This is a genomic window from Sinanaerobacter sp. ZZT-01 (genome assembly GCF_035621135.1).
Classification (GTDB): domain Bacteria; phylum Bacillota; class Clostridia; order Peptostreptococcales; family Anaerovoracaceae; genus IOR16.
Genome location: NZ_CP141728.1, coordinates 173,015 through 288,357, shown reverse-complemented (window position 1 = coordinate 288,357; position 115,343 = coordinate 173,015). Strand labels below are relative to the sequence as shown.

Genomic DNA, 115,343 nt, shown 5'->3' with positions numbered 1-115,343 from the left:
AGACTGGGGATTGGATTTCCGATATAACTGAATTCACCCTCATAATCATTTTCAATAATGATGCCATCATTTTCATCAGCCCATTTTAAGAGTTCTAATCTCTTTGAAATGGGCATAATCATACCGGAAGGAAATTGATGAGAAGGGGTTACTAGCGCCAAACGAATAAAACTGTCTTTTAATTGATTAATGTTAATTCCAGCTGAGTCCAAGGATATGGGCACCATCTCATAGCCATTTGCACAGAAAATAGTTCTAGCCCCAATGTATCCTGGATTCTCTACAGCTACAGAATGGTGTTCATATTTCAACAATTTACAGATTAAGTCTAGAGACATTTGCGTTCCGGACGTGAGGATGATTTGTTCAGGCGTACACTTCACCCCTCGTGCATTTCTAATGTATGAGGCGATTTCCTGCCTAAGTGATAGTTCCCCTTGACGATGACCATAATTCAGTCCGTCAGACTTCGAGCTGGTGAGCCACTGAGTAACAGATTTTTTCCAGATTGAATATGGAAAGTTATTTTGATCGATTTGCCCATATTTGAAGTCATATCTAACGGAAGGATAATCATTGGTTTCGTTCGATTCGACAGATGTTAATAAGGCACTATTTATTTCTTTTGGAGTAAACATATGTGCACGTATATCATCGGAAACATAGTATCCGCTCTTTTTTTTGCTGACTAAATAGCCTTCAGCCAGTAATTGCCCATATGCGGTATCAACGGTATTGCGGCTTATTCCAAGGTGAGAACATAGGTTTCTAGTGGAGGGGAGCTTAGTTCCAGCAGCAAGATACCCATTAGAAATCTCTGCTTTAATGTATTGATAGAGTTGTTGATATTTTGGTATGCTTTTTTTTAAGTCAAATTGAAATGTAAATTCATACATATTATACTTCTTTCTGGCACTATTATAATTTTAAATTCTGGCACTTTATATGAGCGCAGATTCGCGATATAGTATTAAGTATAACATTACCTAGGGTAAAATTAAATGTTTTTTAGGAGGAAGAGTATGCTCATAAAAGTGTTTACAATGAACTCATTTGCAAAGACACAAGGCGGTGGAAACCCTGCTGCAATTGTCTTAGATGCAAACGATCTAACGGATAATGAAATGCAGAAATTAGCTGAGAAAATAGGCTTTTCAGAAACAGCCTTCATTACAAAATCGAAATGCGCAGATTTTAAAGTCCGATTTTTTACACCCGTTGAGGAGGTGGATCTTTGCGGTCACGCAACTGTTGGAGCATTTTACCTAATGGCTGAACGTGGAATACTTATGCCAGGCAATTATAGTCAAGAAACAAGAGCTGGAGTCTTAAATGTGGAAGTTATGGATGATCATCTAATCATGATGGATCAAGCGCTACCTTGTTTTTATGAAGTCGTTGATAAAGCTGAGATTGCAGACTCACTAAACTTAAGGATTGAGGACCTTGCAGAGGATATTTTTCCTCAAATTGTTTCAACGGGTATGCGTGATATTATGGTGCCAATACGGAGCTTGGAAATTCTAAATAGAACTGTGCCAGATATGGTGAAAGTGGCTAAGATGAGTAGAAAATACAATACAATAGGTTATCATCTTTTCACTCTTGAAACACTTGGTGGAACAGCGCATTGTAGGAATTTGGCTCCGCTCTATGGTATTCCGGAAGAGTCTGCCTGTGGGACTGCAAATGGCGCTTTAAGTTCATATCTGACTCATCACGGTAGACTTAGTATAGACCAGGCAAAAAACATAGTGATGGAGCAGGGGTATACTATGGAAATGCCTTCTGAGATTCTGGCATCAGTAGAAATGGATGATGGAGAAATCATTAGAGTTCGTGTAGGTGGAAAGGCAATTGATATTAAGGAACTAGAGGTTGAATTATAATTTGCCATATGAGACTGTGGAAAGGTGGTATGTATATGAGATCTTTGAGAATATTGAATGACGAAGTAGTAAAGAGTGTGTTAGAACCCGTTTTCAAGAAAAATAACCTTCCACCGAGGAACCAGTGGGTCTTCATGACATTATTTTTAAATACTATCATTTGCCAAGCAATATATGCAGGGAATATCATCTCCCCATAGATTCCCAAAATAGTTAGAAAGGCTACTGCATCGCCATCACCTTCATTTTTCAGATCTTCATTTGCCGCTTCAATAAGAAATGGAGCAAGTACTATAGGTTGAATCAAGGAACTCAACCTATAGTTGGGAAGTGATTATAGTATATAATTTCATTTGTGAAACTATTTTAAACGTGTGGAAATAAACTCTTTTGTAATTTCGGCAATTTTATCAGCATTTGTCCAATGTAAATAATGCCCACCACGAAGCGTTTCAATCTTTTGTATCGTAGAATTTGATATTACTTCTTCATGAAGGGATAGCCACTCATTATCTGTGTCCACAGTATCTTTTGCTAAAAATGAAAGCACAGGTAAATCATTTGGATATTTCATGTCATATAATTCTTTTGTGTTTGTATTCACCATATTCATTTCATTTATTACAGAGGTATTTACACTATTCCAAGCTGTTGCAATTTTTTTAAATTTAACTTGTTCAGCAGAGTAAAAATTATTTTCATTCATACCATCATCAACATTTGGTAATAGAAATGTAATATCCCTTATGATTCCCAGAGTGTTAAGTAGCGCTAAACTTGGCGACATATTTTCATATTTATTGGTTTTTGTTTGGTTAGGTCTAGATTCGTCAATTCCAATAATTGCTTCCACTTCATTTGGATAATTTATTGCATAGTACAACGAATATACGCCTGATATCGAGTGAGGCATCAATATATATGGTCCACTAATTTCTAGTTCTTTCAGTGCTTCTCTTATTTCATTTACAATATTTTCATTGGAACGCTCCTTCTTTGTCGTGTCACTAAAGCCGTACCCAAAATATTCAAGAATTACAACTTTATAATCTTCACTTAATCTTTCCGCTAAAGGCATAAAATCAGTAATTGGTGATGCAGTTCCTAAACCGCTTAGTAACACGATTGTTTTTTCTCCTGAGCCAGTTACATAAGCCTGCATATCTTGACCCTCTATATTTATCGTCTGACCGATTTCATATTTGTTCTTTTCAATTGGCTTCAGAATGTTATGTGTTACTGCTGAAATTATCACTAATCCGACTATTATCCCCAAAATCCATAGTAATACTTTGCCGGTTATCTTAAGTGCCTTTTTCATCTATTTTTCCTCCATGATTTTCATTTGCTTTTAATTACAGCTCCGATTCAGCTGTGGATTGAAACTGAAAATTATTACATAAAAGTATTGACAAGGCAGTCAAAAACCAAACATACCTACAAAATAAATTTCGACAATACCTGGTGGGTATAAGGTTGTTTCAAATGTTGCAGATAGATTTAAAATCTACTATGTAAAAAAAGAGCTACATGAACTTGGCGTTATATCACTTAAAAGATTTCACAAGTTTTTGTGAGATGTGGGGAATAACACAGAGTATGAGTCGTGCCGGAACTCCCTATGATAATGCTCCGATGGAACGTTATTATGTCTTATAAGCCGTTCATCGACTTCAGGACAAATTATTGTGATTTCCGTTTCAGAAGCTTTGGGATCTTTATGTATCGTTAATTTCAAATATTTCACCTTCTTTCTTATCCTGTATAAAGTATAGCTTTACAATTTTAATAAAGCAACGATACCTACTCAAGATGCCCTTTAAGGTTGTCAAAATGCAATTATATAAGAAAAGGTAGTTTTTCATCTGCTTAAGAAGTATCAAGGCGCAGTAACGTGCACCTCACCGCCAAGGGGCTACCAGCTTCCAACGGCATCATTATCACCACCACAAGGCATGTAGAGTCCATAGCCCTGCTGCATCGGAGAAACAGCTAAAAAAACTAAATATAATGTGCTATGATATAAGGATATGAAAGCCATAGGTGCCACCAAGGAACCACCAGCTCTTCACGACACCATTATTGCCTGCTCAAGGCATACGGAATGTGTGGTTCTTATGACGAAATGTGGTTCGGATGGAAAAAGTAGCATTCAAACACAATATGTTGTAGTTTTGGGCTGATTTTGAGGCTTAGAAATGGGAATAAAAGTGTTTTTTTATTCCTACATCTAACAGCACAAAAAGTCACGAAAGAAAGTTGCACTTCTCATATAATTAACTCATACGGAAAGGGCGTGAAATGATTGGATTGGATTACAGGAATACAACGAGCGATTGACTATATTGAAGATAACATTACAGAAAATCTTGATTATGATGAAATTGCTAAAAGAGCATATTCATCAAGTTATCATTTTCAACGTGTATTTGGAATTTTATGTGGACAGACGCTTGGAGAATACATCCGTGAAAGACGGCTTACACTTGCAGCAAGTGAACTTGTTTCCTCTAACGGTAAAGTTATTGATGTTGCAATAAAGTATGGCTATGACAGTTCTGAAAGTTTTGGAAGAGCATTCAGCAAATTTCATGGCGTTACACCATCAAAAGCAAAATCCTGTGGTAAGAATCTAAAATCATTTTCAAAACTTACCGTAAAATTAGTTTTGGAAGGTGGAACTGTGATGAATTACAGAATTGAAGAAAAGAAAGCATTTAAGGTCATTGAAAAAGTGAAACTGTTCAGTACAAAAAATGAGGAAAATATGAAGGGAATTCCATTATTTTGGGACGCCTCACGTAATGATGGTACAATTCAAAAGCTGTGTGAATTTTGTGTAGGTACAGAGCTTGATAATCTGATTTTAGGCATTTGCTATGGAGATAATTGTGACAATACTAAAGAATTTTCATATTCAATTGCAACGGGATACAATGGGAATCCAGTACCTGATGGATTTAGAGTAAATCAAATTAAATCGAGCACTTGGGCAATCTTCAAATGTAAAGGTGCAATGCCAATAGCAATACAAAATATGTGGCATAGAATTTATACCGAATTTTTCCCAACATCGGACTATATACCTAAAAATGAAGTAGACTTTGAGGTGTATCCTGATGGTGATATGAATTCGCAAGATTATGAAAGCGAAATATGGATTGCTGTTGAAAAAAAATAGTAACTTTATATAATGGTCATATTCTCGTGGTAAAAATTGATATAAATTAAAGGCTAAGCCTTAGGTCAAATTAAGACCTATAGACTTGGTCTTTTTTTATTTTTATTACCTACTAAATTATTGAATTGCAGTTTGCAAAATTAAAAAATAAATATAAAAACAACAAGAATATATTGAGATTAGGGATATAAGAAAAATCACGGTTAATAAAAAGAAGCTTATGAATTTAGAGCTAGTATGATGCGCTCCAACGGGAAATTGTGGAGACAGAGAATGCGTTGGCTGAACTGGAACGGCAGGGAATTTTGAAGCTGTCAAAACGACAGCGTGGGATTGTGGAAAGTGGGAAGGCGGTTTGGAAAAAAGGAATTTATTAACTAGCGAATTTTTGAAAGATGTTTCTACGGTATTCTCGGATAATTCATTTGGATATTTGAATGCGCTTGATAATTTCTATTATCCGTGTTACGGTATGATACATAAATAGTTATTGATACGAGTGAAATATTAATAAAATATTTATTAATATGGAGGTGCTTTATGGACTTGCTGCAAATTAAATATTTTCAAACTGTGGCTAGCATGCAACATATGACAAGAGCAGCCGATGTGTTGCAAATTGCTCAACCCGCCTTAAGTGCCATGATTGCTAAGTTGGAGGCGGACTTGGGAGTTCCCTTGTTTAATCGGACAGGACGTAATATAGTTTTAAATGAATATGGAAAAACGTTTTTAAAACGGGCTAATAGAATATTGAAAGAAGTTGATGAAGGACGACAGGAGATATCCGATCTGTCCGGAAGTGAAATGGGCGCTGTGTCTTTTGCAACTACATCTTTAAATAAAGAATTCGGTAATCTTATAGGCAACTTTGCACGTCTTCATCCAAAAGTAAATTTCCATATTACACAGTTAGGTGATGATAGAGAAAAACTTAATCTATTGGATAAAGATGAAATTGATTTTGCTTTTATGAATACGATTGATGAGCATTCTAATATCTCAACTATGAAATTGGCAGAGGAGGACATTTATTTAGCAGTACCACCATCGCACCCCCTTGCTAAATACCGAACAGTTTCTTTTCAGAATTTGAAAGACGAAGCTTTTATTGGATTAAAAGCTAATTATAGCCAACAGGAATTCTGTGATGAACTTTGCAAGAAGAATGGATTTGTGCCAAATATCATCTGTGAGTGCAGTGAGTTCACGGCGGTTATTAATTTGGTCGAAGCAGGGCTGGGTGTATCTTTTTTACCGTGTTCTGAGGATGAGAAAAAGGAGTTGTCTGTTGTTTTGCTTAAGATCGATGGGATTGACTTTAAGAATATTCTACGACTTGCATGGAAAGAGCAACGATATTTTTCAAAAGCGGCAAGAAATTTCCGTGAATATATAACGCTATATTTTAATGCCACAGTTTAATTAGAGCAGAAGGACATACCAATCAAATAAATTGGTATGCCTTTTTTTATACAAATCAATATATTAACAATTATAAATACATATATAATATTATATTTTTATTTACTGATATTTGGGTTTATACTGTAGATAGTAAAGATAGTAAAGTATTTATTAAACTTTACGTGCATAAAGATGGAATTTGCAGTTGCCAAAGGCAAATTTTTTTTGAATGTAGGTTAGCGAATGCTAACTGTTTGAAATATAAATCTTTTCGGCAGATTAATTTCTTCTGAACAATTGCATGAAAGGAGATGAAAAATACGAGCAACAAAAGTCCATGAGTGATGGCGTTCAGCGCGCCATGAGAGGATTTGCCGCTGGCGTCATGGTGGCAGCCTCAGTATGGAGTTTATTAACGATTACTTTATAATACAAGGAGAACAATATGAAAGCCAGAAAAGACAAACGGCTGACAAAGTACGATGAAGAGTCTTACTTAGCTTTTACAAAACACTTTTCAAATTATTTCCAATCATACTTCTCTTATTGCTGGGGATGGATGCCATCATTTTGCGATACAGAGACACCAGTTTCATCACATTTACCTGACGAAGCGAAAGAGAGGAGAGATCAAACAAAATGAAATATTGCATAAATATACTGGAAATTAAAGATCTTTGTGTTCAAGCAGGTGGAAAAAATCTGCTGAACCATTTAAATCTTACAATTCCGAATGGAGAGGTACATGCGCTTTTGGGACAGAATGGCAGTGGAAAAACTTCTCTCATGATGACGATCATGGGGTTTTCGGGATACACAGTGACACAGGGACAGATATTGTATAAAGGACAGGACATTACGAAGCTTGACGTCTGCGAACGGGCTCAGATTGGCATTGCCATCGCCCAGCAGCGACCATCTACGATCGACGGAGTAAAGCTACGAAGCGTTCTGCGGTACATACTGCGCAATGAGGAAAATCCGGAGGAAAAGTTGGTCGAACTTGCTCAAACCGCTAATATGGAAGGTTTTCTGGATCGAAATGTAAACGATGGGCTGTCTGGTGGAGAAATCAAGCGTGCGGAACTACTGCAGCTTTTAGCAATGTCACCTGCGTTTTCTATGATGGACGAACCGGATTCTGGTGTTGATATTGAATCACTAACGTTAGTGGGAGACCTGATTAACAAATTATTTTCTCCGGATGAAAAGCGGAAAGCAAAACGAAATTCCGGACTTATCATAACACACAGTGGAAGTATTCTCCAATTTTTCAATATTGATAAAGCCCATGTCATGCGAGATGGTAGTATTGGCTGCTCAGGCAATCCAGCAATTATACTGGATACCATCAGCAAATACGGCTACGAGGAATGTGTACGTTGTATAGGGGGGCAGTAAACTATATGAATATTATTAATGAAAATAACAATAAAGATAAAAACGATAACTTTGATGTCATACAAAACGAAGATTCTAAAAGCCCGATTGAGCCTGAACAGATTGGACTGGCAGATAAAAAGGCACTGGCTGAAGTAGGCGTTCTAATTGGTAGTGAAAGCCGTTCTGCCACGATGGTTGTTCGCGACCGTCAGTCTCAACCAATCTACACGCTTAATAATAGCGACGAATTTGAGATGCTGCCCATCTTTGCAGCGTTTAAGCGCTATGAATGGTTGGAGAAACAATATTCCTTTAAGGCGGTAGCTCGGGATTTTGATGAAATTACTGAAAAATGTGCCGCTGAGCAGAAACCAATTGGCTTTTTCATACATGTTAAAAAGGATGCGAAGGTGATGCTTCCCTGCCAAACAGCAATGTATATGGCAAGCAATAATCTTACTCAAATAGTTCACAATATTGTAATTTTGGAAGAAAATTCACAATTGGAGTTAATTACAGGGTGCATGACGGAGTCCAGCGTCAAGGATGGGCATCACCTTGCGGTGGAAGAGTATTATATTGGAAAAAACGCAAAGTTTACCAGTACCATGGTTCATTCATGGGGATCAGAGGTAATGGTCTTTCCGCGTACTGGAACAATTGTGGGGGAGAACGGACGTTATGAAAGCAACTACATTTCACTAAAGGCAGCCAAGCAGGTGAAAATGAACCCGCAAACTTATCTGAATGGAAAGGGCGCTTCCGCAAAATATCTGACCGTAGTGCTTGGTGCGCCTGGCTCTTTCATCGATACGGGAGGAAACGTATATATGAACGCGGAGGACACTAGTGCCGAACTTTTACATAGGGGAGTATGCACTGGAGGGATCATGCACCAATCTGGTTTGATTATTGCCAACGCACCGTGCAAGGGACATGTGGACTGTGCGAGCATGTTGCTTGACACCGCAGGTAAGGGATATGTTCAGTCGATTCCGGGGGTGGAATCCCATCATCCGGATGCCCGTTTAAGTCACGAGGCTAGTATCGGAAAAATCGCTCCGGAGCAGGTAGAGTACTTAATGTCCCGTGGAATGGAAGAGTTGGAAGCAATCTCTATGATTATCAGAGGTTTTTTAGGAACGGATATTGAGGGGCTAGGCGCGGAACTCGATGCGCAAATTGCAGAGATAGCCGAAATTGCCGGGCATGGAGAAAAATGACCCAATTTATAACATGACAGATAAAACATAGAAGGGGGGAAAAATGTATGATTAAGCTTACTGAGTCCAACGAGGATTATTTAAAAGTCATCTACGAGTTGGATTGCGGCAATGGAGTCAGGATAGTAGACATTGCTGACAAACTAAATGTGGCGAAATCAAGTACTTGTGTCGCTGTTAATCTTTTGCAGAAAAAAGAGCTAGTGGAACGAGGTGGCGGTCGTAGAGTTATCCTTACTACTAAAGGAAAATTAGAGGCTGAATCAATAGTAAATAAGTTCTCAGTCATTAAAAATTTTTTGAATAAAGTTTTTAATGTAGATGAAAAAAGTGCAGATACTGAGGCTTGCGATTTAGAGCATGTCGTGAGCGTAGAGACTACCCAGGCTATGATAGAAATCTTGAATTTCGTAGACGTCCATTGTCGATACTGCCAGAGGGAGAACTGCCCAATAAGCAGTTCGACATTTTAGAACGCAAAGTGAAATGTTTCGATGTATATGTGTAGTATGTTTCAATGCTATTTATTTACAGAAAAAGACCGCATGTTGCTTGCATGCAGCCTTTTTCTGTAAATGGGCTGTAATAAAAAACTCAAGAGGCGAAATAAACAATATGGATTTGAAAAATCTAGGTGATACGAAACGTGGACAAAAAGGGAAAATCTACACTTAAGCGGTAAAGTGACTTTTGTAGATGATAAGGAACTTAAAACACGCGCACTCAACGAAAATCCTGCTATAAAAAGCATTTACGGTTCAGCGGAAAATCCTATCTAATGGTACGGGACTAAACGGAATAATAATTCAAAAATTTTGTGATACTAAGACGGTATTCAGTCAGGAACACGGATTGGATATTGTAAAAAGCATCATAGAAGCACATAATGGAAAAGTTTTTGTTGAGAGTAAATCTAACCAAGGAAGCCAATTCCACATTTCCCTACCAATGAATAATGAATGATATTGTAAAAAATATCATTAAGTAATCTTAAAGATAATTCATTGAACTTTCTATTTCTAAAATCTGAATGGAATATGGATGCAACTAAGAAGGTTTTTCTATCAATGTAGAATTTCCTAGAATATTTTATTAAATAAGGCTTTCCAATAATTTAATTGTATGCTTGACATACAATTAAAAAGGATGTATACTTGGCATACAATAAGTTAGCAATGGCTAACCAACGAAAGGGAGTGAAATAATGCATCAATCAAAAGAAAATCAAAAGCTGTATTATAAAATGCTTCATCAAAAACGAGAAACAGAGCTACTTTTATCAGCATTAAGGGTGAAGTTGTTCTCTTATCTGGAAAACTGGGAAGCTCCAAAATCTGTTGCAACGAAATCAGGCTTAAATGAGCGGAATGTATCTTTTGTGCTAAATGCATTAGCATCCATTGGATTACTTGAAAAAAGTAACGAAGTTTATAGAAATACGCCGCAGAGTAATGATTTTTTAAATCCAAACAGTTCAGCTTATTTGGGCGAGAGTATTCTTTTTAGAGAGAAAATGATGTCTCTGCAAAATATCGAAGAGCGTTTGATAAACGGCCCTAACAAAAACGTTCTAAACAATAATCAAGGGATCGGGGTATATGATTTTTATGAGGCTGCACGGGTGAGTATTCCTGAAATGTATACAGGGCGTGTTCAGTCTCTGATTCAAGCAGTTACAAGTCTTTATGGAAATAAAACCCCTAAGAAGATACTTGACCTCGGAGGAGGCTCAGGGATTCTTGCGATGGAACTTGCAATTACCTTTCCGAATTGCAAAAGTGTTGTTTTTGAGCATCCTAACGTAGCGCGGCTGCCACGTGAATTAGTGTCAGAAAGAAACCTCTCGGAGCATGTAAGTGTGATAGAAGGAGACTTTAATGCAGATGATATCGGAAAAGGATATGATCTGATTATTGCCTCAGGCGTACTGGACTTTGCAAAAGACCATTTGGACTCCGTGATGAACAAATTATATAACGCGTTAACATCAAATGGTTACCTATATGTTGTTACCCATAATGTCAGCGAGGATTATCAGGAACCGCCGGAGAGTATTCTTGGCTGGTTATCTAGCCATTTGGATGGACTGGATGTACTGCTTACAAAAAAGGATATTGAAAATACTTTAACAAGACATGGATTTCAACATATTCATAGTGATGATGACGGTGGAGTATTTGAAGGGTTGCAAGGCGAATTTTACTTAAAAAGAACGAGAGGTCTCCAAGATGGAAAAGTTACAAAAACTTGTGATTAGTGATTTTATACAGATGACAGAGCGAATAGCCAATGGAAAGACAAATGTATTAGATTTTGGCTTAGAAGGAATGCAGTTCTATCGTGGGGAAATCCACATGATTAAAATGATAGGTGATCATCCAGGTATCTTTATTTCTGAAATGGCGCGCAACTTTAACGTAACACGTGCTGTAGTAGCAAAAACTGTCCGAAAACTTGAAGAACACGGTTTTCTCGAGAAAAAGGAGGATGACGAGGATAAAAAGCGCTTTTGCCTTTTCCTTACAGAAAAAGGGGAAATGGCTTATAAGCTTCATAACCAGTATCATCAGGAATGTGACCGCCCGTTGTTTGCTTATCTTGAAAGCTTAAATGATAACGAACTTCATATCATTCAGGAATTTTTGAAGCATGCAAATGATTTGATAGAAAATCATTTTTAAATAACGGGAGGAATAAAATGAAATCTAATAAAATATGGTTCTTAATTTTATCGATTGTTTTGACTGTGGCTTTCGCAGGCTGTGGGGCGCCAGAAGATGCATCTGTTACCGAGTCTAAAAATTCATCAGAATCAGGGACGAGAATGATAACCGATTTAGGCGGAAACACCGTGACTGTGCCGACGGCAGCAGAAATTCAGCGTATAGTTATCATATCCCCACCAACGACATCCGTACTTTTGGGAGTTATTTCTGATCCCGATAGGATTGTAGGGGCTAATTCCAGAGCCTTTACGACTTCAAATACTGAAATTGTAAGCAAGCTTTTCCCAAATTGGAATGGTGTTGAGACCTCATTTGTAAGCGAAGGTTTTGTATCTAATACTGAGGAGCTTTTAAATCTCAAACCGGATATTGTGTTTTACTATGGAGAAGCTCAGAAATCGGGCATTGAAAATTTGGGGATACCGATTGTCGATATGATGAAAAAAGGAGATAACAATCCGGAAACGGTTACGATCGCATGGGATAACCTGATGCGTAAGATATTTGAGGTAGATGATTCTGTTTCGCTTCAGAACGAATGGGAAGCTTCCAACAAAAAGGGAGCAGAGGTTCTCGATACATATACAGGAGAAAAAAAGACTGCACTATTTCTTTTCAGCAATACGGGAGGTGTGATTTCCGTATATGGAAGCGGAACTTATGCAGATACGTGGTTTGAAAAAAGTGGTCTTGTCAATGCGGCAGCAGAAATATCAGGACAGGCTGAAGTCAGCATGGAACAGCTCTATGAGTGGAACCCCGATTTTATTTATGTATTTATCGGAAGCCCGGCTTCTGCTATGTTGAATAATAAAATGAATGGACAGGACTGGGACTTGCTTTCCGCTTATAAAAACAACACAATCTTTGATATTCCACAGGGAATCTATTCATGGGGCGCACCATGCTCGGATGCTCCGCTTACACCGCTTTGGATGATCTCAAAAAGTTATCCGGAGTTGTTGAGTGAGAGTGATTTTAAAATGCTGTTTCAAGAGTATTACAGCAGGATGTACAAAATTACGCTGGAGGAGGAGCTGATTTCTGCTGTGCTTAGTCCGCGACAGTTGCAGAAATAATGATTATGATTAAAAAACGAAAAACAATAAAAACCAAAAATAATGTTAAATTAAAGTTTATTTTGCTCGCAGGGCTCCTTTTTCTTGTAATGGTAGCGTCACTTTTTGGAGGGCGTTACCATATGGAATATGGGGATGTCTTAAAGCTGATAGAAGCAAAACTATCTGGAGTTTCGTATCCGGGCTTTGAAGTTGCGGAGCATGTTCTGTTTCAAGTCCGGCTGCCGCGTATTCTGATTGCGTTACTCGTTGGAGCAGGCTTGTCCATAGCAGGAGCCTCCCTGCAGGGGCTATTTCAAAATCCTCTTGTCAGCCCTGATATTCTTGGTGTTTGTTCCGGTTCTGGATTTGGTGCAGCGCTTGGAATACTCCTTACATCCGGCATGGGTGTGATGACATCCGTATTGTCGTTAGGATTCGGACTGATCAGTATGTTCCTAACACTTTTTATGGTTCGAGCCAAGGGGCAAGCGCAAACCATGTCCTATATTTTATCAGGGATTATTGTGACCTCGGTTTTTTCTGCGCTGACATCACTGATTAAATATGTTGCTGATGTAAACGATCAACTTCCTACAATTACATTCTGGTTAATGGGTAGCTTTGCAAATAAAGAATTCAATGATTTAAAAATAATTATTTTGCCAATTGTTATGGGAATTGCTGGGCTGCTACTTTTACGGTGGCAGCTTAATATTTTGTCACTGGGAGAAGAAGAGGCATATTCCCTTGGAGTAAATCCGCAAGCGGCACGGATAGCGGTTATTCTGTTCAGTACAATTATTACAGCTGCCTGTGTAATGGTTTCCGGCATTGTCGGCTGGGTAGGTCTGGTTATTCCCCATATATCCAGAAGAATTATGGGGGTGAACCACGAGGGCTTACTTCCTGCATCTATGCTGCTTGGTGGAATTTTTATGGTGATTGTAGATAGCGTTGCCCGCAATCTGACTGCAGCTGAAATACCAATTGGAATACTAACAGCGTTAATCGGGGCACCGTTCTTTGCACTCATTTATAACCGAATGAAGGGAGAATCATAATGTTGCTTCGTGTAGAAAAAGGAAGTTTTTATTATACAGCAGATACACCTATTTTGCAGGATATTACGTTATCGCTTCAAAAAGGTGAAGTAATTGCTGTTATGGGGCCAAACGGCATAGGAAAAACTACTTTCTTAAAATGCTTGATGGGGATTTATAAGTGGAAATCAGGTCATTCACTCATTGATGGAAAGGATACTGGTAACGCAAGAAGACAGATTGGATATGTACCGCAGGCTCATCGCTTTTCATTTCCGTATTCAGTCAGGGATATGGTTGTGTTTGGCAGAGCAAAGTATCTGCCTGCATTTGCATCACCTGGGGAAAAGGATTATCAGTTAGCTGACAAAGCCTTGGAAGAGGTAGGCATTTCAGCGATTCGTGATAAATCCTGTAATCAGTTAAGCGGCGGACAGCTTCAAATGGTGTTGCTTGCCCGTGCGTTAGTCGGAGAACCTCAATTGCTGATATTGGATGAGCCAGAATCTCACCTTGATTTTGGAAATCAGATCACAATACTGAAAATAATTAAAAGACTAGCAAAAGAAAAAGGAATTGCCTGTGTAATGAATACACACTATCCAAATCATGCGCTCACGATTGCGGATAAGACTTTACTTTTAAAAGGAAACAAATTTCTTGTAGGGAAAACGGATCAAATACTTACAAAAGAAAATATACGAGAGTATTTCGGAGTCGATTCCATTATTGTTACAGCAGAAAAGGATGATAGAGCGATAAATGCCTTTGTATTAACTGATTTAATTTAAAAATGAATACAGAAATATAATCTATATCCAACTTCCTTTCGACAAAGCAATATACATCAATTATATATGCAATGACGAATAGTAGCAAATTCTTGACAAAAAGAAATGAGGGTAGTATGCTTATATTACCGATGGTAATTACCGACGGTAATATAACTCGGAGGTAAAAAATGAAAAAGAATATAACAAAAGAGCAAATTGTTGAAACAGCTCTTGAACTGATGCGAAATAAGAGCGACTTGCGAGGTCTTAATCTTCGGGAGATAGCCCGGACATTAGGATGCGCCCATACAAATTTATATAATTACTTTCCCTCATATAATGATTTGTTATGGGAAACACATGCTGCCATACAGGAGATATTTATGAAAATGCTTACAAAAAAGCTGGATATAGCAAATACTGCAGAAATGCGCCTTTCCTATTTTTTTGAAGCCTTTGTTGAAATGTATCTGGATAATAAAGGCTGGTTCCGACTGGCATGGCATGAATATATTGATGGTGACCGGCCGCAGGGAGATATTGAAGCTACAGAAGCTACAAACAAAATGCTGAATCAATATATATCCCAAATATGGAAAGAACTTTATGGACAATATCCAAATGCAGATACGAGCAAACGAGTGCTTCATAATACGCACTGCTACGTTGTGGGTGAAATATCAAATTATCTTTTAGGCAGAGGTTTAATCCAAAATGAAGCTGAGCTAAAGGTTTATATTACCCGTGAAGCCGTCCGTATGTTTCGATTATGTCTTATAAGTAATGATTAGGTGCAATCATTTAAAATAAATATGCTGTATAGAAATGAGGTGTTTACTTGGAAAACTATGAACAGGTATTAAATACTGAACTTGCTCATTACAATGAGATTCTTGAAGTTATTCACTCGCAATTGGAGGATGCTAAAAAAGATAACTCCAAAAGCATAGAAGATTTAAGAGAAACTAATCGGGATATGTGGGAGAATGCCTCCCACTCCGCAGATAATTTTGACGGAGCGGTACAGTTAAGCCAATTCTATCAACCGCTTGCCAGTAATACTTTTGCAATAGAATCCAGTACTAAAACGATCCAGTTGCTGGAACGATTATCACAGTCAGCCTATTTCGCCCGAATTGATTTTTGTATGGAGGCTGAAGAACAGTACGAAAAAGTCTATATTGGCAGAGGAACATTATTTAATGATCAGGAGAAAGGAATTATTATCTACGATTGGCGTTCTCCTATTGCCAGCCTATTTTACCGTTTTGAAACCGGAAATGCACATTATGATGCACCGGGTGGCCGCATTACGGGAGATATTGGTCTGAAACGGCAATATGAAATAAAAAAAGGAGTCTTCGAGTACTTTTTTGATGCCGATGTTCAGATTGCAGATGAATTTTTACGCAAAATGCTATCCGGAAATACCTCCAGCAAAATGAAAAGCATTGTAGAAACCATCCAGAAGGATCAAGATATCGCCATCCGAGATGGTACCCACGACCTGCTTATGGTTCAGGGAATTGCCGGAAGTGGCAAAACCTCTATTGCTTTACATCGTGTGGCTTACCTCAAATATCAGGGGCTTTCAAGTCGCCTGAAGTCATCTGACATTATTATTCTATCTCCTAATACACTGTTCGAAGAATATATTTCCAATGTATTGCCTGAGCTGGGTGAGGATGAAGTGAAATCTATTGTGTTTGATGATCTGATAACGGATAGTTTACCAGACAAGCCGGCATTTCAGTCTCGCTATCACCAAACTGAAATGCTGATTTCCTGTGCATCATCCTCGGCAAAAGCACTGCAAAAGCAAGCAATGGAATTCAAAATGTCCAAAGCATTTGGCAGAATACTAAACAGATATGCAGACAGCCTTCCAACATCTCATATCGTCTTTCCTGATATTGAGTATGATGGAAAAACCGTTTTTACAGGGCAGTATTTAAAAAATCGTGTGCTTCAAATGAACGGAAGTAGCTTGGCGATAAAACTGAGCCATCTACGCCAGCATATTTTTAACGAAATACATGAGATGCGTAAAGGTCGGATGCCTAAACTGTTGCGGCAAGCAAGGGAAGATCCTGAGCATCCTTTTGATTGGGAAGAATATGCAAGAGAACTGTCTATCAAAGAAAGCACTCTTCTTGCTCAAAAAGTTGATGAATTTATAAAATTAAATCCTGTTTCACTTTACAAAAAATTGATAAACTCAGATAATTTATTGCTTTCTCTTTCAGCAGAAACTGAGTTGCCAAACAACATTGAGAAAATACTGTCCTACTCAAAGGAACAACTCACAGATTCTACTCTTCAAAATGAGGATGCTTTGGCTGTAACTTATTTGCAGTTATTGATTGGTACAAATGATACCTACAGGAACATCCGGCAGGTTGTAGTGGATGAAGCACAAGACTACTACGATCTTCATTTTGAGATATTAAAGCAATTGTTTCCAAATGCACGATATACCATATTGGGTGATATCAATCAAACGATTGAAAAGCAGGAGACCATGAGCCTATATGAGAGAATTACTAATATTTTACAGCCTAACAGCTCTTGCTTAATGGCCATGAATAAAAGTTTTCGATGCACCAAAGAGATACTTTCATTCAGTATGCAGTTTTTGGATGATGCCACGCTCTTTGAAAGTTTTAACCGCAGCGGTGACATACCGCAGGTTATCAAAGCTGATAGCATAGATTTGCTCGATGGAAAAATAATCGAAGAAGCTGTTTATAGTAAAAACCAAGGCTACCAATCCATCGGAATTATATGTAAGGATGCACAGGAATCAGAATCCCTTTATCGTCGATTAAAAGATAGATTGAGTCTTCATTTAGTTCACTCAGGTGAAGACCTGAATACAGCAGGAGTATTTATTATCCCGATCACTATGTCAAAAGGATTAGAATTTGATTCTGTGTTAATTTACGGTGCAAATAAAGAGAGTTATCATTCCGTTGATGATAAAAAGCTGCTGTACATTGCCAGCACCCGAGCTTTGCATCGTCTCAATCTATTTTATACCGGTGAGAAAAGTGCATTCATTCAAGGAGGTATCGAGATATGACGTTGGATATTATTATTTCTTTGCTGTGTGAGGTCATAAGTGCTTCTGAAAATGAATTAAGTGGCAGAACGCCACTAACACCGGAATACGATATTGAGCCAATTGATATTGCAAAACTGATGATTAAAATTGAAAAGCGTTTTGAGGTGACAATTCATGATGAAGATGTCCATACATTTCGGACAGTAAATGATGTGGTCAAATATGTGGATGCACTGATTGCAGAATAGGAGGAAACGATGAAAAAGGTTATCGTTGTTGAGGGCATGGACAATATGCCAATGGGTAGTGCCGTATCCCGAATTTTAGAGGGTATGAGCGGCGTGGATAAAGTTATGTTAAATTTAGAAGAAGAATCCATTCTTGTGGAGTACGGCCGTGGTATATTAACTGAAGATGAATTGTGTGATGCCATTAACGAGGAGGGGTTTGAGGTCGTAGAGATATTTGACGAGGACTAATATCGCATTGCAAAACAGCATTACCGGACATCTTATCAAGGGAGAAATCTGCTATCTTGGTGCCCTATGGTAGGTGACATCATGGCTCATGCAGTGAAGAACTCACTCTAAGAAAACAGAGAAGGAACAAATAGAGTATCTTAAACAACTTAAATACTTATACCAAAAATTAAATTGACAAAAAATAATAGCTGTACTATAATATGAATGAGTTAAAATAAATTCATTCATATACTGGAGGGCTAAAAAGTGGAAGACAAAAAAGCGGTTCTTTATACTTGCGGAAAAGAATTATTCAGTTCTAAAGGGTTTAAGGATACGAATGTTTCCGATATTACAAAAATGGCTGGAATAGCAGTCGGTACATTTTACAACTATTATCAATCCAAAGAGAAACTCTTCTTGGAGATTTTTCTGAACGAGAACGTTTTACTAAAAAAAAGCATTATGAAGTCCGTTGACCTTGATGAAGACCCCAAAACATTAAGTAAAAAATTATTATCGTTAAATATTAAAGGGATAGTTTCAAATCCTATACTGAAAGAATGGTATAACAAAGATGTCTTTAAGAAGATTGAGCAGCAATACCGAGAAGATAACGGGGCAGATCGATTTGATTTCTTATATACCAATTTTGAAGAGCTAATAGAAAAATGGCAGTCACAAGGGAAAATGAGAACAGATATGGATCGTGAATTTATAATGGCTTTTTTTACAGCGATTATAAATATTGATACGCACAAAGAAGAGATAGGATTGCAATATTTCCCCGATATTTTAGATCACATAACAGAGTTCGTCATGAAAGGTTTGATGGTCTAAGTGAAATGTAACATGGCATTTTATTACTAAAATTTAATTGATAAAGTGGCAAACTGATGAATATTATCTATTAAGATGATGTTCAATAACGACAAATACTTTATACTATTATATGAATGAATATAAAAATGTTCATTCAAAACTGGTTTAGCATACTTAAAATATATTAATTGAGAAAGGCGAAGGTAAGAATATGAGAACATTAATTATTTATCAATCATATCACAAAATGAATACCAAGAAGATAGCAAAAGTTATGGCAGAAACAATGAATGCAGATATTGTAAAGGTTGAAGATGCCAAAATAGGAGAACTGGCAAAGTATGACTTGATAGGCTTTGGTTCGGGTATCTATGGTTCAGGGTTCCATAAAACGATAGATACGTTAATTGAGAAAATGCCCAACATGAACAAGAATGTATTCCTGTTTTTTACCACGGCATACTTTGGGGCGAAAAATTTATATGCAGTCAAAGATAAACTTTCAGAAAAAGGCTGCAAAATAATAGGTGAGTTCAGCTGTTCCGGTGAATATAGCCCACTGGGATTTAATTTAAACTTCAAAGGAAAAGGGGCATTTATAGCAGGCAGAGAAAAAGGGCATCCAGATGAGAAAGATATGGAAAGTGCCAGAATATTTGCGAAAGGTCTTTTGAATTTATAGTTGGAGAGTAATTTTATTCGAATTACTATAAAAACAAAGAGAGGAAATTATTCAGAAGTAGATTTAACAGAGATAAAAAATAATAATTAGGAGGTAAAAAATGATAAAGAAAATTTTTTTAGTTATCGGAATTATATTTGTGCTACTAATTTTATGTGTGGTATTGTTTTGCTTGATGATTTTATCAACAAACTTGCCGAAAGGAAACCATGAGGAAGTACTAAAAAGCGACGGACAACCAATTGGTAAAGCTTTGATTATATATCAACCCTCAATTTCGAATATTTCCAGCCGGATGGCTCATCAAATTGCTAAAGGGCTTAACGATAGCGGATATGAAGTAACCATGAATTATCCAGGAAAAAAATTGACTTATGATATTTCGAGTTATCAGGTTGTTATATTCGGTTCGCCTGCCTATTGGTCAAATTCGTCGAAAGCATTGATTGATTATATCAAGAGCATAAAGGATTATTCATTAGGAAAAGTAGTTCTGTATTCTACCGGAATAGCAATGAACAGTATGGACGAGTTTGATGCTATGGAAAAGTCACTTAAAGATGTAAAACCTTATAAAGTATTTAAGTTTGATACGAATTTGAAGAAAGAAGAAAATGAAAACACAGCATATGAGTTGGGTAAGGAGTTATCGAAGAATGACTAAGAGGATTCCTAACTTGATAACGATATCTAGGGTTATTTTAACGTGCCTACTAAATGCTTATATTCTAAACAACCTTGGCAGAGTATTGGTTCCTATCGTAATTTCTTTACTTATTTTTCTTTCGGATTTTACAGATGGTAAAGCTGCTAGAATTTCGGGGAACACATCTCGTTTCGGTGCAACTTTTGATGTTGTAGCAGATTTATTCTATATTGTAGCTTCATACGGTACTTTGATTTATCTAAAAATAGCACCATTTTGGTTTTTGACAGTTATTCTTTTTAAATTTATAGAATTTGTAATCACTTCATTTTTATTAAAAAGGCATTCGAGAGTAAACGCAATGTTTGTTTTTGATTTTATAGGCAGGTTCACCATAATACTCTTTTATGTTGCCCCATTATTAATATATGTGTCTTTTCAGCTATCTCTGACGGTAAATACATTTATAAGCCAAGCTTTAACGTATGGAGCCACTGCAACTACCATAACTTCTACTGTATATCGAATCTGGAAAGTAGTGGAACAAAAGGAGTTGGTAAAAAAAGTGAAATACAATAAATATATTTGTCAAAAACTGAACCAATAAAGCGAAAGCGGCACTATTGACAAATCCAAGTTTGCTATTATAATATTAATTATATCGAATCGATATATATATATTGACGATACAAGGAGAACATATGTTAGAATACATAATCTTAGGATTTCTGATGAAAGAAGAAATGAGCGGGTATGATTTAAAACAGTGGATGGCAAACTGCACATCTTATTTCTTTGACGCTAGTTTTGGAAGCATTTATCCAGCGCTAAAAAGGTTAGAGGAAAAAGGTTACATCAGTTGCCATGAAGTTGTTGAGAGTAGTAAATTCAAAAAACTATACGCCATTACTGATATGGGTAAGACATCTTTTTTGAGCTGGCTTGAAACCCCGATTGTTTTTTCTAAAACGAAACAAGAGCATTTAGTTCATTTCTACTTCTATCAATATTTACCTAAAGAAAAAGCAATATTAAATTTAAAAACATTTATATCAGAAGTAGAATTATGTTTTAATCAGTTAAGCAAACAAAAATCGGATCTTGAAGAAGCATATGATGTGAATCAGTTAACTTTTGTGTATTCTACAATGGTCTATGGTATTCGTTATTATCAATTTATAATTGACTGGTGCAAAAACTTATTAATACAAATCGAAGGAGAAAAAATATGAAAATGACAACACAGGAACTAAACAAAAAATAAGGCCTATTTCCAATTAGGGGCACATTTCTATATAAAAAGAAAAGGAAGTGCATTTTTTTTAAACAGAAATATCGAAACGATATATAACTATTTGATGTATATAGAAAGAAGAGTGAATTTAAATAATGAAAGATAATGTAATGAAAAAAAATATGAAAAGCAAAATGATATCAAAACGTATTATGCAGTTGATTCTTGGTTTGATCAGTATATTAGCCTTATTTTCAGCCTATTTAGGATATGCTTATGGTGCAGTAAACTGGTACTACGGCTTTGCTGATGGGCAAGAATTCTCGAACGGACTTCTTATGCTGGAAAGTAATTTTCGATTTTACAATGGTCTATGGTTAGGCATTGGTATAATTCTGTTGTGGATGATTCCGCGAATCGACCGTGATAAAACAACGCTACGGGTTATAGCTGTATGCTTTTTCTGTGGAGGCATCGGGCGTTTGATTTCCTTACTGTTTTGTGGCATACCATCGCCTATTGATCTTGTTTATGTGATTATTGAGTTGGGCTTTCCACTTCTGACCTTATGGCAAAAGCGTATCTTGAAATAGCATGTTTTTTGTTTCATCTTCTTTTTTGTGGTAGGGGTATGATAGTAGACAATTTATCGTTGCCTTGACAAAAAATAAAAAATGGATGATAATGAATATATTCATTCACTCGCAAAGTGATTTAAATGGAGGAATATTATGGAATTGTCAAAAAATAAATTCACAGAGGGCGAGAATGGTCGTTCTCGTAAAATACGAATATCGAAAGAACCGGACGAACGCCGTCAGGAAATTATTGAAACAGCATTAGAGATGTTTTCTGAAAAAGGTTATGAAAATACAACCATTCAAGATATTGCTGAAAAGATGAATGTATCTCCTGGACTATGTTACCGTTATTTTAAATCTAAAACGGAAATATTTGCGGCAACTTCAGAATATTATGCAATACAAGCGGTAGAACAAATGAAAATTCCAATATCACAGGATATCCCAGCAATTGAAAAATTGAATCTTGTCATAAACCGCATGTTTGATTTTTCGGTGAATCACCATGAGTATGAATCGAGATATAATGAGGGATCAAGCATTAGGGCAATTCTGTTGGATGATGTAGCCTATCAATGGATGACTGTAATGATACCGATTATAGAACAAGGGGTGAAAGAAAAAACTTTCAGTTGCAGCAATGCTCCTAGAACTGCTCAATTTTTGATTACCGGTCTGATACACACGTTCCACGCAGAAATGCCAACTGAAAATGCGAAGGAGTATATGCAATCCTTTTTTGATTTTACGCAAGATATGCTGGTACGCGTTTTAGGAATCAAGGCAAATTAGAATATAAAATAGGAATATACGTGAAAGAAAAAGTACATGAAAAGTCTGCTGGCTGTCATGTATTTTTTTATTGACGACCTATTGAATAAATTCATTCATTGACTTTTTGCACTTAAAGAATTATTATATATATGAATGAATAAAATTATTCATTCGTAAGGAGGTGAATGTGTTCTTTGAAATTACACCAGTCAGGAGAGGATTACATGAAAACAATTTTACTGCTTCATAAGCAATCGCATGAGGTTAGAAATGTAGACATTGCCGAAGCTATGGGATATTCAAAACCGAGTGTAAGCCATATGATAAAAAATTTAAAACAACTTCATTATGTTACTGCTATCGAAAATAATATATGCCTCACTGCGGATGGACTGCAGTATGCGAATAAAATTTATGCACGGTACTGTACAATTCGAGATTTGTTAATCTATCTGGGAGTTTCACTGAAAACAGCAGAAAAAGATGCCTGCTGTATGGAACATATCATAAGTGATGAAACGTTTGAAGCACTGAAAAATCAATTAGCGAAGAGAGGAGGGATGATAAATGGTGTCTTTGCTGATTCGACTATTGATAAAGGATTATGAGAATATTGCGTCACAATCAGTACAGAAGTCCTATGCGAAGCTTTGCAGCGCTATAGGGATTTTACTAAATACTCTTTTATTTACAGTTAAATTATTTTCAGGGCTTATAAGCGGATCAACGGCTATTATAACGGATGGTTTTAACAATTTAGCAGATGCAGTTACTTCCATAGCTTCGTTTCTTGGCTTTTGCTTGGCCGGAATTGGATCTGGCGAAAATCATTTATTCGGGCACGGCAGGTATGAATGGCTGATGGGATTTCTATCTGCACTTGCAGTACTTGTAATGGGCACTACATTAGCAAAAAACTCCATTACATCAATACGTATCCCTCAAAACATAGAATTCAGCTGGATGATAGTATTTTTACTTATTTGTTCCATTCTTGTGAAGCTGTATATGTTTTTTTACAATAAGAATATTGCATGTAAAATAAATTCCTCCGCCATGAAAGCGACTGCTTCTGACTGCATCAGTGATATGGCAGCAACAACAGCTATTATGATTTCGCTTATTGTACAGTATTTTACCGGATGGAAAATTGATGGCTGGTGCGGATTGCTGGTTTCTTTTTTTATTATGTTTTCAGGTCTGAAATCCATGATGGAAATTGTAGAAAGATTGTTAGGGCAAACACCGGATAAAGACTTAGTTGATAAAATTACAACTATTATTATGCAGTATTCCCAAGTCAAAGGTATCAACAGCCTGATCATTCATGATTATGGTCTTGGACATTATGTAGCTTCCATGCATATTGAGGGAGAGGAAGAAAACAGTGCCATTTTAAGCGACATCGCCAATGAAATTTCTTATAAACTTTATCTGCAAATGGATTGTGACACAACAATACAAATTGATTATTTAGATACCGATCCCGTTCTGTATGACTTGATATATAAAAAAGCGGAACAAGAAATTCAAAAATTCGAAGCGAATGGTAAGATAAAAAGTTTGCGAATCGTAAAATCGGGATTACATAAAAATGTTCTATTCATAATTTCAGGATCAAGAAAGCTGCAAAAGAAACAAGATCAAGTTAGAGTATCAATAAATCAATCCATACTTTCAGTCAATAGCAATTGTAGGGTAATCACGAAGATTGTTATTGCAGCTTTACATTCAAAAAAGTAATACCGCAACTTCATTCATAAATGTGCACAAATTTTAAACGAAAGGAATTTTTATCATGAATAAGGAAGAACGTATCACAATGTTAAGGGAAGCCCCAATCCCTCAGCTTCTACTAAAAATGGGATTGCCGACAATGATCGGCATGCTGGTGACAGGGATATACAACCTTGTTGATGCTTATTTTGTCGGTGGATTAGGAACAAGCCAAATGGGGGCAATATCGATAGCCTTCCCTCTTGGACAAGCAATCGTCGGTATTGCAGTCATGTTTGGCGGCGGTGCAGCGGCGTATATATCCAGATTATTGGGTGAAAGAAAAAATGAAGAAGCAAGTCATGTGGCTTCGACTGCCCTTTATTTAAGCCTTTCTGTTGGGACAGTGGTAATCATTTTTTTATTGTGCTTCTTAGACAAAGTAATATGGGGATTAGGTGCAACGGAAACAATTTTCCCCTATGTAAAACAATATGCCATGATCTATGTAGCCAGTTCAATATTCAATATTTTTAATGTTACCATGAACAATATTGCTTCAAGCGAGGGGGCGGTTAAGGTATCTATGACTGCAATGATCCTTGGGGCGGGGCTGAATGTTATTCTTGATCCTGTTTGTATTTATGGTCTGCATATGGGAATGATAGGCGCTGCGTCAGCAACGGCGGTTGCTCAAATCATAACATCTATTATGTATTTGTCTTACATAGCAAAGAAAAAAAGCATCTTTAACTTTTCACCTAAAGAAATTCGTTTTGAGAGTAAAATTTTCAGGGAAATTTTTAAAATTGGAATAGCAGTACTTGTTTTTCAACTTTCGACCAGTGTAGCAATCAGCTTAACAAATATGACAGCACAACCATATGGTGATGCAGCAATTGCTGCAATGGGGATTGTAACTCGTGTGATTACTATGGGCATTTATGCGGTATTTGGTTTCGCAAAAGGTTTTCAGCCCGTTGCCGGATATAATTATGGCGCAAGACAATATGAACGGTTGCAGAGCGCGACAAAGATCGCAGTGAAATGGACTACCTTCTTTTGTATTTTAATGACGCTGTTCATGATTTTATTACCGCAGCCGGTTATTTCTTTATTTACAACAAATGATGCATCAGTCATAAAGATAGGTTCATTGGCTCTTCGTATAAATATCATAACATTCACTTTTTACGGTATGGAAGCAATTTACTCCATGCTCTCACTTGCACTAGGTAAAGCATTAGGGGGATGGGTATTAAGTGCAGGGCGTCAGGCCGTATTCTTTATTCCTGTTATTTTGATTCTGCCTAAATTTATGGGACTAAATGGAGTGATAGCAGCGCAGCCGGTTGCCGATATTATCACGATTATCATCATGGGAATTTTAGCAGCAAAATTGAATGGAGAAATCAAGCAAAAAGCCTGTACTTTCGTGGGACGAGATGATCCTTCTTGTTGCTTGTACAAGACTTTGAGGGACTGATAAAGTTAAGGTTTATTAACTTGAATTTATTTTCTTCAACGTATACACTAAACTTTGGGCGTGCATGGGCAATTTCCATGAGTGCACCAGATGGCAGGCTGAAGAAAACAGGAAAAAGGAGTGATGATTTCATGTATCAAATTATGATTATTGAAGATGATGCAGTTATTCAAGAGGAGTTATCGGTGCTTCTGAAAAGCAATGGTTATGAAGTAATCCTGCCAAAGGATTTTTTTAATATTATCAGTGAAATACAGAACAACCCTCCACATCTGCTTTTACTGGATATTAACCTACCAGTGCAGAACGGCTTTAAAATTTGTTCGGGAATACGCACGTTTTCCAATGTGCCAATCATATTTGTTACAAGTCGGAACACGGATATGGACGAACTGAACAGCATCATGCTGGGTGGTGATGATTTTATCACAAAACCATACAATACACCTATTTTACTGGCTCGTATTGCATCACTGCTAAAACGCACCTACGCTTCTGAGCATGCAGAAGTTTTGAAATATGGGGGAGTTACTCTCCATCTGGAAAACAGCAAGATTGAGTATCAAGGAGAGTTGGCAGAGTTGACGAAAAACGAGTTGAAAATCATGGTGTATCTTTTTCGCAATGCAGGAAAGATTGTTCCCCGTGCGGATTTGGTGGAATACCTTTGGGACAGCCAGCTCTATGTGGACGATAATGCCCTTAGTGTAAACATTACGAGAATCCGGGAAAAATTAAAGAGCATCGGGGTAACGGACTTTATTCGGACAAAGCACCGACAGGGGTATTTGATATGAGGTATCAAGAGTATTTAAAAGATCAGCTCCCCGTTATCATTACTCATGCTCTATCCATGCTTTTCTGTGTGATTTTCTTATCGGCAGTCAATGTGCAGGCAAGCATCACCTTAATTCTGCTGATTATCTGGATTTTAGTTACCGCAAGCTATATTAATGTCCGTTTCTTTTCCCGAAAAAGGCATTTTGCAGAGCTGCTTTTACAACTGGAGCGGTTGGATAAAAAATATTTAATTTCAGAGGTTATGGAGTATCCAATACTGACAGAAGATAAAATTTATTATGGGCTTCTAAAAGCTGCAAATAAATCCATGATAGAGCAGGTGTCGGAATCTAAACGAGAGCGCAAGGAGTACAAGGAATATATTGAGCAATGGATACACGATGTCAAAACGCCTATTTCTGCAATGAAGCTCCTATGCGAAAACAACAAATCCGATACCACTCGAAAGCTGATGGCAGAACTTACAAAGGTCAGCCACTACACTGATCAGGCACTTTATTATGCCAGAAGCGAAAATATTGAAAAGGATTATCTAATCAGGGAAGTTTCATTGTCAGAAATGATCCATGCCGCTGTTGCAGAGAACAAGCAGCATCTGCTTCAAAACCATATTTCGGTTGAAGTAAATAATTGTGACGATACGGTCTATACCGATGAAAAATGGATTGGCTTTATCTTGAATCAGCTCATTGCGAATGCGGTAAAATACAGTAAGAAAGAACCAAAGATAACCTTTGAGGCAAATTCCAAGCAAGGACAAATTGTTTTAGGCATTGGTGACAATGGTGTTGGGATATCAGGAACTGATCTTCCCCGGATTTTCGAAAAAGGCTTTACCGGTGAAAACGGCAGAACTGGGAAAAGCTCTACAGGGATCGGATTGTTCTTGTGCAAACGCCTTTGTGAGAAGCTGGGTATTGGTATTGCCGTAACGTCCGAATCCGGGCAAGGAACACAGGTAGAGTTGTATTTCCCCAAAGGAGATTTTGTGAAAGTGCAGGAGTAAATTTCCTGCACTTCTTACATTTTTGTAAGAACTTTGTAAGAAAAGTAGATACAATCAGATTTCTTTATTCGTTAAAATGAATGTGAGGTGAAAAATATGAATCAACTATTAAGTATTGAACATATTGAAAAATACTATGGCAATAAAGGCAACCTTACTAAAGCACTCGATGACATCAGCTTTGAGGTGCAGAACGGTGAATTTATTGCCATTATGGGGGCTTCCGGTTCTGGGAAGACAACTTTGCTGAACTGTATTTCCACCATTGATACCGTCAGTGCAGGCCATATTCTATTAAGTGGCACTGATATTACAGAAATCAAGGAAAAAGAACTTGCCCGTTTCCGCAGAGAAAATCTTGGGTTTATCTTTCAGGATTTCAACTTGTTGGATACACTGACCATCAGCGAAAATATTGCAATGGCTTTGACTATCAACAAGGTTCCGGCAGGAGAAATTGAATCCCGCATAAAGCAGATTGCTGAAAAACTGGATATTGTGCAGATACTGGATAAGTTCCCTTATCAGGTTTCAGGAGGCCAGAAACAGCGCTGTGCCTGTGCAAGGGCTATGATCAACAATCCCAAGTTGATACTGGCAGACGAGCCGACCGGGGCACTGGACAGCCGTTCGGCGCAGATGCTTTTAACGACCATTCAAACCATGAATCAAGAATTGGGCGCAACCATTCTTATGGTAACCCATGATGCGTTTACAGCAAGCTATGCAAAGAGGATTCTGTTCCTAAAGGACGGTCAAATTTTCGCGGAAATTCTGCGGGGGGGACAAAGCAGAAAACAGATGTTTGGGAAAATCCTTGATGTAATGACACTGCTGGGAGGTGACTTATCCGATGTACGTTAAGTTGGCCCTGCGCAACGTTAAGCATTCTGCAAAGGACTATCTGATTTATATGCTGACCTTGATTTTATCGGTGGGACTTTTTTATGGGTTTTTATCCATCACAAGCCCTTTCTATAACAGCAGGCTGCCGATTCAGATGAATCTGGAATACTTTTCGGAAAAAATGAAAATCATCATCCCGGTTATCGCGTTGCTTCTTGTTTTTCTTATTTCTTATGTCAATTGTTATATGATGAAACGCAGAAAAAAGGAATTTGCACTGCAAACCATTATAGGGATGGAACAGCGAACAGTAGCAACTCTCTTTTTTATAGAAATGCTTCTGATGGGGCTTGTAGCGGTCTGCTTAGGTGTTGTACTCGGAATGCTTTTATCTCAAATTGTAAGTGCAATTATTATGAGTAGCTTTGGGGAAGTATTTAAGCCGTATTTTTCTGTTTACCCTGACACGATTCTCTGGACTTTATTGTTTTTTACCATGTTGTTTCTGATCATTGGCATCGGTAATGTGCGTATCATACGCAAGCAGAAAATAATCGATATGCTGAACGACAGCAAGAAAACAGAAAGTGCTTCTACGCTAAAGTACATGCTTCTTTCTCCTATGGCTGCCAGTTGTGTGGCGGATATTGGTATTCTGTTTCTTTGCAGTCATAAAATCGTGCCCTTTTGGAATCGGCTCAGTGAGCAAGCAATTTGGATGACAGGAGCTAATATTGTCAGTGCAGCTGTCTTCCTGCTTTGTGTGTTTATGTTTCTTTTTGTCACCGGAAAGATGAAAAAAGATGGCAGCTTCGGAGCAATTCTGCTGTCTGTAACTTCTCTGATTACAGGAATATTGCAATTACAGCTTCAGGGGCTAATTGATGAGTTGCTGCGGAGTGGATTCATCACCGGGGCTTATTATACCTTTGTTCCTCCTGTATTGGCGGTTGGCATGATCATTTTTAGTCTAATTTCATTTTTTAGCGGACTTTCATGGTTGCTGGTTCTGATGAAGAGGAAATCAAAGCGTTTCAATTATCAGAATTTGTTTTTACTTGGGCAGATCATTTCAAAGCTAAAAACGAATTCCAAAACAATGGCAGTTCTATCCTGCGCTTTTCTGTTCTCTTTGGTTTTGCTTGGATGGCTGCCTGCCTATACCGCACAGGTGGACGGATATTTGAAAGCACGTTCCCTCTATGACGTTCAAATATTTTCAGCTTATACACAGGTAGACAATATGAATCAATTACCTAAAACAGCGATAAACAGCTCCTATCTGAACCACTATTTGTCGGTCGGAGGCTATGAAATAGCCGGGAGTGCAACAGTAGAAACCTATTTTTTGAAAGATAGTGATTTCGATATACGGATTCAAAAGGATATGCCCGTTCTGGGTATCGCGCTCAGCAATTACAATGACCTTCTTAATTTATCCGGACACGAAAAAATCTCATTGTCTGAAAAGGGTTTTGCCATAGCATGGAGTCATAAGGCTTTACCTGAAGAAATAGAGGCATTTAATCAGCAGCATACACAAATACAGGCTGGCAAAAACATGCTAACTAAGGTTCAAGGAGCAGATTATCAAATGAATGTTGGCATGGGAATCTTTACAAGCAGGATGAAAGCCGTATATATTCTGCCGGATTCCATATGTAAAAATCTCACCCTTGCAACCATCTATTACGCTGCTAATACGACTAAACCGCTTTCCCACGATTTTGCCGTCAAAATGGACGAGCAAATCAATCCTTGGTTGAATAACAGTGGTATGATTCCCAAAAACAGCGGATATGTGAGGCTTCGAACTCTACAGCTTAACGAGGGAATATCCAACTCGCTGATGCTTAGGTTGGGAGGCGCGTATACAGGCTTGGTCTTGATTGTTATATCCCTTACAATCTTAGCTTTGCAGCAACTTACCGATACGACTGAACACAAACAGAGATTTGGAGTGATAGAAAAAATCGGAGTGGATAGAACCCAGATCAAGAAGCTGATACGGCAGCAAATGTCTGTATGGTTCGGTGTTCCTATTATTGTGGCTTTATGTGGTGCCGGAGCAATTTTCGTATACTTATTAAAAGTGAATTATGGGGATTACAGGCCATATATCACAGTAGATCACATACTGATGAATGTATTCAGCGTATATGGCGTTTTCCTTTTCATATTTGTCTGCTACTTAACTGTTACCTATACTTTATTTAAGCGGAATATATCAGAAAATGAATTGTTGCGCTAGATTACCGATAGATAATAAGAGTCAAGCTCCCTTATGGTATTTTTAATGCTGCTTTTTAATTCTTCTGGCGATATTGAAAGTATTTGTTTGCCATAAGAGACAAGGTAATTTGCAATGAAACTTTCTTCTCCTTCATTGTAATAACCGTTGATATAAAATCGACTACCAATCATTTCTAATTTCATAGATGGATAGTTTTCTTTATAAAACTTATCAACACCTTTTTGTGTGATTTCCACCCTAAAATCAATTGCGTCAGCACTTTTGAAGAACTCAAAACTTGACGTATCAAACTCTAATAAATTTTTGGCAATATAATGTTTGGATTCCATTATGGACGATATTTTATCGCAACGAAAGACAATCGGTTTCTCTGATTGAAAATTGAAAGCGGTTGTGTACCATTGGCCAAATGAAGAAGAAATATTGAAGAACTGTACATAAAATGTCTGAGTAGCAGAATTTTTCGTGTATTCAACTTCGCACACCTTGTTATCAGTTGCAAATGCTAAGATGTCTTTTAAGAATTTACTTTCATTAAAATGCTTGGTGCCACCCATTTGTAGTATGCGTTCCATTTTCCGGAGCTGATTCTTTTTCTCATCGGATAAGCATAATTCAAACTTGTTTTTCAGCACAGTTGTAGATAAGTGAAAAGGAGTCGTTTGATAATCACTAAGGGTTAGCATAGCAAAGTAGAGTGCATACATCTCGTCAACGGTGAAAACAATGGGTGACAACAATCGATTAGGGAGGATGCCATAATACCCGTTTCTACCTTGCTGTGAGTATATCGGCATTCCAATTGATTCAAGTGACTGTATATCTCGCAAAGCTGTACTTTTTGAGATTTGATATTTATTCATAACATCCTTTAGGTTGAATGAATTTTTACCATTCAAATAGATCATCAGATCCTGTAAGCGTTCAGGTTTTTTCATTTTCCCCTCTTTTTAAAATAGTATATTTAAATGGTATCACAATATGACACCGTTTAAAAGTAAAATGAACTTAAATAACACAAAGGGAGTGAAATAAGGATGAATGTAGAAAAAGAATTTTATAGAATGATGGCGACTCAGACGGAGATTGCTCTTGCAACATGTATAGCGAGCGTTCCAAATGTAAGAATTGTAAATTTTATATTTGATGAAGAAAAGAAATTGATTTACTTTTCGACTTTTGGAGACAACGAAAAGGTTAAAGAATTTGAAACTAATAATGAAATTGCATTTACTACAATACCCCATATGGGTAATGAACATGTTCGAGCAAGAGGAGTGGTTAGAAAAAGCGAAAGGACAATTTTCCATCTAGCGGAAGTGTTTAGTAAAAAAATAATGGGTTATGCCAATACAATTGAACAGGTAGGTGAGAATCTAGTTTTATATGAAATAAGTTTTACGAGCGCAAATGTGGTATTGAATTTTGAAAGTGCAGATGTCATTGAATTGTAAGCAAAGATAATGCTCTTTTGTTACCAGATCCTCCTAATTTGCAATTGATTAGGATAGAGCGGGGGCTTGAATGACAAAGCACTTGCCAACTCATCAATAGAAGAAAAAACTGAACTTTTTTGTTTTAGAATAAAGTTTTGACAAGTTTGATTTTAATTTTTCTTTAACGCCTTTTTCAGAAGTGGTTTTAATGCAGAGTATTTAGAATATTGCGACGTATTTGGTTGTCCATCTTAGATTTATGATGATTAAAATAGGCTGATATGGTAAAATACAGATAATCGATTAAATAAAAATTTAGGGAGATTTATTATGGAATTAAGGACAACCAGACTCAAAATCAGATCTTTCAGGGAAACAGATATTGAAGATGCTTTTGAAATTTACAGCAATGAAAACATCTGCAGGTTTTTATTGCATGAACCATGGACTTCATCTTCTAAGAATAACAAATTTCAAAAGAAGTTGATGGCTGACCAGCTTACCAAAGAAGCATCTGTCAGCTTAGCTTGTGAGGTGGATAATAAGGTGATTGGTGATATTTCCGTCTGGTATACACAAATGAAAGAAACTGTCGAAATAGGTTATGTATTTAATGAGCAATATTCAGGAAAGGGCTATGCTTCTGAAGATATAAAATGTGTGATTGAATATTTGTTTAACATAGAGAGAGTGCATCGCATACAAGCAAATCTTGATGCTAGAAATCTTTCATCAGCAAAGCTTTGTGAAAGAGTTGGAATGCGTAAAGAGGCTCATTTTATTAAGGATTTCTGGAATAAGAGAGAATGGACGGACACTATTACTTATGGAATGTTGATATCAGATTTCAAAGATAGTGGAAACAATTAATCCACAAGAGTCTCTCACAATATGAGGCATTTATCAAAGCTGTCGAGACGTAGATTTTCCGAGCGAATCGGAGAGATCAATGGCCTTCGTGAAGGTCCTATTAGAATTGGAACATTTAACAGTGTCTCTGCACAGTGGCTCCCTGGGATGATAAAGAGATTTCAACATGATTACCCTGGAACCAGATTCGAGCTGCCAAATCTGCCGTACATTGCGCTCAACGAGGGGGTGGAGGATGAGATTACAGCTATTTTGGACAAAAACAGCGCTGGATGATGAACGGAGCATATCAGGGCAAGGGTTATGGCTATGAAGCGGCACACGCATTTCTTGATTATTTGTTTCGTGAGGAAGGTGCAAGACTAACGGATGTAGCTCTACAAGAAATATCGTGTATAATTGATAATTATAAGGAGGTAAAAAAAGATGCTGCATATTGACCGTAATAGTAGTCTGCCTATTTATCAACAAATTTATGAACAAATTAAAAGTGGTATTTTATCCGGGAACTTCCCTGAAGGTTTACGTATTACTTCAATAAGAGCATTAGCAAGTGAGCTAAAGGTTGGAAGAAATTCAGTTAAAAATGCTTATGAACAGCTTGCCCTGGAGGGGTATATAACGGGGATACCGGGTTCGGGCTATGTTGTTAATAAATTAGATTTTTATTTACACCAAGAATTATTTGATTACCCAAAACATGAAAAGCGATCAACTGGGCAATCTGATAAGAATGTGAATAAAATCCGATATAGCTTCCAGTATGGAGAACTAGAAGCTGCAAGTTTTCCAAATAAGCTCTGGTGTACATATGTAGCAGATATTCTTGATGGACCCCAAGCACAATTTGTGCATGGGTTTGGAGATGTGAAAGGGGATTTAGAGCTGCGGCAACAGCTAAAACAATATTTGTATCGTAGCAGAGGTGTAAAGTGCGAAACAGAACAGATTATTATTTGTAGTGGTACACAACTTGCTTTGGAAATTATCATAAGAATTTTTCCATGTGAAAAGAATGTTGCTATGGAAGAACCTTGTTATGATGGCGCAAGTATAGTATTTCAAAGTAATGGTTTTGCAATACAAACTGTTCCAGTTGATAAGAATGGTATTGACATAAAAAGACTTTCATCTATGTCCGTCCCTATGGTTCATATTACTCCATCACATCAATTCCCGACAGGTGCTGTTATGCCAATCCAAAACCGAATGGAAATCTTAAATCTCGCCCATCGGCGTAATATGGTAATAATTGAAGATGACTATGATAGCGAATTTAGGTACAAAGGGCTTCCGATTCCATCACTGCAATCCATTGATCAAGCTGAGCGAGTGATTTATGTAGGAACTTTTTCTAAAGCTTTATCAACAGGTTTACGAATGGCATATTTGGTATTACCGTATTGGTTACTATCCGCTTACAATGAAAAATACAGAGGATACCAGTGTACAGTTCCGTTGCTTCAGCAAAGTGTTTTAGCTAAACTTATGCGAGATGGCCATTGGGAAAAGCATATTCGAAAACTATGTCTAAGTCAAAAAAGGAAGCATGATATCTTGGTTGATGCAATCAAAAAAAATATGAACGGTAAAGTTCGGATATATGGTCATGAAGCGGGATTACACATTCTAATGGAAATTACAGATGGACAGAAAGAAGATGTTCTTATTCAAAAAGCTTTAGCATGTGGTGTTCAAGTCAGTCCGGTATCCCCATTTTGGCTTAACAATGGTGCGAGTCAAGGAAATTTCATTATATTAGGTTATGGAAAGATTAAAGAAAAGGATATTGTGCCAGCTATAGAACTTCTTGCTGACATTTGGTTTAATCGTACGAATTTGTTTATGGAGTAAAACTGTATCCTAAAAAAAGTTGAAAATCGTTCCTTGATACGGGAACGATTTTGAAATATACTTATAAACGGAAGAAAGTATATGAAAGGAATTTGATCTAATATAGATAAAAACGCACCAATGAACAGATGAAAAAATTAAGGTTGGATTTTTAGCTTATGATAAGCGGGGTTTTGAATTAGTATTTAATTAGCGAACTTTTGTACCAGTATGAAAAGAGGGATAATTTGAGTGACAAGATATTATTGATAAATGATTTGCCAGGTTATGGGAAGGTGGCACTAGCTGCGATGATTCCTGTACTATCCCATATGGGTTTTGATCTATATAATTTACCCACAGCATTGATTTCAAACACATTTGATTATGGAAAGTTTGAAATATTGGAAACAACTGAATATATGAAAAACACAATATCTGTATGGAAAGAGCTGGGATTTAATTTTGATGGGATATCAACAGGCTTTATTGCGTCTGAGGAACAGGTAAGACTTGTAGCAGATTATTGCCAAGAACAATCCCAGAAGGGTACCATAATATTTGTAGACCCTATTATGGGGGATGACGGGAAGTTATATAATGGAGTAACTAATCAAACTATAAAATATATGAGACAACTCTGTTCAGTTGCAGATTATATTGTTCCTAATTATACAGAAGCAGCGTTCTTAGCAGGTGTAGATATTAAAAATGAAGGAATATCATTAAAAGAAGGATATGAATTAATAGATAGATTAAGAGAATTAGGTTCTGAATCTATTGTAATTACAAGTGTAAATCTTAAGGATCATACTGCTGTATTGGGCTACGATTCCAAAGAAGATGCATATTTTAGCCTTCCGTTTGAGTATGTGGCAGTCAGATTTCCAGGAACAGGAGATGTATTTTCATCAGTAATGATGGGAAAAGTGCTTTTGGGAGAACCTTTACAGGATTCTGTGCAAAAAGCTATGGATTATGTAAAGGATATTATAATACTGAGTAAGGATAATGTAGATAAATTCAGAGGGATACCAATAGAAGCTTGGCTTGATAAAATGGATAAATAAAAAATTTGATTCTTTGAAGAATGAATAGTAAAAAGGAGTTTATAAGCATGAGAAGAAAAGATAGAGAAATGAGTAGTGATTTTGGATACCATGTAATAGATAAGGCCAGATACGGAATACTCTCAATGATAGATGGTGATGAACCATATGGAATACCTTTGTCTATAGTAAGACATGAAGAAAATCTTTACTTTCATTCAGCTAAGGATGGAAGAAAAGTACGTACATTGACAAATAATCCGAGAGTCAGTGTAGCATTTGTAGGGGAGATAAGAATTCCAGATAACTTTGCTGAAGAGGAATTAAAAGAAATCGCATCTGATGAATCTAAAGCTAGATTATTGATTAGCAGTGTATTTACTACTGAATATGAGTCAGCAGTAATAAAAGGCAAAGTTGAAATAGTTGAAGATGAGGAAGAAAGTATCAAAGCCATGAGACTTATATGCGAAAAATATACCCCGACAAAGATGATGTACTTTGATATGGCAATTAAGGCTGGGTTAAAAAGAACAAATATATATAGAATCCGCATGGAAGAAATAAAATCTAAAAGAAAGAGATATGACAAACAAGGTAAAGAGATGAAATATGGGCGAATGGAATAAAATTTGGATTTTTACTTGGCGCTATTACTTTTATCATTTGTGGTTCTCCTTAACAATCATATTTTCTTTTCAATTTTAGCATTGCAGGAAGTTGTTTGCAACAAGCTGGTCTATATTGTTCTTTTTTCTATTTAACAATTTTTATGATAGAATCCGCTACTTGTTCCGGACTGATTTCGGATACATCCACTTTACAGGTGTTCAGTTTTTCGTAAAGAGGGATTCGTTCCATGCTTCTGAGGACTACATCTTCCGTGCGAATACCGGCAGCAATGTCTTTTTCCAATCGGGTTCGCAAGGCTATTTCATTGCAAATCAGGGAAATAGAATGCACCTTACAGTTGGCAGTATCCAGCCGTGAAAGGATATCGTCAATGATAGCCTGTTGGTGCATCACCCAGCAGAATATGATGTTTTCATAGGCAGAACACCGAATAAAGTTATTCAGAAGGTAACAGATGTTTTCTAATACCATCTGCTTTGTTTCCTCAGTCACCTGAAAAGGATGCATATCCCAGCACCAATCACCATCCAGAAAGACGCTGTTATTCAGTTTTCGTTTGAGATTTTGACAGGTAGCTGTTTTTCCTGCTCCCATCGTGCCGCCTATTAGGTATAAATTTTTCATGGAAGTACCTTTCTGTTTGCTGATTATATATAGCGTCTTACCTTATTCATATAACTTTTGTACTCTTCTCCAAATTCCTTTATGCACCATCTTTCTTCGGACAGGATGATCCAATGCGATGATATTTGGAAGATCAGCAGTATTATAAATAATAGGAACGATTGCGTAAGTAGTACGCAGCCTAAAAAGCAAATAAAATATGCCACATACATCGGGTTGCGGGAAAACTGATATAATCCCTTAACATTAATGCCATTTTCAGCAGGATTTGCAAAATTGAATACGGAAGCAAGACATAGCACGATGCCTAATGCATATATCACCAAACCTGCATAAAACCAATACGACTCAGTCGTGACCTTAAGGAAGAATAGATAGATGAAAAACAGAACGTTTGAAATTTGATAAAACCAATACGCTGCCTTTTCTGTTCTAATTAATGGGGCAAAAAAAGCTGCACGTTTTAAGCCGTTCTTATTTAATAAGCTTAATACTCCAAAGCGTACCAATAGAAATGGAATTAGTAAAAAAAATCCGTTCATGCTAGCTCCTTACACCTGGCTTATTTATATGATATTAATTATACTTCATTTCTTTAGCAAAGTGAATCATTTTACTTCAAGCCATTACGGATGTGGCAGTTTTTGCTCCGTTGTTAACTTATGTGTCTTTTCATCTATCCCTGACGGTAAATACTTTTTGTAAGCGAAGACTTAATGTATGGAGGCATTGCAACTACAATAACTTCTACTGTGTATTGAATCTGGAAAGTAATGTGAAGGGAATGACTTTTCTACGTGTGCATGCACTGAGTTTAATATTTGTTATCAAGATGTTTGAATATAAGAATACCGACAACATATTGAAAAATAAAATATCCACCTAAATATATGACAATTAAATTAGTATTTTTAACCACCTCTAATTGCCCCGATATTGAAAAAACTATTATGGAAATGCTGATAATAACTAACCCTAGCAAATAAGCATGTCTTCCTGATTTATCTCGTAATTTTTCTTTACGCTCGTCACGTAGTTCAATACTCTCATTTTCTAAATGCTCTGCATATTTCTTCTTATTCTTGGGAGCAGTCCAATAAAAATATTTAAGCATTTCCATAATGCCAGGTACAATTAGAGCAGCAGATACTCCAAATAATAGACTGTTTAATTTTGTATCAAACATTAATGCTACAACAATACAAGTGATACCAGCTAATACAAACAACACTCCAGATAGCAAATGACTTTTTCTCATTTTTTTCTCCTTTCATAAATAAAAATTTCTTCTATGGGCTTCCCAAAAAAATCCGATATAATAAACGCAAGATCTAAAGATGGATTGTATTTTCCATTTTCAATGGAACTAATAGTTTGCCTTGAAACTCGGATTGCTTTTGCAAACTCTTCTTGATTTAGCCCTCGCTCCTTTCTTAATTGCTCGAGCATATTTTTCAAAGATGCACCTCCTGACTATTTGACAAGTTCCCTTTACATTTTTATTGTACTACATAAGAAAATTTTTGTCAATGTTCCTTTACATTTTTATTTAGAACCCGTCCATCTTCCTTCATTTTTCCTTAATAGAAGTGAGGGGCATCTCTGCGAAATAGATAACCCCACAGGTCATGATGGTACATCTCCTGTCCGGCAAACGGGTAGGAGTAAGCAAGAAGAATGATAAGCAGCAAAATCTATTGTTGATTAGACAGAGTATCTAATTTTAATTGCTTTGCGTCCACACTTACAACTTTATTTTTTAATCTCAGCGTCAACAGAATTCCAAGTAAATATACAATGGCACCAAAGCCATATGCACCTGCAAAGTTTCCCATGTGATCAATAATCCATCCAGATACTCCTGGCCCTAAAGCTTGACCAATTGCGTAGAATATAGAAATAAAACCAATTGCTGCCGAAACATATTTAGGTGGTACCTGTTCCGATCCTTTTACTTGAATCAGGGTTACGATTCCGCCAATGGATGATCCCCAAATAATAGAAGATATTATAAAACCTGTTGTGTTTGTAAGTACAATAGGTAGGAGATCGCCAACTACAGCAAAACACCATGCAAGTAAAAGAGTCTTCTGTGAACCGATTTTATCAGAAATAATCCCCCAGACTGGCCCACCAATAATACTAAATATTCCTGCTATTGCATAAACAAAGCCCGCCGTTTCATTGGAAAAGCCTTTGCTTAGCATAAAGCTTGTTTGATACAGGTTTGGTATTAAATAAGCCAAACCAAGGAAAAAGTATAAAAAAGCTATTTTCGTAAGTTCTTTATTTTTTAGCCATTGAGGTTTTTCTTCCATTTCCGATTTTTGAATGTTATCAGGATTTCTCAAAACGACTGATGCGATGATCAAAACAATTAAGGATACAACTGAAAAAAAGACCCAGACAGATCTCCAGCCCAAGTCAGGAAAGTGTTTAATTAACAAAGGAATCATAAACCCGCTTAAAAGCATTCCAATGCCTGCACCACTTAACAGAATTCCTAGTGCCATGCCTCTTTTTTGTGGAAATCTTCCGACTACAATGGACATTAGCGGAGTAAAAACAAGAGAACTGCCTGCACCAGAAAGAAACATGAACAAGCAGATCATCCAGAAATAGGAGGATACTGAAATGCCTATCATCGCTGCAAGAACTAAAAAGCCGCCACTTAACAATACTTTCTTTGCACCCCACCGTACGGCAAGCACTCCTGATAAACCGACGGTCAACAAATATCCAAGAAACATTACAGTACCAACCAAACCCGTTTGTGAAATAGAAAGATTCATTGATGCTTGCATGTAGGGTAATACGGCACCGTAGGCCATACGGGCAAATCCGCTGGTTGTTAGTACCAGCAATAGGCCAGTTAAGGAAAATAACCAGAAATCCAATTTTTGTTTTGCGTTTTTATTACTCATAAAATTCACTCCTTCTTTATGTGATTCATATTTGAGATTTAGAAAATCACCAAGGCATTTAGGGCTTTATTAATGCCTTTACGTGTATTTATAAAAACTCTCATTGAGGATTGCATCAAGCATTAAATAGATTATCAATACCTTATCCTTCGTACCACTCTGAAAAGTTAGAATTCCATCTGTTTGGACAATAAATTTCTATAATTCGATAGAAATATTAGCATTTTTTTTAAGATTTCAGAAGATTTTTATTACATCTGGCAGAAGTAGTTAATTGTTATAACTTTAGGTTTGAGTGTTAAGGTAGAAATAATATAGTAAGTATGATATAATTTTGGTTAGATATAGCTAACCAAGAAAGAGAATATTGCTGATTTAATCACGGCAAATCTCTTTTCGTAATACGGAATAAAATTATGGCCTAAATAATTCTAGCAAAGGATAAGGTGAAAGATGAATGACAAACAAATAACGGATTTTTTTGATCCAGAGGTACAAAAAACAGCGTGTGAAGATGGCTGTTCTGTATATAAGATACAAAATGAAACGGGTGAGGGTGTTATTACACGATACAAAATATTACCTGGTATTGAACTGTTTTATAATGATTTTCATATGAAAGATGGACAAAATGAAAATAAACTTCCACACCCTGATGTGCTTGAAATCAATCATTGCAGAGAAGGTCGATTTGAGTGTGTTTTTAGTAATGGGGATTGCCAATATGTTGGAGCAGGTGATCTTGCAATCAATCGCCTAATAAATGAAACGACATCGACTACGTTTCCGTTATCACACTATCATGGTATTTCTATTACGATTGATTTGAAAGAAGCAGTAACTACGATGAATCAAGTTGAAAATGTGCTGGGTGGACTACATATTGATTTGTATCAGATAGCGGAGCGCCTTTGCAGAAAAGATACTTGTTTTGTTCTGCGAAGCCATAACAATATCGAACATATTTTTTCCGAGTTGTATAGAGTTACTCCCAAAATGATAGCGCACTATTTAAAAGTTAAAGTATTAGAATTACTTATGTTTTTAAATGATGTTCAAGTGAGCGAATATCAGGAGGAACGCCGATATTTTTCAAAGAATCAGGTGCAGGTGATAAAACAAATGCAGGCATATATGATTTCTGACTTGCAAAAGCATTACACCTTGCAGGAACTATCGAAAAAATTTGATATTCCTCTTACTTCTATGAAAGTATGTTTTAAGGGTGTTTACGGTTGCTCTATTTATTCTTATATGAAATCCTACCGCATGCAGGTGAGCATAATTTTATTGAGAGATACAGCGGAAAGCGTTACTGAAATTGCTATGAAAATGGGCTATGATAATCCAAGTAAGTTTTCAGAGGCTTTTAAAAAAGAATTTAAAGTGCTGCCATCAGAATATAGAAAAAAGTTGTCCAAATAGAGGGGTGTTGGTCTTTTCAGAGTGGCAAATAAAAATATAATTGTATAAACTCTTATCTGAGAGAGCGGATGACTTAAGGGCGCTATGGAGCGCTCCTTTTTTTGGGTCGAGGTTAGCTAAGACTAACTAAAATCAAGGAGGTAATCGCACATGAGGCAGGATTTGAAAAAATATATTCTGAAAAAACTGATCGAGTTGATATTTACACTATTTTTTGTGACATTGCTTTCGTTTCTTTTGATGCGCTTGTCATCCGTTGACCCAGCAACCGCATATGCGAAGCGAATGATAGGAAGCCCGACAATAGAGCAAATCGAAGCGATTCGGATACAGCTGGGTTTTGATAAACCATTACTGGTTCAATACGGACGCTGGGTAATTGATTTATTTCATTTTGATCTTGGAACTTCGCTGGCAAATGGGCATGAGGTTTGGACGGATATTGCAACTGCCTTTCCTAAAACACTTGGAATTGTTTTCCTGGCATCTGTATTTCAAGTTTTTACAATCATTGTGTTGAGCTGTACCGCATTTTTGTCACCTTGGAAGATTCCCAAAACCGTTTTGCAGATTATTTGTATTTTAGGCGTTTCTATCCCTTCTTTTTATTTGGCAACGGTATATCTGGATTACTTCGCAGTAAAAAAATCCCTGATTTCTGTGACGGGGAATACGAATTTCCTTAGTTACCTATCACCTGCACTTTGTATTGGGGTGTTTGGGGCTTCCTTCTATACGCCAATGTTAATGGATGCATTAGAGCACGAAAGTAATGAAGACTATGCATTCTATGCCCGTTGCCGCGGACTGTCGGAAAGTAGACTTTTATTTTTTCATTTTCTGCCTAGAGCCGCAGTCGGCCTCGTTCCTAACTTTCTGCAAAGTATAGGTTTGGCGCTGGCAAGTGCAACTGTAATTGAGCAGATTTTTTCCATTCCTGGCTTTGGTTATTTGATTGTCAATCATGTATTGGATCGAGATACGCCTATGATTCATGCGGAAGTGTTTTTCCTTGCTCTGGCGATTGCCCTATGCAATATTGCTGCCGATTTGATTCAATGGGCAATTCATAGAAAAAAGGAGGTGGTGTAAATGAAAAAGGAGAGAGCAGCATACCGTCTTTCCATTGTAATTCCCATACTAGTGATTGTGTTTTTTTTAATCGGATATCTATTTGCGCCCAATAATCCGATGGAATCTAATCTTTTGACAAGATTTCAGAAACCAGACACTACATACCCGTTTGGAACCGATCAATTAGGTCGATGTATTTTCTCACGAATCCTTTATGGAGGATGGACAACACTTGGAATTGTACTGGGCGGATCGATGATAGTCTTTTTGTTGGGAACAATCATCGGGATGGCAACAAGCCGTGCGATAATGAAAGGAAATACTTTAATTGACGGACTCATCAATGCAATCACAGCAATACCGCCTATTGCCTACCTGATTATTTTTATAGGCGCTTGGGGAAGTGGAGCGAAAACCACGTTATTTGCGCTGACCGTATCCTATATCCTTCGCTATATTAAACTGGTACGAACCCGAACTGATATGGAAATGGGAAAAGCCTATGTTATGTGCGCAGTTGCTTCCGGAGCTTCAAAATTACGAATATTAATGATCCATATCCTCCCCAATTTAATAGCAGAGATGATACGCTTTCTCTGTTTATCTTGTGCAGACATGATACTTGCAATTACAGCTTTCTCCTTCATTGGATTAGGGTTGGGAGATAGTGTTGTAGATTGGGGTAGCATGATTTTAGATGCGCGTGGTGCACTGGTTCTAAATCCTATCATGATTCTGTACCCGATCGGTGCTGTCATTTTATCGACACTCTGTTTTAATATTTTGGGCAGACGCTTGACTAAAAAGGAGGCGACGTGATGTTAAAAATCAATCAACTAAGTGTAAAAGAAAAATCAGGCCGTTCCCTGTTGGAACAAGTATCTATAGAGATACCTTCGGGGACAATCGTAGGACTTACAGGCCATAGCGGTTCAGGAAAAACAACACTGCTGCGGAGTATATTCGGAATGCTGCATACGGACTGTAAGACTGAGGCTGGGGAAATTTACATGGATGACACAGATTTACTCCGCTTATCCCCCAGGGAGCATCGTGGTTTGTGCGGCAAAAAGATTGGTTTTATACCGCAAAACCCAATTACCGCCTTTGACAGTCGATTGAAAATTGGATATCAGATTCAGGAGACATTCCAGAAACAGTTGAAATTGACGAAATCAAATGCGATTGCATTGGCAAAAGATAAATTGGATTTAGTCAATCTGAAGGAAAAACAAAGAGTGCTGAATGCATATCCATTGGAACTTTCGGGAGGAATGCTTCAACGGGTGGCTGCTGCCATTTTATTAGGAATGTCACCCGACTATATCCTTGCTGACGAGCCAACGGCCGCACTGGATGAGGAAAACCGCAATCTGTTGTTAGATGTGTTGCAGACGCAAATGCAGGATAAAGGCATTCTGTTTGTATCCCACGATGTGGACGCACTTCAAAGACTTTGTAACAATGTTTATGTGCTTGGAGCAGGAAAGGTAATCGAACAAGGCAATATGGATCAACTATTGATGAAACCGCAAACGGATTGGATGAAACAATTCGCAAGCTTAAGCAAGAAAGAAAGCCGAGGTGAATGGGAGTGGAGGAAATTGCAATACAAAATGTGAATCAAATTTATCGCAGTGAAACACAGGGTGAGTTTCATGCACTCTGTGATATTAATATCCGATTGGAAAAGGGTGAAAATCTAGCGATAGAGGGTGAAAGTGGTTCGGGCAAAAGCACGTTAGCGAGATTGCTGATTGGTATGGAACGACCCACATCCGGCACCATCTTGTTAGATGGTAACGATATTACACAGTGGAATTACCGTACATGGAAAAGCCATCGTAAAAAAATACAAGCGGTTTTTCAAGATTCTTCTGGTACATTGAATCCAGCAAGATCAGCATTTTCCAATGTTGAAGAAGCGCTGATAAATTTGACTTCGTATAACCGAAAAGAACGAAAACAACGTATCTATGATTTGATGGATGCGGTCTATATGGATCATAAGTTGCTGGATACTCCGGTGCGCCGGCTCTCAGGAGGAGAACAGCGTCGCCTGTCGCTTCTTCGAGCCATGGCGGTAGAGCCGGATTATTTAATCATGGACGAAGTGACAAGCGGTCTCGATTTGATTTCAGCCGATGCCGTACTTACCCTAGTAGAGAACGCTGCAAAACTGCACCGCTGCTCCTGCATTTTTATAACCCATAGCCGGAAAGATGCGATGCGAATTTCTGATCGGATTGCAATTATGCAAAATGGAAGGATTGTAGAGCAGGGGCATCTAATAAAATAAATCTCAATACAGAAAGGATAGAATTAAAATGAAAAATACTTGGAAAAAAACATTCTCTGCGCTCTCGATCTGCGCGCTCCTCACATTTAGCCTGGCAAGCTGTGGGCAAGATGCTGAAGCACCTGACGCAGGTCAGTCATCCTCTACAAAAGTATTAACTATTTGTACTGCAAAGGAGTTGGATAACCTGACAACTCTAACCATGAATAAAGAAAACAATATTGCTTGCGGTCTCGTATACGAAACGCTGGTGGCCTACGAAAAGGGTAAAATTGTCCCAAAACTGGCTGATGATTGGAGCTGGGACGAAACCAATACGGTACTCACATTCGAACTGCGCCAGGGTGTTGCTTTTACCGATGGAACGGAGTTTAACGCTGAAAGTGTAAAAGCTATATTGGAATTTGACAGCTCCAACCCCAATTTTAGTGGGATTAAGGGCATTTATAATATCCAGAGTGTTGAAGCAATTGATAAATACACAGTGGCTGTTCATTATGATGCTCCATGCTTCTCCTATTTAAATGATTTCTGTTTTCAGAATGTTGCAGGTATGATGTCCCCTGAGGTTTTCGAGGCGGGTAATTTCCAAACATTCAAAGAGGTTGCAGGGACTGGCCCTTATGTACGGGATAAGATTATTTCTGGAGACTGCACTCGCTTTGTTCGAAACGAAAAATATTGGGGCGAAGCCCCGTATTATGATGAGGTCATTGTGAAATATATTCCGGAGGCTTCTTCCCGACTACAGGCGTTACAGACCGGCGAAGTAGACATGATTTATGGAGCAGAACTGATTACATATGATGATTACAATCAGGCACTCACGCTGGATGGTATTGCTGGTAAAATAAATGAAGGGAGTACGCTGACACGTAACTTGGTTCTAAATGCTGCCAGCAAGGTGTTGCGCGATGTTAAGGTTCGTGAAGCGATTGCTTATGCAATTAATAAGCAGGAAATCACTGAGGGGCTGACCTACGGCTATGAAACTCCGGCTCCGACACTGTTCAGTAAAGGCGCACCTTATACAGATATTCGTTACAATACCATGCGGAAATTTGATTTAAAGAAGGCCAGTGCCCTGCTGGATGAAGCAGGCTGGATAAAGAACGAAAAGACAGGTTTTCGTGAGAAGAATGGAAAAATGCTGACGCTGAATTACACCTACTGGTCAGACATTTCTCTCGCTCAGGAAATGGCATTGGCAATCAAAACGCAGCTGGCCAAAGTGGGTATTAACGCGGAAACCACCGGACAAGATCAGATGACATGGTGGACGGAAGGCGTAGCCGGCAACTATGATATTACCACTTGGAATACGGAAGGTTCTTATACGGAGCCCCATAAATTTCTTCAGGAAACACTGGGTGCTGACCCTCATGCTGTTTCATTGCAGGCCTTGAGTAATTTTGAGGATTATTCTGCAGCAGTTCATCAATTTTCTACAACTGCAGAGCCTGATACGGTTCAGAATGCAATTGAAAATGCATTGAACATTTCGAATGATAATGTTATTGATCTGCCCATATCCTATTCAAAGGATTTAGTGGTTTATAGTACGGCTAAAATTGCAGGGTATACATTTTCCAGCGTTCCTCAGTTTTTTGACATTAACAATGTGCAGCCTGCTAAGTAATGCTGTAAATCTTTGTCTAAATAGGGGGTTAACAGCCTTATCAGAGTAGTAGAAAAAAATGAAATCGCTTAAAATAGAGGTTGGTTAACGAAAATTAACCAACCTCTATTTTATTTAAGAAAGGATCGAATGTGAAATGGATAAAGAACAAAATCCTATGTACAGATTGATGGAGCTTGCAGCTCCATACAGGCATAAATATATCCTGTCAGTCGTTTTAGCTATCCTCGGTGTTGCCGCTGGTTTAGTACCGTTTTTTGCAGTTTCTAAAATCATACTGCTGCTGATGGGAGGGGAAACGGCTATTTACATTTATTTGAGCTGGTGCCTCATAGCTGGTGCTGGTTTTTTAGCAAAAGTATGCTTTTTCAATCTCTCTACTTTTATTTCCCATACCGCAGCCTTTGAAACCTTGTGTGAAATTCGAATACAGTTAGTGGACAAACTCACAAAAGTTCCCATGGGATATATTATTAACACCCCGTCCGGTCAACTTAAAAATATTCTTGTGGACAGGGTAGAAGGTATGGAAACAACTCTCGCCCATCTGATTCCTGAATTAACCGCGAACTTTTGTATTCCAGTCTGCATTATAATTTATCTGCTGTTTCTTGACTGGAGAATGGCGCTTGCCTCCATGGTAACATTACCTGTTGGTATGCTTTGCTACAAAGGAATGGTGAATGGCTATGAGGAAAAATTTCAGGGTCTTATGATGCGCGTTCGTAAGATGACGAATACGGTTGTAGAGTATATTGGGGGAATCGAAGTAATCAAAGCTTTTAATCAATCTGCTAATTCTTATCATAAGTATGCTGATGCAGTTGAGGATAATGCTTTATATGCCGTAAACTGGATAAAGAGTGTTCAGGTTTATAAGTCCATGCTGTTTACGGTTTGGCCAAGTGTGCTGGTCAGTGTACTTCCTGTTGGCTGCGTTTTATACCGGAATGGCAGCTTGAGCGTCCCGGTTTTTGTCACTTGCATTGTTCTGTCACTAGGCATTATTACACCAATCCTGAATGCCATGAATTTTACAGACAGCATTGCGCAGATGAAGTCTATTGTAGGAGAAATCTGTTCTGTTCTGGATGAAAAAGAGCTGGCAAGACCTGTGCGGCCGGTCAAACTTGATACATCCAGCATCTCAATGGAGAATGTAAGTTTTTCTTATGAGGAGAATAAATCACTTTTGGAGCAGGTCAGCCTTAATATTCCGGAAAAAACCATTACAGCCTTTGTAGGTCCCAGCGGGGGCGGTAAATCTACTATTACTAAGTTAATTGCGGGTTTTTGGGATGTGACCGCTGGTGCAGTTAAAATCGATGGTATCAATATTCGGGAAATTCCGTTGGAACAGTTGATGGATCAGGTTGCCTATATATCACAGGACAATTATCTGTTTGATGAAACAGTAATTGAAAATATCCGAATGGGAAAGCCAGCAGCCACGGATGAAGAAGTCTATCAGGCAGCAAAGGATTGTGGTTGCTATGACTTTATTTTGAAATTGGAAAATGGTTTCCAGACAGTTGTAGGTGGTGCGGGCGGGCATCTTTCCGGAGGAGAGCGGCAGAGGATCGCAATTGCGAGGGCTGTGCTGAAGAATGCACCCATTGTCATTCTCGATGAAGCAACAGCCTATATTGATGCAGAAAACGAAGCGTTGATTCAGGAAGCAATGGCGAAGATCATTGATGGGAAAACGGTTCTGATGATTGCACATCGTCTCTCTACGATTACCGATGCAGACAAGATTGTTGTGGTAAAGAATGGACATATTGAAGCAGAAGGCACGCATCAGAACCTGCTTCTGACATGCCCTTTATATCAGGAAATGTGGAAAGCACATATCGACACAAAAGACGTTGCTTAAGGGGAGATAAAATGATTCATGTATTAAAAAAAATATATAATTTTTCAGGGAAAATGCAAGGAACAATGAGATTGACAGTTCTGTTTTCAGTACTGCATTCCATTTTTGATATGATGTCCTTTGCTGCGCTTGCGTTGGTTTTTTCAGGCATTATAAACGGCTTTGGAACAGCAGCAATCTGGCAGATATTCGGAATCACTTTTGCAGGTATGATATTGAAAATTATCTGCAGTTATATTTCAGATTTTTACAAAGTAAAAATAGGCTATTTCATGTGCGCCGAAAAGCGCATTCATATTGGCGATCGTATTAAATACATGCCAATGGGATATTTCAGTGATCACAATCTGGGTAATTTAACTTCTGTGGTTACCACCACGATAGGCGACATTGAAAACAATGCACCAACCGTGTTGACTAACATTTTAGGCGGATACATTCATGTAGCAGTTATTACAATTGTTATGGCTGTCATTGACTGGAGGATAGGATTAACCATTCTCTGTGGTATCCTGCTGTTTACCTGGTGCATCAGCAGTCTTCAAAAAAAATCCGAAAAAGTTTCTCCAGAGAGGCAGACGGCGCAAGAGAAACTTGTCTCAAATGTATTGGAGTATGTGCAGGGAATGTTAATTGTCAAATCCTTTAACCTGGGCAGAGACTCCAACAGCAAAATAAAACAGGCTATTTTAGAAAGCAAATCTAAAAATCTGAAGCTGGAGCATTTATTTATTCCTTACACCGTTCTGCAGCAGATGATACTATATGGCACAAGCGTAGTCATAATTACGGAAGCGTTGATTTTTCACCTCAACGGCTCGATGAGCCTGCCCATATGCCTGTTAATGACGGTTGGTTCCTTCATGCTGTTTGGGGAACTCCAATCAGCCGGAAATTCGTCTTCCCTATTGCGGCTTCTGGATGCCTCAATCGATAAAGTCGAAGAAATTAACAGAACACCTGTCATGGATGAGAAGGGGAACGTACAGACTCCGTCTAATTTCGATATAGCATTTGAAAACGTTTCTTTTTCTTATGGTGATCATAAAATTCTGGATAACGTCAGCTTGTCAATTCCACAGAAAACAACAACTGCCATTATCGGGCCTTCTGGTGCGGGCAAGAGCACTCTATGTAACCTGATTGCCCGTTTTTGGGACGTGGATGGAGGGAAAATTACAATTGGCGGAATCGATGTCCGCGATTATACGCTGGATAGTCTATTGGCGAATATAAGCGAGGTATTTCAGAAGGTCTATCTGTTTGCTGATACGATTGAAAACAACATCAAATTCGGAAAACCAAATGCATCTCATAAGGAAGTTAAGCTTGCGGCAGAGAGAGCTTGCTGTCATGACTTTATTATGAGTCTTCCGGATGGCTACAACACCGTTATTGGAGAAGGCGGTGCATCACTGTCAGGTGGTGAAAAACAAAGAATTTCCATAGCCCGTGCTATTTTAAAAGATGCGCCCATCATCATATTGGATGAAGCCACATCCAGTGTTGATCCGGAAAATGAGAATATGCTGATGGAGGCAATTGCAGAATTAACTAAAAATAAAACCGTTATTATGATTGCGCATCGGCTGAAGACAATACGGAATGCTGACCGAATTTTTGTCCTGGCTGACGGACATATTGTACAGCAGGGGACACATGAAAAGCTGATCAATGCAAATGGTATCTATGAACAATTCATTCGTGCCCGCAAAAAGGCGGTTGGATGGAAATTAAAATAGATTAAGCTGTAATTACTATTGATGGTATGACAATATCACCGAGGCTAGAAATCAAACTGCTCTCGGTGATAAAATTAAGTTATTCATATTTTTTTCCAACAATACATATGGGAATAAACATCGCAAGAACTGCACCTAAAGTGAAAAATAACTCCCCACTTTCCCAAAGTCGAGGGAAAAACGATGAAAGTGAAAAATATAAGAGCGGAAATATGGTAAAAATAATCATTGTTGTCAGATGTACTGTCTTAACAATATGATTCCAGTTACTGTTGTTAAGATGGACGCCGGGGATATTCATGCGAAACACACCGTGGGTATACTGGCTTATATGATTGCTATCATAATAAATGGGTAATTCTTCCTTTGCAAAAAATGTAAAATATGTGCCGGAAATGGCCATCAAAAGTTCTACTGTATAAACACTTTCGCGAATCGTGCTGATTGAATGTCCGCTGACAAGGAATAAAATCAATTCTGCAATAAAGATACAAATTGAACCGATAAAAATTCTTATTCTAATTTGTTTGGAGTGTTCTTTTTTTTCTATTTCATCCTTGGACAAAGTAATAGTTTTGGACATGATAGCATCTACTTCATCAATACTAAACTGGGCATTAATTGCTATTCTTTTTCCACATAGCAGTTCCGTGGTCGTTACATTGAAGATTTTTGATAGGGGCATCAGTAAGGATATATCAGGCAAACTCAATCCTCTTTCCCACTTGCTGATTGCTTTATCTGATAAAAATAATTGTTCGGCAAGCTGTTTTTGTGTCATTCCCTTTTCTTTTCTTAATTGGGCTAAAAACTGTCCAAATTCTTGATTGTCAATCGATTGCATTTGCAACACCTCCTGTTAATCAGCATGAATCAATATTTAATTATTATCAACCGACCACAGGTGGAATCAGTATAATTTCAAGTAAACTGTTAGTTGAATTTATGATACTTGCCTTTGTCCTGTTCGAAGTTATCGGAATGAGCTTCATCAAAACCGATACCAAAAGTAGTAGGATTTTCAAAAATCTATTTCCATACAATTTTTTGCAGTATAATTTAATTATTTGCTTTCTCTGCGAATTTGAATTAATTTTAATGTATCTTGGCATAAACAACCGCTATCAAACAAATCTATCATGAGCCATCTTTGTCCGTTCCCCTCTTTTGTATTATGAAAAATTTTCTGCATCTCGTCTGATAGCTGTGCTAATAAATCGTTGACTTTTTCTTTTTCTTTCTTTCCTATAACAACTAATACAGTAAAATAACCTTCTTTAGGATAAATAACACAAAGAGATTTTCCTGCTTTTCTTAATTTGATATTCCAACCACGAGCCCATACATCTTTACTATACTCAACTTTACAAAGAGCATTATATTCGTTATTTATGAAGTTATAGAATTGACTAAAAATAGGATTATTTATATATTCACTTATCTCTTGAATATTTGGTTGATAATTAATATCTTTTAAATCTAACATCACATACCTCCGTCAAATATAATTTGCTTCTTAAGCATAAAAGGCGACTACTACCATTTCAAAAATATTTTGTCCAGTAATATATATGGAAAAGCTTATCACAGTTAAGTAAGGCTTTCAAGTTACTCAAACTTGCACTAATTTAGCAGACAAAGTAAAATGGATTTAATACATTGCGAATAGTTTCGCAATACTCGGGAGGTTTGAAAATGGGCTATAGAATCTTAGTGATTGACGATGATAAAGAATTGTGTGCTTTAATCGAGCAGAGCGTTGCTGCTGAGAGTATAGGTGCAGACCATTGCTATTCTGGCGCAGACGGACTCGCCATACTCCAAAAGAATGATTACCAGTTGATTCTTTTGGATGTGATGATGCCGGGAATGGACGGTTTTGAAACCATGGAAAAAATACGACAAAAAAGCAGGATTCCCATTCTGATGCTGACTTCCAAAAACGACAGCACATCAAAGATCCGCGGATTACGTTCCGGCGCGGATGACTATCTGACAAAACCTTTTGATATGGAAGAGCTGATTGCCCGAGTACTTTCTCTGATTCGCCGGTATACACGGTTTAATATGACTGGAGATCATTCGCAGCCGTTGACCTATCAAGGGCTAACCATAGATATGGACAGCCGGAGCGTAACGACTCAGAACGGAACGTTTGAATTGCCGCCGAAAGAATTTGACCTTCTGCTGTTCTGCGTGAAAAACCAGGGGAAGATTTTAACAAAGCAACAGATTTACGAAGAAGTATGGGGAGAGCCATACGTTTACGATGACAGCAACATCATGGCAATTATCAGCAGGCTCCGCAAAAAGATAGAACTCGACTCCGGTACGCCTTATTACATCCAGACGGTAAAGGGAATCGGCTACCGTTTTAACAAGGAGGTGTAGGCCATGATTTTCAATGTGACATTAGGCATATTCTTTTTTCTTTCGCTTCTGTTCGATATGATCTGTATGGGAAAACTCCTTGGCGTCAAGAGGCAGCTTCAGAACATGACAGATGCCCTGAATGATATGGAAGCGGGAAATGGGAACCGTAGAATTCTTGCCGTGGACAATGAGCTGACCGCAGATTTTTCCTACAAAATAAATGAAATAGTTACCCGTTACGAGGAAAGAATCTCAGAGCTCAGAGCGGCAGATGAAACCAACCGTCAACTAATGACGAGCCTCTCCCATGACGTGCGGACGCCGCTCACAACTTTAATCGGTTATCTAGAGGCAGTACACAGAGGTGTTGCCACAGGGAAAGAGCGTGAAGATTATCTGAAAATTGTCAGACGTAAAGCCCATGACCTTAAGGACTATATCGACCTTCTGTTCGACTGGTTCAAGCTCAACTCCGGCGAATTTTCATTATCCATAGAACGGGTAGAGCTTGCGGAATTGACACGGAATATTCTGAAAGATTGGATTCCCATCTTTGAAGAAAATCATCTGAATTATGAAATTGAAATTCCGGAAAGAGCGCTGCTTGCAAAAGTTGATCTGGACGGATATGCCCGTATCCTCAACAATCTGGTGCAAAACGTCATCGCCCATAGCCGGGCCACGCAGATTAAAATTGAAATGGTACAAAATGAAAAGGAAATTGAAATTCATATCGCGGACAATGGGATAGGCATTGAGAAAGCAGACTTGCCGCACATTTTTAAAAGACTGTATAAATGTGATAAAGGGCGATCCGATAAAGGAAGCGGATTAGGGCTGTCCATCGTTGGGCAGATGGCTGAAAAAATGGAAGGTAGGATTAACGTTCGCAGTGAGCCAAACCAATATACGGTTTTTACCGTCTGTTTTCCGGTAAAAAAATGAAAAAACCCCTGTTTATGGACAGGAATTTCTCTTTCTCCAAATTACGCCTAATCTGTATATGGCTGTTTTTATTCAAACGATTTATCGATTACAAACATAAGCATAATAAGACAAAAACTTTTTCACTAAATACGATTTAGACGGCTTTTTTTAGACAATTTTGTAGAATTGAGGGCGTTCAAGGCAAAAAATAGATAAGAGAATATGTAGAAGATTATTCCACATTATGCTATTATTTGCATAGAAGGACAAGTTAGGGAAAAGATATGAAAAAATAAGCATGAAACAACTCGTGCATAAGGAAATATAGAAAAGAAGGGAGGAGTATAGCCATTTAGTAAGCTAGGCATGGTTGTTTTAAATAAAAACAGAAAAGGGGAAGGGGTATGAAAAAAAGAAAGATAGGTTTTGCTGGTTTTTTGGTATTAGCTCTAGTTACAGGTTGCTTTATGAGTGGAGGACAAGCTTTCGCAATGGCAGAGGAAATAGAGACCATTCCGGGAGAAATAATTCTAAGTATCGGAGAAAATAACTCTATACAGTCAATGGAGGAAAATATAAATGAACAACTTGATAACTTATTGCAGGATAATGATTTTATACTGAAAGATGACTTGCTAGAATCTACCGAAATAAAAGATGGTGATGAATTTCATATTTTAGGACAAGACAACTTGCAGGATGACGTGATTGAGAACATGGGATATACTTATTTAGTCGGATATCCTTCAGAGGAATATACTTTTGAAGAAGCAAAAGCGAAATTAGAAGAGCGGCTGACTAATTCAGGATATGAAATTAAAGCATTGGAGCCCAATTATGTTATGACAGCTTTTGAAGCAACAAGCGGGCAAAATCAGAATTTTGATATAAATCCCAAGCAAAAGTGGAATTATGAAATGATCCAGGTTCCTAATGCATGGACAATAACAACAGGCGGGAGCAATACACGTGTGGCGATATTGGATACAGGAATTGATAACACGCATCCATCACTAAGCAGCTATGTCGATACGAGCTTAGGGAAGAACTTTGCCAGTGGATCCAGCACAGATACGATGGATCGGTTAGGCCATGGTACACACGTTGCCGGAACAGTTGCAAGTTATGGAGAAGTAACAGGCGTAATGAGAACAGCGACGTTAATCCCTATAAAGGTATTAGGTGATAATGGAAGAGGGAGCATTTATGGAATCCAACAGGGAATTCTGTATGCTGCAAAACAAAATGTAGATGTAATTAATATGTCTTTGGGTGGCGGTCGTTATTCTAGTACTTTTAACTCTGCTTGCAAAACTGCAGTTCAAAATGGAACGGTTGTCGTAGCGGCATCAGGAAATGAATCTGCATCCTCTATTTCTTATCCGTCAGCCTATGACTCTGTTATAGCCGTTGGAGCAGTAGACAGCAATGGTGAAAGAGGATATTTTTCCAACTATGGAACCGGATTAGATTTTATGGCACCTGGAGTAGATATTTACAGTACATATCTAACCAATGATGGCAGTTATGATTACTTGACAGGAACTTCTATGGCGTGTCCACATGTTGCCGGTGTGGTTGGTTTGTTAAAATCTGTGGATAAAGACATTACAGCGGAAGAAGTAAGAGGATTACTTAAGGAAACTGCAAAACCTGCAGGAAGTTCAAAAGAATATGGAGCCGGAATTGTAAATGCTTATAAAGCATTGCAGAAACTAACCGGAATTGAAGTAAACGGTAGTGATAATACAACTGCATTCAATGCGGAAAAATGGATACCAGAACAACACTATCAGTTAGGAAGTGTTGTTTCTTATGATGGAAACATATATGTTTGCATTAAAGCACACATGTCTCAAAAAGACTCGAATCCATCAAATGCAGCAGCATTATGGTTCTTATGTGAGGAAACGGAGGAGACTGCGGCATAAACAGATAAAAATAAAATTTCTATAAAATGGCTCTAAGTTTTTACTTAGAGCCATTTTATAGAATTGTTGTTTTTGATCGTATTTTATTTTATAAATGGAGGTTTCCATGAACAAAGCAAAAACTGATGGAGTATGGAATGAGCTTTTACTCAGATATAGAGTATCCCTTGATGCTGTCAATCTGGACATACTAATGTCAATTTTTCATCAAAAGATGATGAAGAAGAATGAGTTCTTCATAAGAGAGGGTGAAAAATCAACAGAAATAGGTCTTATAATCAAGGGAGTTTTTCGATCTTTTTACATTGATGAGCAAGGCAATGAAATTACGAAGTACTTTCATGCAGAGGGGGATCTGTTATTTTCTTATTTGGCTTATTTATCACAAAAGGAATCTACTTATTATTTGCAAGCGCTCGAAGACAGTGAGATTTTAGTGACTTCCGTTGCTGATTTTGAAAAAATCATGGAAGGGAATTATCAGTTATTGTTATTTAATAAAAAGATAACAGAGTCGGCGCTTGTAATGAAAGAGGAACATGCAATCAGCTTTAAATTATGGGATAGCATGGAGCGTTACAATAACTTTTCCATCTGTTTTCCGGGATTGGAACAAAGGATAAAACAGTGTGATCTGGCATCTTACCTTGGAATCACGCCAGTTTCTCTAAGTAGACTAAAAGCAAAACGTCTTAACAAATGATAATGAGAATAACCTCGATGTGATATATAATAATACAAATTTTATCCATGGAGGTTTTTATGAAAAAAGAAACAGTGGTACTAATTACCGGGTGTTCGAGTGGAATTGGCAAGAATCTTTGTAACATTTTGCATGCTAAAGGATATAAGGTTATAGCAACGGCCAGAAAGGTAGAAAGCATACAAGATTTGAATGCTTCTTTGAAATTGGAGTTGGATGTTACCAAAAAAGAGTCAATTAAAAAAGCAGTTGATGAAACAGTATCAAGATATCAAAAAATCGATATTCTTATTAATAATGCAGGCTATTCAGTAAGAGGAGCTTTAGAAGAGGTTACGATTTCTGATGTAAGGGCGATGTATGATGTTAACGTATTTGGAATCATTCATATGATACAAGCAGTTGTACCAACAATGAGAGATCAGAGGTATGGAAAGATTATAAATATTGGTTCGATTTCAGGGAGATTTGCACAAGCAATTAATGGGGGATATTGCTCCTCAAAATTTGCAGTTGAGGCATTAAGTGAAGCTGCACGATTAGAGTTGTACCAATATAATATCCAATCGACCGTAATCGAACCCGGTCCGATTAAAACAAATTTTTTTAATATACTTGCTAAAAATTCAGATCACCTTATGTCAAATGCAGACTCTCCCTATACGAGCTTCTATAAATCGGATGGAGGACAACGAAGCAGTCAAAAAAAGACGGAGGTGGAAGCTGCAGTCCGGGAGATTGCAAATATTATTGAGAAAAGAAGGTTGAATGCTCGATATAAGGTTGCAGTACCGATGAAGTTACGCTTAGTTGTGATGCTTCCTCATACAATAAGGGAGAGGATACTAAGAAATTACTAAGGAATATACCTAACGCATCAAAGGCTCATGAGTGGCTACAATAAAAGCGGGATTCTTTCCGGTAAATTTCATACCTGATTCATCGCCGCTTTTATTAGCCAGATTCGGTGATGCAATGGTTTTTTATTGCTTATATTGTTATACATTGCGATTAAATCCAAAATTAAAATGTGTCGATTTTTCTTTCCCTTTTCATAATGTAAAAGGAAGCAATGAACCCCATCATCAATATACAACTGCAAATAATAGGCTCTATTCCAAAAATTTTGGTTAGCTTATATAACGTATTAGACGAACTGAAGGTGTTAAAGAAAACACCGGAGCAAAGTGCCCAAAACGCGACAACTGCAGGAATTAGCTTCAAAATCAAGGTGATGATATTTTGGCTATACCTAGAAAGCACAAATACAATGCTGGCGGTACCTAAACATAATAAATAAAGAAAGATAACAAAAAGTACAATATACTGCCCATAGCTTATATCAAACCAGAACACTCCAGGATTCATAAATGAGATGAGTCTGTTATTCCAAAATTGACTTGTTTCGTTTATGCTATAAATTGTGCCGAAAACAAGAAGCAAAACCGTGGTCAGTAAAAAGGCTGATAAAATGACAGCAGCAAATTGGTGATTAAAGACCTTCCTGCCGCTTTTTGAGGTATATTGCAAAAGATGCAGGTTTTTAATACGGTCGCTGATCACAAGTGGAGCAACAAATAATAATACTGCCAATATTGCCAATCTCGAAAAATAGGTTAAGTACATTACCGTATTAGAAAACGTTCCTATACTCATTATATTATGATATTTCTCTGCATATTGCAGTTTGTCAAGACGCAACTGTTCTTTTTCATTTAGGAATTCATTAAAATCTACATCGTAAGACGATTCAATTGATTGAAGCGTCTGTAACTTATAAAGAATGTAATCAGATTCCTCGCTCAAAAGCGATTCGATAGCATGAGTTTCAAGCTGTGTCGGACTCTCTTTTTCATATACTTTTTCAAAGTCTTCAAAGGTATAGATCTTCGCGTCAGAAAATATAGAGTTAGTTTTGATGTATGTTTCTATTTTTGAATAGATATCTGCCTCTTCTTTTTTAATAAATTCATCATATTCTTTGCGATCCAATGACAAGCCATACTGGTCTATCATTTGAGTGGCATAGTTAACTGCTTCTGTTTCCGGATGTCCGTTTGGATAATACACAATATAAAAATCCATGAATAGGAAAAAGAACAGTGCGCAAAGCGTGACGATTATTAAAAGCAGTTTAAGGTTCCAGATTTTCTTCATTTCATATAATACAATGTTCATGTAAAATCTCGCTTTCTAAAATAAGTTTTGGCAAATACATAAAAGAGTGCTAGAGCGAAAAGGGATACACTGATTCCAAGCATTTCAAAATGAGGCCAAAGCACATCTACATCACCATCAGTGAACCATATACTATGTTTCAAGGAAATCCACACAGGTGTAAGCATACTATAATACTTGAAATATAATCCTGCAGTCAGTGTTTGCGGAGCTTGGATAGGAAGTACAACCATAGCTGTATTTACAACAATAAACCCCAAAAAACCTGTATAATGATTCCGTATAAATACAGCAATGCATACAGCCATCAATGAAAAGCAGAGTATTACACTTAGGCTGATCCCAATTACTGCAGCCAAATAAGTCATAATGTTAAAGCTATGCCATGTTACAAACGGTCTAACTCCTGTAATCATGTCGTGCCTGTAATTAAATATACTTGATACGTTACTGTTCCAAATATCTCCGTAATTGTTCAGCATGAAGTAAATAAGTAAAGTAAATAACAACAGCAACAGATATGCAGCAACTCCCAATGAAATTGATGCCGAAGCTTTTGTAAGCAGAATGTTACGTCCTTTTTTTGAGGAATACACAATGGATTCTGTCCGCTGCATTTTTTCGTATCCCAGTGAGAGAAAAACTAAAAGGACAGAAAGACAGACGCCTTCGACAAGCAGCCACCCGATTAAGCGGTTGAATAACTGTTGATGATGGCTGTAAGTTGAACCTGCAAAATAAAGGGAAAGACCTTCATCCTTTTCTCCTTTTTCGTCCACGACTCTTTGTAATGCAGCATACTTTTCACGTAGACTTTCAGCGAGGCTTCCTGTTGCGCCTGTCACAGAAATATAGCTTTCACCTATTTCATTTGCGTTGTAATGATCAAATATATCGGTAACAGTATCAGTTTCATAGATAAGCTGTTCTAATCGTTCCGTTTGTTCATCCTTTATTTTTAACCTAGAAAGTTTTTCATAAAAATTTTGATTGAGTATGTACCCTGTATCCTTTGAAACAGAAGCGATAAAGTCTGCATACTTATCCCCGGAACTGTCTATTACCAAGAATGTATTAAAAAGAAGGCATATTGCTATAAACCCCCATATAGCTGTAGATGAAAACAGTTTTTTAATTTCATACCAGTAAATTCCCATTAGTGCACCTCATCACGGTAGGCATATAAAAATACATCCTCTAGATTTGGAACAACCGGCTTTGCAGTTCCCGTGTATTCTGTATCGCAGGCAAACCTCACAAGGGTATGTCCATCTTCTTGACGTTGTGTCAGCAGAAGATGGGGCTGCGTGACTGTTTCAATTTCCCACGTTTCATATACTTTCCCATGTAATGTATTGCAAATGTTGGCAGGAGAATCATTACACAGCAATTTGTGATCCTTAATCATAATGACATGATTTGCAATTGTTTCAATATCAGAAACAATGTGAGTGGAAAGGATGACGATGCGATCCTTTGATAGGGTGGAGATTAAATTTCGAAAACGTACCCGCTCCTTTGGGTCAAGTCCTGCTGTCGGCTCGTCTAGTATCAATATTTTGGGGTCATTTAACATAGCCTGTGCAATGCCAACTCGCTGAATCATGCCACCAGAAAACTTTCGCATTTTTTTATTGATTACTTCGCTAAGTGAAACAAGCTCCAAGAGTTCCTCTGTTTTGCGTTGCGCTGTTATTCGATCGATCCCCTTTAGTGCCGCCAGATAGTTAAGAAATTGGCGGGGAGATTGGTTTTTATAGTATCCGAATTCTTGCGGCAGGTAGCCGACAATATCCCTATACTTTCCATCTAAATTGGTAATTTCGCTGCCTTCCCACAATATTTCACCGTTTGTAGGAAAGAGCAAAGTTGTAAGCATTTTTATCAAAGTGGTTTTTCCTGCACCGTTTGGTGCAAGTAAGGCGTATACACCGCTTGTAAATTCAAGCGTTATATCATCAAGTGCGGTAAAATTACCGTATTTTTTTGTAACATGGTTAATAGCTAACATAATAGGCAACCTCTCTTTTATGAGTATTTATTAGTTTTTTGATTTCTGTAAGAAATAAAATGCAGGAAATGGTAGCAGCTGACATGGTAATTATAGTTGACATTTGGGAAAGAAAGAGCTCCCATTCCTGTCCCAAAAGACAGATTAGCAGAACGTCAATCCCAATCCATAGCAGTATAGCGGAGACATGAATCCATCTCCATTGAACATGCCGCATCAGGAATATCGTTAAAAAAGCACAAAGAAATAATGCACAAAGCGAAAGAGACAACATTTTGAAAAAAGTATCATCAATTAAAAATTGGCTGGAATACAAGCTGATAAAAGTACAAAATATTGTGCCAAAAAGCGAAAAACATAGGATACGAAATGCTGCAATCTGTTGTACGGTGTACCTGCATGTCATTTTTAATTCATACATTCCATTCACTTGCTCTACTGTTTCGGAAAAAAGAATATGGGAGATAAAGATGATTGGAGCGATTGCAAATAATCCAGTGTATCGATGCTGTTCCCAAGTAAAAAGATATAGCAAAGTGAATCCAGTGGTGACAAAAAGGGTCATTAGGATAGAGAATGCCATATCAAAAAAAATATATCGAAGTCCAAGTGCGGTGTACATGTCACTAAGATATGCCCAAAGACACTTAGGCTTTGACAGACCTATAGATAATATATCCGCAATCGCCTTGTCTTTTTCAGTTTTGGAAGGTTCAATCATATTCATCCTTAAACTCCTCTCTAAGTGTTTTTAGTAAACGGTAATACTTTGTTTTTGCCGTTGATTCCGGAACCGATAAAAGTGTTGCAATCTGTGTAAAGGTATATTCACCAAAAAATTTTAGCCGAAAGATTTGCTGCAATTCAATTTCCAACGAATTTATATAGTGTTGTACTCGTGATAATAAATCTTTTAGTTCTATTTGCCGTGTAAATTCTGTTTCGTCAAGAATATCAATATCCTCAACATTAAGGACTATCTTTCTTTTCTTTGTGCTGGTGCGGAGGTAATCAATGGTTTTATTGGTCGCTATTCGATATAGCCAGGTGCGAAAGCCTGCTTGTTTTCGATCATAGTTAGAGATCGATTGAAGCATGGATATAAAAATATTCTGTGTTAAATCCATAGAAGTGTGCTTATCGGATGTTTGTTTATAAACATATCTATAAATTTCGTCATAATACCTGCATATCAATTTATTGGCCGCATTCCTATCGCCAGTTCTTTGTATTTTACGAATCAACCGTATCTCATCATTCAAAATCACACCTCCTTTACTTGTCCTCTCCCTTATATATTCGTTTTGTTTGAACCAATAGTTTCAGCAAAGTTTAAAAATTTTATTTTTATTATTATCAGCATACTCTTATCTTATTATAGTACTCCTTTTACTAATTTAAGGAGCATAATTTTGGTTTTATAAGATGGTAGTAAGACTCGTGGATTTGCAGGAGCTTTTGAAAGCAAACATGCTAGAAGAAGTACTGCAAAGAACTTTTGAAATGATTGGAATTAAAGAGATGAAATTAAGGGCAGGGATAAAAATTTAATGTTTATCGTACTTCTTTTTTAATGTACAATATAAGCAGAGTCCAAGGGAGCATCAGGCGTAGAGAGGAATGGTACAAGAAATATGATTACTAAGTTTACCGATAGAATTTATTACATGCCAAATGACGATAAGACGGATAGACCTTTATTGGGGTTAATCTGTGGCGACAAAGATAGCTTAGTTGTAGATGCCGGCAATTCTCCGGCACATGCGAATGAGTTTTTGATGGAGGTCAGCAAATTAGATATTCCACCGCTAAAGTATTTAGTTCTGACTCACTGGCATTGGGATCATGTCTTTGGGATAGAAACCATGAACTTAATTACAGTTTGCAATAATAAAACAAAAGAAAAGCTGGATATAATGCAAAAATTGTCATGGGATGATCTTATGTTGGATGAGCGAGTAGGAAAGGGAGAGGAAATCGAGTTTTGCAGTAAAATGATAAAACTTGAAATGCCGGATCGCGATGGTTTTAAAACAGGTAATGCAGATATAATATTTAAAGAAAATTTAGAGATTGATCTGGGGGCAATTCACTGCACAATTGATAATATTGGAGGTTGTCATTCAGAAGACTCTACTGTTATTTTTATTCCTGAAGAAAAAACATTATTTTTAGGTGACTGCATTTGTGAAGATATTTATAGCGGTGAATGGAGTTACAGTAGAGATAAATTATTACCGATGATAAATAAAATAAAAAAATATGATGCATCCTATTATCTTACATCGCATCATCACCCGGAAAGTAAAGAAGAATTTTTTGATTATCTTAATGATCTTATCCGAATCGGTAATTTTGTTGGGAATGAGTGTAGCAAAAATGAAGTAATTGAGCGATACACTCAATTTTATGGTAAAGCCCCTAATGAAGATGAAATTTGTAATATTTACAGTTTTATTCATGGCAATCTGAAAGACAGGGCTTAAATCTTTGAAAGAGGAAGGTAAGTGCAATTAAAAAACATGTAAGGTAAAGAGAAGGAAGATTCTTTCGAATGCTTCCTTTTTTTATAATTATTACATTGTTATCTTTTTCGTGCTTTCAAACTATGCACCCAAGCATTATTCAAACGGTGAAGTTACTTTTTTGCGTATAAGCTCGTAATTCTTTTGCACATCATTGAAAAAGTGTGCACTTCTTCCTCTGTTAATGCTTCTTCAATCAGGTTCATGATTTCATTTCCAAAATCTTCTACACGATTTAAAAAAGCTTTTCCCTCTTTAGTAAGAATAATATTGTAAAAGCGGCGGTCATTCGTCTGCCTTTCCTGAATTATATATTTTTTATCCAGCAGACGCTTTGTTAATTTTGAAATACCAGATTGTGAGATACCTCTCATTTCAGCAAGTTCTTTGGTGGTTTTTGCCCCCTGCTTATAGAGTGTATCAAGTATATAGTATTGTGCCGTTGAAACGCCCTCAACATTGAAGCGATTTGAATCGGATACAATCATGCATTGAAAGGGAACATAACTTTCCTCTAATTCTTTGACAGCCATTCAGTTAACCTCCTGTTTTTCATTAAGATACTGTTTTAGGTGCTTTCCAGTAAAAGAATCCGGACAGTTGATTAAATCTTTTGGTAATCCTGTAAACATAATTTCACCACCATTTTGTCCTGCATAGGGACCTATGTCAATAATCCAATCTGCTTGACAGATAATATCTAAATTGTGTTCTATAACAATGAGAGTGGAATTTTGGTCTACAAGGTGATTCATTATATGAATCAACTGTTTGATATCAGCCATATGCAGACCTGTAGATGGTTCATCCAATACATAAATCTGACCACCGTTTTCAAGCTCGGAAGCGAGTTTAATCCGCTGTAATTCACCCCCTGAAAGCGTGCTTAGGGGTTGTCCCAAAGAAACATAAGTGATGCCAACGTCCGAAAGTCGTTTCAGAACGGCTACGACTTCTTTTTCCTGAAAAAATTCTAAGGCTTCCATAACTGTCATTTTAAGAATATCAGCAATGTTCTTTCCTCTTAGGTCATAAGCAAGCACTTCATCCGTATAGCGGTTTCCATGACATTCTTCACACACGGTAACGATTGTATCCATAAATGCCAGATCTGTATAAGTAACGCCCAGACCTTTACAGGAGGGACAAGCACCTTGTGAATTAAAATTGAATAGAGAGGCGCTTACGCCATTCTTTTTTGCAAATAATTTCCGGATACGGTCAAAGATACCGGTAAATGTCGCGAGGTTGGAACGTTTTGATGCTTGAATTCCTTTCTGGTCAATAAAAATAGTTTCTGGATATAACTGTGGCAATACCCCATTAATAAGCGAACTTTTTCCTGAACCGGCAACTCCGGTTACAACAGTCATTACTCCTTTTGGTATATCGACCGAAAGATTCTTTAAATTATGCATAGTTGCATTTTGAATGGAAAGCCAACCTTTCGGAGCACGCGTATTTGGTTTTAGTTCGGGACAATAGGATAAATGCTTTCCTGTAAGCGTACCTGCTGTCTTCAGTCCATCTAAAGTTCCTTGATATACAATTTCCCCACCGTGGGTTCCTGCGCCCGGTCCCATATCAATAACATGGTCTGCAATTTTTATCATGTCCGGATCATGCTCTACAATCAAAACGGTATTTCCTTTGTCACGTAACAGCCTCATAAGCTCGTTGATTTTACTTATGTCATGAGGGTGAAGCCCGATACTCGGTTCATCAAAAATGTAAGTGAGGTCGGTCAAACTGCTGCCAAGCTGGCTAACCATTTTAATTCTTTGCGACTCTCCACCTGAAAGTGTAGAGGTTTCTCTGCTTAAACTTAAATAACCCAGTCCTATGGACACCATGTGATGAATCCGATTCACAAGTTCCGAAATAATTGGTGCAGCTATAGGAGCATCAACAGATTGAACAAAATTCAAAAGCTCACTAATTTGCATATTTGCACATTCCGCAATATTTTTTTCGTTCACTTTGCAAGATAATACTTTATTATTCAAGCGTGTTCCATGACAGTGGGGACAATCCTGTTTTGCAACAAACCGTTCAATTTTTTTTCCATATCTGACCTTTTCGCCATCTTCTTTTTTTAGAAAACTCCGCTCAATGCGTGGAATCAAGCCCTCATATAAGGAGGTTTTATGCCACTCGGGGGTGGGATTTTTAACTTTAATTCCATCGGCGTAAAGTAACAGCTCCAATTCCTCCGAAGAATAGTCTTTCAATTTTTTATTGTTATCAAAAAAGCCTGAATAAATATATCGTGTTAATCGCCAGCCACCGGGTTCAAAAGTTGGAAAACGGATAGCTCCCTCATTTAAGGATTTATTTTTATCTAACAGTCTTTCAATATCAATGGTTTCAATTCTTCCCAAACCCTCGCAATGTTCGCACATTCCCGACGGATTGTTGAATGAAAAAACATTGGAATAACCTACAAATGGTTCTCCAATTCGAGAGAACAATAAACGTAATACAGAATAAATATCTGTGATTGTTCCAACCGTTGATCGGGCATTACCACCTAATCTTTTTTGATTGATAATAAAGGCTACGGACAAATTTTCGATACTATCCACATCGGGCTTTCCGTAATGAGGCATACGGTGGCGGATAAAACTGGTGTAGGTTTCATTTAATTGCCTTTGTGATTCTGCCGCTATTGTATCGAAAACCAAAGATGATTTACCGGAACCGGAAACACCTGTAAAAACCGTAATTTCTTTTTTTGGTATCGAGAGATTTATATTTTTTAGATTTCGCGCTCTTGCACCGGATACTTTAATATAATGATCAGACATACGTGTACCTCGCTATTATTTATATGATATGGTTGATGTATGAGTGAGTAAACTATATAATATCACCATTTTTATTTCTTTGCAATGATGAGGTAAATAAAAAAACCAATGGTTGCAGAGGCAGGCTTACGAGATACGTCATGAAGCAAAATATAGTCTACTTGTAAAGCATGTATTGGAAAATATATTAAATCCGTTATATAATTAAAGTAAAAGAATGAAGCGGCAAAGTACGCTTCTGATTATGTTCTCTTTACGGTATCGGTGGTTTATTGAAGGAAAGAATAGGTTATATGAACAATTCAAAAAAAACAGAAAAATCGCTCATATTCACTGGGGTAGGGCTGTTGACATTGCTTGTAAGTTTTGGAATAATTTACACACTGAATATTCCGCCGAAAGAGGAACGTGCGCTTCCAGATCAGATGATGATCTCCTATTATGAAGATACCGTCGGACGGTTGACTGTTTATGACGCTTCTGCCAAATGGGATCAGGGTGGTTTTGTGAGGAATGAGACCCCATCGTTCTCCTTTGGTAGAAGCCACTCAACTTTTTGGATTCGGATTGAGGCAAAGAAGCGGAGACTGCTGAAAAATTACATTGCATTGTTCTGTCCGAATATACAGGACGTACAGCTTTACATACCAACGGAAGATGGCTATGATGTTCATTACTCCGGTTGGGCTAACAGTTTAACTAGAGATGACGAGCGCATGACATATCCGGTGTTTCAACTAAATACAGATACGCTTAGAGAAAAGCCCATATATATGAGAATTCAATCTGACTATTCACATAATTATACGCTGGAATTTTATACACAAAAAGAACTGAATCAGGCTAGGATTGTAGAGTTCTCCTTGAACAGTTTTCTTTTTGGAATGCTGGTAGCAGTTGCATTCACAAACTTAATTGCTTTTTTTAAGATCAAAGATAAAAACCTTCTTGCTTTTTCCATATGCATTCTACTGCTCAGCATCCATCAGGGTATCAGCTATGGGATGTATAATATCATAATACCTTCTCATTCCTATATTATAATGAGATTATCGATCGAAATCGGATTGTTGTTTATCCTTTCAATCATCGTGTTTTTTATCATCTTTTCAGGTGTTAAAGTCTACAATAAGTTTTATTACAAAACCTTGTTATTCTTTATTGCGGCCTGTCTTATGGGCTACCCTATCTGCTTTATGGATAAAGTGGCGGCAAACTTTTATGGGCATTCTTTGACAATTATTATTCCACTTTTTATTTTATACGTATCATTTAGAATGCATCGATCCGGGCATAAGGAACAGCGATTGTTTATGATTGGGTGGGGCTTGACCATCTTATTGTATGCGATATCTATGCTTGTCTGTGAAGGTATAATTCAGATGGGTATATCGACGTTTCATCTGCCCACTGAACTGATTATTATGCTAACTGTTTCCATGGTCTTTGCAGTCGCAATAACGGAATATGTTAGATGGATGCAATTAGATGGTCAGCAAGTACGCCAACAGTATCAGGAGGCTTCCGAAAGAATAAAATGGACTGAAACGGCATTGTTGCAAACGCAGATTAAGCCTCATTTTCTTTATAACACGTTGACGGCTATCGAGCAGCTCTGCGAAACTGATAGTGAAAAAGCACAGAGAGCAATTGTGGATTTTGCCGCCTTTCTACGTAGTAATATCGACTTCTCCACCGAGACACAGCTTATTCGGATTGAACGGGAGTTATCGAATGTGAAGCATTACCTTTCATTAGAACAAATGCGCTTTGAGGAGCGGCTTAAGGTAGAGTATGACATTCAAGCGGACGGTTTTCTCGTACCGCCGCTGGTGGTACAGCCCATGGTGGAAAACGCGGTACGCCATGGGATCACGAAACGAGCAGAGGGTGGTACCATTACTATTTCCATTAGGGATGGTCAGACCGACTACATTATTCAGGTAACAGATGACGGTGTGGGTTTTGATCTGAATAGCGATATATGGATTGAAGGGTATCATATAGGAATTGATAATGCACGGGAACGGTTACACCGTCAATGTGGGGGCGGCTTTTGCATTGACAGCAAAATCGATGTCGGCACAGTAGTGACCATGTCTATACCAAAGGGGGTGAATCTATGAATTTTATTGCGGTGGATGATGAACGGCTTGCACTGGAGAATCTGCTTTCCAAATTAAAGAAGGCACAGCCGCAGGCGGAGATCCGAGGGTTTTTGCACCCACAGAAGGCACTGGACGAAATCGGAAAAGGATTTTATCCCGATGTGGCATTCTTGGATATAGAAATGTATGGTATGAGCGGAATTGAACTGGCTTTGTGTTTTAAAGAAACGTTACCTAAAGTCAATCTGGTATTTGTAACAGGCTTTCCGAAATATATGCCTGAGGCGTTCACACTGCATGCCAGCGGGTATATCACTAAGCCGGTGAGCGTGGAACAGATACAGGAAGAGATAGAAAACTTGCGATATCCTTTGCCGATAAAAGAAGCATTTATTCAGGTGCAGACCTTTGGAAACTTTGAGATATTTGCACAGGGAAAGCCACTATTTTTTGAACGAAGCCGAACCAAGGAACTTTTTGCCTGTCTGGTGGATCGAAGAGGGGCGGGGCTGACCATGCAGGAACTAGCTGCCATACTGTATGAGGATAGACCATATGACAGTTCTTTGCAAACCCAATTGCGGGTACATATATCTGACCTGCTGAAAACATTAAAAAAAGTGGGAGCAAAAGATGTGATCGTGCGAAAGCGAAATTATATTGCTGTGGATACAAATCAGTTTGATTGTGACTATTATCGTTTTTTAGAATGTGATGTACCTACGATGAACGCATTTGCTGGAGAATATATGGTAAACTACAGTTGGGCAGAACTGACAACAGGAAGGCTATGTCAAAGTAAAGAGCAGAGGGACTTTGGTTAAAGGAAAGCTGACGCTGGGAATATTCATAAAAAAAAATATAGGTTTGACTGTAAATTATTGTATATTGCGGTCAGACCTTTTTTTGTTACGGTTTTGTTACGCATGAGCCAGTAAAATAAATATAAAAAAGTAAATTAGATGGGAAGGGAAAAAAATATGGTTTATTCAATCAGTTTATTGAAAAAAGTTGCTCGGATTGTTTTGGCAATAGTCCTTATGATAGCGATTACATTTATTTATACGCCTGTGCCTGTAATGGCAGAATCTATACCGGACGGTTCAGGAACAGCAACTGATCCTTATAAAATCAGTTCAGCGGCTGACCTTTATTGGCTGTCAGAAAATTCGAGTGAATGGAATAAATATTATTTACAGACAAGTGATATTGATTTGACATCTTATCAGTCGGGAACCGGTTGGAATCCGATAGGGAATGAAGACCATTTCTTTACAGGAGTATATGACGGACAGGGTTATAAAATCAATAATTTAAAAATTAAACAAGAGATTGCAGTGAAGAAATCAGAGTATCCGGAAAGTTATTATATAGGTTTGTTTGGATATTTAGATGGTGCAGTTCTTAAAAATCTTGCTTTAGAAAATGTAGATTTAGAAGGAGCTGGGTACATAGGAGCAGTAGCAGGTTATATAGAAAACAGCAGTATTATTTTCAATTCTTATGCTACCGGAACGATTACCGGTCGTCTTTCAGTGGGAGGACTCATTGGTCGTGCGGCCCATAATTCTAGTATTGTGGGAAGTTACACAAATGTTTTGATAATAGCCGAAGGAACAAAGGGATATACAAATAATTCCAGTGAGAGTATAGAGGCCAACATATGGCATGCAGGTTTAGTTGGAATGATTAAAGACGTTTCTGTAAAAGCTTGTTATTCAATAGGTGATGTACGCGATGGGAGGGCACAAGTAGGTGGACTAATAGGCGGTGTTTGGGGCCATTCAAGTATAGAAAATAGCTATTCAACCGGAGATGTAACGAATTCGAAGGACTATCAAGTTTATCGTATGGGAGGATTTGTTGGATGTGTAAGTGGATCAAGTATAAAAAATTGTTATTCAACAGGAAAAGTAGAAAGTGCATCTGGTAGCACCGCCTATCTAGGAAGCTTTGCAGGACAAGGCGGATCAGGTAGTTTAGATATAAATAATTTTTGGGATAAAGATACTGCTACTTATAGTTATTCTGTCATAGGTACTGGAAAAACGACGAGTGAGATGCAAGATGTTTTAACATTTTCATCATGGACATCTTCTGTTTGGAACAAAGAAAGCGGACAATACCCAAATTTTAAAAAGCTTCTTGGAATAGCAGGGGTTTTAAAAGCAGAGGATAAGCTATATGATGGAAATGCAGATGCCAATATAAGTATAGACAGTTCCGTACATCTTGTTAGTTTAACAGGAGAAGATTTGTCTAATGTAAGCTTAAGTTCAGAGGCAGTTTTTATAAATGCGGATATGGGAAATGACAAAGAAGTTAGTTTGATCAATTTGAGTTTACAAGGAGACGATACAGATAAATATTATCTCATTGATATTGCGCCAACAGCTACTGCCAGTATTAAATCAGAAAAACCAGAGGCTCAATCTGTGTCCATAACGGGATCCGCTCAGCCAGGAGTTGCTCTGACAAAAACAGCTGAGACAGAAACTTTGACAGGACATTATACCTATAAGCAAAAGAACAATGACCTGGAAGGTACTAGTATATTTAAATGGTATCGATCAGAGGATGCAAAAGGAAAAAACAAAATACAGATTGATGGAGCGAACACAACAACTTATGTGATAAAAGAATCAGATCAAGGGAAATATATTAGTTTTGAAGTAACCCCAGTAGCAAAGCATGGAGTCGCTTCCGGTGAACCTGTAGAAAGTACAAACAAAGTATTGTTTGATGCAATCATAAAAGAAGAGCGTAGATCCCACCACAGTAAAAGTACTACTCCAAATAAAAATGAAAGCATTGAAATCAGTATCAATGGTAAAAGTGCAATAGCTGCTAATGTAAAGATAGAAAAGATCAACAATGATGCTGTAGTAACAGTTACAGCGGATGAAGCAAAAATAGAAGAAAAAATGAAGCAAGAAGAAAAACCAACAGTGACGATACCAGTGAATAAACAAGCAGACAAAGTAGACTTCAAGTTAAGTGGACAACTTGTTAAAAATATGGAATTAAAACAAGCTGTTTTAGAAGTTAGAACAGACACAGTCACATATGTTCTGCCAGCATCCCAAATTGCTATAGACAGTATATCAAAAAACATTGGTAAAGAGATATCACTTAAAGACATAGAAGTGAACATAGAAATCTCAAAAACAACGGAACAAGTGAAAGCAGCAATCGATAAGGCCGCTAAAGAAATGAATTGTAAATTGCTTGTTAATCCAGAGACGTTTAATATCAACTGCATATATGGGGACAAAAAAGTAGAAGCGGAGAGGTTTAGCAGTTATGTAGAAAGAGTATTAACCATTCCGAAGAACGTTAGCTTAGATAATATCACAACAGCAGTTGTGGTGGATAAATCCGGTAAACTTTGCCCTGTACCTACAACCGCATTTAAGGAAGACGGCCAATGCTTTGCACGGATAAATTCTCTTACAAACTCCACGTATAGTGTGATAGAACATAATATAACGGTATCCTCAGTAGAAAATCATTGGTCCAAAAATGCTGTCAATGATATGGCATCCAGATTAATTATCAGTAATCCGGAAAGCTTTAAACCAGATGAAGCAATCACCAGAGGATCGTTTGCACAGTACATTACCAAGGCTTTGGGAATCTACAGATCAAACGCTGCTAAACCTGGACAATTCATTGATGTGGCAGTACAAGACGAATTTGCAGATGCGATTGCAATAGCATCACAATATGGTATTATCAATGGATACGAGGATGGAAGTTTTAAAGCCAATGCTCAAATCAGTCGAGAAGAAGCGATGACTATGTATGCTAGAGCGATGGATATCGTTAACCTAAAAGAAAAGAATTCTAATAGAATAGAAACTTATAAAGACAAGAAAGAAATAGCACCATGGGCATATAAAAATGTAGAAAGAGCTTTAAGCAGTGGGGTCTTTAATGGAAGAACAGAAGACACCATAGTGCCTAAAGGTATATTCAATAATAGCGAAGCTGCAACAGCCGTAAGAAACCTGTTAATTCAAGCTCAATTAATTAATAAATAAAGTATAGAAAACATTGGGGATTTGATTGTAAAATATTATTTTTGCAGTCAAATCCTTTTTATTGTATTCTACAGGATATTGCATATGAGCAGAAATTTCAGAATAACAGAAGGACAAATGCGTAGAGCAACAGCTCTTTCAGTTGGATTACACTTTAAAAAGTTGTATAATTAGAAATACAGGCAGTAAAAAGCAACTCTTGACAAGTGAGCTGCCTGAAAATTGCAAAAAAATGTGAGGTGAAATATGGTTTGTCCGATTTGTGGAAAAGAAATGACAAAAGGTGGAATCATTCTTAGCGGAAAACGTATCAGCGGGGAATTTAAATGGTACCCGCAAAATGAGTTTGATAAAAAAGGCTTAAAAGCCTGGGACAGGAGTGATGGAAAAGACATAAATGCTATGGATATAAGCTTGATGGGTGTAGAAAAATTTAAAGATACGTATTTTTGTGATACTTGCAATAAAATTATAGGTATCTTTACGATTAATGAATAGTATTATGACCATCTAAGATTTCGCTGTTTCATATATGAAAGCTAAAAGTTACTGTCTTTTTGGATAGGTCATGGGTGCGGATCAAACATGAGAAAATCGATTGCTTTAAGCTTGATTTAAAAATTGGATGATTGAAAAGGAGATTTGATGATGAAATATAAAGGATCTTGTCTTTGCGGTGAAGTTACTTTTGAAATTGAAGGAGAGTTTGAACATTTCTTTCTTTGTCATTGCGAGCGATGTCGTAAGGACACAGGTTCCGCCCATGCGGCGAATCTGTTTTCTTCTACGGCTAAGTTAAGATGGCTGTCCGGTGAAGAGAAAGCTAAAATATTTAATTATCATTCAGAAGGTCACATAAAAAGCTTTTGCTCTAATTGCGGATCTGCGCTGCCAAATATTCAGTTCAATGGGAAACTGCTGGTTGTTCCGGCAGGATGTATGGATAGTGATATACACATCAAGCCGCAGGGACACATCTACTGTACAAATAGAGCAAGTTGGGATCATGACTTAGAGAAAGTACCACAATTTGAAGAACTTCCAAACGGATGAAGACTGGCTGTTGTTGTTACGGCAGCCAAAGAATAGAAAAAATGATTGATAGAAGGGCGATTGTACATCTTATTTAAGAGGAGGGAAGGTATGATAAATGCCTATTCGAAAATAAAGATCGCTTACTATTCCGGCACAGGAGGTACGGAAATGGCTTCCAAACAGTTTCAAAAAGATTTGGAATCCAAGGGCTGTATCTGCACGATTGAACAGATTACCGAAGGAATGAATCGGAATCAAGAGGAACATGATTTGCTTCTTTTGCTGTTTCCGGTCCATGCTTTTAACGCACCGAATGCAGTTTATAAGTGGATCGATGCTTTGGAGGCGGTAGAGAAAGCCTGTGCAGCGGTAATCTCTGTTTCCGGAGGAGGTGATATCTGTCCAAATACAGCCTGCCGAGTCAGCAGTATCAAAAGGCTTACCCAAAAAGGCTACCGTGTGATATATGATAAAATGATCGTTATGCCTTCCAATTGGATTATACTTCCTCCAAATCCATTACCGTACTTATTGATACAAGCATTACCTAAAATGGTTCGGAAGATCACAGATGATCTTTTGTCAGATGTCAGAAAAAAAACGCATCCGTTATGGATTGACAGGATATTTTCTCTGATAGGAAGGCTGGAAACTTTAGGCGGACACTACTGGGGTAAGCAGATAAAGGTGACGGAACACTGCACACGATGTGGCTGGTGTGCAGAGCACTGCCCCTCCGGAAATATCATCATGCTGGATGGAAGACCGACTTTTGGTCGTAAATGTCATTTCTGTTTGAACTGTATTTACAGCTGTCCGAGCAAAGCCTTACAACCGGGAATTTTCAGATTTATTGTTATTCAAGAGGGATACTGCTTGCAGCATATTGCAGAGCAGCTCCCGAAGAACACGCAGATACCAGTTAAAGATTTAAAGGTGGGACTCCTCTGGTTGGGCGTCAAGAAATATTTAATGTCTGTAGGCGACGATTGGGAGGGGTGATTTTTATGCTCGAGCAGGCTTTAAAGCTGGGGGTGAACGAACAAAACCCACAAGCAAAGGGATTCTATGGGCATATGGGATTTAGTAGGAGGAAGCATGAGAAACATTATTTTATATATTGCAATGAGTTTAGACGGATACATTGCTGATAAATTAGGGGGAGTTGGCTGGCTTGGCGGTGATAATTCTGACCCCGAAAATATAGGGAGTTATTCAACTTTTATTGAAACGATTGATACCGTGATTTTGGGGTACAAAACTTACCAGCAAATTGTCACTGAACTTTCGCCGGATGCGTGGGCTTATACTGGACTGAAAAGCTATGTGCTGACTCACAATAAAAATAACTCTACCGAAGAAGTTATCTTCACTGATAAAAGTCTTGCTGACTTAATTGCCGAATTAAAAAGTGAAAATGGAAAAGATGTTTGGATTTGCGGTGGTGCAACTATTGCCAATCAACTGATTAATCTTGATTTAATTGATAGATACCACATATCCGTTATACCAACTATCTTAGGCGAAGGTATACGCCTGTTTGATGCACACCAAAAGGAATTAAAACTCCAACTTATATCCACTCAAAGTTATAACGGAATAGTTGATCTGGTTTATGAATGTAGAATATGAAAAAATGAACGGCAATCAACTGTTTTATATCATTTAGTTATGATTGTAAAGGAGAATGAACATGGTGAAAACGGAGAATAATGCCTCCTAAAATTGATAATTCTATATTTTAGGGAGGCTGATACTATGAATTTTATTGAAATACAAATGGAGCAATGGGCAAGAAAAGATCATTATGAGCATTATAAAAACAAGGTTCGATGCTCCTATAGCGTAACGGTAGATATTGATATTTCCAAGCTGCTGATTCGTCTAAAAGAACGAGAAATGAAAGCCTATCCTGCGCAAATCTATATGCTTTCAACCGTAGTAAATCAATTTCCGGAGTTTCGAATGACAACCAACGATGAGGATCGTTTGGGGTATTGGGAAGCCATCGATCCGATATATACTGTTTTGAACCCGAATGCAGAAACTTTTTCAGCTGTATGGACAAGGTATGATAAATGCTTCAATACATTCTATCGTGCATATCTGCAGGATACAGTACAGTATGCGAGCGGGGAACTTTTTCCGCAGGAGTATATTCCACCCAATACTTTTAATATTTCCAGTGTTCCGTGGCTGGATTTTACAGCGTTTAATATTAATGTTTTTTCAGATGGCAGCTATCTTTTACCGATTTTCACTATTGGAAAATATAAAAAAGAAAAGGACAAGACAATGATGCCCCTTGCCATCCAATGCCATCATGCGGTTTGTGATGGCTGGCACGTTGGAAAATTTGTAGAAACATTGCGAGAAATGGCAAGGGATTGCGAGAAATGGTTCTTATAGACCATTGACCGATCGGCCATATAAATCCCAAAGTATTCTTGTAAATAGAAGGTGAATAACCGGGAAAAGGACAATTCCATACATGGACTTGTCCTTTTGCTTTGTTTGCTCGCTATAGCCATTCTCCTTTTGCAACCAAGTGTACCTTTCCGCCAACTTGAATATGAAAGGTTTCATTTGTCTTTTCGGCCATAATATTAATTCGAGAAGGGCGATTTATCTCATGACCTTGATTTGCAATAATATTGATAGTATTTTTATTAAAAAAATTATATTCTAGAAGATAACCTGCTAAATTCCCATTTGCACTACCTGTTGCAGGGTCTTCCAAAAATCCGGGGTCGTCCATGAATACACGTACGCGAATTTCATTTTCTCCCTCTTCTGAAAAAACGAGCAAATTACATTTATAATAAGCCTCAATAAAGTCTTTAAACTTGTCATGATTGATCGAACACCTTTTTACAGCATCGAGTGATTTTAAAGGTACAATAACGCAAGGCAGTCCTGTTGAGACCAACTGGACTGGATAGTCAATACGAATGTCTTCCTGTTTTATATTAAGGACATCAGCAACAGCGGATTTTTTTATTATCATTCCAAATTCCGGCTTATTTTGATTCATTGTAAGTCGATCACCGTTTATTGACAAGGGTATTTGACCTACTTTAAGATTTAAAATAATTTTAGTATTATCATGCCTATCTATTATTTTATTAATGACATAGGATGTTCCCAGTGATGGATGACCCGCAAAAGGAACCTCCACATCAGGGGTAAAAATTCTGACATCATAGCCACCGTTATTTTGTTTGCCGGATACGATGAAGCTTGTTTCTGAAAAATTAATTTCTTTTGCAATTTGTTGCATTTCAGCAGTTGAAAGTTTTCGGTCGGGCACGATGACTGCCAGCTGATTTCCTTGATACTTTTCTTCCGCAAATACATCGACAATATAAAATTTCATACAAATTCCCTACCTTCCAATTAAATATTATGATAAAAAAATATTTAATTGATTCGAGATGAGTATATAAGAAAAGTGTATCAATGTATCCAGCCAGTTTATAAATAAAAACCAGCCAAATAAAATTTTTTTGAAGAGTAAAAAAGCAAAGTATTTTTTACTGCTTTCGGTAAACTATAATCGTTAGGAGGTGGTCAGAGTGAACATGGGTTTTGATGCGGTGTATTATGAGGCGGGCGTGCTTGATTATCCGCTGGGAGAGATGCTGCAGCATAAATATACAAGTCTGCCTTGGATAGAGATCGAAAATCACAATCGCATACCGGAAATGACATCAGCAGATAACCGGGATTTTCCGAAATTAAAAAATCATTTGATTATCGGGATCAGAAAGACACACCGGTATGTGGCAAATCATAAAGTTTCCGACTGGTTGGTACCCTACACATCTTCGGGGTGCAAGGCAATGTGTCTATATTGCTATCTTGTATGTAATTACAATAAATGTGCTTATTTGCGCCTATTTGTAAATCGGGAGCAAATGCTGGACAGGCTACTTAAAAAGGATGCTGCAGCTGAGACACCGCAAACTTTTGAGATTGGCAGTAACAGTGATTTGATTCTGGAAAACACAATAACGGATAACTTGGTTTATACAATTGAGCGTTTTGGTCGTGAAGGACGTGGAAAGCTAACGTTTCCCACGAAGTTTGATATGGTCACCCCATTGCTTAAACTTGAACACCGTGCGAAGACGATATTTCGTATGAGCGTGAACCCGGAGGAAATCATAAAACGCGTAGAATTGGGAACCTCCCCATTATCTGCAAGAATTCGTGCATTGAATGATATGGCAGAAGCGGGATATCCGGTGGGCTTGCTGATTGCTCCGGTAATTCTTCTTCCCAATTGGAAGAACCTATATAGTGAACTGATCGATCGCTTGGCAGATGAGCTGAGTGATAAAGTGATGAAAAATGGTTTTATAGAAATGATATTGATGACATACAGCTTTGTGCAAAATGCCATTAATACAGACGCTTTCCCAAATGCTGTACAACTTTTTGACCGTAAGATTATGACCGGACGTGGACGTGGGAAATACTGCTACCGAAACGATATCCGTGATGAAGCTGAGTCCTTTTTGCGGGAAAAGCTTTCGAAGCGGTTAGGAACGATGCGGATACTGTATATTTCATAGAAAAGTTTTTATAGATTAAAATATTTAAGTGATATAAAAACATCAGTAGGAAAAAATTTTTTCAACTGATGTTTTTATTATGCAGATTGAGAATGATATCGAGAGAACACTTAATTTGGATCAAGACCAGCAAAAGGATAACCGTTGATGATTCGCGATGTATGGAAAGAGCAATATCGTACAAGAATGAAACTGAGCGCTATGGTACACTAAATATCAAATAGTATGAACCATCTCTATAAGTTTTGTTGTACTGTTGTTTACTGTTAGGGAAATTACATTAGATGATTACGAGTCGCAGAAAGGATATTCATGGACAGAAAAAGAGAAGTTACCGGACATGTATTGGCAGTTATTACTATTTTAATTTGGGGGACGACTTTCATATCCACTAAAATATTGTTGAAGTCGATCTCTCCAATTGAAATATTGTTTTTAAGATTTATGATAGGAATTTTAGCTCTATATCTTGTATACCCACATAGGCTCAAAACAGAGAGTAGAAATCAGGAGTTGTATTTTGCAGCAGCAGGGTTTTGCGGTGTTATGCTTTACTATTTATTAGAGAACATTGCTTTGACTTATACGTTTGCTTCCAATGTAGGCATTATTATTTCAATTGCTCCATTTTTTACAGCTATTTTAGCACATTTTTTTTTAGATGGGGAAAAGCTGAAACCTCAGTTTTTTGTTGGATTCGTCGTCGCTCTATTTGGAATTTTTTTAATTAGTTTTAATGGATATGAGACTTTAAAATTAAATCCGTTAGGTGATATATTGGCTGTCTTGGCAGCGGTTGTGTGGGCGACTTATTCTGTTCTAACAAGGAAAATAAGCGAATTCCATTATAATATGGTGCAAACAACACGCAGAATTTTTTTATATGGACTGCTGTTTATGATACCCGCACTTTTTATATTTGGATTTCATCCAAGAATGACAGTACTTATAAAGCCAGTCAATTTATTCAATATACTATTTTTAGGCTTGGGCGCATCTGCAATTTGCTTTGTGAGCTGGAACTCTTCGGTAAAAATACTGGGCGCAGTTAAAACGAGCGTATATATTTATATGGTTCCTGTGATTACTGTTGTCACATCCATCCTTGTGCTGCACGAAAAAGTTACAGGGATTGCTATATTCGGAATTGCTCTTACATTAATAGGGCTGCTTCTTTCTGAGAAAAAGATTTTAATAAAAAGAAAAGCAGAACTTGAAGAGGATGATTGTGAGAATTGTATAGACTGCACGAAATTAAGCAGAGGGGATTGAAAAATACCCTCTGCTTTTAAAAAACTTATTTTTGTAAAATGATTTATTTGTTATTCATAATTTATCCAGCATGTCAAAACTCAAGGTTTGAAATACCGTACAATATTTTTGAAAGCCTTCTTGCCCTATAATATAAACATTAGGCATATAGGCCATTCTTTTTTGTGAATACAAAATCCGTTCTAAACCATTATCAAAGGCGGTATGATTGCTTAACGCCACATCTACTTTCTTGCTATTTGCTTCTCTTACAAAATACGCTAATGAGTTTAGATATTGTTTTACGCCATTTTTATCCCGTGGTGGAGTCGTACCCCCCCATAGCGCCGCCATATGAATGACACCATCTTCTTTTACTGGGAATAGATAGCTTAAACATCCGGGAGTATGGCCGGGCGTACCGTAAACATAGATTGTCTTATCTCCTAGCGTTATCGTATCCCCGTCTTGTATATAAACATCAATCTGGTAATCTTTCCATGTTTCTGGGCGTTCAGGTTTTGTTGGATGCGTTTCCCAAAACATATCGTCCACTTCTGAGAGATATGTTTCTGCGTGATAGGTCTCTACAAAATACTTTCCGCAGCCAGTATGGTCGACATGACCATGTGTCAAGAGTAACTTCTTTATTGTAGCGGGATTCCAGCCTACATCATCAATTGCAGTTACGATCGCATTAAAAACATTTCTTGCTGGCCAGATCGCATCGATTACGATTAATCCTTCATCGGTCTTTAAGACATAACAACTTGTTTCTCTTTGTGCAATGATTAACAGGTCATCAAAGATGAGAGCATGGGTAAAAAAAGACATATCTTCCATTGCTTTAATGGTTTCTTTTGTGATAACTGGTTTGTTTAATTTGCTCATTTTCATTTACACCTCTGTACAATTTATTTTATGGTCGCACAGAGGCTAAACGATTCTTTGGATGCATTCTTAAAAATAGTTTCATGATTCACCTCCTAGTATACATTTTTATCTGCTTTTATTTAAATTTCTACTTATTAGTTAAAAATAATCCGTTCAGGATAAGACTATCAAATTATCGCTTACTATTCAAGATATCGAAGAAATGATTGCCCGATCAGTTCAATATCAGCTTTGAATCAAGCCATATCATCCCGAAGTGCATCGATAATATTTTCTTTTTTGATTTTGTTTGTAGCGTACAGCATCGTAATGAATACAATAACGAGCACACCAAACACGCTAATTGCCATACTGCCCCACGGGAACACAAAACCAACATTTCCGCCGCCGATGATCATGCCCTTATAAATCAGATAGGAAAGAATTCCCGCTAGGGGCAGCCCCCAAAGCATCGTTCGCGCTCCATAAAGAGTGCATTCAAAGCGCATCATTTTATTGAAATCCCGGTCGGACATGCCCACAGAACGGAGCATGGCAAATTCCCGTCTGCGCAGCTTGATATTGGTGGAAATCGAGTTGAAGACGTTCGCAACCGCGATCAGCGAAATCATTATGATAAAAACAACCGAGAACAGATTGACAATGAACGCGATATTGCGGTTTTCCTCCAGTATCCCATGGACATTGTATAGATGATAGTCAGCGGTAATGCTGGCCCCGTCAAGCATCGCCTGCATGGCGGTGGTGGACTGACCGGGATTTTCTGACTGGAAGGTCATGCCGAGCTTTGTAGGCTTCAGCGCCGCGCACAGTGTGTCAAACTGTGGCTTTACCTCATAGGGGGCTATCACCATAAGTGCATATCCGCGGGACTCGCCCGGCTGTGCAGGCAGCAGATCCGGGTAGTCCTGTACAAAAGATGCGCGGATTGTTTTCGTCTGCTCTCCAGTCTTGGAGCAGAGCGTAAATTCCATAGGCTCTTCCTGTGTGTAGAAGCCCTCGGGCAATATTCCTGCTATGACCATTTTTTCGTCCTGTCCGGTGTATTCCTCTGGGGACAGGCCGAGGCTTCCGAGGAGGTTCTGATAAACGCTGTCTTCCACAAACTGAATATCCAGCTGAACTTCTACCGTTTCACTTGACCCATCATAACCGATGAGCTTGCCGTACTCATCCAGAAAGTGACTGGACAAATCATTTGTACCTAGCACACAGGAATAGGTTGAAAGTGCCTGATAAGAACTTTTGGTGACGCCGGTGACGGTTTTCATCTCATTATAAAGCTGGAATAGCTCGCTGTCCTCAATGTCTCGCGTATCGAAAGTGATGTCATAGTCTTCGCTCACCACCGAGGAGCTCTCTGCGATTTGATTCAGATAGGTTCCGAAAGAACTTGCGGACACGAACAAAACGACACTTAATGTAAGCGATAGGATAATACTACGATAACGTCGCTTGTTTCTCTTAAAATTTTTTAACGCAAGCATTTCCTCTAAACCGTAAAGGCGTTTTGCGAGTCTTGAGGTTCTTACGGCTCCTGCTTCCACCTTGACCTCGTTTGTCTGGCGGATACACTCCATCACGGGCATACCGGCGGCCTTCTTTGACGGAATATAGGCTGAAATCAGAATGGTGATCATACTGATCACCGCCGCCGCAACGAGAGCGGGAACAGACACCACCAAGGTCAGCGGTACATTATCATACAAAGCATTTGCAAAATTTTTTGCTACAAGTGTAAGCACAAATTGAATGCTTGGTATCCCAGCCAAAATGCCGATGGGAATGCCAATTGCACCGATGCAAAGCCCTTCAAACAGCACGGAATTGCGTAGCTGCCTTTCTGTGGCTCCCACCGACATGAGAATACCAAACTGGTGTGTGCGTTCATTTAAGGAGATGTTAAAGGAATTATAAATCAGGAACACCGAGCCGAGCATCACAAGGGCAATCAAAATGCCGCCGATGGAATACAGGAGAACGGTAATCAGCTTTTCCCCGGAAAGCCCCATAAAACGCAGTACATCATCGTTCAAAACGTAACTGTACCCCTCTGAAAGGCTGTCCGCATAGGAATGAATCTGATAGGGGTTTTTCAGCGTAATAAATACGCTCAGACTATCCGCTGCACCAGTATTCTCTGTTGTGATTAACGTGTATCCGGGCGCGGCGTACTCCTCGATTGCCGGTCGCTGGCAGATGCCGACAACCGTATAGACTTTCTCTGTTGTTGAGACAAGCGTTTCTTCCCCGGCATGATAGGGATCGTGCTGGCTGAGCCTCTGATCGCCGATTATGCGGTTGCCGACCGGGAGCGTGAGTGTGTCGCCCACCGAAATTTTTACACCGCCGTTTGCCGCAATATGAGCTGGTATCACGACCTCGCCGCCGTTCTCCGGCAGTCTGCCGGAAAGCAGCTTGATGGGCAGCGTGTCCAAAGCTTCCTCATTCCACCCGGAAATAAAAAGATAAGGTTTATCAGGATTTTGTCCGCCCTCCAATGTGGCATATCCGATGTTTTGCAGCGTTACGGCATTTGCTACTCGACTGTCCTCTGTCTGCTTCTGTACAAAGGAGGAATCTGTATCCGGGATTTCAATATGCCAGTCACCATATTTGGCAGCGGCACCGTTAATCATATAGCTTTGCAGGGAAACGGCAAAGGTAGCGACCGCCGTAATCATGGCGGCGGAAAGAATTACTCCAATAATCGTTACTAATGTGCGTGTACGGCTCTTTTTCAAGCCTTGCAGGGCGACTTTATTAAAGATGTTCATTATCGTGCCACCTGCCTCTCATCCCGCACCACTTGCCCATCTGCGATGGTAATAATACGGTCTGCCTGCAAAGCGATGTTTTCATCGTGGGTGACAAGGATCAGGGTCTGCCCATATTTTTGATTGCTTTCTTTCAGCAGTTTGATGATTTCTTGTCCATTACGGCTGTCTAAGCTTCCGGTCGGTTCATCTGCCAGCATGACTGCTGGGGCATTCATCAAAGCACGTCCGATCGCAACACGCTGTTGCTGACCACCTGAAAGCTGGTTTGGCAAATGTGTTTTACGTTTTTGCAGTCCGAGCAAATCCAAAAGGTCATTTAGCCGCTCTTGATTGACTTTCCGCTTATCCATCAGAATTGGTAGGGTAATGTTCTCTTCTACATTTAAGGTAGGAATAAGATTGTGAAACTGATAAATCAGCCCAACCTGCCGTCTGCGAAAAATAGCGAGTTTTTCACTGTTTTCTGCGTATATATCCTGCCCTTCCAAATATATTTTGCCACTTGTCGGTACATCCACGCCGCCAATGCTGTGAAGGAGAGTAGATTTGCCTGACCCGGAAGAGCCGATGATGGCGGTAAAACCTCCTTTTTCGATTTCAAGCGAAACATGATCAAGTGCGGTAACTTGGTTTTCCCCTTTACCGTAGACTTTGCATAAATTTTCAATTTTTAAAAACTCCATTTTATGAGTCTCCTTTCCGATGCATTTAAGTTTTGTACAGATTACATAGGGACAAAGCTTTTTACTGAAGGTGTTTTTTCAATTAGTACTTATATGATAAAACCTTCAACTTACATCTCGGTGACTTTTAAGTGAGAGATTCGTCACTTTGGAAAACGAATCGCGAAGATCGCGCCACCCAGCGGGTGATTTTTAGCGGTGATCGTTCCACCTTGCCGTGTGATAATCGTCTTGCAAAGAGCTAATCCAATCCCGTAGCCTGTGGCACCCGCGTTTTTTCCACGATAGAACCGCTCAAACAAGAAGGGTAAACTTTCTTTTTCAAAGCCTGTGCCGCTGTCGTGAACAGTAATTTCGGTAAAGAGCGGGTTATCTTCACAAATAATCTCGATCTTTCCGTTATCACCTATACTTTCAATGCAATTTTTGAAAATATTTTGAATGGCTTCTGAAAGCCAGCAGTAATCACCTTGAATCAGTATTTCTTTTGGTACATCTACTTGCAAAGCAATCTCATGCAGTTCCATTGGAATCAAAAACGGATGAAGTGCTGTATTTATCAATCGGTGAACATTGATCCGCTCATTTTGGAAAAACACAATGCCTGCATCTAAGCGGGATAGTTTCAGTAGGGAAGTAAGCAGCCAATCCATCTGTATAAATAATTCTTTTGTTTCCCGTATCAATACGCCCCGTTCCTTTTCATCAGGGGTATTCTCCAATAATGATAAAATAAGGTTTATGGATGTGAGAGGGGTACGGAGTTGGTGAGCGATGTCCGCCATTGAATCCGCAAGGTGTTCTTTTTCTTTCTTTAGTGCATCGTTTTGCTCCCGAATACGCAGCGTCATCTTTGTTATCTCACTCTGAAGAATGGAAAGTTCGCCTTCATCCGATTCACCTATATACAGATGGTCAGCGTTATGAAGTACAAGATCGATTTGATCTGAAATATGTGCAATGCTATCATACCTGTTTTTCGTAAATGCAAAAAAAACGGTACCAAAAGCAGTGGTAGAAGCAATGGTAAGGAGCCCAGCTGCTGTATTGATTGTAAATCCCAGAGTTGCAGCAGCAACGGCAATTAAGGAGAATAAAAGGGCATATTGCCGAAACTCTCTATTCCGAAGCATGATCGTCCCCCAATCTGTAACCCGTTCCACGAACGGTCAGAATGATTTGCGGGTTTGCAGGGTTGACTTCAATTTTCTCCCTTAGGCGCTTAATGTATACAGTCAGTGTGTTATCATTGACAAATTCCCCCGCAGCGTCCCACAATTCATCGAGAAGCCTGCTTCTTGTGATAATGCTTTTGGGATTGTTTATAAACACCAGCAGCAAGCGGTATTCTAGGGCAGAAAGAAAGACTTCACGACCTTCTTTTTTTACGATGCTACTTGCCGTATCGACAGAAAGAGCGCCGATTTCAAAAGAGGATGGAGAACGACCGCTTTTGCGCAGAGCCGTTTTGATTCGCGCAATCAGTTCACGCGGACGAAAAGGCTTGATGATGTAGTCATCTGCGCCCATATTTAGGCCGGTGACAACACTCGCTTCATCACTGAAAGCTGTTAGAAAAAGAATAGGAATATCTTGCGCCTCTTTGATTTCTGTGCAAACTGTAAATCCATTCCCGTCAGGTAAAGAAATGTCAACAAGTGCCAAGTCAAATTTATTTTCAGCAAGTGCAGCAAGGGCTTCACTTCGTGTAGAGGCATGAGTGACTGTAAATCCCTCTGAACGGAGCAAAAGCACAAGGTTTTTTGCAATTGCCTTATCGTCCTCAACTAAAAATATTCGCTTCATGTATTTTTACCATCCTTTGCTTTATTGGTTTTATATTTAGTTATAGTTTGCAGCGCCATGCACTTATGTGTATACCTCTGCATAAGAACTATTATATTTTGCCTTTACAAAGAAAACAAGTGTGTTACAATTCGTGCTTCGCAGTAAAAGAAAATTAATTTTAAAATTGATCTTGCAAAAAATTTTTAATCATTATATCCTTTGTTTTAAGGATATCCTTTATACTTAAAGGAGGAATTGATTTGATGGGTCAAGAAAAAATGAAACCACTGGAAGAGAAGCTAAATAGCGAGTACAATAATATAGCAGGTATGATTGTACAAAGAGACGGCATAAAATTATACGAAAACTATTTTAATGGATATACAGAAGAGCAGGCAATCCACATTGCATCAGTTACAAAAAGTGTTTTTTCTGTGTTGATTGGTATCGCCATAGATAGGGGAGCGATTAAAAGTGTAGATCAGAAAGTATTGGATTTTTTTCCGGATTACACGGTTAAAGCAGGTGAAAAAACAATACAGAATATTACCATTAAAAATCTCCTTACCATGACTGCGCCGTATAAATATAAGACGGAACCATACGAAACATTCTTTACAAGTCCGAATCCAATTCAGGATGCACTCGATTTATTAGGAGGAGATGGTTCGATTGGAGAATTTAATTATTCCGCCATTGGTGGAAGTCATATTTTATCAGGAATCCTTGTAAGGGCAACAGGACGGTCAGTGCTTGACTTTGCTATGGAAAACTTGTTTTTGCCTCTGAGTATTCAGGTTTCACACAATCTGACACTGCGTAGTAAGGAAGAACATATTGCCGTTATGAATGATAAAAACACCAGTGGATGGGTTGTTGATCCGCAAGGGATAAATACCGCAAGCTGGGGACTTTTTCTGACACCTTCGGATATGACAAAGATAGGGCAGTTGTACTTAAATGGAGGAAGCTGGAATGGAAGGCAGATTGTATCGGCGGAGTGGATCGATGAGAGTACAAAGGAGCATAGCCGCTGTGTTCCGTGGGGCAATTTAGCTTACGGCTATCTTTGGTGGGTGATTGACAGAGAGAGTTATGCAGCGTTAGGAGATGGGGGGAATGTAATTTACGTCAATACAAAGAAAAAAATGATTGTATCTATTGCGTCTCTCTTTATGCCGGATGCTAAGGATCGGATCAAACTGATTAAAGAATATATAGAACCAATGTTTGCAGAGGAGAAAGAAGCGCCCTCTTGCATTGAATGAAACACTTATCCGGCTTGAGAATGAAGAGTGTAACAAACTGTTCGACAGTAAAAAGGCAATAAATGATTGCAAAAGATAATTACAGTAGATGAATTAGAAAGGAGCGTTGTCTTATCCTTAAAAGTAAAGGTGAATTAGAGTCGGTGTTGTGTGCAGCAAGGACTGTCGCATAATACAAATATGAAGATAGTCCTTGCGTAATCCTACTTTTTTAATATATAGGAGGACACACAATGGACTATAAAAATGCAAGCTGCGTATTACCGGACGATTTAATTGCGGCAATACAACAGCATGTTGATGGCGAATATCTTTATATCCCCCGAAAAGCTGAAAACAAAAAAGGCTGGGGAGAACTGAAAAATAGCAGACGACTGCTTCATGAGCGCAATATAGCTATTTTTGAAGGATATAGATGCGGTGCATCGGTCGAAAAATTGGCAGAAAAATATTATTTGTCGCCAAAGAGTATCTATAAGATATTAGCTGCAATAAAATATGATAAATAACACAAGGAGCGGCATGGCAGGAGTACATGTCGCTTTTTTAATTCTGTATCGTTAAGTAGGGAGCTTTTATAAAAGGAGTGCGGTATCATTTAATCGTGTATAGACAATAAAAGAAAGTAAGGAGAAATCAAAATGGAATACATTAAGAGCCAAAAGTATAACAAACCTGAATTATTGGCTAAAATTATGGGACCTAACCCATTCAAACTGCAAGAGGAAATGCTGCGGAATCATAAAATTCCTGCCGGAAGTATCGTCTGTGATCTTGGGTGCGGGCAAGGACTTACAAGCGTTATGCTTGTAAAAGATTACGGCTTCACTGTTTACGCTGCTGACCTATGGAGTGAGCCGCACGAAAACCGCAGATTCTTTTTTGAAATGGGCTTAACCCTTGAACAGATTACGCCAGTTAAGGTCGATGCGACTGCTCTGCCGTTTGAAAAAGAATTTTTTGATGCGGTAGTCAGTACCGATTCTTATAACTATTGGGGGCGTGATCCGAACTATTTAGATGAAAAACTATTACCTTTTGTAAAGAGTGGCGGGTACATTTATTGCTGCGTTCCCGGCATGAAAAAGGATTGTCACGATAACCTGCCAAAAGAGCTGCTTCTCTCATGGACACCGGAACAGCTAGCCTATTTGCGTGATACTGCCTATTGGACGGAAATAGTGAATCGCAGTCGGGATGCAGAGGTTATTTCCATATACGAAATGGAGAGCAACGAAAACGTTTGGGAGGATTGGCTGAATCAGGAAAATGAGATTGCGGTCAATGATCGCAAGTCAATGGGTGCAGGCGGCGGAAAATATTTAAATTTTACAGCTTTTGTCTTACAAAAAAAATAGTATGGATTCTTTAATCGATATCAGTTTATTGATGTAAAGCAGAAACAAGATAATAAAACAAAGAGCCAACAGCAGGTTAAAATCTTCTGAATTTGGCTCTTTTTGTATCTAAGAAATTCTTATATAATTTACGTAAATTAGTAAACTTATCAAATTATTATGCTGCTTATCTGCAATCACCGTACTTGTTTTACAGCAACTTTAAAACTTCTGTCTTTTGCTTCTCGTTTTGAAGGGCTTAAGTGGAATAAGAAGATTCTTTGTTACATTAGATTACGGATTTGTCAGCTGGTCAAAAACGAAGAGCAAATCTTTCTCAGCCCGTTTCATCAAATCGTAGGAATAATCGTTGAGGCACCAGTCAAAAATCACGCCTCGGTTGATTCGTATCAGAAAGGAAGTGAGCTCATGTACTGTCATGTTGGTATGAATCATATCGCTTTGCATCGCTTTTCCTACTAGTTTTTCTATGACTTGATAGTATTTTCTTATCGGTTTTACGGAGTATTTTACATCGGTTGACAACTGAGCAATATACAGCTCTTTTGTCAGGTTAGCAGACTCTTCTATAACATATTTTGTTTGGTGAAGTAATATGAATTTGATATCCTCTACAGGATCGTGAAATTCATAATTTTGAAGTAGAAGGTCCAACGCCTCATCATATAAGGCGAAGCCTTTGTTCACCATCTCTTCTTTAGAACGGAAGTGATGATAAAATGCACCGGTAGAGATACCAGCTTCCAGGCATAGCTGACGAACACTCATGTTTTGATAACCCTTTTTTTGAATTAAATTCAAGGCAACCCGTATAATATTGTTTTTTGTCTGGGCAGCCTGTTCGACTCTTTTTTTTCTTGCCATAAATTATTTTCGCTCCCACTAAGTAACAGTTTTTCTAATCATAATCTTTTTTAAAAAGAAAAGCAAGGTAAACGAATTTAAGCTGATTGACAAAAGAATAACGAAGTGCTAACATTGACATAACAACGTTCGGTTAAAAAGGATCGTTGGAAACATGATAAATGAAAAGGAGGGAAATTATGCGGTTAACAAACGAAGAGCAGGATATTCTCAATGGCAAACATGGAGAGATTCTGCAAAAGACAATGGAGACGCTTGTAAGGTATGGTGACATGTATGATGCAGAATGTCTTGTGTCTCTGGATGGACCTGTGCATCTCGTATGTTCTTTTGGAATGCCGGCCTTAAAGCCTTTGTCAAGAATTATGAAAGAAATGATTGATGCCGGAATCAGGACTGAATTGCCGTTTACGGCAGACCCGCAGCCGATCGACTATGAGAATGTGCCAGCTACGAAGCAGGAGCAGGAAATGTATCACCTGTTATATGGTACTCAGAAGGAATATGAGAGTATGCTGGCAAAGCTGGGAATGAAGAATGAAAATGCTTATACCTGCGCATGCTATTTCGATGAGGTGGGTAATACGCCAAAGTTTGGAGACAACCTGGCATGGGCAGAATCTTCAGCGGTGGTTTATGCGAATTCCGTATTGGGAGCTCGCACAAACAGGACATCCGGTGTAATGGAATTTTTCAGTGGAATTATCGGGAAGACTCCAAAATTTGGTTTTTTGACTGACGAAGGGAGAAAGGCTGACTGGATCATAGAGTTGAGAACCTCTAAGCTCCCTCGCCCTCAGATTTTGGGGAGTGCAATTGGAAGAAAGGTCGTAGAAAAGGTACCATACGTAAATGGACTCGAGCAGTTTCTCGGAACCGAATTGACTCCAGCAGTAAAGGACTATCTCAAGGATATGGGAGCCGCAACTGCATCAAATGGTGCGGTGGGGCTTTATCATGTTGACAATCTGACACCGGAGTCGAAAAAGTACGGAGAAGAACTGATCAGAGAAAATGCATCCGTTTATGTCATCGATGATGCAGAGTTAGAGAGAGTGGTAAATTCTTATCCGATTCTTTGGGAGGATTTGAATGCTAAACCTGACAGGGCATTTATCGGGTGTCCCCATGCATCCTTCAATCAGCTTAAAGAATGGACAGAAACTTTTGAACAGGCACTTGAGAAGAGCGGACAGGAGAAAGTTACAGTAAACACTATAATAACCAGTGCACCAGACGTTATCGCAAAATTTAAAGAGACAGAATACTATACGAGGCTAATGAAAACAGGGGTGAAGATATCCCATATTTGTCCTCTGATGTATATGTCAAATCCACTCTGTGCGAAAAAACCGATTATTACAAATTCAAACAAGCTGAGAACTTATTCTACTGCACGATATGTTGACGACCAAGAGCTTGTAAATCTTGTAGTAAAGGGGGCGTTTTAGGAATGGATAAATTTCAGGGAAGAGCAGTCATTTCTGGGCAGGTTAAAGGAAATGCGATGGTTTCTAAAAAAGGGTTCAATGTACTTTCGTCCTATATGGGCGCATTGGTATCTAATGGGAAACAGACACTGTGCACGGATCAAAATAATCCGGATTTGTTTCAGAGGGATTTGGCAGGAGCAATTCTATGTATCCCACAGGTCATTGGTTCTACTACAGCGGGTATGCTGATTCAAACCGTAGCAGCTATGGGTATTCATCCAAAAGCAATGCTGTTTTCAGCAACAGCCGAATCATTGGCGATTTCGGGTGTTCTCTTGGCAGATATCTGGGAAAATACAAAGATTATTACGGTTGATGGTTTGGGTGAGCGATTTTTGGAGTCAGTTCAGGAAGGGCAGATCGTGGAAGTTACAGAAGATGGCACGGTAACCTTATTTGAATAAAAAGAAATGGAGAAAAGATATGAGTACAAAATACAAAGAGCTTTTTGAGCCTGCATCTATTGGAAAAATACAAATAAAAAATAAATTATCCATGGCTCCAATGGGGCCTGTCGGATATGCGGATGCGCTGGGTGCTATGAACCAAAGGCTGCAAGAGTATTATGTAGAACGGGCAAAGGGCGGAATCGGATTAATTATTACTGGAATTTGCAGCGTAGACTTGAATATTGAAGGTATGGTAAAACCGGGGCTACCGTGTCCGACGCAGAATCCGCTGGCATTTATTCACGAAGCGTATCAGATGAATGAAAGAATACATGCGTATGGTACAAGGATTTTTCTTCAGCTTACGGGCGGACTTGGAAGAAGTGCATTGCCTGGATTTGCTACCAAATTTATCGCTCCGTCAGAGAATGAGAATCGATTTGATCCAAACATCAAACATAGAGAAATGACAATTGAAGAAATAAAAAACTTGATTCAAAAATTTGTCATGTCCGCAGTGGTGGCTAAAAAAGCAGGATTTGACGGTGTAGAGGTGCATGCGGTTCATGAAGGATACCTTTTGGATCAGTTTGCTATAGCACTTTTTAATCGCAGAACAGATGAGTACGGCGGTTCGCTTGAAAATCGGCTGAGAGTTGCTACTGAGATCGTTAAAGGGATTAAGGCGGCTTGCGGAGCTGATTTTCCGGTCAGCCTGCGCTATAGTTTGAAAAGCTGTATGAAAGGAATTCGACGAGGCGGATTGCCGGGCGAAGAGTATGAAGAGGCTGGAAAAGATATCGAAGAAGGCATCGAGGCCGCTAAAATTCTGGTCGCAGCAGGCTATGATGCATTGAATGTGGATGCGGGAACGTATGATTCTTGGTATTGGAATCATCCGCCTATGTATTTTGAAGATGGGATGTACAGAGATTTCGGCAGACTTGTAAAACAGAACGTCGATGTACCAGTTATTTTGGCAGGAAGAATGGAAAATCCTGAAATGGCAGTGGAAGCACTTGGGGATTCTTGTGATATTATAGGGCTTGGCAGACAGCTCTTGACAGATCCGTATTATCCGGAAAAAGTGAGAACCGGAAGGTTAGATGAAATACGACCATGTCTCGGATGTCATGAGGGATGCCTGGGAAGAATCGCAAATGCACCTGTGAGCTGCGCCGTAAACCCAACTTGCGGCAGAGAGAAAATTTACGGATTTGCACCGGCATATAAGAAAAAATATATTCTTGTCATCGGAGGCGGCATAGCAGGAATGGAGGCAGCGAGAGTTCTTGCTGAAAGGGGACATATTGTTACCCTTTGCGAAAAGAGTGGCAGCCTTGGAGGAAATTTGATTCCGGGAAGTGTTCCTCACTTCAAACGCTATGACAGAGCTTTAGTCAAATGGTATCAAAAACAACTTGAACTTCTCAAGGTGGAAGTTAAGATGAACTGTGAGGTAACAGCTGAAAATATATCGGATTACAAAGTGGATGAAATCATTACGGCAACTGGTTCGAAACCAATTCAGAGCAAGTTTGGATCGGAGACGTTTGCAACGACTGCAGATGAAGTGCTTCTCGGAAAAGCAGAGGTTGGAGAAAGCGTGGTTGTAATCGGCGGCGGACTGGTTGGATGTGAAACGGCTCTATGGCTGGCGCAGAACGGAAAGAAAGTCACAGTTATCGAAATGGCAAAGGAAATACTGGGAGGTCATGGAGTCCTTCCTCATATGAATCATGATATGCTTGTGGATTTGCTGGCTTTTCATAAGGTAGATATCTATACAAGCAGCACTGTGAAGAGTATAGATGGAGGCAAAGTAACAGCGGAAACGCCGCAGGGAGAATGTTCTTTCCCGGCCGATACAGTTATTTCAGCTATCGGTTACCGTGAAAATAATGCATTGTACAATGCATTAAAAGATGTGGATATTCCAGTTCACAACATCGGGGATTCCCAAAAAGTGCACAATATCATGTATTCCATTTGGAACGCATATGAACTTGCCAGGGAACTGTAACTTTTTATAATCAGTAAAAAATATTAAAATAAAAATGCCCTCAAGGAATGGTCACTTGAGGGCATCTGCATACAATTTATTAAATGTTAAGATTAGATTTGTGGCAGCGCTTCTTGCCAGAGGCTGGCCGTCTTAATATCGATATCATCATATGTCTTATAGAAATATTCGCAGGTATCTGTATTAATAAATGCGGTATATTTCGTATAGTCATAGGTGTCTCGGCTGGTTATAACGGCGCCTTTTGGTATGGATACGCTTTCTAAGATATGAAAACATGCTGCGATTGCTTCTTGGCGGTCCTGTGGCATTGGCAGATGTGTTTTTAAATAAGAGGTTCGCACAAATCGCTCAGGAGAGGTAAAACCACCGGGAAGAGACGTTGTTCCTGCAGCCTGCCCAAAAGGAGCTAATTGAATGTTATCCCAAAAAACTTCTTCTTTTTGCGTTGGAGTGGCTTCTGTATAGTTTCTCAAATTTGTCATATGCCAATTAAAATCAGGGCTGTTTGCCATAACGCCAATCGGATTATCTATTAGCTCCAGACCTTTTGCAGTAGGCTCAATTACCACACATGCCCCGCTTCTGTCAGTAGCAATCCAGTGTAACGGTGCGATTGTATGAGTAACAGGGTCTGGAACTCCTGCTATAGTAATGTCATTGAGCAGAGAAGGAAGCTCTTTCACAGAAGCACAGTTCCCTAGAATATAGTGAAGAAAATCAATAGATGCGATTTGTTCAGCGTTATTTGACCCAGTGTTATATTGAGCGTAGCCGGCGAAATATAACACTGCTGCTGCAAAGCCCTTTTCATTGACACCATCGAAAAAACCTAAGATTCCATCAAGCTCTTGACCAAGACCGATAAATCGGTAGGTATCTGTGATTAAATGATTGTTTATGGTATTGTACCATGTGTAAGAACTGGGAACGATATAGAGCTGTGGAATAATATCATGTGAAAAGTCCATTGTACGACCAAAGAAAATCTCATTAGATTGGGACTGTAATGTCATTGCTGTACACATATAGAAATGTCCTCCAAAAAATTATTTATATAATATATGAGAATAAACAGTGAATATATGCTGTAAACTGGATCGGAAGTACAGAAATGCGAGTAAAGATTAAAAATAAATTTGCTTAGATGAAGAACTGCCCTTCGCAAATCTTCTTACACCTTGCGAAGGGCAGAAATGAGATGCATAATAAAATAAGATAAAATTCTCTAGAAAGAGGGAATTAAAAGTTTGGAGGAAACATGATAAAAGAACAGATATTAATCAATGGCATTCCTGCTATTTTGTGGGGAAATGATAGCACGAAAATTATAATTGCGGTACATGGTAACCTGTCTTCAAAAGAGGATATTCCAATTACGCTCCTTGCAGAACATGCAGTTCCATTGGGCTATCAAGTACTTAGCTTTGACTTACCTGAACACGGAGATAGAAAAAATAGTCCCACACTCTGTAAAGTAGAAAACTGCATTTCTGATCTAAAAAATGTTTTAGAATTTGCACGCATGAAATCAAATACAATCAGTTTGTGGGCAAACAGCATAGGAGCCTATTTTAGCTTACTGGCCTATCAAGACGAACCATTAAAGAAAAGCTTATTTCTTTCTCCTGTCGTAGATATGAGTCGAATGATTCAGAATATGATGTGTTGGTTTGACGTGACAGAAGAACAACTCTATGAGAAAAAAGAAATACTTACACCGATTGGCCAAACTTTATATTGGGATTACTACCAATATGTCATAGAAAATCCAATTATAAAATGGAATGCCCCAACTTCCATTTTGTATGGAAGAAAAGATGAATTATGTGAGTATGATAGATTAGCAGCATTTATTACAAGATTTAATTGCAGCCTTACCATCTCAGATTTTTCTGAACACTATTTTCACACAGAAGAAGACTTGACAGCTTACCGGAAGTGGCTTGCAGAAAATATTTGATGACAAAATAATCGCAGCTTTGAGTGATAAAAACTAGATAATAGAATAAAAAAAGGTTAGCATTGCTAACCTTTTTTGTTCTTATACATTAAACAGGAAGTGCATTACATCGCCGTCTTTAACGATATATTCTTTTCCTTCTGAGCGAATTAAGCCTTTTTCTTTTGCTGTGGCGAGATTTCCGCCGCATTCAATCAGCTTATCGTATGCAATCGTTTCTGCTCGAATGAATCCTTTTTCGAAATCTGTATGAATTTTTCCGGCTGCCTGTGGAGCCTTATTTCCCCGTTTAATCGTCCAAGCACGCACCTCCGGTTCACCGGCAGTTAAGAAGGAGATTAGATCAAGCAGATGATAAGAGGCTTTGACCAATTTGTCCAGACCAGATTCTGTAATTCCCAGGTCTTCAAAAAAGGCAAGCTTTTCTTCCTCATCTAATTCTGCAATTTCAGCTTCCAGCTTTGCACATACAACGACCACTTCAGAACCTTCTGTTTCTGCAAATGCACGAACCTTTTTTACAAACTCGTTTTCTTCGCTGTCCGCAATTTCTTCTTCGGAAACGTTAGCAGCATAGATAATCGGCTTAAAGGAGAGAAGATCTAAACTTTTGACCAATTCAAGCTCATCATCGCCTAATTTCAATGTACGAGCAGATAGGCCTTGTTCCAATACTGCCAGCACTTTCTTTAAGAGGTCAATTTCTTTTTGCAGGCTCTTATCACCTTTCAGGTTTTTTTGAGTTCTTTGGATCCGTCGCTCTATGATTTCCATATCAGATAAAATCAGTTCCATATTTATAGTCTCAATGTCAGAAAGCGGGTTGATTTTTCCGTCAACATGAACGACATTTGGGTCTTCAAAACAACGAACAACATGTACGATCGCAGCAACCTCACGGATATGTCCTAAAAATTTATTTCCTAAGCCTTCTCCTTTTGAAGCACCTTTTACAAGGCCTGCAATGTCGTAAAACTCAATGGCAGTATAGACTGTTTTTTTCGAATGATACATTTCATGAAGAACTTTTAGTCGTTCGTCGGGTACGGTAACCACACCTACGTTTGGTTCTATTGTACAAAATGGGTAATTTGCCGCTTCTGCGCCGGCTTTTGTGATGGCATTGAATAAAGTGCTTTTGCCAACGTTGGGAAGTCCCACAATACCTAATTTCATTATCAAAATCTCCTTATCGTTTGTTTGATTTATTAGTAAAAAATGCGCCCTTTTTTGCTGTTTTTATGCGATAGTGGAATGTAAATAAGAAGAAATACAATAAAAACGGCTGCACTAAAAACTTGTGCCTGACGGAAAGGTCCGATCATAAGGCTGTCGGTTCGAAGGTGTTCGATGAAGAACCGTTCGAACGAATACAAGATTCCGTAGAGCAGAAAGATTTGTCCTTCAAATTTACGATGATTATCAACTATAATTAAAACCAGAAATAATAAGAAGCACCAGATGGATTCATAAAGAAAGGTAGGATGTACCATTTCATTTCCGACTTGTATTGCCCAAGGCAGGTTGGTTGGAGTGCCGTGCGCCTCTTGATTAAAATAATTTCCCCATCGTCCGATTGCTTGTGCAAGCGCAATGGCAGGTGCAACTAAGTCTAAAGCATTTAAAGGTCGAATATTCCGGATTAAGCAGAGCGCGATTCCAATTGAAACACCGACAATCAAACCACCGTGAATTGCTAATCCACCTAAACGAGTATTAATAATTTTATAAAAATCCCCTTGATAATCTTCCCAGTTAAAGAGAACATAATAGGCTCTTGCTCCTATAATTGCAAAGGGAAGGCAAATCATGACAATATCAAATATTCGCTCCGGCTCGATGTCATGACGGGGAGCTCTTTTATATACAATAAGAATGGCAAATAGTATACCGATTGCAATCAGAACGCCGTACCACATAACATCAATTCCAAAAATAGTAACTGCTATTGGATTGGGAATGGGTAGCATAATAACCTCCTACAGTCATCTGAATTTCTTTGTTCTTATATCAAAGTTCCCATATATTATACACTATTTTTAATAAAATTGGTAGGACAAGTTAAGAAATGCTCTTATTAATAAAAAATTAATAAAAAAGAAAGAAATGGGAAAAAAGACTATGCTTTAATGGAAAGAAGGCAATTGTAAGAAAATCTTAAGATTAGTTGCAGGAAAATTATGCTATACTGCTTATAGCTAAAAATGGTGAGTTATGTTTAAATTTAGGGGGTAAAGGTTCATGTTTCATAAGAAAGAGAAAGATGCTGCAAATGTGATGGCAGATCATACAGCAGGAGATGAAGCTGTTTTAGGCACACAAGATGAAGTGCAAACAGAAAGTACTGCGAGTGCAAATAAGAAAAAGAAGAAAAAAACAAAAGGAAAAAAGAAATTTATAATTTTAGGTATCGCAATACTTGTAGTTGCCATTGCAGTATTAAAGATGACATCGGGAGGAAAAGAGATCAAACCGATGGTGGCAACGGTGCCTCTAACGACTATGGATTTGGAACAGATTGTTTCAATTAAGGGATACGTACAAGGATCTGAAACTGCTGATGTTACTTCTTCACAAAGCAAGGAAGTAGTTTCAATTCTAGTAAAAGAAGGGGATACCGTGACAAAAGGACAGCTTTTGGCCACATTGAAAAGCTCTAGCGATGATGCGGAAAACCAGCTGGTCTATGAAAAAGAGGAAGCGGTTCGAAACTTAGAACTTGCGAAGTTTGACTATGAAACAAGCAAAAGCCTTTATGAGTCCGGCGGAATTTCAAAGCAAGAATTTTTAAAATCGGAAGCTGCATATGAAAATAGCAAAACGACTTTAAATAGTTTGAATAGTAAAAATTTATCGGAAAAAAATCGCATTATAAGTCCGATTAGCGGTACAGTAACTCGGGTCAATGCAACGTTGGGCCTTCAAGCGGATGAAACGCAGGGCAAGGGAGCTTTGTTTGTGATCGAAAACTTACAGCAATTACAGATGGATGTAAATGTCAGCGAATATGATATCGGCAATATTAAAGTCGGTCAGACCGTAAATATTAGTGCAGAAGTTTTGGGAGACAAATTGGTGGACGGCGTTGTAGAACAAATCGCACCGACCGGTGAAGAAAAAGAGGCAGGAAATAAAGAGATGGTAATTCCGGTTACTATTTTAATTACCGAGAGCGATTCCCGTCTGATAGCAGGGGTATCTGCAAAAGCAAATATCAAGGTGGGAGAAGCGAATGGCGTTTTAGCACTGCCGCTGGATGCTGTCGTAGACGATCCCCTCACTGGAGAATCCTATGTATTCATATTGGAAAAAGGGAAGTTGAAAAAAATTATAGTTGAAAAAGGTCTGGAAAGTGACTTTTATGCAGAACTCGTTTCCGGTGACGTAAAAGAAGGAGACCAACTTGTCATAAGCCCATCCGCAGACTTTGCTGATGGTATGGAAGTGGATACTATGGCAGGGGTGGAAGAAGATGAATGAAATCATTAAAATAGAAAATTTAGTTAAAGTTTATCAAAACGGTGACATAAAGGTTCAAGCACTGAAATCTCTGAACCTTACGGTAAATCAAGGCGAGTACATAGCAATTATGGGTACGTCTGGATCTGGAAAATCCACTTTAATGAACATATTGGGATGTTTGGATCGTCCGACCTCGGGACATTACTACCTAGATGGAATGGACGTCAGGGAGAAAAGTGACAATGAGCTTTCAATCATTCGAAATCAAAAGATTGGGTTTGTATTTCAGTCATTTAATTTAATACCTCGTACGAGCGCATTAAAAAATGTAGAACTCCCAATGGTATATGCAAAAGTTCCGCTGGAGGAGAGAGAAGAAAGAGCACAGCAGCTTCTGGATCGAGTTGGCATTGGAGAGAGAGCGGATCACATGCCAAATGAGATTTCCGGTGGACAAAAACAAAGAGTTGCCATTGCAAGAGCACTTGCAACCCGCCCGCCAATCATCTTAGCCGATGAACCGACTGGGAATTTAGACAGCAAATCTTCCGTAGAAATTATGGATATCTTTACAGATTTAAATAGAAATGAAGGCAACACGGTTATCATTGTTACGCATGAGCCGGATATTGCAGAGTTTACAGATCGGGTCATCACATTTAAGGATGGCTGCATTATTTCTGATGTAGACAGAAGGCTGAAAGCTTCCGTTGATGAGACCAGCGAAGGGAGTGTTAAGTCATGTTAATTCTAGAAAATATTCGATTGGCGCTTTCTGCGATTCGAACCAATAAGATGCGTTCCTTCCTGACGATGCTTGGTATTATCATTGGAATCAGTTCTGTTATTGCAATCACAGCAATCGGATCAAGTATTCAAGGTGTTGTTGATAAAGAATTTGAAAGCTACGGAAAAAATGCAATGTATGTATATATCAACTGGGCGATGGTAGATGATTATATTCCGTCGGAAGCCCTTTTCAGCATAGATGACTTGATGATGGCAAAAGAAAAATTTGCAAAGGAGATTCGTTATATTGACCCATCACCGTATGAAACGAGCGATGTTCGTGTTGGCAAAGTGGAAGGAAGGATTGAGTTAACCGGATGTGCGCCCGGATTGGACCGCATTATGAATTTGAATATTCTTCATGGAAGAATGATTAATCAGGCAGATTTAGACGGCAAGAAAAATCGCCTGGTTTTGGAAGCGAGTGCCGCACAAGAATTGTTTGGTACGGAAAATGCGGTTGGGCAAGAAATAGAATTGAAAGTGGAAGAAGATAGCCAAGATTATATCATCATTGGTATTTATAAAGTGGAAGATTCTATTTTCAGCGGTATGAATCGAAGTGGCAATTTTACCGGATATGTGCCGTATACAGTTATGAAGCAGCAATCGGATGCTTCGACTAGCTTTTTGGCGTATTCCTATGATGGAGTTGATCAGGAAGAGTTTGGTGAGAGCATCTCTTCTTTTCTAGCTCGTGCGAAGGGGATGCCGGATCAATACTACAAGTATGAATCTTCTGCTGTACAGCAGGATAGGATGAATGGTATGCTGGAAGTTGTGTCTATGGCAATCGGGGTTATTGCGGGCATTTCTTTACTGGTTGGCGGTATTGGTATTATGAATATCATGCTTGTTTCGGTTACGGAGCGTACAAGAGAAATCGGAATTCGTAAATCACTCGGAGCTAGGACGAAGGATATTTTGCTGCAATTCCTAATTGAATCGATGATTATTTCTTCAATTGGAGGTATGCTTGGTACATTCTTAGGAATCAGTATTGCAGCGATTGGTATGAAAGTTGCAAACGTCTCATTTGCAATCAATCCAATGATTATTTTGGTTGCAGTAGGGTTTGCTGCCTTAGTCGGAATATTCTTTGGAATCTATCCAGCAAGACGTGCTGCGAAGCTTGATCCAATTGAAGCATTGCGTTATGAATAAAAAGAAATAAAAAAGGAATTGAAAATAGAAAAAGGGCAGTTACCAAAGGATTTAAAACGAATCCTTTGGTAACTGCCCTTTTTCTATGTGAATCATCGAGCTAATATTAATTGGATTTGATCATCTAAAACATAAATGTCATATAAAATAAAATCACCGTATTCAGAAAAATCGCCATTATTTTTATAATCTTCTTGTATTGCGGTAAGGAACTCTTCTGATGAAAGAATTTCGGATGAACCACTTTTTTTTCCTGTAAGGAAAGTGCAATATGCATGACTAGGCAGACTGTATTCTTGGTTAGCTGCGTAGCTTACAATTCGGTAGCCGTTTTCCTCGTTTTCATCAGGAATCAATTCTTTTTGATGAACAGTGACAAGTATTTCTTCCTTTTCATTTTTTAATAATTCGATTGAACCGATTATTTTTTCGGCTCCGTCAGAAATTAATTGGTCTGCATAGCCGTGACTCAGATAATCAACTGTAATTTCAGGAGCATCCTTATCTTTTGGGATACCGCATCCGCTCAAGATAAGCGGAAGTATCAGCAAAATTGCAAATAAGAAGCACATGAATTGAGTATTAAATTTTTTTGCCATTTTTCCCCCTTTATTGATATACTTGATTTCATTTTATTGGGAATTTAGTGGGAAATCAATAGTTGAATGAAATATTACAAAAATGTAATATATTCAATTCATCATAGCGCATAGATCATGATATTTCTTTTGTTTTCAACGGCAGGGAAATTAATTTTCTGTTCCCAGACAGAGACTAAATCGACTTTTATTTTTTGGACATAGGTCTCACCTAAAAAATTCGTGCAATGAAATTCCAGAGTCAAGGATACAACAGAGCTTTCCGGTATCGGTTCTTCTTCCTCACGAGAAATTTGAGACAAGACACGCTTTAAAGGGATTCCTCCGATGATAAAGGGTATGGTGCTTTGATATGGTACTTTATTATTCAAAGAAATGGTCAAAGTTTTATAAGGGATAATGATGGATCTTTTCCCCTGACGCTTTATTTTTATAGTCAGCTGGCACAATTCAATATTTATGATGTCAGTTCGACTTACGTTTGTCATTGTAAGGAGAATGACTAAATCAGGAGATTCTGTGGAGATATCCATATCTTCGGTTATATTTACAAAAGCTTCATCCAGATTGATGCAGAAAACATCTTTCAAAATGAAATCTCTTAATTCATCTGGACTCATACAGTTAATATCTATGGTTGGAATATAATTATTTTCTTCAATTTTAATCAAACGTTTATTCATATCATTTGCTTGCTGACTCAGATAAATAGCGGCTACGCCCAAGACAATCGTACCCAGAAATGTGAAGAAAGCCGCATAAAAATTCAGTAAATCATCTTTGTGGAAAGAGCTTTCTGAAAGCCAGCTGCCGGGATGGTCAAAGTAACTCAAAATTTGCGGCATAAGAGCACAAGGTAAAATCAGAAAAATAATGAGTGAAAAAATTGGAATCCACCACTTACGATATGCTTTTCTCAATTTCATCCCTCCTTTTAATTGTATTTTAAAAATCATTTATAGTTTTACCTAAAATGATAAAAATATAAAAAATAAAAAGATATCCTAATAAAATAAGAGGATATGTTATCATGTTTATAAAGAAAGCATTGAAAAGCTTAAAAAAAATATAGTAAGATAGAGTATAAACCTTATTTGATGAAAAGAATCGGAAAGGAAGCGTTATGCCTAATGATAAAAAATTTGCAGTGCTGATCGATGCGGATAATATTTCAGAAAAATATATTAAAGTAATTTTAGACGAAATATCTAATGATGGAACTGCAACCTATAAAAGAATTTACGGAGACTGGACAAAGCCTGCATTTGCACAGTGGAAAAAAGCACTGCTGGAACATTCGATAACGCCAATGCAGCAGTATGGTTATACAACAGGAAAGAATGCTACCGATTCAGCGATGATAATCGATGCGATGGATATTTTATATTCAGGAAATGTGGATGGATTTTGCTTAGTTTCGAGTGACAGTGATTTTACACGTTTAGCTTCCAGACTGAGGGAATCCGGGATGGACGTTGTAGGAATGGGAGAACAGAAAACGCCGAAAGCATTTATTTCAGCTTGCAATAAATTTAAATATTTAGACATATTGGCAGGTCAAATTCCACTAAAGCATGAGAATAATCAGGAAAATGAAAAAAATTCAGCTAAAAAATCTCTTAAGGTATTGAAGAATTTAAAGGGATCAAAGCAGGAGCGTCTGGATTTAGAAAAGATAGAAAAAGAGGACAACAATACCGAGAAAGCTTCGGAAGAGCAAATGACCAGCTTGGAAACAATCAGAAGAGCAATTGCAACGATTGTAGAAGAGAATTCAGATGAAGATGAATGGGTATTTATAGGAGATATAGGGAATCGTTTGACGAAGAGATATCCGGACTTTGATGTAAGAAACTATGGTTTCAATAAATTAACCCCGTTTATAAAATCATTGGATTTATTCGAGATTCGCTCTGTGGCAAACGGGAGTTCAAACAATAAATTGGTTTATGTAAAAGAAAAGGGTGAAATAAAATAAAAAACTATAATATTGCAAAACAGCTTCCTTGCATATGTAAGGAAGCTGTTTTTGATTGCACCGGATAAAAAATTACCAACTGCAACCATTGTAACCATGGAAGCTACATACTCTTCTAGTATTGGAACAATTTGTTGATTGCTGGCATCCAGCGTTATTTCCTCCGCTGCATCCGCATCCACAGTTATTGTTCCATTGAACATTGCAGCCACATCCAGTGCCGCATCCAGAACCGCATGTAGTAGATATCGGGGCGAGTTCCTCCGAATCATAATCACAGCTTTGAACGCCTGCAACGTTAGAACTTCCACAAGAACAGTCAGGCAGGAATGGATTGACGCATTCTTCATCTTCTGCTGCACTTACGGAGCCATCACAAGGGATTAAAGCTTCGCATGCATTGGTACAGAACAGTGTTTGGCGTACAACTTCGATATGAACGGTCGGTTCGATCGCAACCTTTGAAGCGAGAGTCAATGTTAAATTATTCGGATTGTAGTTATTGCCGAAATTTTGGCCTAGAGAATCTACGATCCTGTCACATTGAGGCTCACATTCACAACCGCATCCGCAGCCGCAGCTTGGTTTTGGACATCTTCCGCCACCATTTAATGTTAAGGTTGGATTGACCAGCTCTACTCCTGCATCGAATTGGAATCGAATATCCGGAGCGATACCGTTAATACTGCACGGTAAACTGAGATCCGGAATTGCAAAGCTCGATCCACAGGACGGTGGAAGCTGGGTGTTTACAGTACCATCTGCATTTGAAATTTTACAGCAGAAACGGCAATTTCTTCCACCAGTATTTACAGTACCTTCTAATACATATTTTGCTCGAATGTCCCAAGGACCTACATTATTGATTAAAAAGAAGGCCTTTGTAGGAAGACCTGCATCCATGCAGCGTTCTCTTTGGAGCATTGAGCCTATGCCGGCTGTTTTAGCAAGATATTGTCCGTTCGAATAGTCTACCGAATCAACAGGATAGCCATCGAGCGAAACCTGGTTAGCAGAAAGGTTGCCTGGTGGTCTTGTGTTGAAGTACTCAACGACAACAAAGGAGTTTTCAATATTAAATACAGCATTTGGTTCTAAAGTACATGGAGAACAACAGCAATTTTGCGGTTCTAACGTAAGCTCTGTAACAAAGCGGTTTTGATTTGGCCCCCCTGTATTCAAATTAAACATTAGAGGACAGCTGGTTGCGTCTGTAAAGCAAAATACTTTATCCATGTATACTAAATTTGATTTTTCGTTTGTAAAATCTATGCCTTCCGTATCGATGTTTGTGCCGCAAACATTACCTAAACAGCGGCTTCCGCAGCGAGGGAGACAAGAATTTCTTCTATTTCTTGGCATGATTGATACCTCTCTTTTATTGTTAGAATCAAAATTACATATTGAATGAAATTCTTTATCAATATGTATAGAAAAGAGAGAAGATTTTGTTTAAGTGTATCCTTTGTTGTTGGTATAGTATATGGGAAAATAAAAATCTTGTCACACTGGAAACGAAGCAATTTATAAATATTTAAAAAAAATTAAATTTATTTCTCTTATAAAATGACAATAAAATTAGAAATGCACCACGAACGCTCCACGAGCGCTCCACTTTTTTAAAACGATATTTTGGAGGTTGAATATGTCCAAGCACAATATATTGTGTAGATAAACGCTTAATATTTTATTAAGAAATGAAATGGAGATAAAAATGATTGCTTTGTGATGCTTTTTTGTTTTGCTGTGGTTGCGAAGTGGAGCAAAGTGGAGTATAGTGGAAGTAATCAAAAAATCATAGTGGGGTAATTGTTTCATGTTAATGGGCGAATATCAAAACTCAATAGACAGTAAAGGCCGAATTATTGTGCCTGCGAAATTTCGTGAACAGCTGGAATATAAATGTGTTTTGACCAAAGGACTGGACAATTGTCTTTATATTTATCCAATGACTGAGTGGGCGAAGTTTCATGAAAAGTTGGATAAGCTTCCGGTATCGGACCCAAAAGCCAGAGCGTTTGTTCGTTACTTCTACGCGAGTGCGGTAGAGGGCGAACTGGACAAGCAGGGGAGACTCACCATCCCGCAGAGCTTAAGAAACTATGCAAACATTGAAAAAGAACTGGTAACCATCGGCGTATTAAACAAAATAGAAATTTGGAGTAAGCAAGCTTATGAAAATGCGGAGAATGGAGAGATGTTAGACGCCAGTGAATTTGCGGAACAAATGGAAAGCTACGGGATATAGGAGGGGTTAATGGAATTTAAACATGTATCGGTTTTGTTTTCTGAGTCAATTAAAAATTTAAACATAAATCCGGAAGGGATTTATGTGGATGGGACTCTTGGAGGCGGCGGACATGCAAGTGGAATCTGTGAAAGATTAAATTCAAAGGGGACTTTAATTGGTATTGATCGTGATAAAGATGCTTTGCGTGCTGCTGCTGCAAACTTAGAGAAGTACAATTGTAAAAAAATATTTGTGCAAAACAATTACTCTGACATCAAAAATATATTGAAGGAACAGAATCTTTCGTCGATTGATGGAGCGCTTCTCGATTTAGGGGTGTCTTCGTTCCAATTGGATAATGGAGAAAGAGGATTTTCTTATATGAAAGATGCACCGCTTGATATGAGGATGAATGCGGAAGATACTTTTACAGCAGAAACAGTGGTCAATACATACAGTGAAGAAGAATTAACAAGGATTATTCGTCAATATGGTGAAGAACGGTGGGCTTCTCGAATTAGTCAATTTATTATTAAGGAAAGAAAAAAGTCACCGATTACAACCACAGGACAGCTTGTAACAACTATTAAGGCGGCGATACCGGCTTCGGCGAGGAGAGATGGACCACACCCCGCAAAGAGAACCTTTCAGGCAATCCGAATTGAAGTGAATGATGAACTTGGACAGTTGGAGAGAGCAGTAGATGCTTTTTTGGATGTGCTTTCTGATCAGGGACGATTATGTATTATAACGTTCCATTCATTAGAAGATCGTATCGTAAAAGAACGATTTAATCAAAGGTTAAACCCCTGTACATGCCCCAAAGAATTTCCTATATGTGTATGCGGGAAAGAATCAGATGTGAAAAAGGTATTGAGAAAACCGATTCTTCCTTCTGAGCAGGAATTAACCTTGAACCCTAGAGCTAGAAGTGCGAAGCTAAGAATAATTGAAAAAAAGGGAGAAATGAGATGATAGCAGCAGAAAAATGGTATGAGTATCAAGAAAATTATCATAAGTATGGCTTAGATATGAAGCCTAAGAAAAAAAAGCCATTGAAAACTAAAAAAAAGAGTTCTGCAATGACTATGACGGTGCATGAGAAGTGTCAGATCATGATTTTAGCCCTGGTACTTGCTGTGTTATCAGCAGGATTGATTGCAAGCACGGCATATTCAGCAAAGATTAAATATAATATTAATAAGCTGGTGAAAGAATCAGTAGTAATTGAAGGTGAAATCGAAAATTTAAACGTAAAGATAAAAAGCCAGTCAAATATTCAAATTGTAGAAGAAAAAGCCAAAACACAATTAGGAATGGTTTACCCTACGTATGATCAATATGTTTATCTTAATAAAGAGGAAGTACCGATTAAGGATTTTGCGTTGGCATTAAAGCAAGAGGCATACAATTAGATAGTGTTTTGTATAATAGAATAAGATAGAACGCGATGAAAATAATTTCATAAAGTGGATGCAAAACCGGATAATTTCATATTGCAAGGAAAATCCGGTTTTTTATCTGTGGGAAAGCTTGTCAGCTTTTTGCAGATAAAGAGAACAGCTAAAAAACGAAAGAACTTTATGACTATCAAATTTTTCGTTGAATCTGAAACGAAAATGACTGAAGACATAATAAAAAATCCATTGTGCCTTTGGAGGACTAAAATGATTGTTACAAATAATAAAAATAGGAAAAGATTAATTTTCATTTTTGCATGCACTTGTCTTATTTGCATGCTTTTGATGTTTCGAGTGGGCTGGATTCAAGTAGTGGCAAGCGAAAGATATGCAAAAATGGCAGTTGAGCAACAAACAAATGATGTTCCGATTCCTGCAAAACGGGGAATTATCCTGGATCGGAATGGTAAAGAACTTGCGATTAGTGCTGTAACCAATACCATTTGGGTGCGCCCTAAGGACGTTGCAGCTTCAGCAAAAACAAAAGAAGAAAAAGAATTAATGATTGACAAAACTGCAAAAGCTTTATCGAAAATTTTGGAATTGGAGGAACCGTCTGTTCGGGATACCATCACAAAAAATAAGTTACTTGTTCGCGTTGCAAAGTATGTAGATAAAGAAAAGGCAGACCAAATACGAAACGCGAAGCTTTCAGGTATTTCTATTGCAGAGGATGTAAAGCGGTATTATCCATTGGGGGCATTCGCCTCTCATATTCTTGGAAGTACAACAGATGACAATCGAGGACTTTCAGGAGTTGAACTCAAGTATGATAAATATTTAAGCGGAGTTCCCGGAAGATGGATTAAGGATACGGATTTAAAAGGTGACGGGCTTTCTTATGGAATGGAAAAATATTTTCAGGCAGAAGATGGCTTGAATGTAGTACTGACCATTGATGAAGTCATTCAGCATTACGTAGAAAAAGCATTGGATCAAGTGCAGGCTGAAACACAGGCAACGCAAGTATGGTGTATTGTAATGGACCCTAAAACCGGAGAAATTTTAGCGATGGCTATGAGTCCGGATTATGATCCGAATAATGCGAGAGTTCCTCTTGACCCGCAGCAGGCAGCTTATGTTGAAAGCCTTTCGAACGAACAAAAACAGACGTATTGGAATCAAATGTGGAGAAACCCGATGATTAGTGATACATATGATCCGGGTTCTACCTTCAAATTGATTACGACTTCCATTGCGTTAGAAGAAAGAGTAACTTCTCCAACCGACAAATTTGTCTGCAAATATTATTATGAAGTCGCAGGCACAATGTTACATTGTTGGAGAAAAGGAAAGCCGCATGGAGAAGAGACTTTGGCCGAGGCAGTGCAAAATTCCTGCAATCCGGTTTTTATTCAATTGGCTCAAAGAGTTGGATTGGATAAATATTATGAATATTTGGATTTGTTTGGATTGACAGAAAAAACAAGAATTGACTATCCGGGTGAAGGAAACAATATTCTGCAAAACAAGGATACGGCGGGACCGGTTGGTCTTGCGACCATGTCTTACGGACAGGGAATTGCAGTAACTCCGATTAGTTTGATTACAGCAATTTCTGCGATTGGTAATGATGGAAAGCTTATGGAACCTCATCTGGTAAAAGAAATGCGTGATTCCGATGGAAATATAGTGCAAAATATAGAACCGAAAGTTGTGCGTCAGGTTGTTTCAAAGCAGACCGCGGAAGAAATGCGTACAATTATGGAATCGGTTGTATCTGTCGGAGGAGGAGGCAATGCGAAAATCAGCGGGTATCGTATCGGAGGAAAAACTGGTACTGCAAATAAGGTAATTGACGGAAAATACAGCGATAATCTAGTTTGTTCTTCTTTTGTTGGTATGGCACCGATGGAAGACCCGCAGCTTGCTATTCTGCTCGTTGTTGATGAACCGCAGGGCGTTCATTACGGAAGCCAGACGGCAGCACCGGGTGTTAAGATGATTTTAGAAGAGACACTTCGCTACCTAAATGTTGTACCGCAATATAGTGAAGAAGAGCAGAAGGAAATTGATAGCCAAATGGCGATTGTGCCAAATGTTACCGGCACAAATTTCAGTGATGCGATTGGCATTCTTGGAGGGAAGTCATTGCAATATACAGTTTCTCCTGCGAGGGAAGAGAACAGTAATTTTATCATTGTAGACCAATATCCAAAAGCGGGGGAAAAAGTACCTCTGAATACAAGCGTGTATTTATATTTTCAATAAAAAGCGAGGGCATAACATGAAACTTTTAGACCTGTTATACGAAACGGGGATAAAATGTCCGATGGATATGCAAGATACGGATATTACAGGAATCTCTATTGATTCTCGTAAAGTGAAAAAAGGAAATTTATTTGTATGCATGAAAGGGTATCAAACGGATGGACACATATATGCCGTTGAAGCCGCATTTCATGGAGCTGCTGCCGTAATTACACAAGATGAATTTGCTGTTGATTTACAGAGTATACCGGTATTACAAACTGACGATACGCGAAAGGTGATTTCGCAGCTTGCGAAAAATTTTTATCAAGACCCGTCGGAGAAAATGACGGTTTTTGCTATTACAGGTACCAATGGGAAAACGACCACGACTTATATGCTGAAAGCAATTTTAGAAGAGGCAGATTATCCTTGTGGTGTTATTGGCACGGTCGGTTATCGGTATGGGGATAAAGAATATGAGTCTACAAGAACGACTCCGGAATCCTTTGAATTACAGCGAATGTTTTGTGAAATGAGAAATGAGGGGATCGAGCACTGTACAATGGAGGTTTCTTCTCATGGATTGGCACTTCACAGGGTGGATGACATTCATTTCTCTTATACTGCATTTACAAACTTAACGCAGGATCATATGGACTTTCACAGCTCGGAAGAAGAGTATTACCAAGCAAAGAAGACCTTGTTTTTTATTGGAGACAGCACAAGTGCGGTGAATATTGATGATGCATATGGCAATCGCTTATATGAGGAGTTAAAAGAGGCGGGCAGGAAAGTATGCAGCTATTCTTTGAAAAATGAAAATGCAGATTTCTATGGAGAAATCATAAAAAATGACGCAGCAGGGTGTGGGATTCACTTTTTTCAAAATAAGAAAAAAATTGGAGAATTATACCTAAAGACACCAGGATTATTTACCTTGTATAATACTTTGTGTGCAGCATCACTGGCAACTTTAAACGGTATTGTATTTTCTTGCATACAAACTGCCTTACATAAATTAGAAGGAGTTCCGGGTAGATTTGAAGTTGTACCAAATGAAAAAGGAATTACCGCAATTGTTGATTACGCGCATACCCCGGAGGCACTTCGCATGGTATTGAAGACTGCAAAGGATTTTACAGCGGGAAGATTGATTTGTGTTTTTGGCTGCGGTGGAGACAGAGACAGAAGTAAACGTCCAATTATGGGAGAAATTGCAGGTATTTTCAGTGATTTTTGTATCATAACCAGTGACAATCCAAGGACTGAGGACCAAAAATGTATTGCAGCTGAAATTGAAAAAGGACTCATAAAAACCGGGTGTGATTATACGATTATAAACAACCGGATGAAGGCGATTCAGAAAGCAATTCAAATTTATGAAACGAATGATGTGATTATTATCGCAGGAAAAGGTCATGAATGCTATCAAATCATCGGCAGTGCAAAAAATTATTTCAATGATAAAGAAATAACACAGCGAATTATACAGGATCTTTAAATAAATCCGATGAAGTTTATAGGATGAAACGAAAGGAAGGAAAAGTACCTTATGAAAAAAATCACTGTTATGGAGATACAAAATGCTGTAAAAGGTGTATTGCTTTGTGGTAATGCAGATACTATGATTGAAGGAATTGCGATTGATTCCAGAGAAGTTTCATCAAACGATATATTCTTTGCTATTGTGGGTGAAGAACAGGATGGACATATTTATGCAGGAAGTGCAGCGGAAAAAGGATGTCCGGCAATTGTCCTTCATAACAAGCAAATAGCGGATGAAGTTAAAAAAATTCGGCCGGATACAGCAATCCTTTTAGTGGAAGATACGACTAGAGCATTGCAGGATCTAGCCGAATGGTATCTTTCTTTGTTCCCCATCAAAAAAATAGGAGTCACGGGAAGCACAGGGAAGACGACGACAAAAGAAATGCTTTATGCAGTCATTTCTCAAAAATATAAAACACTTCGCAATCTAGGTAATTATAATAATCACATTGGCTTGCCGCTTACTATTTTCCATCTGGAAGAAGATATCGAGGTGGGCATTTTTGAAATGGGAATGAGTGAATTTGGTGAGATTCATCGCCTTGCAGATATTGTAAGACCCGATTTAGCAGTCATTACAAATGTCGGCACCTCTCATATTGAATATCTGAAGACAAGAGAAAACATACTAAAGGCTAAGATGGAAATTACTGATTTTTTTCAAGATAAAAATAAACTTTTTGTCAATGAAGATAACGATATGCTTACAAAAAAAATGGTGTCAAAATGTATGCAGGAGAAGAAAAAGGACGATGCTTCTTATTGTGAAGATTTTCAGATTGTTACAGCAGGGGAAGATGAGCATGCAGATTTTCAACTGAGTCATCGCAGAGATTTGGGCGAAAGTGGAATTCAGTTTACGATTACACATGAAAAGACAAGTCAAGAGTTTTCATTGCCACTGCTCGGAAACCACAATGGCTGGAATGCGATGCTGGCCGTTGCTGTCGGAGCATCTTTGGATATTTCTCTAAAGGAAGCGGCTGCGGGTCTGGCTAATATGGAAGGAACAAATCGGCGATTAAATATTGAAGTCAAAAACGGTATAAAGTTAATAGACGATACGTATAATGCAAGTCCTGATTCCATGAAAGCAGCGATTGATGTGCTTATGAGTATCTCAGGGGCGCGGAAAGTTGCGATTCTTGCCGATATTTTAGAGATGGGCGAGGTTGCAGAAGAATACCATTACCAGATTGGAGAATATGTTTCACATAAAGAAGTGGATGTGGTAATAACAATAGGAAAAAATGCAAAATTTATTTCAGAGGGAGCAGAGGCGGCCTCGAAAAAAACAATAGTCATCCATCATGAGGAAAAAGAAACACTTATGGACAACTTAGAAGACTTTTTAAAACCAGGTGATGTGGTTTTAGTAAAGGGATCAAACGGAATGAGAATGGCGGAGATTGTGAATAAGATAAGGAGCTTATAAATGGAATATATACAGATATGGATAAAATTGGCGGTAGCTTTTCTAATTGCTGTCATTGGCACTCCGCTGTTTATCCCGGTTTTAAAAAGAATTAAAGCAGGACAGAGTATCAGAGAAGAGGGACCGCAGTCACATATGGTTAAAACGGGGACTCCGACAATGGGAGGAATCGTAATTATATTTGCCGTATTGGTTACCTGTATCAGCTCGAACATTTTAAACACGGATATGTGGATATTATTAAGTTCATTTATCGCTTTCGGACTAATAGGTTTTATCGATGATTTTGTAAAGGTTGCAATGAAACGTAACTTAGGCTTAACTGCATTGCAAAAATTATTACTTCAAATAGCGATCGCAGTTGGGTTGGCTGCATATCAATCCAGCGTCTCCATATATAAAACTACAGTTTTTATTCCATTTATTAACGAGTATTGGGACTTCGGCATTTTCTATATACCATTTATCGCTTTTGTTGTAGTGTCAATGGTAAACAGCGTGAACCTTACGGATGGATTAGATGGTTTAGCATCAGGAGTGACGAGTATTGTTGCCCTGTTTTTTGCCCTTGTAGGCATGAACTTTTTTGGAATGAGCGCAGCGACCGTTTTTTGTGCAGCACTTGCAGGGGGATGTCTTGGATTTTTAATGTATAATAAATATCCTGCAAAGCTGTTTATGGGGGATACCGGTTCTCTTGCATTAGGGGGAGGGCTTGCAGCGGCAGCGATTTTAATGAATATTGAATTAATCTTGCCGATTGCAGGCGGTGTATATGTTGCAGAGGCACTGTCTGTTATTATACAGGTAGGCAGTTATAAATTGAGAAACGGGAAACGTGTTTTCCGTATGGCACCTTTGCATCACCACTTTGAGCTGGGTGGCTGGAAGGAAACAAAAATTGTTGTCGTTTTTTGGATAGTAACCCTTTTATTATGTATTATAAGCCTAAAGGTTTTTGACTCAAACGTATTTTAGAGATTGCTCGATACGAAGGAAGAAGGGGAAAAGTATGAATCAAACAAAAAAATATTTAGTGGTTGGTCTGGGAAGATCTGGGGTATCTGCAGCGGAAGCCTTACTTCGTTATGGTGCAGAAGTGTCTGTATATGATAAAAAAACACAAGACGAAATAGAAGCACCTCTTGTAAATTATTTAAAAACACAGCAGGTTACATGCTATTTAGGAACTGACCCCTCGGACTTGGGCCGTTATGATGCGATTGTAGTCAGCCCTGGTGTGCCGTTGGATTTACCTTTTCTACAAAAAGCAAAGACACTTGATGTGGAAATCATTGGAGAACTGGAACTGGCTTATCGGTTAGGAAAAGGAAATTATATTGCAATAACCGGAACGAACGGAAAAACGACGACCACCACTCTGGTGGGAGAGATTTTTAAGAATGCGAAGAGAAAGACTGCTGTGGTAGGTAATATTGGAATTGCTGTTACATCCACAGCCCTCGTTGCACAGGATGATTCCTGGTTGGTGACAGAGTGCAGTAGTTTTCAATTAGAAACGACAGAGAAATTTCATCCGGTTGTCTGTGCTCTTTTGAATATCACGCCAGATCATTTGGATCGACATAAAACTTTAGAAAATTACGCAAAAGCAAAAGCAAAAGTTTTCAAAAATCAAACAGAAAAAGACTTTTTTGTGGTTAATTATGATGATCCGGTAGCGTATCATCTGATACAAGAATGCAGAAGTACTATTATTCCGTTTAGCAGGAAATCTATTTTAGAAAAGGGTGTTTTTGTTAAAGATAACCGCATTATTGTTAAAGACCAAAGTCAAAATGAAATTGATATTTGTGGAGTTGACGAGCTTGTAATTCCCGGTCAGCACAATTTAGAAAATGCATTAGCAGCATGCGGTATAGCTTATTTTTGTGGTATATCCGCGGAAATGATCTCAAAAACCCTACGCGAGTTTCAGGGGGTAGAGCACCGTTTGGAGTTCTGTGCCGAAGTTGGTGGAGTTCGTTTTGTAAATGATTCGAAGGGAACGAATCCGGATGCTTCCATTAAGGCAATTGAAGCAATGAAAGGTAATATTGTTTTGATTGCAGGAGGGTATGATAAGAATTCAAAATTTGATGAATTTATTCAAGCCTTTGACGGGAAAGTAAAAGCATTGGTTTTACTCGGAGCAACTGCGCCAAAAATAAGGGAAACCGCAGAACGTTTTGGATACCAAACAATCTTTGATGAAAAGGATATGGGTGAATGCGTAAAGAGGAGCTTTTCCTTGGCAGAGCCTGGCGATACTGTACTGCTTTCTCCAGCCTGTGCGAGCTGGGATATGTACAGCAGCTATGAGCAGAGAGGGAAGCATTTTAAAAGCTGCGTTCAAGAATTGGAGAGATAAATGGCAAAAAAACAAAGAGAAAATGAGAAGATCAAAATGAAGACCGGTGATTTTGTATTAACAATACTTATGATGGGGCTCGTTTTGTTCGGTATCATTATGGTATTTAGTGCCAGCTATTATGTGGCGATCAGCGATTATAGCAATCCCTATTACTATCTGATTCGCGATGGAATATGGGCATTTCTAGGAACAATTCTTTTTGTTTTTTGCAAATTTTTTCCTTATAAATATTATAAAAAGATGGCTTTTCCACTAATGGTAACAAGTTTTATTCTGTTATTGCTACTGTTTACACCTTTAGGTAAAGATGTAAATGGTGCAACCCGTTGGATTCGTTTAGGAAGTGACAGCCTAACCATTATGCCGGGTGAAATCGCAAAAATTTGCGCGATTTTGTTTGTCGCAAAGTTCTTAAGCGATAAACCAAAACGGATTTTATCGTTTACGGAAGGAATCTTGCCGCTAGTGGTACTTTGCGGAGCTTACTTCGGATTAATTTTGAAACAACCGAATATGTCGACTGCAATTACAGTAGCAGCTATTATTGTCGGGATGATGTTTGTAGCAGGATTAAATTTGAAATATCTTTTTGGAATTGGAATTGCCGGATGCACAGGGATTATAGCTTTGATTTTGGCAGAGCCGTATCGAATGAAGCGAATGTTCAGCTTCATCGATCCTTTTCAAGATCCACTGGGGGCAGGATGGCAGGCTGCCCAGTCTCTTTTAGCTCTAGGATCAGGCGGTCTGTTCGGAGTTGGGCTGGGTAAAAGCATTCAAAAAACACTGTATCTTCCTGAACCGCAAAATGACTTTATCTTTGCTATTATTGGGGAAGAACTTGGTTATATCGGGTGTTTAATTTTAATTGCTGTATATATTGTATTGATTTGGAGATGCGCACACATTTCGTTGAATGCGCCGGATTTATTTGGAATGCTCATTGCCTCAGGTATTACCATTATGCTTGCAGTACAAGTCATTTTAAATATTGCAGTTGTAACCTCTTCCATGCCGCCGACCGGCATTATTTTACCATTTGTAAGCTTTGGAGGGAATGCGCTGCTGCTATTTATGGGTTCAATGGGAATCCTTCTAAATATATCAAGACATTCTGCGAAATAAGGAGGAAATCATGAGAGTGATTATGACTGGCGGAGGAACCGGGGGCCATATATATCCGGCAATTGCCATTGCGGATAAAATAAAAAGAAGAAATCCTACGGCAGAGATTATCTTTGTCGGGACCCGACGCGGGATGGAAAAGGAGATTGTCCCAAAGAGTGGGTATGAAATTCGCTTTATTACAGTCAGCGGTTTCCATAGAAAAAAAGTGTGGAAAAACGTTAGAACGATTCTGGACTTAGCGAAGGGAAATCGAGAGGCAAAACAGATATTAAAAGAATTTAAGCCAGACATTGTAATCGGTACAGGCGGATATGTCTGTGGACCGATCGTACGAGCCGCTCACAAATATGGAATCAAATCATACATTCATGAACAGAATGCATTTCCCGGTATTACAAATAAATTATTGGAAAACTATGTGGACAAGGTTTTTATCAGTTTTCCAGAGGCACAGGCATATTTTAAGAAAAAAGAAAAGCTGGTTGTTACAGGAAATCCAATTCGAAAAAGTTTCTTAACCAGCACCATGCA

At 38.3% G+C, this 115,343-nt stretch carries 115 protein-coding genes and 1 pseudogene (2 of these 116 running past the window's edge); 86 read left to right on the top strand and 30 right to left on the bottom strand.

All coding sequences use genetic code 11. The features are described from left to right. A protein-coding gene (locus tag U5921_RS01440) for a PLP-dependent aminotransferase family protein (RefSeq protein WP_324824762.1) crosses the window boundary here: on the bottom strand, positions 1–896 show its 5' portion. The gene continues 526 nt to the left of window position 1, outside the view; the window shows 896 of its 1,422 coding nt (coding positions 1–896); it begins with the start codon at positions 894–896; its stop codon lies off the left edge, out of view. A 126-nt stretch (positions 897–1,022) separates the two neighbouring features. On the opposite strand from U5921_RS01440, the gene U5921_RS01435 reads away from it, so the two are divergent. Beyond that, positions 1,023–1,889, top strand: a complete 867-nt coding sequence (locus U5921_RS01435; protein WP_324824761.1) for a PhzF family phenazine biosynthesis protein — start codon at positions 1,023–1,025, stop codon at positions 1,887–1,889. Positions 1,890–2,250: 361 nt separating this feature from the next. On the opposite strand, the gene U5921_RS01430 is transcribed toward U5921_RS01435, so the two are convergent. After that, entirely contained in the window at positions 2,251–3,210 is a 960-nt protein-coding gene (locus tag U5921_RS01430) for an alpha/beta hydrolase (RefSeq protein WP_324824760.1), read from the bottom strand. Positions 3,211–3,434: 224 nt separating this feature from the next. Here U5921_RS01430 and U5921_RS16165 point away from each other — a divergent pair. The 32 genes and pseudogenes from U5921_RS16165 to U5921_RS01275 all read left to right on the top strand — a co-directional run. Beyond that, positions 3,435–3,539 (top strand): annotated as a pseudogene (locus U5921_RS16165) (IS3 family transposase); the annotation flags it as partial. A 380-nt stretch (positions 3,540–3,919) separates the two neighbouring features. Next, a complete protein-coding gene (locus tag U5921_RS01425) occupies positions 3,920–4,072 on the top strand; it encodes a hypothetical protein (protein WP_324824759.1) in 153 nt (50 codons plus the stop codon). Between the two features lie 122 nt (positions 4,073–4,194). Beyond that, positions 4,195–5,070 (top strand): AraC family transcriptional regulator, encoded by an 876-nt coding sequence (locus tag U5921_RS01420; protein WP_324824758.1) that lies wholly within the window; start codon positions 4,195–4,197, stop codon positions 5,068–5,070. A gap of 540 nt (positions 5,071–5,610) precedes the next feature. Beyond that, positions 5,611–6,495: a LysR family transcriptional regulator gene (locus U5921_RS01415; protein WP_324824757.1), complete on the top strand. Its 885-nt coding sequence runs from the start codon at positions 5,611–5,613 to the stop codon at positions 6,493–6,495. A 427-nt stretch (positions 6,496–6,922) separates the two neighbouring features. Beyond that, positions 6,923–7,120, top strand: a complete 198-nt coding sequence (locus U5921_RS01410) for a hypothetical protein (RefSeq protein WP_324824756.1) — start codon at positions 6,923–6,925, stop codon at positions 7,118–7,120. Then, positions 7,117–7,878 carry an ABC transporter ATP-binding protein gene (locus U5921_RS01405; RefSeq protein ID WP_324824755.1) on the top strand — a complete coding sequence of 254 codons (762 nt, stop codon included), beginning with the start codon at positions 7,117–7,119 and terminating at the stop codon, positions 7,876–7,878. Before U5921_RS01410 ends, U5921_RS01405 begins: the two co-directional genes overlap by 4 nt. A 5-nt stretch (positions 7,879–7,883) precedes the next feature. Continuing rightward, entirely contained in the window at positions 7,884–9,083 is a 1,200-nt protein-coding gene (locus U5921_RS01400) for a SufD family Fe-S cluster assembly protein (protein WP_324824754.1), read from the top strand. 47 nt (positions 9,084–9,130) lie between these two features. After that, positions 9,131–9,556, top strand: coding sequence for a metal-dependent transcriptional regulator (locus U5921_RS01395; protein WP_324824753.1), 426 nt, complete (start codon positions 9,131–9,133; stop codon positions 9,554–9,556). Between the two features lie 295 nt (positions 9,557–9,851). Then, the gene (locus U5921_RS01390) at positions 9,852–10,046 is read left to right on the top strand and encodes an ATP-binding protein (RefSeq protein WP_324826026.1); all 195 of its coding nucleotides are present in this window, start codon (positions 9,852–9,854) and stop codon (positions 10,044–10,046) included. 241 nt (positions 10,047–10,287) lie between these two features. Continuing rightward, positions 10,288–11,340 (top strand): methyltransferase, encoded by a 1,053-nt coding sequence (locus tag U5921_RS01385; protein WP_324824752.1) that lies wholly within the window; start codon positions 10,288–10,290, stop codon positions 11,338–11,340. Beyond that, positions 11,312–11,764, top strand: a complete 453-nt coding sequence (locus U5921_RS01380) for a MarR family transcriptional regulator (protein WP_324824751.1) — start codon at positions 11,312–11,314, stop codon at positions 11,762–11,764. The genes U5921_RS01385 and U5921_RS01380 overlap by 29 nt, the downstream gene beginning before the upstream one ends. A 17-nt stretch (positions 11,765–11,781) precedes the next feature. After that, on the top strand, positions 11,782–12,888 hold the full coding sequence (locus U5921_RS01375) for an ABC transporter substrate-binding protein (RefSeq protein ID WP_324824750.1): 1,107 nt from the start codon (positions 11,782–11,784) through the stop codon (positions 12,886–12,888). Next, complete coding sequence (locus tag U5921_RS01370; protein WP_324824749.1) at positions 12,888–13,931, top strand: iron ABC transporter permease; 1,044 nt, start codon at positions 12,888–12,890, stop codon at positions 13,929–13,931. Before U5921_RS01375 ends, U5921_RS01370 begins: the two co-directional genes overlap by 1 nt. After that, the gene (locus tag U5921_RS01365; protein ID WP_324824748.1) at positions 13,931–14,701 is read left to right on the top strand and encodes an ABC transporter ATP-binding protein; all 771 of its coding nucleotides are present in this window, start codon (positions 13,931–13,933) and stop codon (positions 14,699–14,701) included. Before U5921_RS01370 ends, U5921_RS01365 begins: the two co-directional genes overlap by 1 nt. Before the next feature lie 170 nt (positions 14,702–14,871). Further along, positions 14,872–15,474 carry a TetR/AcrR family transcriptional regulator gene (locus tag U5921_RS01360; RefSeq protein WP_324824747.1) on the top strand — a complete coding sequence of 201 codons (603 nt, stop codon included), beginning with the start codon at positions 14,872–14,874 and terminating at the stop codon, positions 15,472–15,474. A gap of 47 nt (positions 15,475–15,521) precedes the next feature. Then, on the top strand, positions 15,522–17,765 hold the full coding sequence (locus tag U5921_RS01355; RefSeq protein ID WP_324824746.1) for a HelD family protein: 2,244 nt from the start codon (positions 15,522–15,524) through the stop codon (positions 17,763–17,765). Further along, the gene (locus tag U5921_RS01350) at positions 17,762–17,995 is read left to right on the top strand and encodes an acyl carrier protein (protein ID WP_324824745.1); all 234 of its coding nucleotides are present in this window, start codon (positions 17,762–17,764) and stop codon (positions 17,993–17,995) included. Before U5921_RS01355 ends, U5921_RS01350 begins: the two co-directional genes overlap by 4 nt. A 9-nt stretch (positions 17,996–18,004) precedes the next feature. Further along, entirely contained in the window at positions 18,005–18,226 is a 222-nt protein-coding gene (locus U5921_RS01345; RefSeq protein ID WP_324824744.1) for a heavy metal transport/detoxification protein, read from the top strand. Between the two features lie 249 nt (positions 18,227–18,475). Beyond that, positions 18,476–19,048, top strand: coding sequence for a TetR/AcrR family transcriptional regulator (locus U5921_RS01340; RefSeq protein ID WP_324824743.1), 573 nt, complete (start codon positions 18,476–18,478; stop codon positions 19,046–19,048). Between the two features lie 193 nt (positions 19,049–19,241). Then, positions 19,242–19,712, top strand: a complete 471-nt coding sequence (locus U5921_RS01335) for a flavodoxin domain-containing protein (RefSeq protein WP_324824742.1) — start codon at positions 19,242–19,244, stop codon at positions 19,710–19,712. A 100-nt stretch (positions 19,713–19,812) separates the two neighbouring features. Beyond that, a complete protein-coding gene (locus tag U5921_RS01330) occupies positions 19,813–20,376 on the top strand; it encodes a flavodoxin (RefSeq protein WP_324824741.1) in 564 nt (187 codons plus the stop codon). Then, positions 20,369–20,965, top strand: a complete 597-nt coding sequence (locus tag U5921_RS01325; RefSeq protein WP_324824740.1) for a CDP-alcohol phosphatidyltransferase family protein — start codon at positions 20,369–20,371, stop codon at positions 20,963–20,965. The genes U5921_RS01330 and U5921_RS01325 overlap by 8 nt, the downstream gene beginning before the upstream one ends. 94 nt (positions 20,966–21,059) lie before the next feature. Continuing rightward, positions 21,060–21,590 carry a PadR family transcriptional regulator gene (locus U5921_RS01320; RefSeq protein WP_324824739.1) on the top strand — a complete coding sequence of 177 codons (531 nt, stop codon included), beginning with the start codon at positions 21,060–21,062 and terminating at the stop codon, positions 21,588–21,590. A gap of 196 nt (positions 21,591–21,786) precedes the next feature. Continuing rightward, on the top strand, positions 21,787–22,185 hold the full coding sequence (locus U5921_RS01315; RefSeq protein WP_324824738.1) for a DUF4345 domain-containing protein: 399 nt from the start codon (positions 21,787–21,789) through the stop codon (positions 22,183–22,185). A 138-nt stretch (positions 22,186–22,323) separates the two neighbouring features. Next, the gene (locus tag U5921_RS01310; RefSeq protein ID WP_324824737.1) at positions 22,324–22,965 is read left to right on the top strand and encodes a TetR/AcrR family transcriptional regulator; all 642 of its coding nucleotides are present in this window, start codon (positions 22,324–22,326) and stop codon (positions 22,963–22,965) included. Positions 22,966–23,132: 167 nt separating this feature from the next. After that, positions 23,133–23,555 carry a metal-dependent transcriptional regulator gene (locus U5921_RS01305; RefSeq protein WP_324824736.1) on the top strand — a complete coding sequence of 141 codons (423 nt, stop codon included), beginning with the start codon at positions 23,133–23,135 and terminating at the stop codon, positions 23,553–23,555. Further along, a complete protein-coding gene (locus U5921_RS01300) occupies positions 23,515–24,690 on the top strand; it encodes a cation diffusion facilitator family transporter (protein WP_324824735.1) in 1,176 nt (391 codons plus the stop codon). Before U5921_RS01305 ends, U5921_RS01300 begins: the two co-directional genes overlap by 41 nt. A 55-nt stretch (positions 24,691–24,745) precedes the next feature. Beyond that, positions 24,746–26,149, top strand: a complete 1,404-nt coding sequence (locus U5921_RS01295; protein WP_324824734.1) for an MATE family efflux transporter — start codon at positions 24,746–24,748, stop codon at positions 26,147–26,149. A gap of 131 nt (positions 26,150–26,280) precedes the next feature. Next, positions 26,281–26,946, top strand: a complete 666-nt coding sequence (locus U5921_RS01290; RefSeq protein WP_324826025.1) for a response regulator transcription factor — start codon at positions 26,281–26,283, stop codon at positions 26,944–26,946. Then, positions 26,943–27,956 carry a sensor histidine kinase gene (locus U5921_RS01285; protein ID WP_324824733.1) on the top strand — a complete coding sequence of 338 codons (1,014 nt, stop codon included), beginning with the start codon at positions 26,943–26,945 and terminating at the stop codon, positions 27,954–27,956. Before U5921_RS01290 ends, U5921_RS01285 begins: the two co-directional genes overlap by 4 nt. 96 nt (positions 27,957–28,052) lie before the next feature. After that, positions 28,053–28,820, top strand: a complete 768-nt coding sequence (locus U5921_RS01280; RefSeq protein ID WP_324824732.1) for an ABC transporter ATP-binding protein — start codon at positions 28,053–28,055, stop codon at positions 28,818–28,820. After that, entirely contained in the window at positions 28,810–31,053 is a 2,244-nt protein-coding gene (locus tag U5921_RS01275) for an ABC transporter permease (RefSeq protein WP_324824731.1), read from the top strand. The genes U5921_RS01280 and U5921_RS01275 overlap by 11 nt, the downstream gene beginning before the upstream one ends. Here U5921_RS01275 and U5921_RS01270 read toward each other — a convergent pair. Then, complete coding sequence (locus U5921_RS01270) at positions 31,050–31,994, bottom strand: YafY family protein (RefSeq protein ID WP_324824730.1); 945 nt, start codon at positions 31,992–31,994, stop codon at positions 31,050–31,052. The two genes, U5921_RS01275 and U5921_RS01270, sit on opposite strands and share 4 nt — an antisense overlap. 99 nt (positions 31,995–32,093) lie before the next feature. On the opposite strand from U5921_RS01270, the gene U5921_RS01265 reads away from it, so the two are divergent. The 7 genes from U5921_RS01265 to U5921_RS01235 all read left to right on the top strand — a co-directional run bounded on the left by U5921_RS01265 (position 32,094) and on the right by U5921_RS01235 (position 36,873). After that, positions 32,094–32,510, top strand: a complete 417-nt coding sequence (locus U5921_RS01265; RefSeq protein WP_324824729.1) for a pyridoxamine 5'-phosphate oxidase family protein — start codon at positions 32,094–32,096, stop codon at positions 32,508–32,510. A 312-nt stretch (positions 32,511–32,822) separates the two neighbouring features. Continuing rightward, positions 32,823–33,362, top strand: a complete 540-nt coding sequence (locus U5921_RS01260) for a GNAT family protein (protein WP_324824728.1) — start codon at positions 32,823–32,825, stop codon at positions 33,360–33,362. Positions 33,363–33,383: 21 nt separating this feature from the next. Beyond that, positions 33,384–33,638 (top strand): LysR substrate-binding domain-containing protein, encoded by a 255-nt coding sequence (locus U5921_RS01255; protein ID WP_324824727.1) that lies wholly within the window; start codon positions 33,384–33,386, stop codon positions 33,636–33,638. Continuing rightward, complete coding sequence (locus U5921_RS01250) at positions 33,635–33,802, top strand: hypothetical protein (protein WP_324824726.1); 168 nt, start codon at positions 33,635–33,637, stop codon at positions 33,800–33,802. Before U5921_RS01255 ends, U5921_RS01250 begins: the two co-directional genes overlap by 4 nt. Continuing rightward, on the top strand, positions 33,789–35,216 hold the full coding sequence (locus U5921_RS01245; RefSeq protein ID WP_324824725.1) for a PLP-dependent aminotransferase family protein: 1,428 nt from the start codon (positions 33,789–33,791) through the stop codon (positions 35,214–35,216). Before U5921_RS01250 ends, U5921_RS01245 begins: the two co-directional genes overlap by 14 nt. 227 nt (positions 35,217–35,443) lie before the next feature. Then, a complete protein-coding gene (locus U5921_RS01240; RefSeq protein WP_324824724.1) occupies positions 35,444–36,265 on the top strand; it encodes a pyridoxamine kinase in 822 nt (273 codons plus the stop codon). 47 nt (positions 36,266–36,312) lie between these two features. Further along, positions 36,313–36,873: a pyridoxamine 5'-phosphate oxidase family protein gene (locus tag U5921_RS01235; protein WP_324824723.1), complete on the top strand. Its 561-nt coding sequence runs from the start codon at positions 36,313–36,315 to the stop codon at positions 36,871–36,873. A gap of 127 nt (positions 36,874–37,000) precedes the next feature. On the opposite strand, the gene U5921_RS01230 is transcribed toward U5921_RS01235, so the two are convergent. The 5 genes from U5921_RS01230 to U5921_RS01210 all read right to left on the bottom strand — a co-directional run bounded on the left by U5921_RS01230 (position 37,001) and on the right by U5921_RS01210 (position 40,425). Beyond that, the gene (locus tag U5921_RS01230) at positions 37,001–37,501 is read right to left on the bottom strand and encodes an AAA family ATPase (protein WP_324824722.1); all 501 of its coding nucleotides are present in this window, start codon (positions 37,499–37,501) and stop codon (positions 37,001–37,003) included. A 23-nt stretch (positions 37,502–37,524) separates the two neighbouring features. Then, positions 37,525–38,043 (bottom strand): methyltransferase family protein, encoded by a 519-nt coding sequence (locus U5921_RS01225; protein ID WP_324824721.1) that lies wholly within the window; start codon positions 38,041–38,043, stop codon positions 37,525–37,527. 272 nt (positions 38,044–38,315) lie between these two features. Beyond that, positions 38,316–38,759, bottom strand: a complete 444-nt coding sequence (locus U5921_RS01220; RefSeq protein ID WP_324824720.1) for a hypothetical protein — start codon at positions 38,757–38,759, stop codon at positions 38,316–38,318. Then, a complete protein-coding gene (locus U5921_RS01215) occupies positions 38,756–38,959 on the bottom strand; it encodes a helix-turn-helix transcriptional regulator (protein WP_324824719.1) in 204 nt (67 codons plus the stop codon). Before U5921_RS01215 ends, U5921_RS01220 begins: the two co-directional genes overlap by 4 nt. 236 nt (positions 38,960–39,195) lie before the next feature. Continuing rightward, positions 39,196–40,425, bottom strand: a complete 1,230-nt coding sequence (locus U5921_RS01210) for an MFS transporter (RefSeq protein ID WP_324824718.1) — start codon at positions 40,423–40,425, stop codon at positions 39,196–39,198. A gap of 453 nt (positions 40,426–40,878) precedes the next feature. On the opposite strand from U5921_RS01210, the gene U5921_RS01205 reads away from it, so the two are divergent. From U5921_RS01205 to U5921_RS01170, 8 genes are all read left to right on the top strand, one after another. Continuing rightward, the gene (locus U5921_RS01205) at positions 40,879–41,850 is read left to right on the top strand and encodes an AraC family transcriptional regulator (protein ID WP_324824717.1); all 972 of its coding nucleotides are present in this window, start codon (positions 40,879–40,881) and stop codon (positions 41,848–41,850) included. Between the two features lie 150 nt (positions 41,851–42,000). Beyond that, entirely contained in the window at positions 42,001–42,942 is a 942-nt protein-coding gene (locus U5921_RS01200) for an ABC transporter permease (protein ID WP_324824716.1), read from the top strand. Beyond that, a complete protein-coding gene (locus U5921_RS01195) occupies positions 42,943–43,743 on the top strand; it encodes an ABC transporter permease (protein WP_324824715.1) in 801 nt (266 codons plus the stop codon). It abuts the gene before it with no gap. Further along, the gene (locus tag U5921_RS01190; RefSeq protein ID WP_324824714.1) at positions 43,743–44,546 is read left to right on the top strand and encodes an ATP-binding cassette domain-containing protein; all 804 of its coding nucleotides are present in this window, start codon (positions 43,743–43,745) and stop codon (positions 44,544–44,546) included. The genes U5921_RS01195 and U5921_RS01190 overlap by 1 nt, the downstream gene beginning before the upstream one ends. Beyond that, on the top strand, positions 44,513–45,223 hold the full coding sequence (locus tag U5921_RS01185) for a dipeptide/oligopeptide/nickel ABC transporter ATP-binding protein (RefSeq protein WP_324824713.1): 711 nt from the start codon (positions 44,513–44,515) through the stop codon (positions 45,221–45,223). The genes U5921_RS01190 and U5921_RS01185 overlap by 34 nt, the downstream gene beginning before the upstream one ends. A 28-nt stretch (positions 45,224–45,251) precedes the next feature. Continuing rightward, positions 45,252–46,862, top strand: a complete 1,611-nt coding sequence (locus U5921_RS01180) for a nickel ABC transporter substrate-binding protein (protein WP_324824712.1) — start codon at positions 45,252–45,254, stop codon at positions 46,860–46,862. Positions 46,863–46,998: 136 nt separating this feature from the next. Then, positions 46,999–48,738: an ABC transporter ATP-binding protein gene (locus U5921_RS01175; protein ID WP_324824711.1), complete on the top strand. Its 1,740-nt coding sequence runs from the start codon at positions 46,999–47,001 to the stop codon at positions 48,736–48,738. An 11-nt stretch (positions 48,739–48,749) separates the two neighbouring features. Then, complete coding sequence (locus U5921_RS01170; protein WP_324824710.1) at positions 48,750–50,480, top strand: ABC transporter ATP-binding protein; 1,731 nt, start codon at positions 48,750–48,752, stop codon at positions 50,478–50,480. A 79-nt stretch (positions 50,481–50,559) separates the two neighbouring features. Here the strand turns inward: U5921_RS01170 and U5921_RS01165 are convergent, their stop codons facing one another. Beyond that, the gene (locus U5921_RS01165; protein WP_324824709.1) at positions 50,560–51,324 is read right to left on the bottom strand and encodes a helix-turn-helix transcriptional regulator; all 765 of its coding nucleotides are present in this window, start codon (positions 51,322–51,324) and stop codon (positions 50,560–50,562) included. 219 nt (positions 51,325–51,543) lie between these two features. Then, positions 51,544–51,966: a DUF3788 domain-containing protein gene (locus tag U5921_RS01160; protein WP_324824708.1), complete on the bottom strand. Its 423-nt coding sequence runs from the start codon at positions 51,964–51,966 to the stop codon at positions 51,544–51,546. A gap of 209 nt (positions 51,967–52,175) precedes the next feature. Here U5921_RS01160 and U5921_RS01155 point away from each other — a divergent pair, with 209 nt between their 5' ends. The 5 genes from U5921_RS01155 to U5921_RS01135 all read left to right on the top strand — a co-directional run bounded on the left by U5921_RS01155 (position 52,176) and on the right by U5921_RS01135 (position 57,274). Further along, the gene (locus U5921_RS01155; protein ID WP_324824707.1) at positions 52,176–52,871 is read left to right on the top strand and encodes a response regulator transcription factor; all 696 of its coding nucleotides are present in this window, start codon (positions 52,176–52,178) and stop codon (positions 52,869–52,871) included. A gap of 3 nt (positions 52,872–52,874) precedes the next feature. Then, on the top strand, positions 52,875–53,798 hold the full coding sequence (locus U5921_RS01150) for a sensor histidine kinase (protein WP_417765025.1): 924 nt from the start codon (positions 52,875–52,877) through the stop codon (positions 53,796–53,798). A 386-nt stretch (positions 53,799–54,184) separates the two neighbouring features. Further along, positions 54,185–55,711, top strand: coding sequence for a S8 family serine peptidase (locus U5921_RS01145; protein ID WP_324824706.1), 1,527 nt, complete (start codon positions 54,185–54,187; stop codon positions 55,709–55,711). Positions 55,712–55,817: 106 nt separating this feature from the next. Further along, positions 55,818–56,414, top strand: coding sequence for a Crp/Fnr family transcriptional regulator (locus tag U5921_RS01140; protein ID WP_324824705.1), 597 nt, complete (start codon positions 55,818–55,820; stop codon positions 56,412–56,414). Positions 56,415–56,473: 59 nt separating this feature from the next. After that, complete coding sequence (locus U5921_RS01135) at positions 56,474–57,274, top strand: SDR family oxidoreductase (protein ID WP_324824704.1); 801 nt, start codon at positions 56,474–56,476, stop codon at positions 57,272–57,274. A 163-nt stretch (positions 57,275–57,437) separates the two neighbouring features. Here U5921_RS01135 and U5921_RS01130 read toward each other — a convergent pair whose 3' ends face one another. The 5 genes from U5921_RS01130 to U5921_RS01110 are packed head-to-tail and all read right to left on the bottom strand — an operon-like array spanning position 57,438 to position 61,865. Beyond that, positions 57,438–58,592, bottom strand: coding sequence for a hypothetical protein (locus U5921_RS01130; RefSeq protein WP_324824703.1), 1,155 nt, complete (start codon positions 58,590–58,592; stop codon positions 57,438–57,440). Further along, entirely contained in the window at positions 58,589–59,749 is a 1,161-nt protein-coding gene (locus U5921_RS01125) for a hypothetical protein (RefSeq protein WP_324824702.1), read from the bottom strand. Before U5921_RS01125 ends, U5921_RS01130 begins: the two co-directional genes overlap by 4 nt. Beyond that, positions 59,749–60,603, bottom strand: coding sequence for an ABC transporter ATP-binding protein (locus tag U5921_RS01120; protein WP_324824701.1), 855 nt, complete (start codon positions 60,601–60,603; stop codon positions 59,749–59,751). The genes U5921_RS01125 and U5921_RS01120 overlap by 1 nt, the downstream gene beginning before the upstream one ends. Then, positions 60,590–61,330, bottom strand: coding sequence for a hypothetical protein (locus U5921_RS01115; RefSeq protein ID WP_324824700.1), 741 nt, complete (start codon positions 61,328–61,330; stop codon positions 60,590–60,592). The genes U5921_RS01120 and U5921_RS01115 overlap by 14 nt, the downstream gene beginning before the upstream one ends. Then, positions 61,317–61,865 (bottom strand): RNA polymerase sigma factor, encoded by a 549-nt coding sequence (locus U5921_RS01110; protein ID WP_324824699.1) that lies wholly within the window; start codon positions 61,863–61,865, stop codon positions 61,317–61,319. The genes U5921_RS01115 and U5921_RS01110 overlap by 14 nt, the downstream gene beginning before the upstream one ends. Before the next feature lie 163 nt (positions 61,866–62,028). Here U5921_RS01110 and U5921_RS01105 point away from each other — a divergent pair, with 163 nt between their 5' ends. Further along, positions 62,029–62,154 carry a hypothetical protein gene (locus U5921_RS01105; RefSeq protein WP_324824698.1) on the top strand — a complete coding sequence of 42 codons (126 nt, stop codon included), beginning with the start codon at positions 62,029–62,031 and terminating at the stop codon, positions 62,152–62,154. Between the two features lie 83 nt (positions 62,155–62,237). Continuing rightward, complete coding sequence (locus U5921_RS01100; RefSeq protein WP_324824697.1) at positions 62,238–63,089, top strand: MBL fold metallo-hydrolase; 852 nt, start codon at positions 62,238–62,240, stop codon at positions 63,087–63,089. 152 nt (positions 63,090–63,241) lie between these two features. On the opposite strand, the gene U5921_RS01095 is transcribed toward U5921_RS01100, so the two are convergent. Both U5921_RS01095 and U5921_RS01090 read right to left on the bottom strand, forming a co-directional pair. Then, on the bottom strand, positions 63,242–63,661 hold the full coding sequence (locus U5921_RS01095; RefSeq protein WP_324824696.1) for a MarR family transcriptional regulator: 420 nt from the start codon (positions 63,659–63,661) through the stop codon (positions 63,242–63,244). Further along, positions 63,662–65,935 (bottom strand): excinuclease ABC subunit UvrA, encoded by a 2,274-nt coding sequence (locus tag U5921_RS01090; protein WP_324824695.1) that lies wholly within the window; start codon positions 65,933–65,935, stop codon positions 63,662–63,664. Between the two features lie 293 nt (positions 65,936–66,228). Between U5921_RS01090 and U5921_RS01085 the strand changes: the two genes are divergently transcribed. The 8 genes from U5921_RS01085 to catA all read left to right on the top strand — a co-directional run bounded on the left by U5921_RS01085 (position 66,229) and on the right by catA (position 75,530). Continuing rightward, positions 66,229–68,061, top strand: a complete 1,833-nt coding sequence (locus U5921_RS01085; protein WP_324824694.1) for a histidine kinase — start codon at positions 66,229–66,231, stop codon at positions 68,059–68,061. After that, positions 68,058–68,867 carry a response regulator gene (locus tag U5921_RS01080; RefSeq protein ID WP_324824693.1) on the top strand — a complete coding sequence of 270 codons (810 nt, stop codon included), beginning with the start codon at positions 68,058–68,060 and terminating at the stop codon, positions 68,865–68,867. The genes U5921_RS01085 and U5921_RS01080 overlap by 4 nt, the downstream gene beginning before the upstream one ends. A gap of 156 nt (positions 68,868–69,023) precedes the next feature. Continuing rightward, on the top strand, positions 69,024–72,086 hold the full coding sequence (locus U5921_RS01075; protein WP_324824692.1) for an S-layer homology domain-containing protein: 3,063 nt from the start codon (positions 69,024–69,026) through the stop codon (positions 72,084–72,086). A gap of 246 nt (positions 72,087–72,332) precedes the next feature. After that, positions 72,333–72,584 (top strand): PF20097 family protein, encoded by a 252-nt coding sequence (locus tag U5921_RS01070; RefSeq protein ID WP_324824691.1) that lies wholly within the window; start codon positions 72,333–72,335, stop codon positions 72,582–72,584. A gap of 147 nt (positions 72,585–72,731) precedes the next feature. Further along, positions 72,732–73,139, top strand: coding sequence for a GFA family protein (locus U5921_RS01065; protein ID WP_324824690.1), 408 nt, complete (start codon positions 72,732–72,734; stop codon positions 73,137–73,139). A 90-nt stretch (positions 73,140–73,229) separates the two neighbouring features. Next, positions 73,230–74,123, top strand: a complete 894-nt coding sequence (locus U5921_RS01060) for an EFR1 family ferrodoxin (RefSeq protein ID WP_324824689.1) — start codon at positions 73,230–73,232, stop codon at positions 74,121–74,123. A 96-nt stretch (positions 74,124–74,219) separates the two neighbouring features. After that, positions 74,220–74,753 (top strand): dihydrofolate reductase family protein, encoded by a 534-nt coding sequence (locus U5921_RS01055; protein ID WP_324824688.1) that lies wholly within the window; start codon positions 74,220–74,222, stop codon positions 74,751–74,753. Positions 74,754–74,879: 126 nt separating this feature from the next. Beyond that, positions 74,880–75,530, top strand: coding sequence for a type A chloramphenicol O-acetyltransferase (catA, locus tag U5921_RS01050; protein ID WP_324824687.1), 651 nt, complete (start codon positions 74,880–74,882; stop codon positions 75,528–75,530). Positions 75,531–75,642: 112 nt separating this feature from the next. On the opposite strand, the gene U5921_RS01045 is transcribed toward catA, so the two are convergent. Then, positions 75,643–76,497 (bottom strand): PhzF family phenazine biosynthesis protein, encoded by an 855-nt coding sequence (locus U5921_RS01045; RefSeq protein WP_324824686.1) that lies wholly within the window; start codon positions 76,495–76,497, stop codon positions 75,643–75,645. A 205-nt stretch (positions 76,498–76,702) separates the two neighbouring features. Here U5921_RS01045 and U5921_RS01040 point away from each other — a divergent pair, with 205 nt between their 5' ends. After that, entirely contained in the window at positions 76,703–77,698 is a 996-nt protein-coding gene (locus tag U5921_RS01040; RefSeq protein WP_324826023.1) for an SPL family radical SAM protein, read from the top strand. 312 nt (positions 77,699–78,010) lie between these two features. Continuing rightward, positions 78,011–78,970, top strand: a complete 960-nt coding sequence (locus U5921_RS01035; RefSeq protein WP_324824685.1) for a DMT family transporter — start codon at positions 78,011–78,013, stop codon at positions 78,968–78,970. A 54-nt stretch (positions 78,971–79,024) separates the two neighbouring features. On the opposite strand, the gene U5921_RS01030 is transcribed toward U5921_RS01035, so the two are convergent. From U5921_RS01030 to U5921_RS01010, 5 genes are all read right to left on the bottom strand, one after another. Then, positions 79,025–79,840, bottom strand: coding sequence for an MBL fold metallo-hydrolase (locus tag U5921_RS01030; protein ID WP_324824684.1), 816 nt, complete (start codon positions 79,838–79,840; stop codon positions 79,025–79,027). A 239-nt stretch (positions 79,841–80,079) separates the two neighbouring features. Then, positions 80,080–82,620: an ABC transporter permease gene (locus tag U5921_RS01025; protein WP_324824683.1), complete on the bottom strand. Its 2,541-nt coding sequence runs from the start codon at positions 82,618–82,620 to the stop codon at positions 80,080–80,082. Continuing rightward, entirely contained in the window at positions 82,620–83,306 is a 687-nt protein-coding gene (locus U5921_RS01020; RefSeq protein WP_324824682.1) for an ABC transporter ATP-binding protein, read from the bottom strand. The genes U5921_RS01025 and U5921_RS01020 overlap by 1 nt, the downstream gene beginning before the upstream one ends. A 143-nt stretch (positions 83,307–83,449) precedes the next feature. After that, a complete protein-coding gene (locus U5921_RS01015; protein WP_324824681.1) occupies positions 83,450–84,439 on the bottom strand; it encodes a HAMP domain-containing sensor histidine kinase in 990 nt (329 codons plus the stop codon). Continuing rightward, a complete protein-coding gene (locus U5921_RS01010; RefSeq protein ID WP_324824680.1) occupies positions 84,426–85,112 on the bottom strand; it encodes a response regulator transcription factor in 687 nt (228 codons plus the stop codon). Before U5921_RS01010 ends, U5921_RS01015 begins: the two co-directional genes overlap by 14 nt. Before the next feature lie 245 nt (positions 85,113–85,357). Here U5921_RS01010 and U5921_RS01005 point away from each other — a divergent pair, with 245 nt between their 5' ends. The 3 genes from U5921_RS01005 to U5921_RS00995 all read left to right on the top strand — a co-directional run bounded on the left by U5921_RS01005 (position 85,358) and on the right by U5921_RS00995 (position 87,720). Then, the gene (locus tag U5921_RS01005; protein WP_324824679.1) at positions 85,358–86,362 is read left to right on the top strand and encodes a serine hydrolase; all 1,005 of its coding nucleotides are present in this window, start codon (positions 85,358–85,360) and stop codon (positions 86,360–86,362) included. Positions 86,363–86,595: 233 nt separating this feature from the next. Beyond that, positions 86,596–86,871 (top strand): CD3324 family protein, encoded by a 276-nt coding sequence (locus tag U5921_RS01000; RefSeq protein WP_324824678.1) that lies wholly within the window; start codon positions 86,596–86,598, stop codon positions 86,869–86,871. 132 nt (positions 86,872–87,003) lie between these two features. Further along, positions 87,004–87,720, top strand: a complete 717-nt coding sequence (locus tag U5921_RS00995; protein ID WP_324824677.1) for a class I SAM-dependent methyltransferase — start codon at positions 87,004–87,006, stop codon at positions 87,718–87,720. Between the two features lie 273 nt (positions 87,721–87,993). On the opposite strand, the gene U5921_RS00990 is transcribed toward U5921_RS00995, so the two are convergent. Continuing rightward, positions 87,994–88,584, bottom strand: coding sequence for a TetR/AcrR family transcriptional regulator (locus tag U5921_RS00990; RefSeq protein ID WP_324824676.1), 591 nt, complete (start codon positions 88,582–88,584; stop codon positions 87,994–87,996). Between the two features lie 179 nt (positions 88,585–88,763). Between U5921_RS00990 and U5921_RS00985 the strand changes: the two genes are divergently transcribed. Genes U5921_RS00985 through U5921_RS00975 form a run of 3 tightly spaced genes read left to right on the top strand, consistent with a single transcriptional unit; the run spans position 88,764 to position 92,489 of the window. Beyond that, positions 88,764–90,035: an aconitase X gene (locus tag U5921_RS00985; RefSeq protein ID WP_324824675.1), complete on the top strand. Its 1,272-nt coding sequence runs from the start codon at positions 88,764–88,766 to the stop codon at positions 90,033–90,035. Between the two features lie 2 nt (positions 90,036–90,037). Next, on the top strand, positions 90,038–90,481 hold the full coding sequence (locus tag U5921_RS00980) for an aconitase X swivel domain-containing protein (protein ID WP_324824674.1): 444 nt from the start codon (positions 90,038–90,040) through the stop codon (positions 90,479–90,481). A 19-nt stretch (positions 90,482–90,500) separates the two neighbouring features. After that, a complete protein-coding gene (locus tag U5921_RS00975) occupies positions 90,501–92,489 on the top strand; it encodes an FAD-dependent oxidoreductase (RefSeq protein ID WP_324824673.1) in 1,989 nt (662 codons plus the stop codon). 92 nt (positions 92,490–92,581) lie between these two features. Here the strand turns inward: U5921_RS00975 and U5921_RS00970 are convergent, their stop codons facing one another. Next, positions 92,582–93,517, bottom strand: a complete 936-nt coding sequence (locus tag U5921_RS00970; RefSeq protein WP_324824672.1) for a choloylglycine hydrolase family protein — start codon at positions 93,515–93,517, stop codon at positions 92,582–92,584. A gap of 233 nt (positions 93,518–93,750) precedes the next feature. On the opposite strand from U5921_RS00970, the gene U5921_RS00965 reads away from it, so the two are divergent. Continuing rightward, positions 93,751–94,452, top strand: coding sequence for an alpha/beta hydrolase (locus U5921_RS00965; RefSeq protein WP_324824671.1), 702 nt, complete (start codon positions 93,751–93,753; stop codon positions 94,450–94,452). An 81-nt stretch (positions 94,453–94,533) separates the two neighbouring features. On the opposite strand, the gene ychF is transcribed toward U5921_RS00965, so the two are convergent. Next, positions 94,534–95,628, bottom strand: a complete 1,095-nt coding sequence (gene ychF, locus U5921_RS00960; protein ID WP_324824670.1) for a redox-regulated ATPase YchF — start codon at positions 95,626–95,628, stop codon at positions 94,534–94,536. A gap of 32 nt (positions 95,629–95,660) precedes the next feature. Beyond that, on the bottom strand, positions 95,661–96,422 hold the full coding sequence (lgt, locus tag U5921_RS00955; protein WP_324824669.1) for a prolipoprotein diacylglyceryl transferase: 762 nt from the start codon (positions 96,420–96,422) through the stop codon (positions 95,661–95,663). Positions 96,423–96,693: 271 nt separating this feature from the next. On the opposite strand from lgt, the gene U5921_RS00950 reads away from it, so the two are divergent. Genes U5921_RS00950 through U5921_RS00940 form a run of 3 tightly spaced genes read left to right on the top strand, consistent with a single transcriptional unit; the run spans position 96,694 to position 99,867 of the window. Beyond that, positions 96,694–97,932 (top strand): efflux RND transporter periplasmic adaptor subunit, encoded by a 1,239-nt coding sequence (locus tag U5921_RS00950; RefSeq protein WP_324824668.1) that lies wholly within the window; start codon positions 96,694–96,696, stop codon positions 97,930–97,932. Further along, positions 97,925–98,662 (top strand): ABC transporter ATP-binding protein, encoded by a 738-nt coding sequence (locus U5921_RS00945; protein ID WP_324824667.1) that lies wholly within the window; start codon positions 97,925–97,927, stop codon positions 98,660–98,662. The genes U5921_RS00950 and U5921_RS00945 overlap by 8 nt, the downstream gene beginning before the upstream one ends. Next, a complete protein-coding gene (locus U5921_RS00940) occupies positions 98,656–99,867 on the top strand; it encodes an ABC transporter permease (protein ID WP_324824666.1) in 1,212 nt (403 codons plus the stop codon). The genes U5921_RS00945 and U5921_RS00940 overlap by 7 nt, the downstream gene beginning before the upstream one ends. A gap of 92 nt (positions 99,868–99,959) precedes the next feature. Here the strand turns inward: U5921_RS00940 and U5921_RS00935 are convergent, their stop codons facing one another. Further along, positions 99,960–100,466, bottom strand: a complete 507-nt coding sequence (locus U5921_RS00935; protein ID WP_324824665.1) for a hypothetical protein — start codon at positions 100,464–100,466, stop codon at positions 99,960–99,962. A 101-nt stretch (positions 100,467–100,567) separates the two neighbouring features. After that, complete coding sequence (locus U5921_RS00930) at positions 100,568–101,386, bottom strand: hypothetical protein (protein ID WP_324824664.1); 819 nt, start codon at positions 101,384–101,386, stop codon at positions 100,568–100,570. A 203-nt stretch (positions 101,387–101,589) separates the two neighbouring features. Between U5921_RS00930 and U5921_RS00925 the strand changes: the two genes are divergently transcribed. Next, positions 101,590–102,444 (top strand): NYN domain-containing protein, encoded by an 855-nt coding sequence (locus U5921_RS00925; protein ID WP_324824663.1) that lies wholly within the window; start codon positions 101,590–101,592, stop codon positions 102,442–102,444. 72 nt (positions 102,445–102,516) lie between these two features. On the opposite strand, the gene U5921_RS00920 is transcribed toward U5921_RS00925, so the two are convergent. Further along, on the bottom strand, positions 102,517–103,806 hold the full coding sequence (locus tag U5921_RS00920) for a hypothetical protein (protein WP_324824662.1): 1,290 nt from the start codon (positions 103,804–103,806) through the stop codon (positions 102,517–102,519). Between the two features lie 454 nt (positions 103,807–104,260). Here U5921_RS00920 and mraZ point away from each other — a divergent pair, with 454 nt between their 5' ends. The 10 genes from mraZ to murG form a co-directional block, all read left to right on the top strand. Then, entirely contained in the window at positions 104,261–104,692 is a 432-nt protein-coding gene (gene mraZ / locus U5921_RS00915; protein ID WP_324824661.1) for a division/cell wall cluster transcriptional repressor MraZ, read from the top strand. A gap of 9 nt (positions 104,693–104,701) precedes the next feature. Further along, positions 104,702–105,649: a 16S rRNA (cytosine(1402)-N(4))-methyltransferase RsmH gene (gene rsmH / locus U5921_RS00910; protein ID WP_324824660.1), complete on the top strand. Its 948-nt coding sequence runs from the start codon at positions 104,702–104,704 to the stop codon at positions 105,647–105,649. Next, the gene (locus U5921_RS00905) at positions 105,646–106,089 is read left to right on the top strand and encodes a cell division protein FtsL (RefSeq protein WP_324824659.1); all 444 of its coding nucleotides are present in this window, start codon (positions 105,646–105,648) and stop codon (positions 106,087–106,089) included. Before rsmH ends, U5921_RS00905 begins: the two co-directional genes overlap by 4 nt. A 252-nt stretch (positions 106,090–106,341) precedes the next feature. Beyond that, the gene (locus tag U5921_RS00900) at positions 106,342–108,345 is read left to right on the top strand and encodes a penicillin-binding transpeptidase domain-containing protein (protein WP_324824658.1); all 2,004 of its coding nucleotides are present in this window, start codon (positions 106,342–106,344) and stop codon (positions 108,343–108,345) included. A 16-nt stretch (positions 108,346–108,361) separates the two neighbouring features. Then, entirely contained in the window at positions 108,362–109,828 is a 1,467-nt protein-coding gene (locus tag U5921_RS00895; protein WP_324824657.1) for a UDP-N-acetylmuramoyl-L-alanyl-D-glutamate--2,6-diaminopimelate ligase, read from the top strand. A 51-nt stretch (positions 109,829–109,879) separates the two neighbouring features. Continuing rightward, positions 109,880–111,310 (top strand): UDP-N-acetylmuramoyl-tripeptide--D-alanyl-D-alanine ligase, encoded by a 1,431-nt coding sequence (locus U5921_RS00890; RefSeq protein WP_324824656.1) that lies wholly within the window; start codon positions 109,880–109,882, stop codon positions 111,308–111,310. Then, positions 111,311–112,288 (top strand): phospho-N-acetylmuramoyl-pentapeptide-transferase, encoded by a 978-nt coding sequence (gene mraY / locus U5921_RS00885; protein WP_324824655.1) that lies wholly within the window; start codon positions 111,311–111,313, stop codon positions 112,286–112,288. A 34-nt stretch (positions 112,289–112,322) separates the two neighbouring features. Next, a complete protein-coding gene (gene murD, locus U5921_RS00880) occupies positions 112,323–113,681 on the top strand; it encodes a UDP-N-acetylmuramoyl-L-alanine--D-glutamate ligase (protein WP_324824654.1) in 1,359 nt (452 codons plus the stop codon). Beyond that, positions 113,682–114,809 carry a putative lipid II flippase FtsW gene (ftsW, locus tag U5921_RS00875; RefSeq protein WP_324824653.1) on the top strand — a complete coding sequence of 376 codons (1,128 nt, stop codon included), beginning with the start codon at positions 113,682–113,684 and terminating at the stop codon, positions 114,807–114,809. 10 nt (positions 114,810–114,819) lie between these two features. Then, positions 114,820–115,343, top strand: the start of a protein-coding gene (murG, locus tag U5921_RS00870) for an undecaprenyldiphospho-muramoylpentapeptide beta-N-acetylglucosaminyltransferase (protein WP_324824652.1). Its footprint extends 568 nt past the window's final position; 524 of the gene's 1,092 nt are visible here — the first part of the coding sequence; it begins with the start codon at positions 114,820–114,822; its stop codon lies off the right edge, out of view.

What these genes read in the sequence shown, in the direction of transcription:
- U5921_RS00950 (WP_324824668.1), top strand. Translation starts at nt 96,694, where the DNA reads ATGTTTCATAAGAAAGAGAAAGATGCTGCAAATGTGATGGCAGATCAT.
- U5921_RS01290 (WP_324826025.1), top strand. Translation starts at nt 26,281, where the DNA reads ATGTATCAAATTATGATTATTGAAGATGATGCAGTTATTCAAGAGGAG.
- U5921_RS01190 (WP_324824714.1), top strand. Translation starts at nt 43,743, where the DNA reads ATGTTAAAAATCAATCAACTAAGTGTAAAAGAAAAATCAGGCCGTTCC.
- U5921_RS01310 (WP_324824737.1), top strand. Translation starts at nt 22,324, where the DNA reads ATGGAATTGTCAAAAAATAAATTCACAGAGGGCGAGAATGGTCGTTCT.
- U5921_RS01265 (WP_324824729.1), top strand. Translation starts at nt 32,094, where the DNA reads ATGAATGTAGAAAAAGAATTTTATAGAATGATGGCGACTCAGACGGAG.
- U5921_RS01400 (WP_324824754.1), top strand. Translation starts at nt 7,884, where the DNA reads ATGAATATTATTAATGAAAATAACAATAAAGATAAAAACGATAACTTT.
- U5921_RS01370 (WP_324824749.1), top strand. Translation starts at nt 12,888, where the DNA reads ATGATTATGATTAAAAAACGAAAAACAATAAAAACCAAAAATAATGTT.
- U5921_RS01225 (WP_324824721.1), bottom strand. Translation starts at nt 38,043, where the DNA reads ATGAACGGATTTTTTTTACTAATTCCATTTCTATTGGTACGCTTTGGA.
- U5921_RS01220 (WP_324824720.1), bottom strand. Translation starts at nt 38,759, where the DNA reads ATGAGAAAAAGTCATTTGCTATCTGGAGTGTTGTTTGTATTAGCTGGT.
- U5921_RS01020 (WP_324824682.1), bottom strand. Translation starts at nt 83,306, where the DNA reads ATGGAGTTTTTAAAAATTGAAAATTTATGCAAAGTCTACGGTAAAGGG.
- U5921_RS01280 (WP_324824732.1), top strand. Translation starts at nt 28,053, where the DNA reads ATGAATCAACTATTAAGTATTGAACATATTGAAAAATACTATGGCAAT.
- U5921_RS01210 (WP_324824718.1), bottom strand. Translation starts at nt 40,425, where the DNA reads ATGAGTAATAAAAACGCAAAACAAAAATTGGATTTCTGGTTATTTTCC.
- U5921_RS00965 (WP_324824671.1), top strand. Translation starts at nt 93,751, where the DNA reads ATGATAAAAGAACAGATATTAATCAATGGCATTCCTGCTATTTTGTGG.
- U5921_RS01285 (WP_324824733.1), top strand. Translation starts at nt 26,943, where the DNA reads ATGAGGTATCAAGAGTATTTAAAAGATCAGCTCCCCGTTATCATTACT.
- U5921_RS01080 (WP_324824693.1), top strand. Translation starts at nt 68,058, where the DNA reads ATGAATTTTATTGCGGTGGATGATGAACGGCTTGCACTGGAGAATCTG.
- U5921_RS01250 (WP_324824726.1), top strand. Translation starts at nt 33,635, where the DNA reads ATGATGAACGGAGCATATCAGGGCAAGGGTTATGGCTATGAAGCGGCA.
- catA (WP_324824687.1), top strand. Translation starts at nt 74,880, where the DNA reads ATGAATTTTATTGAAATACAAATGGAGCAATGGGCAAGAAAAGATCAT.
- U5921_RS01245 (WP_324824725.1), top strand. Translation starts at nt 33,789, where the DNA reads ATGCTGCATATTGACCGTAATAGTAGTCTGCCTATTTATCAACAAATT.
- U5921_RS01015 (WP_324824681.1), bottom strand. Translation starts at nt 84,439, where the DNA reads ATGCTTCGGAATAGAGAGTTTCGGCAATATGCCCTTTTATTCTCCTTA.
- rsmH (WP_324824660.1), top strand. Translation starts at nt 104,702, where the DNA reads ATGGAATTTAAACATGTATCGGTTTTGTTTTCTGAGTCAATTAAAAAT.
- U5921_RS01035 (WP_324824685.1), top strand. Translation starts at nt 78,011, where the DNA reads ATGGACAGAAAAAGAGAAGTTACCGGACATGTATTGGCAGTTATTACT.
- U5921_RS01425 (WP_324824759.1), top strand. Translation starts at nt 3,920, where the DNA reads ATGAAAGCCATAGGTGCCACCAAGGAACCACCAGCTCTTCACGACACC.
- U5921_RS01125 (WP_324824702.1), bottom strand. Translation starts at nt 59,749, where the DNA reads ATGGGAATTTACTGGTATGAAATTAAAAAACTGTTTTCATCTACAGCT.
- U5921_RS01315 (WP_324824738.1), top strand. Translation starts at nt 21,787, where the DNA reads ATGATATCAAAACGTATTATGCAGTTGATTCTTGGTTTGATCAGTATA.
- U5921_RS00995 (WP_324824677.1), top strand. Translation starts at nt 87,004, where the DNA reads ATGGAATACATTAAGAGCCAAAAGTATAACAAACCTGAATTATTGGCT.
- U5921_RS01195 (WP_324824715.1), top strand. Translation starts at nt 42,943, where the DNA reads ATGAAAAAGGAGAGAGCAGCATACCGTCTTTCCATTGTAATTCCCATA.
- U5921_RS00945 (WP_324824667.1), top strand. Translation starts at nt 97,925, where the DNA reads ATGAATGAAATCATTAAAATAGAAAATTTAGTTAAAGTTTATCAAAAC.
- U5921_RS01010 (WP_324824680.1), bottom strand. Translation starts at nt 85,112, where the DNA reads ATGAAGCGAATATTTTTAGTTGAGGACGATAAGGCAATTGCAAAAAAC.
- U5921_RS01150 (WP_417765025.1), top strand. Translation starts at nt 52,875, where the DNA reads ATGATTTTCAATGTGACATTAGGCATATTCTTTTTTCTTTCGCTTCTG.
- U5921_RS01000 (WP_324824678.1), top strand. Translation starts at nt 86,596, where the DNA reads ATGGACTATAAAAATGCAAGCTGCGTATTACCGGACGATTTAATTGCG.
- U5921_RS00920 (WP_324824662.1), bottom strand. Translation starts at nt 103,806, where the DNA reads ATGCCAAGAAATAGAAGAAATTCTTGTCTCCCTCGCTGCGGAAGCCGC.
- U5921_RS00940 (WP_324824666.1), top strand. Translation starts at nt 98,656, where the DNA reads ATGTTAATTCTAGAAAATATTCGATTGGCGCTTTCTGCGATTCGAACC.
- U5921_RS01405 (WP_324824755.1), top strand. Translation starts at nt 7,117, where the DNA reads ATGAAATATTGCATAAATATACTGGAAATTAAAGATCTTTGTGTTCAA.
- U5921_RS01090 (WP_324824695.1), bottom strand. Translation starts at nt 65,935, where the DNA reads ATGTCTGATCATTATATTAAAGTATCCGGTGCAAGAGCGCGAAATCTA.
- U5921_RS01100 (WP_324824697.1), top strand. Translation starts at nt 62,238, where the DNA reads ATGATTACTAAGTTTACCGATAGAATTTATTACATGCCAAATGACGAT.
- U5921_RS00980 (WP_324824674.1), top strand. Translation starts at nt 90,038, where the DNA reads ATGGATAAATTTCAGGGAAGAGCAGTCATTTCTGGGCAGGTTAAAGGA.
- mraY (WP_324824655.1), top strand. Translation starts at nt 111,311, where the DNA reads ATGGAATATATACAGATATGGATAAAATTGGCGGTAGCTTTTCTAATT.
- U5921_RS00975 (WP_324824673.1), top strand. Translation starts at nt 90,501, where the DNA reads ATGAGTACAAAATACAAAGAGCTTTTTGAGCCTGCATCTATTGGAAAA.
- U5921_RS01305 (WP_324824736.1), top strand. Translation starts at nt 23,133, where the DNA reads ATGTGTTCTTTGAAATTACACCAGTCAGGAGAGGATTACATGAAAACA.
- U5921_RS01135 (WP_324824704.1), top strand. Translation starts at nt 56,474, where the DNA reads ATGAAAAAAGAAACAGTGGTACTAATTACCGGGTGTTCGAGTGGAATT.
- U5921_RS01320 (WP_324824739.1), top strand. Translation starts at nt 21,060, where the DNA reads ATGTTAGAATACATAATCTTAGGATTTCTGATGAAAGAAGAAATGAGC.
- U5921_RS01230 (WP_324824722.1), bottom strand. Translation starts at nt 37,501, where the DNA reads ATGAAAAATTTATACCTAATAGGCGGCACGATGGGAGCAGGAAAAACA.
- U5921_RS01385 (WP_324824752.1), top strand. Translation starts at nt 10,288, where the DNA reads ATGCATCAATCAAAAGAAAATCAAAAGCTGTATTATAAAATGCTTCAT.
- U5921_RS00890 (WP_324824656.1), top strand. Translation starts at nt 109,880, where the DNA reads ATGAAAAAAATCACTGTTATGGAGATACAAAATGCTGTAAAAGGTGTA.
- U5921_RS00905 (WP_324824659.1), top strand. Translation starts at nt 105,646, where the DNA reads ATGATAGCAGCAGAAAAATGGTATGAGTATCAAGAAAATTATCATAAG.
- U5921_RS01065 (WP_324824690.1), top strand. Translation starts at nt 72,732, where the DNA reads ATGATGAAATATAAAGGATCTTGTCTTTGCGGTGAAGTTACTTTTGAA.
- U5921_RS01145 (WP_324824706.1), top strand. Translation starts at nt 54,185, where the DNA reads ATGAAAAAAAGAAAGATAGGTTTTGCTGGTTTTTTGGTATTAGCTCTA.
- U5921_RS01030 (WP_324824684.1), bottom strand. Translation starts at nt 79,840, where the DNA reads ATGAGCAAATTAAACAAACCAGTTATCACAAAAGAAACCATTAAAGCA.
- U5921_RS00970 (WP_324824672.1), bottom strand. Translation starts at nt 93,517, where the DNA reads ATGTGTACAGCAATGACATTACAGTCCCAATCTAATGAGATTTTCTTT.
- U5921_RS01070 (WP_324824691.1), top strand. Translation starts at nt 72,333, where the DNA reads ATGGTTTGTCCGATTTGTGGAAAAGAAATGACAAAAGGTGGAATCATT.
- U5921_RS01105 (WP_324824698.1), top strand. Translation starts at nt 62,029, where the DNA reads ATGGTAGTAAGACTCGTGGATTTGCAGGAGCTTTTGAAAGCAAACATG.
- U5921_RS01200 (WP_324824716.1), top strand. Translation starts at nt 42,001, where the DNA reads ATGAGGCAGGATTTGAAAAAATATATTCTGAAAAAACTGATCGAGTTG.
- U5921_RS01330 (WP_324824741.1), top strand. Translation starts at nt 19,813, where the DNA reads ATGATAAAGAAAATTTTTTTAGTTATCGGAATTATATTTGTGCTACTA.
- U5921_RS01410 (WP_324824756.1), top strand. Translation starts at nt 6,923, where the DNA reads ATGAAAGCCAGAAAAGACAAACGGCTGACAAAGTACGATGAAGAGTCT.
- U5921_RS01170 (WP_324824710.1), top strand. Translation starts at nt 48,750, where the DNA reads ATGATTCATGTATTAAAAAAAATATATAATTTTTCAGGGAAAATGCAA.
- U5921_RS01360 (WP_324824747.1), top strand. Translation starts at nt 14,872, where the DNA reads ATGAAAAAGAATATAACAAAAGAGCAAATTGTTGAAACAGCTCTTGAA.
- U5921_RS00990 (WP_324824676.1), bottom strand. Translation starts at nt 88,584, where the DNA reads ATGGCAAGAAAAAAAAGAGTCGAACAGGCTGCCCAGACAAAAAACAAT.
- U5921_RS01040 (WP_324826023.1), top strand. Translation starts at nt 76,703, where the DNA reads ATGGGTTTTGATGCGGTGTATTATGAGGCGGGCGTGCTTGATTATCCG.
- U5921_RS01120 (WP_324824701.1), bottom strand. Translation starts at nt 60,603, where the DNA reads ATGTTAGCTATTAACCATGTTACAAAAAAATACGGTAATTTTACCGCA.
- U5921_RS01130 (WP_324824703.1), bottom strand. Translation starts at nt 58,592, where the DNA reads ATGAACATTGTATTATATGAAATGAAGAAAATCTGGAACCTTAAACTG.
- U5921_RS01005 (WP_324824679.1), top strand. Translation starts at nt 85,358, where the DNA reads ATGGGTCAAGAAAAAATGAAACCACTGGAAGAGAAGCTAAATAGCGAG.
- U5921_RS01365 (WP_324824748.1), top strand. Translation starts at nt 13,931, where the DNA reads ATGTTGCTTCGTGTAGAAAAAGGAAGTTTTTATTATACAGCAGATACA.
- murD (WP_324824654.1), top strand. Translation starts at nt 112,323, where the DNA reads ATGAATCAAACAAAAAAATATTTAGTGGTTGGTCTGGGAAGATCTGGG.
- U5921_RS01235 (WP_324824723.1), top strand. Translation starts at nt 36,313, where the DNA reads ATGAGAAGAAAAGATAGAGAAATGAGTAGTGATTTTGGATACCATGTA.
- U5921_RS01415 (WP_324824757.1), top strand. Translation starts at nt 5,611, where the DNA reads ATGGACTTGCTGCAAATTAAATATTTTCAAACTGTGGCTAGCATGCAA.
- U5921_RS01175 (WP_324824711.1), top strand. Translation starts at nt 46,999, where the DNA reads ATGGATAAAGAACAAAATCCTATGTACAGATTGATGGAGCTTGCAGCT.
- U5921_RS01140 (WP_324824705.1), top strand. Translation starts at nt 55,818, where the DNA reads ATGAACAAAGCAAAAACTGATGGAGTATGGAATGAGCTTTTACTCAGA.
- U5921_RS01055 (WP_324824688.1), top strand. Translation starts at nt 74,220, where the DNA reads ATGAGAAACATTATTTTATATATTGCAATGAGTTTAGACGGATACATT.
- U5921_RS01075 (WP_324824692.1), top strand. Translation starts at nt 69,024, where the DNA reads ATGGTTTATTCAATCAGTTTATTGAAAAAAGTTGCTCGGATTGTTTTG.
- U5921_RS01430 (WP_324824760.1), bottom strand. Translation starts at nt 3,210, where the DNA reads ATGAAAAAGGCACTTAAGATAACCGGCAAAGTATTACTATGGATTTTG.
- U5921_RS01160 (WP_324824708.1), bottom strand. Translation starts at nt 51,966, where the DNA reads ATGTTAGATTTAAAAGATATTAATTATCAACCAAATATTCAAGAGATA.
- U5921_RS01115 (WP_324824700.1), bottom strand. Translation starts at nt 61,330, where the DNA reads ATGAATATGATTGAACCTTCCAAAACTGAAAAAGACAAGGCGATTGCG.
- U5921_RS01060 (WP_324824689.1), top strand. Translation starts at nt 73,230, where the DNA reads ATGATAAATGCCTATTCGAAAATAAAGATCGCTTACTATTCCGGCACA.
- U5921_RS01300 (WP_324824735.1), top strand. Translation starts at nt 23,515, where the DNA reads ATGGTGTCTTTGCTGATTCGACTATTGATAAAGGATTATGAGAATATT.
- U5921_RS01165 (WP_324824709.1), bottom strand. Translation starts at nt 51,324, where the DNA reads ATGCAATCGATTGACAATCAAGAATTTGGACAGTTTTTAGCCCAATTA.
- U5921_RS01395 (WP_324824753.1), top strand. Translation starts at nt 9,131, where the DNA reads ATGATTAAGCTTACTGAGTCCAACGAGGATTATTTAAAAGTCATCTAC.
- U5921_RS01025 (WP_324824683.1), bottom strand. Translation starts at nt 82,620, where the DNA reads ATGAACATCTTTAATAAAGTCGCCCTGCAAGGCTTGAAAAAGAGCCGT.
- U5921_RS01350 (WP_324824745.1), top strand. Translation starts at nt 17,762, where the DNA reads ATGACGTTGGATATTATTATTTCTTTGCTGTGTGAGGTCATAAGTGCT.
- U5921_RS00925 (WP_324824663.1), top strand. Translation starts at nt 101,590, where the DNA reads ATGCCTAATGATAAAAAATTTGCAGTGCTGATCGATGCGGATAATATT.
- U5921_RS01270 (WP_324824730.1), bottom strand. Translation starts at nt 31,994, where the DNA reads ATGAAAAAACCTGAACGCTTACAGGATCTGATGATCTATTTGAATGGT.
- U5921_RS01335 (WP_324824742.1), top strand. Translation starts at nt 19,242, where the DNA reads ATGAGAACATTAATTATTTATCAATCATATCACAAAATGAATACCAAG.
- U5921_RS01260 (WP_324824728.1), top strand. Translation starts at nt 32,823, where the DNA reads ATGGAATTAAGGACAACCAGACTCAAAATCAGATCTTTCAGGGAAACA.
- lgt (WP_324824669.1), bottom strand. Translation starts at nt 96,422, where the DNA reads ATGCTACCCATTCCCAATCCAATAGCAGTTACTATTTTTGGAATTGAT.
- U5921_RS00985 (WP_324824675.1), top strand. Translation starts at nt 88,764, where the DNA reads ATGCGGTTAACAAACGAAGAGCAGGATATTCTCAATGGCAAACATGGA.
- U5921_RS00935 (WP_324824665.1), bottom strand. Translation starts at nt 100,466, where the DNA reads ATGGCAAAAAAATTTAATACTCAATTCATGTGCTTCTTATTTGCAATT.
- U5921_RS01255 (WP_324824727.1), top strand. Translation starts at nt 33,384, where the DNA reads ATGAGGCATTTATCAAAGCTGTCGAGACGTAGATTTTCCGAGCGAATC.
- U5921_RS00895 (WP_324824657.1), top strand. Translation starts at nt 108,362, where the DNA reads ATGAAACTTTTAGACCTGTTATACGAAACGGGGATAAAATGTCCGATG.
- U5921_RS01205 (WP_324824717.1), top strand. Translation starts at nt 40,879, where the DNA reads ATGAATGACAAACAAATAACGGATTTTTTTGATCCAGAGGTACAAAAA.
- ftsW (WP_324824653.1), top strand. Translation starts at nt 113,682, where the DNA reads ATGGCAAAAAAACAAAGAGAAAATGAGAAGATCAAAATGAAGACCGGT.
- U5921_RS01085 (WP_324824694.1), top strand. Translation starts at nt 66,229, where the DNA reads ATGAACAATTCAAAAAAAACAGAAAAATCGCTCATATTCACTGGGGTA.
- U5921_RS01325 (WP_324824740.1), top strand. Translation starts at nt 20,369, where the DNA reads ATGACTAAGAGGATTCCTAACTTGATAACGATATCTAGGGTTATTTTA.
- U5921_RS01375 (WP_324824750.1), top strand. Translation starts at nt 11,782, where the DNA reads ATGAAATCTAATAAAATATGGTTCTTAATTTTATCGATTGTTTTGACT.
- U5921_RS01045 (WP_324824686.1), bottom strand. Translation starts at nt 76,497, where the DNA reads ATGAAATTTTATATTGTCGATGTATTTGCGGAAGAAAAGTATCAAGGA.
- U5921_RS01295 (WP_324824734.1), top strand. Translation starts at nt 24,746, where the DNA reads ATGAATAAGGAAGAACGTATCACAATGTTAAGGGAAGCCCCAATCCCT.
- U5921_RS01345 (WP_324824744.1), top strand. Translation starts at nt 18,005, where the DNA reads ATGAAAAAGGTTATCGTTGTTGAGGGCATGGACAATATGCCAATGGGT.
- U5921_RS01095 (WP_324824696.1), bottom strand. Translation starts at nt 63,661, where the DNA reads ATGGCTGTCAAAGAATTAGAGGAAAGTTATGTTCCCTTTCAATGCATG.
- U5921_RS01180 (WP_324824712.1), top strand. Translation starts at nt 45,252, where the DNA reads ATGAAAAATACTTGGAAAAAAACATTCTCTGCGCTCTCGATCTGCGCG.
- U5921_RS01435 (WP_324824761.1), top strand. Translation starts at nt 1,023, where the DNA reads ATGCTCATAAAAGTGTTTACAATGAACTCATTTGCAAAGACACAAGGC.
- U5921_RS01380 (WP_324824751.1), top strand. Translation starts at nt 11,312, where the DNA reads ATGGAAAAGTTACAAAAACTTGTGATTAGTGATTTTATACAGATGACA.
- U5921_RS01275 (WP_324824731.1), top strand. Translation starts at nt 28,810, where the DNA reads ATGTACGTTAAGTTGGCCCTGCGCAACGTTAAGCATTCTGCAAAGGAC.
- U5921_RS01185 (WP_324824713.1), top strand. Translation starts at nt 44,513, where the DNA reads ATGGGAGTGGAGGAAATTGCAATACAAAATGTGAATCAAATTTATCGC.
- U5921_RS00900 (WP_324824658.1), top strand. Translation starts at nt 106,342, where the DNA reads ATGATTGTTACAAATAATAAAAATAGGAAAAGATTAATTTTCATTTTT.
- mraZ (WP_324824661.1), top strand. Translation starts at nt 104,261, where the DNA reads ATGTTAATGGGCGAATATCAAAACTCAATAGACAGTAAAGGCCGAATT.
- U5921_RS01155 (WP_324824707.1), top strand. Translation starts at nt 52,176, where the DNA reads ATGGGCTATAGAATCTTAGTGATTGACGATGATAAAGAATTGTGTGCT.
- ychF (WP_324824670.1), bottom strand. Translation starts at nt 95,628, where the DNA reads ATGAAATTAGGTATTGTGGGACTTCCCAACGTTGGCAAAAGCACTTTA.